General features: G+C 71.0%; 79 protein-coding genes and 1 tRNA gene. 49 read left to right on the top strand and 31 right to left on the bottom strand.

Going from position 1 to position 87,242, the window contains the following annotated elements:
- Positions 1–542, bottom strand: a 542-nt coding sequence (locus tag ACGFIW_RS09230) for a hypothetical protein (RefSeq protein WP_393312271.1), incomplete at its 3' end; no start/stop codon positions are given.
- A gap of 165 nt (positions 543–707) precedes the next feature.
- Here ACGFIW_RS09230 and ACGFIW_RS09225 point away from each other — a divergent pair.
- Genes ACGFIW_RS09225 through ACGFIW_RS09215 form a run of 3 tightly spaced genes read left to right on the top strand, consistent with a single transcriptional unit; the run spans position 708 to position 2,955 of the window.
- Complete coding sequence (locus tag ACGFIW_RS09225; protein ID WP_393312269.1) at positions 708–1,058, top strand: hypothetical protein; 351 nt, start codon at positions 708–710, stop codon at positions 1,056–1,058.
- Positions 1,055–1,681 carry a tetratricopeptide repeat protein gene (locus tag ACGFIW_RS09220; protein ID WP_393312267.1) on the top strand — a complete coding sequence of 209 codons (627 nt, stop codon included), beginning with the start codon at positions 1,055–1,057 and terminating at the stop codon, positions 1,679–1,681. Before ACGFIW_RS09225 ends, ACGFIW_RS09220 begins: the two co-directional genes overlap by 4 nt.
- A gap of 8 nt (positions 1,682–1,689) precedes the next feature.
- Positions 1,690–2,955 (top strand): glycosyltransferase, encoded by a 1,266-nt coding sequence (locus tag ACGFIW_RS09215; RefSeq protein WP_393312265.1) that lies wholly within the window; start codon positions 1,690–1,692, stop codon positions 2,953–2,955.
- Positions 2,956–3,031: 76 nt separating this feature from the next.
- Here the strand turns inward: ACGFIW_RS09215 and ACGFIW_RS09210 are convergent, their stop codons facing one another.
- Positions 3,032–3,727, bottom strand: a complete 696-nt coding sequence (locus ACGFIW_RS09210; RefSeq protein WP_393312263.1) for a hypothetical protein — start codon at positions 3,725–3,727, stop codon at positions 3,032–3,034.
- 330 nt (positions 3,728–4,057) lie between these two features.
- Between ACGFIW_RS09210 and ssd the strand changes: the two genes are divergently transcribed.
- Genes ssd through ACGFIW_RS09175 form a run of 7 tightly spaced genes read left to right on the top strand, consistent with a single transcriptional unit; the run spans position 4,058 to position 9,342 of the window.
- Positions 4,058–5,161, top strand: a complete 1,104-nt coding sequence (ssd, locus tag ACGFIW_RS09205) for a septum site-determining protein Ssd (protein WP_393312261.1) — start codon at positions 4,058–4,060, stop codon at positions 5,159–5,161.
- Positions 5,158–6,369 carry a TadA family conjugal transfer-associated ATPase gene (locus ACGFIW_RS09200; RefSeq protein WP_393312259.1) on the top strand — a complete coding sequence of 404 codons (1,212 nt, stop codon included), beginning with the start codon at positions 5,158–5,160 and terminating at the stop codon, positions 6,367–6,369. Before ssd ends, ACGFIW_RS09200 begins: the two co-directional genes overlap by 4 nt.
- Positions 6,366–7,646, top strand: coding sequence for a type II secretion system F family protein (locus ACGFIW_RS09195; RefSeq protein WP_393312257.1), 1,281 nt, complete (start codon positions 6,366–6,368; stop codon positions 7,644–7,646). Before ACGFIW_RS09200 ends, ACGFIW_RS09195 begins: the two co-directional genes overlap by 4 nt.
- A complete protein-coding gene (locus tag ACGFIW_RS09190; protein WP_393312255.1) occupies positions 7,643–8,284 on the top strand; it encodes a type II secretion system F family protein in 642 nt (213 codons plus the stop codon). Before ACGFIW_RS09195 ends, ACGFIW_RS09190 begins: the two co-directional genes overlap by 4 nt.
- Before the next feature lie 46 nt (positions 8,285–8,330).
- A complete protein-coding gene (locus ACGFIW_RS09185; protein WP_081883916.1) occupies positions 8,331–8,498 on the top strand; it encodes a DUF4244 domain-containing protein in 168 nt (55 codons plus the stop codon).
- A complete protein-coding gene (locus tag ACGFIW_RS09180) occupies positions 8,495–8,938 on the top strand; it encodes a TadE family type IV pilus minor pilin (protein WP_393312253.1) in 444 nt (147 codons plus the stop codon). The genes ACGFIW_RS09185 and ACGFIW_RS09180 overlap by 4 nt, the downstream gene beginning before the upstream one ends.
- Positions 8,938–9,342 carry an Rv3654c family TadE-like protein gene (locus ACGFIW_RS09175; RefSeq protein WP_393312251.1) on the top strand — a complete coding sequence of 135 codons (405 nt, stop codon included), beginning with the start codon at positions 8,938–8,940 and terminating at the stop codon, positions 9,340–9,342. Before ACGFIW_RS09180 ends, ACGFIW_RS09175 begins: the two co-directional genes overlap by 1 nt.
- A 566-nt stretch (positions 9,343–9,908) precedes the next feature.
- Here the strand turns inward: ACGFIW_RS09175 and ACGFIW_RS09170 are convergent.
- From ACGFIW_RS09170 to ACGFIW_RS09155, 4 genes are all read right to left on the bottom strand, one after another.
- A complete protein-coding gene (locus ACGFIW_RS09170; RefSeq protein ID WP_393312249.1) occupies positions 9,909–13,952 on the bottom strand; it encodes a DEAD/DEAH box helicase in 4,044 nt (1,347 codons plus the stop codon).
- 394 nt (positions 13,953–14,346) lie between these two features.
- Positions 14,347–14,925 carry a hypothetical protein gene (locus ACGFIW_RS09165; protein WP_393312247.1) on the bottom strand — a complete coding sequence of 193 codons (579 nt, stop codon included), beginning with the start codon at positions 14,923–14,925 and terminating at the stop codon, positions 14,347–14,349.
- Between the two features lie 154 nt (positions 14,926–15,079).
- On the bottom strand, positions 15,080–15,289 hold the full coding sequence (locus tag ACGFIW_RS09160; RefSeq protein WP_357557453.1) for a hypothetical protein: 210 nt from the start codon (positions 15,287–15,289) through the stop codon (positions 15,080–15,082).
- Between the two features lie 98 nt (positions 15,290–15,387).
- Positions 15,388–17,919, bottom strand: a complete 2,532-nt coding sequence (locus tag ACGFIW_RS09155; protein ID WP_393312245.1) for a DEAD/DEAH box helicase — start codon at positions 17,917–17,919, stop codon at positions 15,388–15,390.
- Between the two features lie 131 nt (positions 17,920–18,050).
- On the opposite strand from ACGFIW_RS09155, the gene ACGFIW_RS09150 reads away from it, so the two are divergent.
- The 6 genes from ACGFIW_RS09150 to topA all read left to right on the top strand — a co-directional run bounded on the left by ACGFIW_RS09150 (position 18,051) and on the right by topA (position 26,146).
- Entirely contained in the window at positions 18,051–18,407 is a 357-nt protein-coding gene (locus ACGFIW_RS09150; RefSeq protein WP_357068548.1) for an STAS domain-containing protein, read from the top strand.
- The gene (locus ACGFIW_RS09145) at positions 18,404–18,841 is read left to right on the top strand and encodes an ATP-binding protein (RefSeq protein ID WP_030334228.1); all 438 of its coding nucleotides are present in this window, start codon (positions 18,404–18,406) and stop codon (positions 18,839–18,841) included. The genes ACGFIW_RS09150 and ACGFIW_RS09145 overlap by 4 nt, the downstream gene beginning before the upstream one ends.
- Positions 18,842–19,156: 315 nt before the next feature.
- Positions 19,157–21,517 carry a sodium-translocating pyrophosphatase gene (locus ACGFIW_RS09140; protein WP_393312243.1) on the top strand — a complete coding sequence of 787 codons (2,361 nt, stop codon included), beginning with the start codon at positions 19,157–19,159 and terminating at the stop codon, positions 21,515–21,517.
- A gap of 102 nt (positions 21,518–21,619) precedes the next feature.
- Complete coding sequence (locus ACGFIW_RS09135) at positions 21,620–22,162, top strand: hypothetical protein (RefSeq protein WP_393312241.1); 543 nt, start codon at positions 21,620–21,622, stop codon at positions 22,160–22,162.
- Positions 22,153–22,854, top strand: a complete 702-nt coding sequence (locus tag ACGFIW_RS09130) for a hypothetical protein (RefSeq protein WP_393312239.1) — start codon at positions 22,153–22,155, stop codon at positions 22,852–22,854. The genes ACGFIW_RS09135 and ACGFIW_RS09130 overlap by 10 nt, the downstream gene beginning before the upstream one ends.
- Positions 22,855–23,287: 433 nt before the next feature.
- On the top strand, positions 23,288–26,146 hold the full coding sequence (gene topA / locus ACGFIW_RS09125; protein WP_393312237.1) for a type I DNA topoisomerase: 2,859 nt from the start codon (positions 23,288–23,290) through the stop codon (positions 26,144–26,146).
- 69 nt (positions 26,147–26,215) lie between these two features.
- Here topA and ACGFIW_RS09120 read toward each other — a convergent pair whose 3' ends face one another.
- Complete coding sequence (locus ACGFIW_RS09120; protein WP_393312235.1) at positions 26,216–27,532, bottom strand: D-arabinono-1,4-lactone oxidase; 1,317 nt, start codon at positions 27,530–27,532, stop codon at positions 26,216–26,218.
- A 227-nt stretch (positions 27,533–27,759) separates the two neighbouring features.
- On the opposite strand from ACGFIW_RS09120, the gene ACGFIW_RS09115 reads away from it, so the two are divergent.
- Complete coding sequence (locus tag ACGFIW_RS09115; RefSeq protein WP_393244004.1) at positions 27,760–28,362, top strand: TetR family transcriptional regulator; 603 nt, start codon at positions 27,760–27,762, stop codon at positions 28,360–28,362.
- 22 nt (positions 28,363–28,384) lie between these two features.
- On the opposite strand, the gene ACGFIW_RS09110 is transcribed toward ACGFIW_RS09115, so the two are convergent.
- Positions 28,385–29,590, bottom strand: coding sequence for an amino acid deaminase/aldolase (locus ACGFIW_RS09110; RefSeq protein WP_393312233.1), 1,206 nt, complete (start codon positions 29,588–29,590; stop codon positions 28,385–28,387).
- 316 nt (positions 29,591–29,906) lie between these two features.
- On the opposite strand from ACGFIW_RS09110, the gene tmk reads away from it, so the two are divergent.
- The 6 genes from tmk (at position 29,907) to ACGFIW_RS09080 (ending at position 36,161) form a co-directional block, all read left to right on the top strand.
- Positions 29,907–31,994, top strand: a complete 2,088-nt coding sequence (gene tmk / locus ACGFIW_RS09105; RefSeq protein WP_393312774.1) for a dTMP kinase — start codon at positions 29,907–29,909, stop codon at positions 31,992–31,994.
- The gene (locus tag ACGFIW_RS09100) at positions 31,994–33,400 is read left to right on the top strand and encodes a DNA polymerase III subunit delta' (RefSeq protein WP_393312232.1); all 1,407 of its coding nucleotides are present in this window, start codon (positions 31,994–31,996) and stop codon (positions 33,398–33,400) included. Before tmk ends, ACGFIW_RS09100 begins: the two co-directional genes overlap by 1 nt.
- 123 nt (positions 33,401–33,523) lie before the next feature.
- Positions 33,524–33,853 (top strand): YbaB/EbfC family nucleoid-associated protein, encoded by a 330-nt coding sequence (locus tag ACGFIW_RS09095; protein WP_007454690.1) that lies wholly within the window; start codon positions 33,524–33,526, stop codon positions 33,851–33,853.
- A gap of 1 nt (position 33,854) precedes the next feature.
- A complete protein-coding gene (locus ACGFIW_RS09090; protein ID WP_393312230.1) occupies positions 33,855–34,160 on the top strand; it encodes a hypothetical protein in 306 nt (101 codons plus the stop codon).
- Positions 34,160–34,840, top strand: coding sequence for a hypothetical protein (locus tag ACGFIW_RS09085; protein WP_393312228.1), 681 nt, complete (start codon positions 34,160–34,162; stop codon positions 34,838–34,840). Before ACGFIW_RS09090 ends, ACGFIW_RS09085 begins: the two co-directional genes overlap by 1 nt.
- A gap of 484 nt (positions 34,841–35,324) precedes the next feature.
- A complete protein-coding gene (locus ACGFIW_RS09080) occupies positions 35,325–36,161 on the top strand; it encodes a stage 0 sporulation family protein (protein WP_393312226.1) in 837 nt (278 codons plus the stop codon).
- Between the two features lie 67 nt (positions 36,162–36,228).
- Here the strand turns inward: ACGFIW_RS09080 and ACGFIW_RS09075 are convergent, their stop codons facing one another.
- Positions 36,229–37,989 (bottom strand): metallophosphoesterase family protein, encoded by a 1,761-nt coding sequence (locus ACGFIW_RS09075; RefSeq protein ID WP_393312224.1) that lies wholly within the window; start codon positions 37,987–37,989, stop codon positions 36,229–36,231.
- Between the two features lie 144 nt (positions 37,990–38,133).
- Between ACGFIW_RS09075 and ACGFIW_RS09070 the strand changes: the two genes are divergently transcribed.
- Positions 38,134–38,210: transfer RNA gene (locus ACGFIW_RS09070), tRNA-Thr, on the top strand.
- Between the two features lie 239 nt (positions 38,211–38,449).
- On the opposite strand, the gene ACGFIW_RS09065 is transcribed toward ACGFIW_RS09070, so the two are convergent.
- From ACGFIW_RS09065 to ACGFIW_RS09045, 5 genes are all read right to left on the bottom strand, one after another.
- Complete coding sequence (locus ACGFIW_RS09065) at positions 38,450–38,896, bottom strand: hypothetical protein (RefSeq protein WP_393312222.1); 447 nt, start codon at positions 38,894–38,896, stop codon at positions 38,450–38,452.
- A gap of 527 nt (positions 38,897–39,423) precedes the next feature.
- Positions 39,424–39,969, bottom strand: coding sequence for a GNAT family N-acetyltransferase (locus ACGFIW_RS09060; RefSeq protein ID WP_393312220.1), 546 nt, complete (start codon positions 39,967–39,969; stop codon positions 39,424–39,426).
- Between the two features lie 89 nt (positions 39,970–40,058).
- On the bottom strand, positions 40,059–40,805 hold the full coding sequence (locus ACGFIW_RS09055; RefSeq protein WP_393312218.1) for an LPXTG cell wall anchor domain-containing protein: 747 nt from the start codon (positions 40,803–40,805) through the stop codon (positions 40,059–40,061).
- A 108-nt stretch (positions 40,806–40,913) separates the two neighbouring features.
- A complete protein-coding gene (locus ACGFIW_RS09050; RefSeq protein ID WP_393312216.1) occupies positions 40,914–41,765 on the bottom strand; it encodes an aminopeptidase in 852 nt (283 codons plus the stop codon).
- Between the two features lie 107 nt (positions 41,766–41,872).
- Positions 41,873–42,646, bottom strand: a complete 774-nt coding sequence (locus tag ACGFIW_RS09045) for an AraC family transcriptional regulator (protein WP_393312214.1) — start codon at positions 42,644–42,646, stop codon at positions 41,873–41,875.
- Positions 42,647–42,721: 75 nt separating this feature from the next.
- Here ACGFIW_RS09045 and ACGFIW_RS09040 point away from each other — a divergent pair, with 75 nt between their 5' ends.
- Positions 42,722–43,915: an MFS transporter gene (locus ACGFIW_RS09040; protein ID WP_393312212.1), complete on the top strand. Its 1,194-nt coding sequence runs from the start codon at positions 42,722–42,724 to the stop codon at positions 43,913–43,915.
- A complete protein-coding gene (locus tag ACGFIW_RS09035) occupies positions 43,912–44,751 on the top strand; it encodes an ABC transporter ATP-binding protein (RefSeq protein WP_393312210.1) in 840 nt (279 codons plus the stop codon). The genes ACGFIW_RS09040 and ACGFIW_RS09035 overlap by 4 nt, the downstream gene beginning before the upstream one ends.
- A gap of 100 nt (positions 44,752–44,851) precedes the next feature.
- On the opposite strand, the gene ACGFIW_RS09030 is transcribed toward ACGFIW_RS09035, so the two are convergent.
- On the bottom strand, positions 44,852–45,469 hold the full coding sequence (locus ACGFIW_RS09030; RefSeq protein WP_393312208.1) for a pyridoxamine 5'-phosphate oxidase family protein: 618 nt from the start codon (positions 45,467–45,469) through the stop codon (positions 44,852–44,854).
- Positions 45,470–45,634: 165 nt separating this feature from the next.
- Here ACGFIW_RS09030 and ACGFIW_RS09025 point away from each other — a divergent pair, with 165 nt between their 5' ends.
- Genes ACGFIW_RS09025 through ACGFIW_RS09015 form a run of 3 tightly spaced genes read left to right on the top strand, consistent with a single transcriptional unit; the run spans position 45,635 to position 47,801 of the window.
- Complete coding sequence (locus tag ACGFIW_RS09025) at positions 45,635–46,138, top strand: DUF2231 domain-containing protein (protein ID WP_393312206.1); 504 nt, start codon at positions 45,635–45,637, stop codon at positions 46,136–46,138.
- A complete protein-coding gene (locus tag ACGFIW_RS09020; RefSeq protein ID WP_393312204.1) occupies positions 46,138–46,689 on the top strand; it encodes an Hsp20/alpha crystallin family protein in 552 nt (183 codons plus the stop codon). Before ACGFIW_RS09025 ends, ACGFIW_RS09020 begins: the two co-directional genes overlap by 1 nt.
- An 8-nt stretch (positions 46,690–46,697) precedes the next feature.
- On the top strand, positions 46,698–47,801 hold the full coding sequence (locus ACGFIW_RS09015; protein WP_393312202.1) for a glycosyltransferase family 9 protein: 1,104 nt from the start codon (positions 46,698–46,700) through the stop codon (positions 47,799–47,801).
- A 1-nt stretch (position 47,802) separates the two neighbouring features.
- Here the strand turns inward: ACGFIW_RS09015 and ACGFIW_RS09010 are convergent, their stop codons facing one another.
- Positions 47,803–48,681: a glycosyltransferase family 2 protein gene (locus ACGFIW_RS09010; protein WP_393312200.1), complete on the bottom strand. Its 879-nt coding sequence runs from the start codon at positions 48,679–48,681 to the stop codon at positions 47,803–47,805.
- Positions 48,678–50,498, bottom strand: coding sequence for a D-glycero-beta-D-manno-heptose 1-phosphate adenylyltransferase (rfaE2, locus tag ACGFIW_RS09005; RefSeq protein WP_393312198.1), 1,821 nt, complete (start codon positions 50,496–50,498; stop codon positions 48,678–48,680). Before rfaE2 ends, ACGFIW_RS09010 begins: the two co-directional genes overlap by 4 nt.
- Positions 50,499–50,666: 168 nt before the next feature.
- Here rfaE2 and ACGFIW_RS09000 point away from each other — a divergent pair, with 168 nt between their 5' ends.
- On the top strand, positions 50,667–51,206 hold the full coding sequence (locus ACGFIW_RS09000) for a type 1 glutamine amidotransferase domain-containing protein (protein WP_393312196.1): 540 nt from the start codon (positions 50,667–50,669) through the stop codon (positions 51,204–51,206).
- 129 nt (positions 51,207–51,335) lie between these two features.
- Positions 51,336–53,012 carry an MDR family MFS transporter gene (locus tag ACGFIW_RS08995; protein ID WP_393312194.1) on the top strand — a complete coding sequence of 559 codons (1,677 nt, stop codon included), beginning with the start codon at positions 51,336–51,338 and terminating at the stop codon, positions 53,010–53,012.
- A 62-nt stretch (positions 53,013–53,074) separates the two neighbouring features.
- On the opposite strand, the gene ACGFIW_RS08990 is transcribed toward ACGFIW_RS08995, so the two are convergent.
- Positions 53,075–53,707, bottom strand: coding sequence for a TetR/AcrR family transcriptional regulator (locus ACGFIW_RS08990; RefSeq protein WP_393312192.1), 633 nt, complete (start codon positions 53,705–53,707; stop codon positions 53,075–53,077).
- A gap of 127 nt (positions 53,708–53,834) precedes the next feature.
- On the opposite strand from ACGFIW_RS08990, the gene ACGFIW_RS08985 reads away from it, so the two are divergent.
- Positions 53,835–54,869, top strand: coding sequence for an aldo/keto reductase (locus ACGFIW_RS08985; protein ID WP_393312190.1), 1,035 nt, complete (start codon positions 53,835–53,837; stop codon positions 54,867–54,869).
- A gap of 37 nt (positions 54,870–54,906) precedes the next feature.
- On the opposite strand, the gene ACGFIW_RS08980 is transcribed toward ACGFIW_RS08985, so the two are convergent.
- Positions 54,907–55,398 carry an NUDIX domain-containing protein gene (locus ACGFIW_RS08980; RefSeq protein WP_393312188.1) on the bottom strand — a complete coding sequence of 164 codons (492 nt, stop codon included), beginning with the start codon at positions 55,396–55,398 and terminating at the stop codon, positions 54,907–54,909.
- Positions 55,399–55,454: 56 nt separating this feature from the next.
- Between ACGFIW_RS08980 and ACGFIW_RS08975 the strand changes: the two genes are divergently transcribed.
- Positions 55,455–57,104, top strand: a complete 1,650-nt coding sequence (locus ACGFIW_RS08975) for a fatty acid--CoA ligase (RefSeq protein WP_393312186.1) — start codon at positions 55,455–55,457, stop codon at positions 57,102–57,104.
- 185 nt (positions 57,105–57,289) lie between these two features.
- Here the strand turns inward: ACGFIW_RS08975 and ACGFIW_RS08970 are convergent, their stop codons facing one another.
- From ACGFIW_RS08970 to ACGFIW_RS08945, 6 genes are all read right to left on the bottom strand, one after another.
- The gene (locus ACGFIW_RS08970) at positions 57,290–58,300 is read right to left on the bottom strand and encodes an NADPH:quinone reductase (protein WP_393312184.1); all 1,011 of its coding nucleotides are present in this window, start codon (positions 58,298–58,300) and stop codon (positions 57,290–57,292) included.
- A 28-nt stretch (positions 58,301–58,328) separates the two neighbouring features.
- Positions 58,329–58,982 carry an HAD family hydrolase gene (locus tag ACGFIW_RS08965; protein WP_393312182.1) on the bottom strand — a complete coding sequence of 218 codons (654 nt, stop codon included), beginning with the start codon at positions 58,980–58,982 and terminating at the stop codon, positions 58,329–58,331.
- Between the two features lie 32 nt (positions 58,983–59,014).
- On the bottom strand, positions 59,015–59,842 hold the full coding sequence (locus tag ACGFIW_RS08960; RefSeq protein ID WP_393312772.1) for a hypothetical protein: 828 nt from the start codon (positions 59,840–59,842) through the stop codon (positions 59,015–59,017).
- Positions 59,843–60,030: 188 nt separating this feature from the next.
- Positions 60,031–60,702 (bottom strand): FKBP-type peptidyl-prolyl cis-trans isomerase, encoded by a 672-nt coding sequence (locus tag ACGFIW_RS08955; RefSeq protein ID WP_393312180.1) that lies wholly within the window; start codon positions 60,700–60,702, stop codon positions 60,031–60,033.
- A 146-nt stretch (positions 60,703–60,848) separates the two neighbouring features.
- Complete coding sequence (locus ACGFIW_RS08950; protein WP_393312178.1) at positions 60,849–61,487, bottom strand: DUF4241 domain-containing protein; 639 nt, start codon at positions 61,485–61,487, stop codon at positions 60,849–60,851.
- Positions 61,488–61,562: 75 nt separating this feature from the next.
- Positions 61,563–62,588 (bottom strand): Ku protein, encoded by a 1,026-nt coding sequence (locus tag ACGFIW_RS08945; RefSeq protein ID WP_393312176.1) that lies wholly within the window; start codon positions 62,586–62,588, stop codon positions 61,563–61,565.
- Between the two features lie 85 nt (positions 62,589–62,673).
- Here ACGFIW_RS08945 and ligD (ACGFIW_RS08940) point away from each other — a divergent pair, with 85 nt between their 5' ends.
- Both ligD (ACGFIW_RS08940) and ligD (ACGFIW_RS08935) read left to right on the top strand, forming a co-directional pair.
- The gene (ligD, locus tag ACGFIW_RS08940) at positions 62,674–63,615 is read left to right on the top strand and encodes a non-homologous end-joining DNA ligase (protein WP_393312174.1); all 942 of its coding nucleotides are present in this window, start codon (positions 62,674–62,676) and stop codon (positions 63,613–63,615) included.
- Positions 63,605–64,519: a non-homologous end-joining DNA ligase gene (ligD, locus tag ACGFIW_RS08935; RefSeq protein ID WP_393312172.1), complete on the top strand. Its 915-nt coding sequence runs from the start codon at positions 63,605–63,607 to the stop codon at positions 64,517–64,519. The genes ligD (ACGFIW_RS08940) and ligD (ACGFIW_RS08935) overlap by 11 nt, the downstream gene beginning before the upstream one ends.
- A gap of 316 nt (positions 64,520–64,835) precedes the next feature.
- Here ligD (ACGFIW_RS08935) and ACGFIW_RS08930 read toward each other — a convergent pair whose 3' ends face one another.
- Positions 64,836–65,963, bottom strand: coding sequence for a hypothetical protein (locus ACGFIW_RS08930; protein ID WP_393312170.1), 1,128 nt, complete (start codon positions 65,961–65,963; stop codon positions 64,836–64,838).
- A 138-nt stretch (positions 65,964–66,101) separates the two neighbouring features.
- Here ACGFIW_RS08930 and ACGFIW_RS08925 point away from each other — a divergent pair, with 138 nt between their 5' ends.
- Positions 66,102–66,854, top strand: coding sequence for a TIGR03089 family protein (locus ACGFIW_RS08925; protein WP_393312168.1), 753 nt, complete (start codon positions 66,102–66,104; stop codon positions 66,852–66,854).
- 157 nt (positions 66,855–67,011) lie between these two features.
- Complete coding sequence (locus ACGFIW_RS08920) at positions 67,012–67,965, top strand: zinc metalloprotease (protein ID WP_393312166.1); 954 nt, start codon at positions 67,012–67,014, stop codon at positions 67,963–67,965.
- Positions 67,966–68,088: 123 nt separating this feature from the next.
- Here the strand turns inward: ACGFIW_RS08920 and ACGFIW_RS08915 are convergent, their stop codons facing one another.
- Complete coding sequence (locus ACGFIW_RS08915; RefSeq protein WP_387260042.1) at positions 68,089–68,574, bottom strand: carboxymuconolactone decarboxylase family protein; 486 nt, start codon at positions 68,572–68,574, stop codon at positions 68,089–68,091.
- A 169-nt stretch (positions 68,575–68,743) separates the two neighbouring features.
- Here ACGFIW_RS08915 and ACGFIW_RS08910 point away from each other — a divergent pair, with 169 nt between their 5' ends.
- From ACGFIW_RS08910 to ACGFIW_RS08880, 7 genes are all read left to right on the top strand, one after another.
- Complete coding sequence (locus ACGFIW_RS08910; protein WP_393312164.1) at positions 68,744–69,658, top strand: RNA polymerase sigma-70 factor; 915 nt, start codon at positions 68,744–68,746, stop codon at positions 69,656–69,658.
- A 352-nt stretch (positions 69,659–70,010) separates the two neighbouring features.
- The gene (locus tag ACGFIW_RS08905) at positions 70,011–70,220 is read left to right on the top strand and encodes a winged helix-turn-helix domain-containing protein (RefSeq protein ID WP_393312770.1); all 210 of its coding nucleotides are present in this window, start codon (positions 70,011–70,013) and stop codon (positions 70,218–70,220) included.
- A gap of 35 nt (positions 70,221–70,255) precedes the next feature.
- Positions 70,256–70,408, top strand: coding sequence for a hypothetical protein (locus ACGFIW_RS08900; protein WP_393312162.1), 153 nt, complete (start codon positions 70,256–70,258; stop codon positions 70,406–70,408).
- Positions 70,408–70,752: a type II toxin-antitoxin system HicB family antitoxin gene (locus ACGFIW_RS08895; protein ID WP_393312160.1), complete on the top strand. Its 345-nt coding sequence runs from the start codon at positions 70,408–70,410 to the stop codon at positions 70,750–70,752. The genes ACGFIW_RS08900 and ACGFIW_RS08895 overlap by 1 nt, the downstream gene beginning before the upstream one ends.
- A 147-nt stretch (positions 70,753–70,899) precedes the next feature.
- Positions 70,900–71,628 carry a hypothetical protein gene (locus ACGFIW_RS08890; RefSeq protein WP_393312158.1) on the top strand — a complete coding sequence of 243 codons (729 nt, stop codon included), beginning with the start codon at positions 70,900–70,902 and terminating at the stop codon, positions 71,626–71,628.
- Between the two features lie 152 nt (positions 71,629–71,780).
- Positions 71,781–76,712, top strand: coding sequence for a carbohydrate-binding protein (locus ACGFIW_RS08885; protein ID WP_393312156.1), 4,932 nt, complete (start codon positions 71,781–71,783; stop codon positions 76,710–76,712).
- A 266-nt stretch (positions 76,713–76,978) separates the two neighbouring features.
- Positions 76,979–77,701 (top strand): hypothetical protein, encoded by a 723-nt coding sequence (locus tag ACGFIW_RS08880; protein WP_393312154.1) that lies wholly within the window; start codon positions 76,979–76,981, stop codon positions 77,699–77,701.
- A gap of 126 nt (positions 77,702–77,827) precedes the next feature.
- On the opposite strand, the gene ACGFIW_RS08875 is transcribed toward ACGFIW_RS08880, so the two are convergent.
- Positions 77,828–78,199 carry a DUF4267 domain-containing protein gene (locus tag ACGFIW_RS08875; protein WP_393312153.1) on the bottom strand — a complete coding sequence of 124 codons (372 nt, stop codon included), beginning with the start codon at positions 78,197–78,199 and terminating at the stop codon, positions 77,828–77,830.
- A gap of 87 nt (positions 78,200–78,286) precedes the next feature.
- Between ACGFIW_RS08875 and ACGFIW_RS08870 the strand changes: the two genes are divergently transcribed.
- The gene (locus ACGFIW_RS08870; protein WP_393312152.1) at positions 78,287–78,859 is read left to right on the top strand and encodes a TetR/AcrR family transcriptional regulator; all 573 of its coding nucleotides are present in this window, start codon (positions 78,287–78,289) and stop codon (positions 78,857–78,859) included.
- 448 nt (positions 78,860–79,307) lie between these two features.
- Here ACGFIW_RS08870 and ACGFIW_RS08865 read toward each other — a convergent pair whose 3' ends face one another.
- On the bottom strand, positions 79,308–80,987 hold the full coding sequence (locus tag ACGFIW_RS08865; RefSeq protein WP_393312150.1) for a DNA repair helicase XPB: 1,680 nt from the start codon (positions 80,985–80,987) through the stop codon (positions 79,308–79,310).
- Between the two features lie 173 nt (positions 80,988–81,160).
- Here ACGFIW_RS08865 and ACGFIW_RS08860 point away from each other — a divergent pair, with 173 nt between their 5' ends.
- A complete protein-coding gene (locus ACGFIW_RS08860) occupies positions 81,161–82,048 on the top strand; it encodes a L,D-transpeptidase family protein (protein ID WP_393312148.1) in 888 nt (295 codons plus the stop codon).
- Positions 82,049–82,145: 97 nt separating this feature from the next.
- Positions 82,146–82,382 (top strand): hypothetical protein, encoded by a 237-nt coding sequence (locus ACGFIW_RS08855; protein WP_393312146.1) that lies wholly within the window; start codon positions 82,146–82,148, stop codon positions 82,380–82,382.
- 30 nt (positions 82,383–82,412) lie between these two features.
- Here ACGFIW_RS08855 and ACGFIW_RS08850 read toward each other — a convergent pair whose 3' ends face one another.
- The gene (locus tag ACGFIW_RS08850; RefSeq protein ID WP_393312144.1) at positions 82,413–84,899 is read right to left on the bottom strand and encodes a helicase-associated domain-containing protein; all 2,487 of its coding nucleotides are present in this window, start codon (positions 84,897–84,899) and stop codon (positions 82,413–82,415) included.
- 84 nt (positions 84,900–84,983) lie between these two features.
- On the opposite strand from ACGFIW_RS08850, the gene ACGFIW_RS08845 reads away from it, so the two are divergent.
- Both ACGFIW_RS08845 and ACGFIW_RS08840 read left to right on the top strand, forming a co-directional pair.
- Entirely contained in the window at positions 84,984–85,607 is a 624-nt protein-coding gene (locus tag ACGFIW_RS08845; protein ID WP_357072689.1) for an HAD family hydrolase, read from the top strand.
- Between the two features lie 27 nt (positions 85,608–85,634).
- Positions 85,635–86,021: a cold-shock protein gene (locus ACGFIW_RS08840; RefSeq protein ID WP_088986676.1), complete on the top strand. Its 387-nt coding sequence runs from the start codon at positions 85,635–85,637 to the stop codon at positions 86,019–86,021.
- Here ACGFIW_RS08840 and ACGFIW_RS08835 read toward each other — a convergent pair.
- Positions 85,982–86,812, bottom strand: coding sequence for a 1,4-dihydroxy-6-naphthoate synthase (locus ACGFIW_RS08835; protein WP_393312142.1), 831 nt, complete (start codon positions 86,810–86,812; stop codon positions 85,982–85,984). The two genes, ACGFIW_RS08840 and ACGFIW_RS08835, sit on opposite strands and share 40 nt — an antisense overlap.
- Positions 86,813–87,242: the final 430 nt, after the last annotated feature.

Here is an 87,242-nt window from a genome sequence, read left to right as displayed (position 1 = left end):
TAGGTGAGGCCGGCGTCCAGGGGGCGCAGGGCGCGCAGGGTGCGCAGGGTGATGCCGGTGTTCAGGGTGCGCAGGGTGTCCAAGGTTTCCAGGGCGAGACGGGTGCTCAAGGTGCTCAAGGTGAGGCCGGCGTCCAGGGGGCGCAGGGCGCGCAGGGTGCGCAGGGTGATGCCGGTGTTCAGGGCGCGCAGGGTGCTCAAGGTGACGTCGGGGCGCAGGGTGCTCAAGGCAGCGTCGGTGCGCAGGGTGGCGTTGGCGTTCAGGGTGCGCAGGGTGTCCAAGGTTTCCAGGGCGACACGGGTGCTCAAGGTGCTCAAGGTGAGGCCGGCGTCCAGGGGGCGCAGGGCGCGCAGGGTGCGCAGGGTGATGCCGGTGTTCAGGGTGCGCAGGGTGTCCAAGGTTTCCAGGGCGACACGGGTGCTCAAGGTGCTCAAGGCGAGGCCGGCGTCCAGGGGGCGCAAGGCACTCAGGGTGCCCAGGGCTTGCAGGGCGTACAAGGGCCTCAGGGCGACATAGGTGCCCAGGGTTTTCAGGGTGTCCAAGGTGCCCAAGGCTTTCAGGGGGCCCAGGGCGAGGCAGGCGTTCAGGGCACGCAGGGTGCGACGGGTGCCCAGGGGATCCAGGGTGCTCAGGGCGACGCGGGCGCTCAGGGCGCTCAGGGCCTGCAGGGCGTACCCGGACCGCAGGGTCCCCAGGGCGCACAGGGAGTGGCGGGTAACGGCGTCCAGGCCGCCTACATTCAGGGTCCGCTGACCGTGATCGCGGATACCCCCGTCAATTTCGGCTGTGTCCCCGGAGACATTGCCGTCGGAACCGGATATCAGCTCTCGGGCGCGGGCGTGAACCCGGTGCTTATCCAGCCACTCTCGACCAGCGGCTACCAGTTCACCTTCACCGGGGGAGGTGCCGATATCTGGGTGTCCTGCATCTCATTGTCCGCACCGCTGGCGTTTGCGCCCGCAGCCAATAAGTCGGGTCGGGCGTCAGTCGACAGTAGTAACGCCAGCCGGCCGAACAGCGAGTCGGGCCGCCCCGTTACCGTCAAGGAGGAAGAATGAGCACACGTCAAATATTCGGATCACTCGCCTGTGGTGCGGTCCTGCTGACCGGAGTCGCGGGATGCAGCGACAAGCCGGCTGAGAAGCCGCAGACGAGCACCTCCGGCGACAGTGACAAGGCGAACGGCGACACCAACGCCGGAACCGCGCCGGCGGACCTGTTGAAACTCGGTGTCGAACAGGGCCAAGCCGGCAACTTCGACGCCGCGAAGACCACCTTCGAGAAGGTCGTGGCCGTCGAGGCCGACAACAAGTTCGCCTGGTTCAACTTGGGCTTCATCGCTCAATCGCGCAACCAGCCGGATGAGGCGGTCAACAACTACGACAAGGCACTGGCGGCCGACGGCAACTACAAGCCAGCCCTTTTCAACAAGGCTATTGCGCTGGAGAGTAAGGCCCCGACGACGTCGATGGACATCTACCGAAAGGTCGTGTCGATCGACAACAAGTCGTCAACCGCTTACCTGCGACTGGGCATGCTGCTGTCCCAAACGGGTGAGGACTCCGCGGCGCGGGACGCCTTCAAGGCCGCGATCCGGCTGGACAAGGGGCTCACCTCGGCCGTTCCGGCAAAGTACCGCCCGGCCCCGACCGCTCGATCCTCGACTCCGGCGGGTAGGTGACCGGCCCCATGCACGCACCACGCGTAACGGTCTTCACAGGAAGCAACCGCACCCGTTTCATCGACGAATGCTTCCGCTCACTTGTCGCGCAGACTTTCACCGACTGGGAATGGGTGGTCATTCTCAACCAAGGATCTCGTTGGCGGCCGGAGAGGCACGACGACCGTATCCGGCTCATTGTTCAGGACAACCTGAACGGCGTCGGCGCCGTGAAGGGGTACGCCTGCGCCGAGGCTGCCGGGGACATCCTGGTCGAGCTTGACGACGACGATCTGCTCAGCAGCGACTGCCTGCAACAGATCGTCGACGCCTTCGACGCCAACCCGGAGGTGGGGTTCGTCTACAGCGACACCGCGCAGATCCAGGAGGATGGCGGCCGTTGCGAGGACCGTTTCGCGAGTTCGTTCGGGTGGCGGCACTACGACGAGAAGGTGGACGGCCGCGAGGTGCTGGTCTGCCGGGCGTTGCCGCCGACGCCACACAACGTGAGCTATATCTGGTACGCACCGAACCACGTGCGCGCCTTCCGCCGGGACATCTACGAGAAGGTCGGCGGATACGACGAGTCGCTCGACGTCGCGGACGACGCCGACCTCATGGCTCGGATGTACCAGGTGAGCGATTTCTACCATATTCAGAAATGCCTTTACCTGCAGCGCATGCATCCCAAGAACACGCAGCGCATTCCCGATGTCAACGCCCGTATCCAGCAACGTACGGTGGAGATCTACGACCGGAACATTCAACAGAACGCGCTGGCCTGGTCGCGGCGGCAAGGGCTCCTGGCGCTGGATCTGGGTGCCGCCCACAACAAGCCCGAAGGCTATGTCGGCCTGGATTACCATGACGGGCCGGGCGTCGACATGGTCTGCGACATAACCAAGGGCGTCGACCTGCCGGACGGTAGTGTCGGCGTCATCCGGGCTGCGGACTTCCTGGAACACATTACGGACAAAATTGCACTCTTCAACGAATTGTATCGACTGCTCGCCCCGAACGGGATGTTGTTGTCGCTGACGCCCAGCACCGACGGTCGAGGTGCCTACCAGGACCCGACACATGTGGCGTTCTATAACGAAAACTCGTTCTGGTATTTTACGGACGCCAACTATTCTCGATTCGTGCCCGAGATCAAATGCCGCTTCCAGGCGTCGCGCTTGGTCACGTATTTTCCGAGCGAATGGCACCAGGTGCACAACATCCCGTACGTGTCCGCGAATCTCATCGCGATCAAGGATGACGCCTTACGCAACGGCGGCCCGCTGAACATTTGACTATCGGGCGTTGAGTGGCCGGTCCTCGGTGTGGAGGCGATGTGGTCGGGGCGGCCGTCGCGCCCGGCCTCGGTGTTTATCCGCCGAAGGCTTCGGCCAGCAGGGCCAACTGGCCTGGGGCCGCTCCCACATGCCGTGGGCTGTGCACGCCGAGGCAGACGGGTACGCCGTCTCGCTCGCCCCAGGAACAGCCGCCCCAAAACCGCTGGCTTGCTCGCAACAGTTCCCGTGCGACGTCGTCCGGTCGGTGGGTGGCCCCGACGGCGGTGACTGCTGATGTCACGACATCCTGGGCCTCGGGTGGGATGCCGGAATCGCCGACGGCGGGAAGGAGTAGGAGAAGCCGCTCAGTCGGGCTGCGTCCCAAGTCTGGTCGGCTCGCCGTCCTGACCAACTCGGCCCAGGAGAGCGCCGGCCCCTGGAAACCACCCTCCAGTGCGGCAGCGGTGATCGCCGTGTCGGAGCCGACCGGCTGGACCAGGTAGTCCCATCCCGAATCGCCATCGAAGTTGCGGAAGAGGACGTGCATGCGGTGGCCCTGGGCAAGGTCCAGGGAGATGACCGGCCAGGTGTCGTGCTGATGCAACGCCGACACGTAGTCCTCGACATCCGCCGGATCGGCGTCGAAGGCCGCCGCTGCGGTGCTGGAGCCGCCCGGCGCGAGGAGGAAGGCTGGCCAGAACAACGGGTCGTCCAGCCAGGGAGTGGCGTCCACGAGGACTGACGCGGCAACCGGCGGTTGGAACCCATCGAGGTAGCCAAGCAGAGGCATCCGAGCATCTTCGCAGACCGTGGTGGCCACAGGGCGCCTCGCCGCGGGCGTGAGCCAAACGCTGAGGGCGGTGCGGGTCGGCGCGTACCAGATGATTTTCGAACTCACCTGGACCGACCCTCCTGGCGCACCGTCGTCATCGCGGGCCGCTGCGTCTGTGCGGTAGCTCGCGCGGTGGCGGACAGGGCGCGCGCGTAGCAGATCAACTGGCTCGGCGGGCGTTGTCCACAACCCACGAGGTTGTCCACAGGCGGCGCGATCGGGGCGGCCTGCCGTGCGATTTCCGAGCAGGGTCGGCGGCATACCAGAGCCCGACCGCTGGAGGCCGTGATGCCATCCCGTACCTCGGTTCCGCCGATCCGCCGGCTTCCGCTGGTCGTCACCGGCGACGATGACCTGCTCGACGATCTGCTCCGGCTCGCCGCCGCTGGCGGGGCCGAGGTGGAGCTTGCCCGCGACCCGGCCGCCGCCCGCACTCGCTGGCAGCCCGCTCCGCTGGTGCTGCTCGGCGCCGACCAGGCGCAGTCGTGTCTGCGTGCCCGGATGCCGCGGCGACCCCGGCTGGTGCTGGTCGGCCGAGCCGGTCAGTTGGACCCCGGCTGGCAGATCGCCGAGCTGATCGGGGCCGAGCACGTCGCCATGTTGCCCATCGCCGAGCCGTGGCTGGTGGACCGGTTCGCCGAGCAGGGTCCGGACCACTCGGACGGCGTCGGCGCCCGGATCGTCGCGGTGCTCGGCGGCCGGGGCGGTGCCGGGGCGAGTGTGCTCGCCGGTGGCCTCGCCGTGACCGCCGCTCGGGCCCGGTTGCGCACCCTGCTTGTCGACGCGGACCCGCTCGGCGGTGGCCTCGACCTCGTGCTGGGGTGGGAGCAGTTGGAGGGGCTGCGCTGGCCGTCACTCACCAGCGCCGACGGGCGGGTGGACGCCCCTGCGCTGGTGCGGGCCCTCCCCAACCGGGGTGACCTGGTGGTGCTCTCCTGGGACCGCGGCGAGATGCTGGCGCTGCCAGCGGCGGCGATGGCGGCGACCGTGGACGCTGCTCGGCGTGGTCGGGACTTCGTGGTGGTCGACGTGCCCCGGCAGTTGGACGACGCCGCGGTGGTGGCGTTGCAGGCGGCCGACCAGGCTTTTGTCGTCGTCCCCGCCGAGTTGCGTGCCACCGCTGCGGCCGCTCGGGTGGTGGCCGCCGCCGCCCCACACTGCGCTGCGCTCTCGGTGGTGGTGCGTGGGCCCGCGCCAGGCCGACTTCGCGCCACCGAGGTGGCCCGGGCTCTGGGCCTGCCGTTGGCTGGCGCGCTGCGCCCCGAGCCGGGGCTGTGCCGCGGACTGGAACGAGGTGAGGCACCGGCCGCCGCGGGGAAAGGCCCGCTGGCCGCACTGTGCCAGCGGATCGTCACCGACCTGACCGGTGTGCCGGCGACGGGTGCGGCATGACCGGCCGGTCGCAGGACAGCACCCTCGCCGCTCGGGTACGGCAGCGGATCGCCGCCGCCACCACGCCGGTCACCGCGGCGGCGATCGTCTCCGCCGTACGGGCCGAGCCAACCGCCGCGGTGCTCGGCGACAACGCCCTGCTGCGGATAGCCGACCGGGTGCACGACGACCTGGTCGGTGCCGGGCCGCTGGCCCCACTGCTCGCCGACCCGGAGGTCACCGACGTCCTCGTCAACGGGACCCGGGTCTGGGTCGACCGTGGTTCCGGGCTGCAGCAGGTCGCGATTCCGTTGGGCTCGATCGAGGACGTCCGCCGGTTGGCACAGCGGCTGATCGCCAGCGCCGGCCGGCGGCTCGACGACGGCTCCCCGTACGCGGACGCCAGGCTCCCGGACGGCACCCGTCTGCACGCCGTGCTGCCGCCGGTGGCGACCGAGGGCCCCTACCTGTCTCTGCGGACCTTCCGACATCGACCGTTCACGCTCGACGAGCTGGTCCGCCACGGGACCGTGCCGCGGCCGGTGGCGCCGCTGCTCGCTGCCGTCGTGGCTGCCCGCCTGGCGTACCTGGTGACCGGGGGAACCGGGTCGGGCAAGACGACTCTGCTCAACACACTCCTGGGGCTGGTGCCGGCCACCGAGCGGATCGTACTGGTGGAGGACGCCGCCGAGCTGCGTCCGGGGCATCCGCACGTGGTGGGGCTTCAGGTGCGTACCGCAAATGTGGAGGGAACGGGTGTGGTCGGCCTCGGCGACCTGGTCCGGCAGGCGTTGCGGATGCGTCCGGACCGCCTGGTGGTCGGGGAGTGCCGGGGCGGTGAGGTGGTCGACCTGCTCGCGGCGCTCAACACCGGCCACGACGGAGGCGCCGGCACGTTGCACGCCAACACCCCCTCCGACGTTCCGGCCCGGCTGGAGGCGCTGGGCATGTTGGGTGGGCTGCCACGCGCCGCGCTACACGCCCAGGTGGCCGCCGCGTTGCAGGTGCTGTTCCAGGTGCGGCGTGGAGACCGGGGGCGCATCCTGGAGTCGGTCTGCCTTCTCCTGCCCGAGGGACCGGAACGGTTGGTCACCGTGGTGCCCGCCTGGGTACGCGGCAGCGGGCTCGGGTTGGCCGCTCGCGCACTTGGCGCGCTGCTGCGGGAGCGTGGCGTGGCGGTGCCGCCGATCCTCAGTGAGCCGTGGCCCGGATCGGCGGGCCCAGCATGAGCGGCGCGACGATGGTGCTGGCGGCGCTGCTGCTCGTGGCCACCGCCCTGCTGGCGTGGCCCGTGCACACCGTCCGGGCCCGCCGACGCCGGGTTCTGGCGACGGGACGCGGGAACGGTGGAGCCGATCCCAACGACGCACTCGTGGAGTGGATCCGGGAACTCGGCCGCACGCCGGACGGGCCGGTCGACGGGCCCGGCGACTCGCCGACCCCGGACGGTCCGGCTGGCGTCCCCCATCGTCCGCGGTCCATTGCGGCCCCGGGCGGGAGACCTACCGCGCTCGGCTGGCCCAGCCGGGACGTCGCCGGCAGCCCAGGCTGGCCCTGGTCCACAGGCGGGTCGGCGGGGCTCGCCCGTCCGGTAGGCCCGTCCCGTCCGCCGACCCGCCGGGATCCCCGGCGTCCGGCTGGCACTGTCGGGCCCGAGACCACGATCCGAGATGCGGAACGACCGGGCGGCACCTCCCTGGCCGCGATCACGATCGTCGGCGGCGATGCGGGTGTGGGCCGTCGGGACGACGTCTCGGACGCGGTGACGACCTCCGGGCGCGGCGACGTGGCGGACGGTCGGGGCGACACCCCCGGTGCGGTAACGGCCGAGGGACGCCGCGGCAACCGGTTCGCCGGTTCGGCCGATGGGCCGAGTGGGGTCGCGCGGCAGCGCGCACCGCGCTCGTCGAGACGTGTGCTGCCGCTGGTCGGGGTGCTGGGAGGTGGTGTCGGTGCCGTGGTCGGTGGCCCGGTCGCAGCGGTCGCGGTGGGCGGGTACGTGACACTGGCCGCGCGGGCCGTGCTGCGCTGGCGAGTGAACCGGAGCGCCGAGCGAAGGCGGCGACATGGGCTCGACCAACTGTGTGGCCTCGCGGCGGGCCTTCGGGCCGGCCTGCCCGTCCAGCGCGCGATCGAGGCCGCCACCGATGGGCGGGACAACTCGGACCGGCTGCGCCGGCTGACCGCAGCGGCGGTGCGACTGGCCGACCGGACCGGGGCGCCGCTGGCGGACCTCGTCGAGCGGATCGAGGCCGACGCTCGGGCGGCCGACCGGGGTCTGGCCGCGGCGGCGGCCCAGGCAGCCGGTGCTCGGGCCACGGCCTGGTTGCTGGCGGCGTTGCCGGTGGGTGGGATCGGGCTCGGGTACACGATAGGCGTCGACCCGTTGGCGGTGCTGCTGCACAGCAGCGTCGGAGGGTCCTGTGCGGTCCTCGCGGTGGCCCTACAGGTCGTGGGCCTCCTCTGGGCGGAACGGCTGGGCGCGGCGCCGGGGCGGGCCGGATGAGGTCGCGAAATCCGGCGAGCCAACGCAGCTTGGTCGCCGGGCGGCGGCCGGACGCGATCCGCCTCGCCGCAGGGCTGGGTGGGCTGGCCGTAGCCGTGGTCGTCGAGGGCTGGCTGGGGCTGCTCGGTGCGGTGCCGACCGCGTTCGTGCTGGATCTCCTGCTGCGGCGGATCGAGTCGCCGGGCGTGCGCAAGCGGCGGTTGCAGGAGGCCGTCGACCTGCCGCTCGCGGTCGACCTGCTGGCCGCCGCGATGCGAGCGGGCGCGCCTGTGGATCGCTCGGTGCTGGCCGTCGCCGAGGCTCTGGACGGACCACTCGCCGCGCGGTTGGCGCGGGCCGGCCGCACGCTGCTGCTCGGCGGCGGCCCGGTGGAGGCGTGGTCCGCGCTGGACGGCGTGCCCGGTGCGGAGCGGTTGACCGCGGCGGCGTTGCGTTCGGCCAACAGCGGCGCCGCCCTGGCCGGCGCACTGACCCGGCTCGCCGACGACCTACGTGCCGACCGGGCCACCGCCGCCGAGGCGTCAGCCCGTCGGGCGGGCGTGCTCATCGTCCTGCCGCTGGGGCTCTGCTTCCTGCCGGCGTTCATTCTCGCCGGCCTGGTGCCGGTGATCGTCGCCGTTCTCGGCGACGTGCTCTGACCCATCGAGAGCGACGTGCTCTGACCCATCGAGAAGGGAAACAGCCATGCGCAAACTCATCGCTCGCCTGCGCGGCGATGCCGGAATGAACACCGCCGAGTACGCCGTCGGCACGCTCGCCGCAGTCGCCTTCGCCGGGATCCTGTTGAAGGTGCTGACCTCCGGCAACGTCCAGTCGGCGTTGACCGCAGTCATCGACCGAGCGCTGAAGTGATCCTGCGCCGGCAGGGCGGTCTCGGTCCAAGGGCTGGCACCTCTGGGCGGGCAGGTGGCGGCGAGCGGCGAACCCGCCTCGTCGAACGGGCCGTTGGTGGGGACCGTGGCTCGTTCACCGCCGAACTGGCGGCCGGCCTGCCGGCGCTGCTCCTGCTCCTGTTGGCCGGCCTGACCGCGGTCAACGCCGTCACCGCACAGGCGAGCTGCCTACACGCGGCCCGGGAGGCGGCGTTGGCCGCCGCCCGGGGCGGGGACGGCAGCGCGGCGGCCGGGCGAGTTGCGCCGGGCGCGTCGGTGACGGTGGCCGTCGACGGCAACCGGGTGCAGGCGACGGTACGAGCGCCCGTGCCCACGCTGGGCGGACGGCTCCCGCGGGTCACCGTCGTCGCAACCGCCGTCGCAGCCCTGGAACCAGCCGCCGTCGAGGGGAGTTGGTGATGGGTCGGCGGTTCCACTTCGGCCACGGCGTGGACTCCGGACGACTCGATCGGCCGCCGGACGCGCAGCGCGGCGGTGCAACTGTCCTGGTGCTGGCGATCGGGCTGGTCTTCGTGCTGTTCGGGATGTTCGGCGCCGCCATCGCGGCCGCCGGCATGGCCGGTCAGCGGGCGATGGTGGCAGCCGATCTCGGCGCGCTGGCCGGAGCCGCAAAGGCGCTCGATGGCGACACGATGGTCTGTGCGTCCGCGGCCGACATCGTCGGCCGCAACACTGGCCGGCTGGTCGGCTGTCGCGTCGACGGTCTCGACGTGCTGGTGACCGTCGAGGTGGCGTTCACGCCACTCCCCGGCCTGACCCGGGTCGCCACGTCGACGGCCCGCGCCGGCCCGGTCCGCGGCTGAACGAGTGGACCGGGTGGGTGCGCCTGTCCGAGCGGGTCGTGCAGACTGCCCTGGCTACCCGTTACGGGCCGCCAGGGCAGTCGCATGAGAGGGCGATCCTGGGTCAGGACTTGTCGATGAGGCTGTGGAGCGAGGCCGCCGTCAGAAGACTGGTGACGATCCCTCCCGCCAAGCCAGCGAGCAGTCCGACTACGGCTTGCCAGGCACTGCCCGCGACCGGTGGGTCGACGGACATGGCCGCCGAAACTCCGGCACTGAGTCCTACGAGTAGTCCGACGATCGCCGAGATGGTGATGATGAGAGTGGAGCGAGCGGACAGGAACACGGCTCCTCGACCGTGGTCCTTCGGCTCTTCTGGCGGTACGCCAGAGTCGTCTAAGCTGGCCATCACGAGTGTCCTCCGGGACGTTCCGAGACGACCGCCGCCTCCCACATCTCACAGCCGGATGCGGCGGTCGTTCTCCCTTTGAGCCCCCGGTCGGGGACCTCCTTCATGAATCAGGGACGCACGGGTCGCATGGCAAGCTGACAGCGCCCCTGTTCGACGCAGCGAGGTCGCACGGTGGTCAGGCGGACGTCAGGACGACCGAGACCCGGCCACACTCCGCAGCGAAACTCGCGAACACCGCCTCCGCCGTCGGCGTGCCGGAGTCCTGGCCGGCGCGCAGAGAACGGTTCAACAGACTCAGAAGACTGTCGATGCCGGTCAGGACGACCCGTCCAGGCGCGAGCATCGATTGGGCGTGAGACCTCGCGCGGTCGGTCATGCCGTTGAGGCACAGCAGCGCCCGGGCCTCCTCCCCGGCTCCTTCGTCAACGAGCGTCTGCTTGACGACCGCGCCGGTGACGCGTTCGGTGGCGATGAGCAGCGTGCCGGTCTGGCCGCTGGGCAGCCGGAACTGCACACGGTCCGCCATGGCTTGCACCCGGAGGTGATACCGCTCCAGAAGACCGGTGAGGAGATCGATCACCTCTGGCAGGTCCTCCGCCAGGCTGAAGTCCGTGAAGTAGTCGCCGTAAGAAGGCGCGTCGGGGTCGTCGGCGACCGGCTTCTCACCCAGTCCGACGGGCAGCCGGGCCTGCAGTGGCTGCTGTCGGCGTTCGGCAGCGTCCAGCGCGGCCCGAGCGGCTTCGACCTCTGCCTCGGTCAACCCCAGCCGGGCCGTCGTCAGAAGGTCCCGCAACTCCTCGGGCTCCTCGTCGCCTGGCAGGGTGATCAACCGTTCCCGGTGCAGTGCCTCGACATGCAGATCGAGCAACGGAGTGAGCCATGGCGGAACACCTGACCAGATTGCGTCGGAGAGCGGGCGCAGCCGCTGGGTGCGGGGGCCGGTGCTCCGGTGCCGCGCGAAGTGGTCAGCGGCGCCCAGGACGTTGCTCACCTGGTCACACAACTGCTCGACGTCGGCGAGGTGGAGTTCGACCCGGCGAAGCTCCTTGGTGACCCGCCGGCGGCCACGCCGCGACCGTCGCTCGCGCTCGTAACGGGTGCCGGCCTCCACCCGTCCCTTGATGTCTGCGAAGGGCACGCCGTGCCGCCACAGGTAGGCGACGAACGCACGCAGCACCACGTTCACGTCGCGTAACCCGTCCGAAGTCCGCAGAAGGCCTACGACGGCACTGTCATCACCGTGCCGTTGGTCCGTCAGGACGGACTCCGGGAGAGGGCTGAGCACCGCGTTGGGGTCGCGCTGCCGCAGTTCCCGAAGCAGCTCTTCCTCGGCGGTGAGCCGCGCGTCGCGTCCCTCCGCGCACATCGGCGCGATGAGGCGGCCGACCGACTTGATTGTCTCCTGTTCAAGCTCGCCGTGCGTCCAGTCCGGCTCCCACGCTGACATGGAGATCCAGTTGAGCCGCCGTACCGAAAGGCTGGTCGCCGCCACAGCGATCAAATCCAACTCGCTGGCACCGTGAACCGCCAGGTCGGCGAGCTGTTCCAGTACCGGGGCCGTCGCCAGCGGCAGATTGTTGACTGCGATCGCAACGCCCAGCGGGGATGCCTTCCACCCGTGGACGTCCAGCTCCGCGACCAGCCCTCTTTTGATCAGTCCCTGCAACACGTCCTCCGCGCGCGGCAGGTCTTCCGGGACCAGATTCGCCAGGAGGGTCGCACCGATGACCTCGTGCGCCCGCGCGATGTGCTCCGTCAACGGCTGGCTGCGGCCCTGAGCAGTCATGTCCTGGAGCACGAGCAACGCCATGTCGTCGCTGGACATCCGGCTCGCGACCTCGGTGCCGCCGTGCCGGGGCAGGACGAATTGCTGCCACAGGCCGTCAACGGTGCTGAGTGTCGTCGCGTCCATGTCGTCGTTCCGGCGAAGCTTGCGGTGCAGGTACTCGGCGTCCTCCGTCAGCATCCACGCGTCACCACTCTTGCTCAGCCCGAGACGACCCGCTCGCCCGATGCGATTCTTCACGTCTCCCAGCCCCAAGGACCGCAGCTCTCCGGTGGCCCCGCCGGTACTGACCGTGCAGCTTGCGAGCACGACCACGTCGACGGGCAGGTTCAGGCCGACACTGAGCGTGTCGGTCGTTACCAACACCCGTAGCAGACCGTTGCGGAACTCGTCCTGAACGAGTTCCCGCAGCGGACGAGTGAGCTGCCGCGTGTGATAGGCGCACCCGGTCATCAATGCGGTCTCGACGTCCTTGCGGGCGCCATGTGCCGCGGTCCGACTCAGCCGTTGGCGCCGCTCCTCGGCCAGCTCCACAGTCAGTGACTCGTCGCGGTACCGACCGAACCGCCAGGGGTTGTTTCGGGTACGTCGGATGGCACCGAACTCTCGGTCCATCGCCGCCTGGATCGCCGCGGCCAGCGAGAACGCGCTGCTCCGGGACCGCGTGTACACCAACAAGCGAAGATCGGGATTCTCCTTCAGCTTGTGTACGACCACCGCCGGTGCCAACACGTTGCCGCCGCTGCGAGCCCGGGCGAGGATGGAGCGCGACGCGCCGTCGTCTCTCGCCCAGTCCGACAGCATCTGGGACTTCAGGTCCAGCTCGGCCTCTTCGATCGCACCGCTGCCGGCGTCGTCCCCGTCGTCGCTGACAGCGCTGGTGTCACGTAGCTTGCGCCACATGAAACCGTCGTAGGCGCGGACATCGAGGGACACCGGGCGTGCGGAGGTGTGCCGATGCCGTTCCTGGTCGACGTCAAGCCACCCGGCGAGTCGCGTCCGGCTCTCCTGCGAAAGCACCGCGCTGATGCCGACGATGGGCAACGTCGGGTAGTTCAGGCGAACCTTCGTCAGCATCGACTCCAGCCTCGGGCCACGCCCTTCGTCATCGAGGTACTGCAACTCGTCGACGATGAGAACACCGCAGCCCCGCAGCGGATCCTGGCCGCTACTGAGGTACGCGTCGAGCGTCTCGTAGATCATCACCGCGACCTCGTACCGTCCCGAGGCCAGATCCTCGACGTTCTCGGGGTAGTCGCGGCTTCCACCCAGAACTCGGAACTGCAGGCCGGCGTCCGCGAACCAGCCGGTCAGCTCATTGACGACGTCGCCGACGAGCGCCTTGAGCGGCAGGGCGATCACTGCCCGGCGGTTGCGGTGTCCGAGTTCTCGCCGGCCGACCACGTATCCGGCGGCGAGTTGACCCAGCAGCGACTTGCCGCTGCCGGTGACCGCGCTGAGCAGCAGGTTCTCGCCCGATCCCATGGCCTTGGCGAGGACCGGGATGGTCTCGGCCTGATAGGTCGTCAGCTGCGGCGTGCCGGTGTGCCGCGCCAGTCGCCGCCGGGTCGCAGCCGCCAGACTCGGCGGGAGCATCTGGTCGAGGATGCTGAGCGAGTCGACCTGTCCGATCTGCACGGGCACGGGCTCGATCGAACTGCCGATCCGCCGAACGATGTCCCGGGCGGCGAGTTGCTCGCCCTGGGAGCCTTTCAGTCCAGCCCGGGTCCGGCGTAGTGCCCAGTCCTTGCGGCTCTTGTAGGTGTCCTCGTTCTGGTAGATCCCTCGATTTGGCCTGTATGCCGCACTTCCCACCGAGGCGCGGCCCTTGAGTCCCGCGATTACCAGCTCGTACCAGCACCAGACCGACTCCTGCCTGATCCGCAGGTCGGTGTCGGGCGAGTCCGGCCGGAAGCCGAACTCTTCCGCCATCTCGACCAGGACGCCGGCGATGAGTGCATGGAGCAAGTGCCCGTTGGCGGCCAGGCCGTCGGCTTTCTGCCACACCTCCTCGAAGGCGGCAACGCACTCCGGGTGCCGTTCGAGCAGGGCCGCCCGCCCCCGCAGTACGTGTGGATGTTCTTCGGTGACGCCTGACGCCACCCGGAAGAATTCGCACTCCGCGAGCGACAGGAGTTGGCTCTGCACCGACGTGGTTTGTCCCCGACTGATCAGCGACGTGATCTCACGGGCCTGGTTCAGCCCCACGGACAACGACTGCCAGGCCGTGTCCCACGCCAGGCCGTCCTCGCCAGCACCGAGCACCGTCGCGATTTCGTTCGTCATGTCCATCCCCTTCGCACGAACCCGGACCGATGAGACGCCGGGACGCTTCGTGCATGCCGGTCGCACAGGTCGCACGGCAACTGCTTGCGGAACGCTTTGGCGAACGGGCGTCTCATGGAGGTCGCATGCGACTCGTGCGTCATGCATCGGCGTTTCGTCAGACGTCGGCATCACTGTCTGTCGCGGTCGTTTCACTCTAGAGGGGGTGTGGGATGGGACGCACCGTCCGACAGGTCGGGGACTGGACACCCGAATGTCACCTGGGTTTGGCAGGACGGCAACAGGTCGGCCGCCTTCGGCCCAGCCGCGTTGATCCGGCGGCCGGGATTAGCGGACGAGACAGCGGAGGGTGGAGGCCCGTTCGAGCGTCCGAAGGGGCCTACCTCGTTCGGCGGGGAATGGGGATCCCTCGCCGCCGAATGCCGGCTGTCTTGCCGGCACTGCCTGCGCTCGTGTTCGTCTGTCTGCCGACAGCCTGCTGGCCGGGGTCAGGGCCGAGGGGCCTTGGCCCGGCCAGCGGCCGAGCAATGGGTGCGGGGTGTCAGCGGGCCTGGAGCGCGTCGAGGGCTACGGCCATGGCGATGACCAGGCGGCGGTCGATCTGCGGCTGCTGCACCTCGACGATGTACTTGTCGCGCAGGCCCCACTTCTTGACCACGCTGAAGACCGGCTGGCCACCGGCGGTGAAGTCGAAGTGGTAGGGCAGCCAGGAGAGCGAGTCGACGAACCGGCGCAGCAGTGCGACCGGCAGGCTGCGCTCCTGGCCCGTCACCTGCGGCAGGCCGGCCTGCTCGACGTGCCACGTGGACCGGAGCAACGACTGGGCGAAGTCCTTGCGGAACAGGCCGATCGGGTTGCCGGCCGCGTCGGTCACGTCGTACGTGGCGCCGAGGTCGATGCGCTGGCGGGCCTTGAAACCGAGCAGGGGCTGCTGCTTCGAGTCGTCCGTGTAGATCGTCACCTGTTCCTTGAAGGCCAGCCGCTTCTGCTGCGCGAAGGCCAGCAGCTCACCTTCGGTGCCGTCCGGGGAGACCGCACGGACCTCGTACTGGTTGACCATCATGCGCAGGCGTTGGCGGATGTGGAACTGGTGCTGGCTCTGCAAGTTGTCGAGCTGCATGTGAACTCCTCAGGGGGTTGGTCCGCCGGAGTCTCGCACAGCCCGACGACCGTCGCGTTCCCCGCCATCGACGGTCGCGTGATGCCGGGGAGCCGTCGGGGGGCAGTCGGACGACCAGCCCAGCATGCCGTTGCCCGTACCGAGGAGAGACGGATCAACGCCCGTCAGGCGTGGTCGCGGCGCGCAGCGCCCAGGTGTTGACGACCTGGTGGATGACGCGCAGCCGTTCGTTGATCTGCTCCAGGCGCTCGGCCTGAGCCAGGTTGGCCAGCGCCGACCCGAGCGCGATCTGCTGGTCGAGGGTGAGTTGATCCTGGTCAATGCTGTAGAGCAGGTCGACGGTCTCGGCGATGGTGTCGGCCACGGCTCCTCCTCGGACACGGGGGCGATCGGCAGGATGGGCATCGATGGAAGCGCTCCCACATCATTGTGCCCAGTGGCATGCCGATTCATGCAACCCGTTCAGTCGGGCAGGTTCGCCAACACCACGTCGAGCACCCGGATCGCGTCGGGCTTGGAGAGCGGATTGTTGCCGTTGCCGCATTTGGGCGACTGCACGCAGGACGGGCAGCCGGTCTCGCAGCCGCACTCGGCGATCGCGTCCCGGGTGGCCCGCAGCCAGGCCGACGCCGTCGCGTACGCCCGCTCGGCGAACCCCGCGCCGCCCGGGTGCCCGTCGTAGACGAAGACCGTGGGCGCCTCGGTGTCCTGGTGGACCGCGGTGGAGAGCCCGCCGATGTCCCACCTGTCGCAGGTGGCCATCAGCGGGAGCAGGCCGATCGCGGCGTGTTCGGCGGCGTGCAGCGCACCCGGCACGTCGGCCGGCTGGACCCCGGCAAGGGTCAACGACTGCGGCGACAGGGTGAACCAGACCGCCACCGTGCGCAGCTCCCGGGTGGGCAGGTCGAGCGGCCGGGTGTCGATCACCTCGCCGGTGGCGATCCGCCGCCGCTGGTACGACACGACCTGACTTGTCACGTCCACCTCGCCGAGGAACATGCCGACCGGCCCGGCGTCCACGTAGGAACGCACCGACACCACGGACAGGTCGGTGACATCCCGCGCGTGGGTGGACCAGTCCGGCTCCTCGGCGTGCACCAGCGCGCAGCCGTCGGCGAGGTCGAGGTCGTCGACCACGTACGAGACGCCCTGGTGCAGATGGACCGCGCCGGGGTGGAGAAGGAAGTGCGAGGAGCCGCCGTCGACCGTGCCGAGCAGCCGGCCGGTCGACGACTCCACCACACAGACCGGAGCGCCGCCCTCACCGCGCAGGTCCACCTCGGGCCGCTCCCGGTGCCGCCAGTACCAGCCGGTGGGACGCTGCCGCAGGGCACCGGCCGCCACCAGCTCGTCGACCGCCTCCTTCGCCCCGTCACCGAAGAGTGCCAGGTCGGCCGGGGTGAGCGGTGCCTCGACCGCCGCGCAGGCGAGTTGCGGTGCCAACACGTACGGGTTGGCCGGGTCGAGCACCGTCGCCTCCACCGGAGCACCGAAGATCGCCTCCGGGTGGTGCACCAGATAGGTGTCCAGTGGGTCGTCCCGGGCCACCAGCACCGCGAGGGCCTCCTGCCCGGAACGCCCGGCGCGGCCCGCCTGCTGCCAGAGCGACGCCCGGGTGCCCGGGTAGCCGCAGATCAGCACCGCGTCCAGCCCGACCAGGTCCACGCCCAGCTCCAACGCGTTGGTGGAGGCCAGGCCGAGCAGGTCGCCGTGCAGCAGTGCCCGCTCCAACTCGCGCCGCTCCTCGCGCAGGTAGCCGCCCCGGTAGGCGGCCACCCGGTCGCCGAGCCCCGGCACCGCCTCGTCCAGCGACCGGCGCGCGTTGGCCGCCACGACCTCGGCGCCCTTGCGGGAGCGGACGAACGCGAGCGTGCGTACCCCTTCGGCGACCGTGTCGGCGAGCAGGTCCGCGGTCTCGCGCAGCGCCGACCGGCGGACCTGCCGGAGGTCGTCGTGGCCACCGTCCGCCTGCGGCGGCGCCGGGAGGGAGGAGTGGCCACCGTCTGCCTGCGGCGGCACCGGGAGGGGGAAGTCGTCGCCGGTCGCCTGCGGCGGCACCGGGGACGACGAGCCCGGGGGCACCGGGGCGGCCGAGCCCGACTCGGGTGGCAGCAGCGGCGGCTCCCAGAGTGCGAAGGTCACCCCGCCACGCGGCGACGCGTCCTCGGTGACCGCCGTCACCGGCAGGCCGGTCAGCCGTCCGGCCGCGGTCGCCGGGTCACCGGAGGTCGCCGAGGCCAGGACGAAGACCGGGGTGGCCCCGAACCGGGCGCACTGCCGGCGCAGCCGACGCAGCACGTGCGCCACGTGCGAGCCGAACACGCCCCGGTAGGTGTGGCACTCGTCGATCACCACGTACGCGAGTCGGCGCAGGAAACCGGACCACTGGGCGTGGCCGGGCAGGATGCCGTGGTGCAGCATGTCGGGGTTGGTCAGCACGAACCGGGAGTGCCTGCGGATCCACTCCCGTTCGGCGCGCGGAGTGTCGCCGTCGTAGCAGGCGGGGCGTACCCCTTCCAGCTCCAGCGCGGCGACGGCCCGCAACTGGTCGGCGGCGAGTGCCTTGGTCGGCGCGAGGTAGAGCACGGTGGCCCGGGGGTCGGCGAGCAGGGTGGCCAGCGCCGGGAGCTGGTACGCCAGCGACTTGCCGGACGCGGTGCCGGTGGCGACGACCACGTGCTGACCCTCGTACGCCAGGTTGGCCGCCTCGGCCTGGTGCTGCCAGGGCGCGACGACGCCGCGTGTGGCGAACGCCGCGCGCAGCTCCGCCGACGCCCACGGCGGCCAAGGCGCGGGCACCCCGGCGCGGGCCGGCACCCGCTCGACGTGGGTGACCGGATCGGCGGCGCCCCGGGCACGCAGCCGGCGCAGCAGGTCCTCCGGCGCTGGCCCGGGGCCGGGACCAGCGGATACGGTGGCCGCGGGCGACGACTCCAGGTCATGGCGCGGCGTGCCCTGCGCCGAGCTGAAGTCGTTGGAGGTCACGCCCTGCACTCTCGCACTGGTGTTCGGAGATGAAAAGTCGGGCCGGGGGGTAAGGGGAAGCCTCCGCTGGCGTCCGCAGGCCGCACCGGCGGTAGTGGTTAGATGCCCACGAGAGTTTACGGCTCTGGCGAGGAGGACCGATGGAGCTGTCGCTGGCGACCCGCACCGTGGGCGAGCACACGGTGCTTGAGGTCGGTGGTGAGGTGGACGTCTACACCGCGCCCCGGCTCCGCGAACGACTCCTTGAGTTGATCGACGGTGGCGCCCGTCACGTGGTGGTCGACCTCGATCGGGTGGACTTCCTCGACTCCACCGGGTTGGGCGTGCTGGTCGGCGCGCTCAAGCGGCTGCGCTCGGCAGGTGGTTCGTTCGCCCTGGTCTGTGACAAGGAGCCCCTGCTCAAGATCTTCCGGATCACCGCACTGGACCAGGTGTTCCCGTTGCACCCGACGGTCGACGCGGCGATCAGCGCCGACCCGGCGGGCGCCGGCGCGTGATGGCGACCGTCAAGCTCTCGTTCTCCCCCGCCCCGGTGCACGTGCGCACCGCCCGGTTGGTCGGCGTTGCCGTCGCCCGACGGGCCGGGGTCCGGGAGGACCTGCTGGACGAGGTACGCCTGGCCATCGGTGAGGCGTGCACCCGCGCGGTGGCGCTGCACCGGCAGTACGGCCTGGCCGACCCGGTGCTCGTGGAGATGTCCGACGGTGGCTCGTACGCGGTGCGGGTGGTGGACCGGGCGCCGATCGAGGCGGGCATCGGTCTGACCGCACTACCCCCGGACGAGTTGGCCAACGAGTCGCTCACCGACGAGGCGCTGACCACCGGCGTCGGGTTCGCGCTGCTCGCCGGTTTCGTCGAGGACCTCCAGGTGCGCCCCGTCGACGAGGGCATCGGCACCGAGGTGCGGATGGTGTGGCCGGTCGGCCGCTGACCCAAAACCGTTTCGTGGGCCGCATCCCAGTCGGGGTGCGGCCTTTCGTTTCATGGATCAGTCCCTATATCAGATTTCGTTTCATAACACAGCGACGGAGATCATCGCGACACGGTGCCACCTGCGTGTGACCTCTGACACTGCGGAGGGCTACAGTACCCGGGTTGTCAGCAAGTGACCCATCCCGCACCCAGCGGGTATGGGTGGTCATCGCTGGTCCGCTGGGGTTGGCGCTCGCTTGCGAAGTCCGCATCCAGGCGTCGGTCGGTGCGTCTCCACTCACCGGCGCGAGTGTTCGGTAACAGGAGGACGCAGATGTCCGAGACCTTGGCCGCAGACGGCGGTGGACTTTCCCTTACCGGAAGCAATGTCACCTACGTCGTCATCGCCGCGGTAATCGCGCTGGTGGCACTCGTTTTCGCCGCCGCCCTCACAAAAGCGGTGCTGGCCGCCGGCAAGGGCACCACCACCATGCAGGAGATCTCCGGGGCGGTCCAGGAGGGCGCCTCGGCCTACCTGCTCCGCCAATTCCGTACCCTGGCGATCTTCGTCGTCATTGCCGTGGTGCTGCTCTTCCTGCTGCCGGTGCACGACACCGACGGCAGCGAGAACGCGGTGAAGCTCGGCCGTTCGCTCTTCTTCGTGGTGGGCGCCCTGTTCAGCGCGTTCATCGGCGGCGCGGGCATGTGGTTGGCCACCCGCGCCAACCTGCGCGTCGCCGCCGCCGCGAGGGAGCGCGAAGGTGGTCGCGAGGCGGCCATGAAGATCGCCTTCCGGACCGGCGGCGTGGTCGGCTTCCTCACCGTCGGCCTCGGCCTATTCGGTGCGGCGCTCGTCGTCCTGGTCTACCGGGGTGACGCGCCGACGGTGCTGGAGGGCTTCGGCTTCGGCGCCGCGTTGCTCGCGATGTTCATGCGGGTCGGCGGCGGCATCTTCACCAAGGCCGCCGACGTCGGCGCCGACCTGGTCGGCAAGGTCGAGCAGGGCATCCCCGAGGACGACCCGCGTAACGCCGCGACCATCGCCGACAACGTGGGCGACAACGTCGGTGACTGCGCCGGCATGGCCGCCGACCTGTTCGAGTCGTACGCGGTGACGCTCGTCGCCGCACTCATCCTCGGTCGTGCCGCGTTCGGCGAGGACGGACTGGTCTTCCCGCTGATCATCTCCACCATCGGTGTGCTGATCGCGATCGTCGGCGTCTTCATCACCCGGCTGCGCACGTCCGACCGCAGCGGTCTGACCGCGATCAACCGGGCCTTCTACATCTCCGCGGTGCTCTCCGCGGTGCTGGTGGCGGTCGCCGCGTACGCGTACCTGCCGGCGACCTTCGCCGAGCTGGAGGGTGGCCTCACCGACGTCGACCGCAACCCGCGGTTGGTGGCCATCGGCGCGGTGGTGATCGGCATCGTGCTGGCCGCCGCGATCCAGGCGCTGACCGGCTACTTCACCGAGACCAACAGGCGGCCGGTGCAGGACATCGGCAAGAGTTCGCAGACCGGCGCGGCCACCGTCATCCTGGCCGGCATCAGCATCGGCCTGGAGTCGGCGGTCTACTCGGCGCTGCTCATCGGTGCCGGCGTCTTCGGCGCGTTCCTGCTCGGCGGCACCTCGATCACGCTGTCGCTGTTCGCGGTGGCGCTGGCCGGCACCGGCCTGCTCACCACCGTCGGCGTCATCGTCGCGATGGACACCTTCGGGCCGATCTCCGACAACGCGCAGGGCATCGCCGAGATGTCCGGCGACATCGACGAGCACGGCGCTCGCACGCTCACCGAGCTGGACGCGGTGGGCAACACCACCAAGGCGATCACCAAGGGCATCGCGATCGCCACGGCGGTGCTCGCCGCGACCGCGCTGTTCGGCTCGTACACCGACACGCTCAGCAGCGCGTACGCGGACGCTGGCGTGGCCAACGTCGGCGACGAGATCCTCAACTCGCTGAACGTGGCGAACCCGCGCAACCTGGTCGGCCTGATCATCGGCGCCGCGGTGGTGTTCCTCTTCTCCGGGCTGGCCATCAACGCGGTGTCCCGCTCGGCCGGCGCCGTCGTCATGGAGGTCCGCCGGCAGTTCCGTGAGCTGCCCGGCATCATGGACGGCACCCAGCGCCCGGAGTACGGCAAGGTCGTCGACATCTGCACCCGGGACGCGCAGCGCGAGCTGATGACCCCCGGTCTGCTGGCCATCCTGGCGCCGATCGCTGTCGGCTTCGGCCTCGGGCCGGGCGCGCTCGCCGCGTACCTGGCCGGTGCGATCGGGGCGGGCACCCTGATGGCGGTCTTCCTGGCCAACTCCGGTGGCGCGTGGGACAACGCCAAGAAGTTGGTCGAGGACGGCGCGTACGGCGGCAAGGGCTCCGAAGCACACGCCGCGACGGTCATCGGCGACACCGTCGGCGACCCGTTCAAGGACACCGCCGGTCCGGCGATCAACCCGCTGATCAAGGTGATGAACCTGGTCTCGCTGCTGATCGCGCCCGCCGTGGTGGCGTACAGCGTCGGCGACGACCGCAACGTCGGCCTGCGGGTCGGCATCGCGCTGGTCGCGACGCTGATCATCGTGGCGTCGGTGGTGTTCAGCAAGCGCAAGGGCATCGCGATGTCCGACTCCGACGCCGATGGCAGCACCGGCGCGGGCAGCAGCGACCAACGACCGGAGACGGTCAGCGCCTGACCCGGCACCGGCACGGGGTCCCCGGTCGACGTCCGCGTCGACCGGGGACCCCGGCCGTCCGGCCCGGTGCCACGCCTGGCCGAAGGCCGTACGCTGCAACGCATGCGTAGGTGCCGGGCGTCTGCCGCCGGAAAGCTCACGGTGGTCCTGGCCACGATCGTCCTCGTCCTGTCCGGCTGCGGCGGAGGCCCCAGCCCGCGGGCCTGGGCGGCCTCGGTGTGCACCGCGCTGACCCCGTGGCGTTCCGAGATCAGCAAGCTGACAAGCAGCACGGACGAACAGATGACCGCGCAAACCACTCCGGCGCAGGCCAAGGAGAACCTGGTGCGGCTCTTCGGTGGGGCGGAGCAGGCCAGCGAGGCCGCGCGCCGCAAGGTGGAGCAGGCGGGCGTCCCGGAGACCGAGAACGGCGACGCCATCTCCGCCGGCTTCCGCAGCTCGCTCGAAAAGATGCGGGACGCCTACGGCCGCGCCCGGGACACCATCGACGGGCTGGGCACCGGCGAGCCGACCGCCTTCTACGACGGCGTGCGGGCCGCGGTGGACACCCTCAACACGGAGTACGACGCCAGCGCGCTGGACACCAGCAAGCTCAACTCCGAGGAGCTGAAAAAAGCCTTCGACGAGGTGCCGGAGTGTCATTGAGTGGGCTCGACGACACTCCGCCGGCGTTGTTCCCCGCCCCCGAGTCCGACACGCCCGCACCCGCGCGACGACGCCGTGGGCCGCCCCACAGCGGCCCCACTCCGGGCGATGACGCGGGGCGGCAACTCGTCTTCTTCGGCGCGGAGGCGGCCGAGCCCGTGGTCGCCGACCTGGCCGGGCTGCTCGCCGGCCCGGGCGAGGTGGTCCGGATGGGCGGCACCGCCCGTCTGTCGGTGCGGGTGGACGCCGCGTGGCGGGTGCACGTGCTCGTCGCGGAACTGGCGTCGCGCGGGCTGGCGGCGAGCTGGGAGCCGACCGAGGGCGAGCGACACGCCGTGCGTACGTCGTACACCCGGGTCTTGAAGCCGTTGGCGGCCGCGTGGCTGCACGGTACGGCGAAACGCCCGCCGGCCACCTTTCACCTGACCGGCCGGCGGCTACGGTTGTGGGTCGCCGCCGCGGGGACGCCGGCACCACCGGATGGTTTCCTGTTGCGGCTGGGCGCGGACGACCGGGAGTGCTGGGAGCCGATCGGGGTCGCGCTCGACGCGGCCGGGCTGGCTGGCACGCTACTGAGCCCCGATGACGGCGGCCCGGCGTACCGGATCACCGGCCGGCGGCGGCTGGGCCGGCTCGCCGAGCTGGTCGGCGCACCACCACGCACGGCACCCCCGGAAGCCTGGCCAACCTGACCCGCCCCCCACCCCCACCCCGGGTCGATCATGGAGTTGTGGTGGTGGAGATACTGCTCGTCCGGGATGAAAACGCCCACCACAACTCCATGATCGACGGGATTGGGCGGTGGGGCGGGGTGTCCGGTGCCGGACAGCGGACGGGTCGATCCGGGCGGAAACGGGCGGGTCGGAGCCGGGCCGTGGGCCCGCCATCATCACAGTGACCCTCTTCGAGCCCTACCCACGGTGTACGGTGGCGCCGTCCGGCAGTGCCGAGCGCGGCGGGGCGAGAGTTGACCGTCGCGCGGTGGCGGTTTGCCGCCCGCGAAACCCGAAACGCGGGCGGCGCGTTACGTTGGACATCCGGACCGCCGGTGCGATGGCGGGGGTCGAGAGCCGTCGCTGTCCGGGCGCTGGCAGGCCACGAGCAGGAGTGAGGTCGGGGAGAGACGTGCCGAGCAACGCTGGAACCACCCGTCTGGTCATCGTCGAGTCACCGGCGAAGGCCAAGACGATCTCGGGCTATCTCGGCCCGGGGTACGTCGTGGAGGCCAGCTTCGGTCACGTCCGCGACCTGCCGCGCAACGCCGCCGACGTGCCGGCCAAGTACAAGAAGGAACCCTGGGCCCGGCTCGGGGTGGACGTCGACAACGGCTTCCAGGCGCTCTACGTCGTCTCCGCCGACCGTAAGCAGCAGATCAGCAAGCTGGTGAAGCTGGCCAAGGAGGTCGACGAGATCTTCCTGGCGACGGATGAGGACCGCGAGGGCGAGGCGATCGCCTGGCACCTGGTCGAGACGCTCAAGCCCAAGGTCCCGGTCAAGCGGATGGTCTTCCACGAGATCACCAAGCCGGCGATCCAGGCGGCCGTGGCCAACCCCCGGGAGATCGACCGCGACCTGGTCGACGCCCAGGAGGCGCGGCGGATCCTCGACCGCCTGTACGGCTACGAGGTCTCCCCGGTGCTGTGGAAGAAGGTCATGCCGCGGCTCTCGGCCGGCCGGGTGCAGTCGGTGGCGACCCGCATCGTGGTCGAGCGGGAGCGGCAGCGGATGGCCTTCCGCACCGCCGAGTACTGGGACATCCTGGCCACCCTCGCCGTGACCAACGCCGGTGAGGGGCCCCGCAACTTCAACGCCACACTGATCGCGCTGAACGGTGACCGGATCGCCACCGGTAAGGACTTCGAGCCGACAACCGGCCGGGTGAAGGCCGGCGCCGGTGTCGTCCACCTGGACGAGGGTGGCGCCCGGGGTCTCGCGGCCCGACTCGACGGGCGGCCGTTCACGGTCACCCGGGTCGAGGAGAAGCCCTACCGTCGCCGCCCGTACGCGCCGTTCATCACCTCGACCCTCCAGCAGGAGGCGGCCCGCAAGCTGCGCCTGTCCTCGCAGCAGACGATGCGCACCGCGCAGCGGCTGTACGAGAACGGCTACATCACCTATATGCGTACCGACTCGGTCAACCTGTCGGAGACCGCCATCTCGGCGGCCCGCCGGCAGATCGTCGAGTTGTACGGCGAGCGCAGCGTCCCGCCGGAGCCGCGTCGCTACACCGGCAAGGTGAAGAACGCGCAGGAGGCGCACGAGGCGATCCGCCCGGCGGGGGACAACTTCCGCACCCCGGGCGAGGTGGCCAAGGAGCTGTCCGCCGAGGAGTTCAAGCTCTACGAGCTGATCTGGCGGCGCACCATCGCCTCGCAGATGACCGACGCGGTCGGCTCCAGCGTCTCGGTGCGCATCCGGGCGGTCTCCACCTCGCAGGAGGAGGCCGACTTCGGCGCGACCGGCAAGACCATCACGGATCCGGGCTTCCTGCGCGCGTACGTCGAGTCCAGCGACGACGAGAACGCCGAGGCCGAGGATGCCGAGCGCCGGCTGCCGACCCTGGTCAAGGACCAGCCGCTGACCGCCGACCAGTTGGCCGCGCAGGGCCACCACACCCAGCCGCCGTCGCGCTACACCGAGGCGTCGCTGGTCAAGGCCCTGGAAGAGCTGGGCATCGGCCGCCCGTCCACCTACGCGTCGATCATGCAGACGATCCAGGACCGGGGGTACGTCACCAAGCGCGGCCAGGCGATGATCCCCACCTTCCTGGCGTTCGCGGTGATCGGGCTGATGGAGCGGCACTACCCGCGCCTGATCGACTACGACTTCACCGCCAGCATGGAAAACGAGCTGGACGAGATCGCCGGCGGTGACCACGCCGCTGTCGACTTCCTCACCGCCTTCTACTTCGGCGGCTCCACCGGTGCCGGTGACCAGGACATCGCCCGCTCGGGTGGGCTGAAGAAGCTGGTCACCGAAAACCTCAGCGACATCGACGCCCGCAGCGTCAACTCCATCCCGCTCTTCACCGACGACGAGGGCCGCGAGGTCGTCGTCCGGGTCGGCCGGTACGGGCCGTACCTGCAACGGGAGCTGCCCGGCGGCGAGCAGCAAGCGGCGACCGCCGCGGGTGAGGGCGAGGAGGGCGGCACCCCGGGTGACCGGGCGCCGATCCCGGAGGGCGTGGCCCCGGACGAGCTGACCCCGGAGAAGGTGCACGAGCTGTTCCTCGGTGGCAGCGGCGAGCGCAAGCTCGGCGACGACCCGGCGACCGGCGAGCCGATCGTGCTCAAGTCCGGCCGGTTCGGCCCGTACGTGTCCAGCGGTGAGCGGAAGTCGTCGCTGTTGCGGACGCAGACCCCGGACTCGTTGAGCCTGGACGAGGCGCTCAAGCTGCTCAGCCTGCCCCGGCTGGTCGGTGTCGCACCGGACGGTGTCGAGGTCTTCGCCAACAACGGCCGCTACGGCCCGTACGTGAAGCGGGGCGAGGAGTTCCGCTCGCTGGAGTCCGAGGACCAGATGTTCACCGTCGGTCTGGACGAGGCGCTGGCGTTGCTGGCCGCTCCGAAGACCCGTGGTCGGCGTGCCGCCGCGCCGCCGTTGCGGGAGATGGGCGTCGACCCGGCGACCGAGAAGCCGATGGTGATCAAGGACGGCCGGTTCGGCCCGTACGTCACCGACGGCGAGTTCAACGCGTCGCTGCGGCGTGGGCAGACGCCGGAGGCGCTGACCATCGAGGAAGCGTCCGAGATGCTCGCCGAGAAGCGGGCGAAGGGTCCGGCGCCGAGAAAGAAGGCGGCGGCGAAGAAGGCTCCCGCGAAGAAGGCCACCGCGACCAAGAACGCCACCGCGACCAAGAAGACGGCCGCCGCCAGCAAGTCCACGGCCGCGAAGAAGACGACCACGGCCAAGGCCGGCACTGCGGCGAAGAAGACCCCGGCGAAGAAGGCCGCCCCCCGCAAGGCCGCCACCAGCACGGAGTAAGCCTGGATCCGCGAGATCTTGGAAGGAAACCGCCCCTGGAGGGGCACTTTCCTTCCAAGATCGGTGCCGTCAGGCGCCGAGGACGTGGGTCACGTGAGGGCTGGTGAAGACTCGGTTGGGGTCCAGGCGGTTGCGGACGGTTTGGAAGTCGGTGAAGCGGGGGTAGGCCGTGGCCAGCGAGGCGGCGTCGCGATAGTGCAGTTTGCCCCAGTGGGGGCGACCGCCCAGCCCGGCGGCCACCTGCTCGAAGGCCCGGAAGTACGGCTCGTACGGCATGCCGACGTACTGGTGCACGGCGATGTAGGCGTTGTCCCGCCCGTAGCCGTGCGAGAGCCAGATGTCGTCGGCGGCGGTGAATCGCACCTCCACCGGGAAGAGCACCTTGAACGGCAGCCCGTCCACGATCCGCTGGAGCGCGGCGAGCGCCTCGGGCAGCGCCTCGCGGGGCAGGCCGTACTCCATCTCCACGAAGCGGACCCGGCGCGGGGTGCAGAAGACCCGGTCCGAGCGGCCCGTGTACCGGCGTTCGGTGAGGGCGCGGGCGGAGACCGCGCTGATGCCCGGGGCCAGCGCGGGCACGGCCCGGCCGAGTCGGCAGGCACCGGCGAAGACCCGGTTGGCCAGGAAGTCGTCGTCCAGCCAGCCGCGCCAGCGGGGCAGTGGCCGGTCGTTGGCCGGCACCCGGTTGTTGGTCTTGACCTGCACCCGCTGGGTGTAGGGAAACCAGTAGAACTCGACGTGGTCGTGCGAGCCGATCAGGGTCGGCAGGTCGCCGAGCACGTCGGCCAGTTCGGCGGGGCGTTCGTGGGCGTGCAGCACGAAGGCTTCCACGCAGCGCAGGGTCACCTCGACCAGGACGCCGAGCGCGCCGAGCGACACCCGGGCGGCGGCGAACACGTCGGGGTGTTCCTCGGAGGAGCAGCGCAGCATCTCGCCGGTGCCGGTGACCAGGGTGATCGCCTCGACGAAGGTGGACAGGCACCCGTAGCCGGCCCCGGTGCCGTGGGTGCCCGTGGAGATCGCCCCGGCCACCGTCTGCGCGTCGATGTCGCCGAGGTTGGGCAGTGCGAGGCCGTGCCGGGCGAGCAGGCCGTTGAGCGCGTGCAGGGTCATTCCCGCCGGTACGGTGACCAGCCGGCGCGGGACGTCGACGCTGACCACGGTGTCCAGCTCGGACAGTTCCATCCGTCGGTCGTCGGCGAGCGCGACGGCGGTGAACGAGTGCCCGCTGCCGGTCACGCGGATCCGGGCACCGTCGGCCGCGGCGGATCGGACGGCTTCTCCGACATCCGTCGGCGAGCCGGGGCGCAGGATCGCGGTGGCGCTGCCACGCTGGTTGCCGGCCCAGTTGGACCATTCAGCGGCGAGCGATGCGGTGCCGACCATGCGGGGCTCCTCATTCATGAATATGAAGTGACTTCATATCAGGAACGTTGTGCCTGGTAAATACCGCAATTGCGATCCGCTCGTTGTACCGGTAGTCACGGACTCGTGACGTGGAGATATGTTCATCCGTCGAAGGGGGGTGGCGCCGAGTGTCCACACCAGCCGCCACGACCGGGCCGCTGCGCCGCGTTCCGGTGCAGGGTCGAAGTGTCGCGCGGGTACAGCGCATGTTGGATGCCTGCGCCGAGCTCGTCGACGAGGTGGGGTACGAGGGGCTGACCACCACCCTGCTCGCCGAGCGCGCCGAAGTGGCGATCGGATCGGTCTACCAGTTCTTCCCGGACAAGCGGGCGATCGTGCAGGCACTGACCCTGCGGACGATGGAGTCCTACCTCCAGCGTCTCGACGAGCGGTTCGCCTCCGACGAGATGACCCACTGGTGGGATGGCGTCGACGCGGGGATCGACGAATACATCACGATGCACCGCACCGTCCCCGGCTTCCGTACCCTGCACTTCGGCGACGTGGTCGACCTGCACCTGCTCGACGAGCAACGGGACAACAACGGCGTGATCGCCGACCAGTTGGCCCAGGTGCTCACCGAGCGCTTCGGGCTCACCGACGTGCCGAAGCTCCGTTTCGTCCTGGAGATCGCCGTCGAGGCGGCGGACGCGTTGATCAAGCTCGCGTTCCGACGGAAGTCCGACGGTGACGAACGCGTGCTGCTGGAGGCGAAGGCACTGATCCGGGAGTATCTGCACCGTCAGGTCGACGGCCCGGACAGCGACCTGTCCTCCGTGCGGCAGGCCGAGGCGGCCCAGCCGGCCTGAGCTGGCGCGGGGTGCGGGCGTCTCAGAGGAAGGCCTGCCCCTCGCCCCGGTAGGTGGGGACGGTCGCCACGACCTCGTCCCCCTCGACCAGGTGTAGTTCGTTGACCCGTTCGCACAGCTCACCGGCCTTGGCGTGCCGGAACCACACCCGGTCGCCGACCCGCAGGGTGGCCGCCGCCGCGCCGGCCAGCGGAGTCTGCACCTCACCGGCACCCTCGGTGCCGACAAGCTTGAGCCCGGCCGGCAGCCACGGCCGGGGCAGTCGGCTGTCGGCCGCCGGACCGGAGGCGATCCAGCCGCCGCCGAGCACCGTGGCCAGCTCCGGTGTCGGCCGGCGGACCACCGCGCAGGCGAAGAACGCGGCCGGGGTCGGTCGCCAGGCGCGGTACGCGTCGAACAACGTCGGCCCGTACAGGCCCGATCCCGCGGTGACCTCGGTGACCGCGGGATCAGCGCTGGTGGCGGCCACGCTGCCGGTGCCGCCGCCGTTGACGAACTCCAGGTCGGCGTGCTCGCGTACCGCGGCGACCGCCGCACTCCGGCGGGCCAGCAGCTCGCGGTACGACCCGCGCTGGGCCAGCCTGATCGCGCCCGCCAGCAGCGTCTGCCCCGGCGGCGCGTCGCCCAGGCCGGCGATCTGCGCCTCGTACGACATGAGCCCGACCAGCCGGAAGCCGGCCCGGCCGGCGACAGTGGCGGCGAGCGTGCCGGCCGCCCGTGCGCTGTGCACCGGTGAGCGGCGGACGCCGACGTGCACCCCGCGCAACGGTCGCCAGGAGGCGTCCAGGTCCAGGCAGAGTCGCAGCTCCGCCCGTTGCCCGGGGGCGCGGACGCCGTCGATCAGGTCGAGTTGGCCACTGCCGTCGATCATCAGGGTGATCGCGGCGGCGAGCAGTGGGTCGGCGGCCAACTCGGCAAGCGCCGCGCGGTCCACGGTCGGGTACGCGACAAGCACGTCGTCGCTCACTCCGGCCCGGACCAGCCAGATCGCCTCGGGCAGGGTGAACGCCATCACGCCCTGCCAGCCCGGTCGGGCGAGGGCTCGACTGATCAACTCTCGGGCGCGGACCGACTTGCTCGCCAGGCGGACCGGCTTGCCGGCGGCGCGATCGGCCAGGTCGGTCGAGTTGGCGTCGAATGCGGTGAGGTCGACCACGGCGTAGGGCGGGTCGAGGTGGGCGGTCGCCCGGTCCAGGCGCTTGCGAAGATTGTCGCTTTCGATGGCCACGTGTGCACGCTAACTGTCCGACGGTAAATGCGAAATACCCTCGCGTACGTCCGGGCTGCGGTCGGTGCCTTCGGCGGCCTAGGCTCAGCGAGCAGGAGAATGTCGTCGGTGGGGCCGCCCCCACCAGGTCTAGAGTGTTCCACCGGAGGCGCCCAGCGATGGGCCGGCACGTGGAGGTACGGCCATCGAAAGCCAGAACAGCGGCGAGTCGCCCGGCGTGTCGCGCTCCGGCGGTCAGTCGGGCAACCCCGCCGACCAGCCCAGCAGCGGTCAGGTTGATCCGTCCGGTTATGCCGCAATCCGCTCGGTCCTGCGCATCCGGCCGTTCCGCCGACTCTGGATCGTGCTCGGCGCGGCCGCCTTCGGCGACTGGCTCGGCCTGCTGGCCACCTCGGTCTTCGCCGCCTCCCAGGTCCAGGGCAGCACCGCCAAGGGCGCGGCCTTCGGTGGCGTCATCGCGATCCGCCTGCTCCCCGCGCTCGTGCTCGGGCCGATCGCCGGTGTGCTGGCCGACAGGTTCGACAGACGCTGGACGATGGTCATCTGCGACCTGCTCCGCTTCGTGCTCTTCGCCTCGATCCCGATCGTGGCACTGGCCGGCGCCAACGGCGGGCTCGTGGTGCTGTGGGCGACAGTCGCCACCTTCCTGATCGAGTCGATCACCCTGATCTGGATCCCGGCCAAGGAGGCCGCGGTTCCCAACCTCATCCCGCGCGCCCGACTGGAGGCGGCCAACCAGCTCACGCTGATCACCACGTACGGCCTCACCCCGATCCTCGCGGCGCTGGTGGCCGCGGCGCTCGACGGCAGCGTCCGGGCCGTCGTCGGCGGCGACCTCGGCTGGGCCGAGCCCGCCCAGCTCGCGCTCTGGGTCAACTCCTTCTCCCGGCTGGCCACCGCCCTCGTGGTGGCGTTCGGGATCAAGGAGATCAGCCAGGCGCAGACCGGCGAGCGGCAGCGCACCGAGCAGAGCATGTTCCGGCAGTTCTCCGAGGGCTGGAAGTACATCGGCCAGACCCGGCTCGTCCGTGGCCTGGTGCTCGGCATCTTCGGCGCGTTCGCCGGCGGCGGCATCGTGATCGGCACGGCCAAGTTCTTCGCCGCCTCGCTCGGTGCCGGTGACGCCGCCTTCTTCCTGCTCTTCGGCGCCATCTTCATCGGCCTGGCCCTCGGTCTCGGCCTCGGCCCGATGGTCGTCAAGGAGATGTCCCGACGCCGCTGGTTCGGCATGAGCATCGTGCTGGCCAGCGCCGCCGTGATGACCCTCGCCTTCGCCATCCACCTGTCCATGGCGATCGTCGGCGCGGTGCTTGTCGGCGCCGGTGCCGGCATGGCCTTCCTGGCCGGCACCACCCTGCTCGGCGGCGAGATCAAGGACGAGGTGCGAGGTCGCGTCTTCGCGGTGGTGCAGATCGGCACCCGGCTGGTGCTGATCCTGGCCATCGGGCTGAGTAGCCTCCTGGTCGGCGTCGGCGGCTCCCACAAACTGGAGATCGCCGACCTCGGGATCTCCATCTCCTCCACCCGGCTGCTGCTGCTAGCCGCCGGTGCCGCCGGCATCTTCGCCGGCATCAGCGCCTTCGGCCAGATGGACGACAAGAAGGGCGTCCCCGTCCTCGCCGACCTCTGGGGCTCGATCCGGGGCCGTCCGCTGATGCCCTCCGAGCCGTTCGTCTCCGCCGGGCTGTTCGTGGTGTTCGAGGGCGGCGAGGGTGCCGGCAAGTCCACCCAACTCGCCGCACTCGCCGATCGCCTGCGCGACCAGGGGCGCGAGGTCGTGGTCACCCGGGAGCCGGGAGCAACAGCGGTCGGGCAGCGGATCCGGTCGATGGTGCTGGACACGGCCGGCGACGAGGCGCCCTCACCACGGGCCGAGGCGCTGCTGTACGCCGCCGACCGCGCCCATCACGTGGCCACCGTGGTCCGGCCCGCCCTGGTCCGAGGCGGTGTCGTGATCAGCGACCGGTACGTCGACTCGTCCCTGGCGTACCAGGGCGCCGGCCGGACGCTGCCGGTCGACGAGGTCTCCTGGCTCTCCTCCTGGGCCACCGGTGGGCTCAAGCCCGACCTGGTGGTGCTGCTGGACGTCGAGCCGCACACCGGGCTGTCCCGGGTGGCTTCGCGCAACACCGGCACCGACCGGCTGGAGGCCGAGTCGATCGCCTTCCACGAGCGCGTCCGGTACGCCTTCCTCGACCTCGCCGCCGCCGACCCGAAGCGTTACCTCGTCCTCGACGCGTCCCGACCGGCCGACCAGATCACCGGCCAGGTGGTCCGGCGGGTCGAGGAGATGCTCGGCAGCCCCGGCGGCATCGTGCACCCTCGGCCGGCGCAGGGCCCGGACACCTCGGTGCAGCCCGAGTTATCCGACTCGGAGTTGGTGACGATGGAGCACAAGACCTGATGCCGGACGTCTTCGCCGACCTGGTCGGTCAGGACGAGGCGGTCGTGGAGCTGCGCCGGGCGGCCGCCGCCGCGGCTGCCGTGCTGCGCGCTGGCGCGGCCGACCGGGCACCCGCGCTGATCACCGCCGACCCGGCCAGCGGTGCCGAGTTCGGCGGGGTGGACCTGCCCGCCGACCCGGACGGCGATGCCGAGTTCGCCGACTCGGACGGCGGTGCCGATTTCGTCGGCCCGGACGGCGGTGCCGAGTTCGCCGACCCGGACGGCGGTGCGGAGTTCGCCGGCCCGGACGGCGCTGCCGCGCCTGGCGGCTTGGACCCGGCCGCCGGTATGACGCACGCCTGGATCTTCACCGGCCCGCCCGGGTCCGGTCGCTCGGTCGCCGCGCGGGCGTTCGCCGCCGCCCTCCAGTGCGTGCACGGCACCGGTTGCGGCGAGTGTCCCGGCTGCCGCACCACGATGGGCGGCACCCACGCCGACGTTCGACTGGTGGTGCCGGAAGGGCTGTCCATCGGTGTCGGTGAGATGCGCGCGCTGGTGCTGCGGGCGGCCAGCACCCCGTCCGGTGGGCGCTGGCAGGTGGTCGTCATCGAGGATGCCGACCGGCTCACCGAGGCCGCCGGCAACGCGCTGCTCAAGGCCATCGAGGAGCCTCCGCCGCGGACGGTCTTCCTGCTCTGCGCCCCCTCCACCCACCCGGACGACATTTCGGTGACCATCCGGTCGCGCTGTCGGGTCGTACCCCTGCGGCAGCCGCCGGCCGACGCGGTGGCCGAGGTGCTGGTCCGTCGGGACGGGATCGCGCCCGACGTGGCGCAGTGGGCGGCGGCGGCCGCCCAGGGGCACGTGGGTCGGGCCCGCCGACTGGCCCGCGACCCGGAGGCCCGCAAACGACGCGAGGCGGTGCTCGCGGTACCGCGTCGGCTGACCGGCGTCGGCGCGGCGTTCGACGCGGCGTCGGCGCTGATCGAGGCGGCCGAGGCGGAGGCCGAGGCATCGGTCACCGAGGCCGACACGACCGAGCGGGCGGCACTGGAGACCGCGCTCGGAGCGGGTGGCACCGGCCGGGGCGCGGCCGGCGCGATGCGCGGCGCTGCCGGGCAGCTCAAGGAGCTGGAGAAGCGGCAGAAGTCCCGCGCCACCCGCGCCCAGCGAGACGCACTGGACCGGGCGCTTGTCGACCTGGCGGGCTTCTACCGGGACGCGCTCACCATGGCGCTGCGCGCCCCCGTCGCCCCGGTGCACACCGACACCGCCGCACTGGCCGGCGCTGGCGCGCAGAAGTGGGACGCCGAAGGGTCGCTGCGCCGGTTGGAGGCCGTGCTCGCCTGCCGGGCGGCGATCGAGGCGAACGTCAAGCCGCGGATCGCGGTCGAGGCGATGATGCTCGCCCTCTGGAAGGGCTGACCCCGCAGCTTCCGGCGTTGTCCACAGGCATCGACAGGCCCGATTGCAGTGCGGTACGGTCCGTTGTGCCGTGGTGACGGTGGGGGCACGCTCAGTTATGGCTCATCCGGGAGGAGTCGGCCAATGCCGCGGGGGGAGATCGACGAAGCCTGGATCGAGGAGGCGGTGCGGCGATACCGCCGGATCGAGTCGCTCCAGGCCGAGTTCGACCAGGCGGTGTCCACCGTCGAGGTGACCGTCCGGTCGCCGGACGGTCTGGTCGAGGTCGTCGTCACCGCCGGGGGCCGGATCACCGACGTCCGGTTCCTCGGCCCGCTGCACACCCGCAGCCCACGAGACGTCGCCGGCTCCGTGCAGGCCGCGGTCACCGCGGCGGCCGACGCCGCCGAGTGGGCGCGGGAAAAGCTGCACAACGAGACGTTCGCCGCCTACCGACCGCTCGCGGGGGCCTGAGATGGACACACTGCGCGCGCTCTCCGCCCGACTCGACGAGGCGAGTGCCACGCTCACCGCGCTCTCGCACAGCGTCACCGCCAGCGATCCGGCCCAGGCCGCGTTCGGCGCCGACGCCCCCGGGCGTCCCGGTGAGATCGGGCGCGCACTGCACCGCCAGTGGGCCACCGCCACCGACGACCGGGCCCGGGAGGCCCGCACCGCCGCCGGTCGGCTGGCCGCAGCCGCCTCGGCAGTCCGGGAGGCCGCCGATCGCTATGCCGAGGTCGACCGGGAAGCTCGCCGCCGGCTCGCCAGGAAGCCCTGATGGACGCGCTGGACCGGCTCGCCGAGCCCGGCCTCGACCTGCTGCGCCGGGTGGACCGGCTGATCGCCGCCGGGGTCCCGGAGGGGCATCGGGTCTGGCCTCTGCTGCGCCGGATGCAGGTGCTGCCGGGCGACGCCGTCCGCGGTTTCCTCGACCTGCACCCCGCGCCGCTCGCCGGCGCCGGGCACGCGGTGCGCCGGCTCGTCCGGGGGTACGACGACGCCTCCGCCGCGCTCACCGACTCGGTGCTCTGGTCCGGTCCGGCCGCCACGGCGTACGGGCAACAGCGGGCCGCACTGCTGCGCCACCTCGACGAGGGCCCGGAGAGCCTGGTCGGGCGGCTCGAATCCACTGCCGGTTACGCGGACGCGCTCGCCGACTGGGTCGAGGGCAGCCGCCTCGCGCTGGCCCGGACGTTGGCCGACGTGCTCCGCTCGGCCGAGGCGGTGGCAGTGGTCGCCGCCACCGCCAGCGGCCCGCCGGCCCGGTTGACGCCGGTCGGGCCGGGTGTGGCCGACGCGGCGGAGATCGCCGCGCGGGTGCTGGCGGTGCTCTGCGTCGCGTACGACGGTGCGGAGACGTTGCTGCGGCAGTGGGCGCCGAGCCTCGCCGAGACCGCGTGGCGACCGCCGCTGGACGGCCGGCCCCACTACGACCAGCCCACCCGCGTCGGCTGGTAGCCGCCCGGAGCGCGCAGATTCCCCGGCCGGGGTTGCGGTGCCGGCGCGTCCTGCTCGCGGTGCTGGCAGCGCGGCGGCTGCCGTGCCGGCACGGCTCGGTCACGGCTGCCGTGCTGACACGGCTCGGTCGCGGTTGCCGTGCCGGTATGGCTCGGTCGCGGTTGCCGTGCCGGTATGGCTCGGTCGCGGTTGGCGCTCGGACAGGCCCACGGTTGCCGCTCGGACAGGCCACGGCGTCGCTCGCGGACACCGGAGCCGGCGCCCACGGCGACGCCGTGGTCTTTCCCCTGCACCCCCCGCAGGTCTGTCTTCACTCAACGCCGCCCGGACGCGTTTGTCCCCTACCCGGGCGCGGATTCAACCGTCCGGGCGAGGAGTAACGGCACGACGGGTGGCCCGGCCATCGGTCAAGTCGACGACCATGAATGGCATTGGGGCTATCGGCCGGTGCGTCCTTTGCGGTGATCCGTCGTAGGGTGGAGAGATGGGCATGCTCTGCGCGGTCAGCTTCAACCGGTACGGGCGCCTCTACTACCTGGATCCGGGCGAGTTGCGTCCGCAGGTGGGAGACAAGGTGCTGGTGCCCACCGACGACGGGCCCGAGGTGGCGGAGTGCGTGTGGGCGGCGCAGTGGGTCACCGAGGAGACCGACGGCTTTCCCCGCCTGGTGGGGCTCGCCGGTGACGACGACCTGCGCCGCGACGAGGCACTGCGGCGCCGCAAGGCCGAGGCCAAGGTGGCCGCGAAACGGTTGATCCGCTCGCATGGCCTGCCGATGAAGGTGGTGGCCGTCGACCACGTGCTCGGCACCGCGGAGAGCGGTGAGCGCAGCACCGTCTACTTCACCGCCCCGCACCGGGTGGACTTCCGCTCCCTGGTCCGTGACCTGGGCGCCACCCTGCACTGCCGGGTCGAGCTGCGCCAGCTCTCCGCACGCGACTCGGCGCGGGTGCAGGGCGGCATCGGCTCCTGTGGTCGCGACCTGTGCTGCGCGACGTTCCTCACCGACTTCGAGCCGGTGACCATCCGGATGGCGAAGGACCAGGATCTCCCCCTGAACCCGCTGCGCATCTCCGGCGCGTGCGGCCGGTTGATGTGCTGCCTCAAATACGAGCATCCCCTGTACGCCAGATTCCAGGAGACCGCTCCGGCGGTCGGCAGCCGGGTCTCCACGCCGGAGGGCGAGGGTCGGGTCGTCGGCCACAGCGTCCCCCGCGACGCCGTGACGGTCCGGCTCGACGCCGACGGCTCCCGCTGCTCCTGCTCCCGCGCCTCCGTCTGCGCCCCCCGCCAAGCCCACGACCAGCACTACACCCCCTAACCCAAACCCCGCGGTGATCAAGAGGTTCGCGTCGGCAACCGGGCTCGGGATGACGCAAACCTCTTGATCAACTGGTGGGGGGTCGCTGAGGGGGCAGGACTATCGGGGGTTCGGTCAGGTGCGGGGTCAGGGGATCCTTCGGGGTCAGCCAGCTTGCCGTGACGGACTGGTCGGGGTTGACCTGCCAGTCGCGGGACACCCGGTCCACCCCGATCGGGTAGATGGTCATCGTGCCGTCCGGGTCGATGTGCAACCGCAGGAACGACTTGGAGTCCTCGATGCCCTGCCCGGCGAACAGTTCGTTGACGTTCACCCCGAGTGAACCCGCCACCAGCAGGTACGCCGCCACGAGTTGGCTGGCCACCAGACCGATGACCGGGCCGTACAGCACCACCGCGGCGACCGCCGGCAGCGGCCACGGCCATCCGTAGAACGGCAGCGCCAACCAGACCCAGGTGCCGCCGGCGGCCAACGCCACCTCGGCCACGCCGTGGCCGACGCCGAGAAGCCAGTGTCGGGCGTGCCGCTTGCCGCTGGCGTTGGGCGGCTTGGCGAACAGGACCGCCGCCATCACCGTCACGAGCACCATCAGCACCAGCGGAACGCTGAACAGCCGCTGGTCGGTGCTGTCGGCCCAGTTTGCCGTCGCGCCCGCCATGGCCAGCATCAGCAGGGTGTGCAGGATGCCGAGCAGGGTGGTGAAGCCAGGGTTGCGGAACGGCAGCCGGGCGAAGATGCCCCAGCCGTAACGGCGGGAGCGGGCCGCGTCCGGATAGCGGGCCACCAGATCGTACGGCTGCGACACACTTGCGCGCCGGGCCAGCGTGTCGCGTGGCGGCACCTCGATGCGCTCCGGCAGCTTGTGGGTGGGGTACAGGTACGCCCCGCCGCCGCCACAGGTGATCAACTGCCGCTCCGGGCCGGCGTACCGGGCGTAGTGGTGCAGGTCGCCGGAGAGCAGCAGCCGCACCTGAGCCCCGGTCGGATCGATGATCGTCCGGATGAAGTAGTCGATCGAGTCGTACGCCATCGGGTTGTCGGCCGCCTTCACCCAGGTCGGCGACGGCGCGGCCAGGATCACCTTCGACTCCGGGCCGAGCCGGCGGGCCACCTCGTCGAAGTAGGCCAACTGCGGGTCGTCCAGGTACGAGCCGGACTGGTCGTCCACGCCGAGCAGCCACCAACCGGCCGGCAACTCCACGGCGAAGTACGACCGCGACTGCCCGGTACGCCAGCCGGCGAAGTTACGGTCACGCGAGCGGACGAACAGCCGGAGGAACGCCGTCAGACCGTCGTACCAGTCGTGGTTTCCCGGCACCGCGAACAGCGTGGGACGCTCGGGCGGGGTCATCGGCAGTGCGGCCTGGTAGGGGCCCTTGCACCGGTTCTCGTACTCTTCGTAGGCCGCCGACGGGTACACCTGGTCGCCGCCCATCACCAGGGTCTGCGCCCGGGGCAGCCGGTGCCCGTCCACGGTCAGCGCCGGCTGGGCCAGCAGGTACGCCACCGAGTAGGTGGCGTGGAAGCCGTCGCCGAGGTCGGCCACGTAGTCGAGCCAGAGCCCGCCGTCCGGCCCCGCCTGGTGGAAGACGCCGTCGCCGAAGGCGTTCTGCAACTCGCGCTTGTCCAGGTACGCGCCGAAGAGGACCGCCAGTAGCGTCCGGATGCCGGTGCTGATCAGCAGGAACGGCGCCAGCCACGGCACCGGCTTGCGCGGGGTGAAGCCCAGCTCCAGCGGATCGGTGGAGCGTGGCCGAGGCCGGGCACGCTCGCCGTCGGGGTGATCGTCGGCCGCCGGAGCCGGGTGGTCGTCGCGTTCGTCGCTCACCCGCCGCAGCGTAGTACCGGATCCGGCGAGACGCCGTCCGGTAACGGGTCAGTTGGCAGCCGTTGTCCGGTTGGCGGTGGTGGGAGGAGCGAGGGTATCCCGTTCGGTGCCGGGCAACGGGGTGCCGTACACTTGCTGATCGTTGCCGCCTTAGCTCAGTCGGCTAGAGCGACGCACTCGTAATGCGTAGGTCGACGGTTCGATTCCGTCAGGCGGCTCCACAGAAAGGCCCAGGTCACCGGCTTGATCGCCGATCATGACCTGGGCCTTTTACGTGCCTGTCGCCAGGCGGGGAGCCAACCTGCTCACCGGACGACAGTGTCCCTCCCGCCGGATCGCGGCTTCCCGCGTACCTCCGAGGGCCTCGCGTGCGTGAATGTCGAGAGTGACGCCGGCAGCCACGCGCGGCGCCAGTTGCACCGCCGCACCGTGGGGCGAGTCAGCGCCCGGCTCCGAGGCCCTAGGCGGCAACCAGTCCCTTGCTTACCCCGTTGAAGTCCAGCCAGTAGTCCGTACCGTTCAGGACGTTGGTGGCAATCACTGTCCAGGTATTCCGGGCTGCCCATTTGTATCCGTTGCACGTGCCGGTGCGTCGGAAGCAGACCGACACATAGATCCCACGGTCGGTGGGCTTGATGTTGATGTCATTGCATGCCGTTGTCGTCCTTGCGAATCCATTGAAGGGCCAAACGAATGCGTCATTGTACGCATCGTAGCTCTTCGCATTGCCGTAGCAGGACTGGATAACGATGCTTTGGCCGTCGCTTGTCGGGTCTGACGTGGCTTTCCCTTGGACCGCGGTGGCGTCGTTGGGCGCACTGGCGTGTGCGGCACCAGCTGGCACAACCATGGCTAGACATGTGATCGCTGCTGAAATTCCGGCGAAAATGCGCAACCTGCCTGGCATTCTGATTCTCCCCGTGTCGAGCTTGCTTATGACCTTTGTGCGAACCGTGCACCGGCTGCTCACACAATTATTAGCAGGGTGCGGTATTGATCACCATCACGACCGCTGTCGCAGTTGTGACAAGCTGGTGGCAATAAGGGGAGGTAAGTAGAGTGGGCAGTGCGCGTAGCGATCAGGGTTGTTGTCGGGACACCAGGGGTGGCAGCCGAGAGGCCGCACCTCGCCCCGGGTCGTCAACGATGCCAGCCTGGCCGACGCTTCGGTCCCCAAGATCAGGTCTCTGACCTGGGCTTTGCCGCTTTCCGAGGTCAATCACGCCGCCTTCTCGCGACGCCGAAGTATGTTCAGGTGCCTGCTGGCCGCCCTGACGTTGGCGACCGGGCTTCGGCCGTCCTCGTCGCCGTAGGAACGGCGTCACCGGGCGTACCGGCCGCACGCCTGCGAGTGCGCCGCCTGGTCCTGGTCAGGGCCGGGCCCGCGAGCACCACCCCGGGCCGCGGCCCCGCTGGCACTGTGAGCAGCACACGTCACAGCGGCGCGAGGATCATGAGGATCTCGTCCCGGTCATCGCCCGCGCCGAACCGCAGCGCCCCGGGCCACCGGCCGATTTCCTTCCAGCCGAGCCGACCGTAGAAGTCCTCCAGGCCGGCTCCGCCGCGCGCGCAGAGGCGAAGCTGTTCGAGACCCATGTCGTCACGGCCGATCTGCCGAACCCGATGCATCATCGCTGCGCCGATCCCGCGACCTCGGTGGTCGGGATGTGTCTGGACGCGGCTGACGGCGCCCCAGTGGGCCACGAGCGGATCCACGTGACGGGACAGGTGCAGCCAACCCGCCAGTGCCCCGTCGACCATCGCCAGCAGGAGCCTGCTGCGCTGCGGGCCGAGGTCGGCGATGAGGCGTTCGGCCACGGGGGCGACCTGCTCGGAGTCGACGGGTGGGAACGCGAAACCCACCGCGCCGCCCATGTTCGCCACCGCGACCCAGCATTCGACCAACTCGCGTGTCTGGCGGGCACTGATCTCGGACGGGTGGGAGATCTGCCGGATCTCCACACGGTCATGGCGGATCATGACGGCGAGTATCGCGTATGGACAGACACGCCCGCCAGCGCTGAGCGCGCCCGACTCGACGAAGTATCGAGCCGGGCGCGTCGAGCGAGCTATGCCACGAAGCGGGACCGGCGTCGGCGTCCGATCAGGTAACCCGCGCCGCCGAGGAGCAGAAGCGCACCGCCGATGCTGGCCACGGTCACGGTGTTGGCGCCGGTGACGGGCAGCCCACCACCCTCACCGCCGGAGGCACCCAGGCTGGCGGAGGACGTGGGGGTCGGTGCGACTGTCGTCGTGGCGCTGGGTGTGGCGCTCGGCGTCGCGCTGGGCGTGCCACTGGGCGTGGCGCTCGGCGTGGCGCTCGGCGTCGGCTGGGACGCGCAGTCAAGCGCCCGCGCGGCGTACAGGCCGTCGTTCAGGTAGGCCAGGTAGGCGTCGATGGACGGGGCATCGAGCGTCTTCTGCGCGGCCTCCCGCACCTGGACACCAGCACCCGTCAACGTCCGGACCACCGAGACCCGCAGAGCCACTGACCAGGCCTTCTGCACATCCGTCTTGAGGAACGCGCGGAGTTCTTCGGGGGTGCCCTTCAGTTTCTCCTCGATGGCGTCCGGCAGAACGGGCAACTTCTCGTCGTTCGCCGTGTCCAGGATCCGATAGGCCAACAGCCGCAACTGTGCGGTGGTGGCGGTGTCCAGATCGGTGGTGAGGAGCTTGCGAATATCCGTGTAGGTCTTGCGCTCGACCGTCTGGCATGTCTCGTTCAGCCCGGGCGTTCCGGCTTGCGCCATCGCCGGTGCCGCCGGAATCAAGAAGGCCAGCGCTATGAGGGCGCCGGCCGGGAACTTCCACCGCATGCGAGTTTTCCTCCCCGTTACAGATCAAAACATGGAGATACTACCGTTGGTTCGCACAAGATCAAGAAGGGGCGGACGAAGGGCAGGAGGCCGTCGTTCAGACCTGTGCTACACGGGAGATGCTGGGGTCTCGCGGGAGCTGCGCAACGCGCCGACGGCCGTCAGCCCCGCCCCGGCGAGCGCGATCGCCTTCTCCACGGCCGACGACACCTCCAGCGAGTCTCCCGCTGACGCACTCACGGTCATTCCCAACTGCAGGAAGGCGTTCTGGTTCGGATTGGCCAGGTCCCACCAGCCCGACCAGATGCCGGCGAGATCGGAGTACGTGTTGGCCGCTGTGAGCGACAGCAGGAACAGCCCCGCCGGGAGCAGCCATCGGTGGTCGGCCCGCGACCCGGACAGCGCGAGTGCCCCCATGGCCACGAGGGCAGCGAGCAGCGCCGGCCACACCGTTGCGAGCAGGTCCGGCAACGGGTAGTCGACGAACTCGGGTGCGGAATCCAGCCCGAACCAGGCGAGCAGCAGCAGCGCGAGGACCGCCGTCGCCACACGCCGCCGCCTACCACGGGCCGGTAGTGCCAACACGCCGGCCGCGAGACAGACGACGCCGAGCGCCAGGCCCAGCGCGGCGAGCCGTTGCCTGTCGATCGAGTCCCGCCAGGGCCCCAGGATGGACGTCTCCGCTGCCGTGGGCCCGTATGCCGTCCAGCCCACGTCGACGACCTGTTCCTGATGCCAGAGCAGCCTCATGGCCGCCACCACGACGAGTAGTCCGATACCGGCGGCGACGGCCCACCGCACGCGGCGCGCACCGCGACCCAGCAGGACGTGGCCGAGCAGTGCGAGCAGCATGACCAGGCCGAACTGCAACGACGCGGCCGTCATGGCCAGCAGTGCCGCCGCAGCCGAGAGCACACCGGCCGCGCCGGATGCGACGAGCAGGCCGAACGGAAGGCGCATGGCCGAGATCGTGACACGCGGGTGGGAATCGCGTGGTCCCGGCCGAGTGGTGTGGGACGGGCATTGGATTGGTGGCCCTGGCCGCCGCCGACCCGGACGACGGCCGGTCAGTTCGAGGTTGGGGAAGGACCGCCACCGTGCCGGCTGCGGCAGTACTCGCCCGGCGTGATCCCGAAGTAGGCCCGAAACGCCTGGATGAACGCACTGGGACCGCTGTAACCGCTGGCCGCGGCGGTCGTGGTAACCGACTCGCCCTCGGCGATCAACCGCAGCGAGTGGTGCAGCCGTAGCTGGGTCCGCCAGTGCGGGAACGACATTCCGGTCTGCTCCCGGAACAGCCGGCTGAGGGTACGCGCGCCGGCACCCACGGCCCTGCCCAACTCGCCGAGGGTGCGGCGGTCGGTGGGGTCGTCGAGCAGGATCTCGGCGAGGTCCCGCAACCGGGAGTCGGCCGGGTACGGCAGGCGCAACCGCAACGTGGCCATCCGTCGTAGCTGGTCAACTGCCACGCGTTCGAGGTTGTCCCGTTCGTCGTCGGTCCGTTCCTCGCCATCGGTGAGGCTGACGATCACCTCGCGCAGCAGCGGCGAGACGGCCAGGGCGGTCGGCTGGTCCACGCCCAACGGGTTCAGCGGGCGGTCGAACATGATCGCGCGCATGTCGGTGGGCCCGTACGCCCGGTGAGCGTGGGCGACGCCGGCCGGGATCCACACCGCCCGATCCGGCGGTACGGTCCACATCCCCGTCGGTGTCGAGACTCCCAGCACCCCGTTGCGGGGGCAGACAAGCTGGTGGCGCGGGTGGCTGTGCCAGTCGATCCGGTCGCGGTCGGCCAGGGGCACCCGGGCGGGACCATCGACATCTTGGCTGCTTGGCGACATAAGTCGGCAGGTTATCGATAGCCCGCATCCGGGGTGACCGGGCATTGTTCCTGCGACACCCGAACGAGAGAGCTGATGGTGACGGAGACAGGCAGCCGAGTGAACCCGGCCAACCCTGGGACTGTGCTGGCGCTCGACGGGCAACCGTCGGCGTGGCGGCGGATGCGACTGTGGAGCGCCGCCCACGCGGTCGACGACCTCTACCAGGGTCTGGTGCCGGCCTGCGTCCCGTACTTCGTGCTGGACCGCCACTACAGCTACGTGGCCGCCGGCGGTCTCACGCTCGCCGCGACCCTGGGCAGCGCCATCCCGCAACCGTTCATCGGCGTTGCCGTCGACAGGTACCGGCTCGACTGGCTCGCTGGTGCGGGAGTGACGCTCGCCGGAATCGGGCTCGGTCTCTCCGGTCTCGTGCACAGCTACGTGGCGGTCTGGCTCCTGCTCTGCGCGTCGGGAATCGGCGTCGCGATGTTCCATCCGGCCGCGGGTAAGTCGGCCCGGGTGGCGGCAGGTGACAGCGCCACGGCGATGAGCATCTTCGCCGCCGGCGGCAGTGTCGGGTTCTTCCTGGCACCGGTGCTGGCCACTCCCGCACTCATCGCGATGGGCGTCGGAGCGACGGCGCTCTTCATTCCGCCGGCCGTACTCATGGGTTTCCTGCTCCACCGCAGTCGGCTACGGCGGCCGGCCGCGCGCGTCGTCGCGCACGACGGCCGGGACCGTTGGGTCCCCTTCCTGGTGCTGACCTGCATCGAGACCGTCAGATCTGTCGCCTTCTTCGGTGCGATCACCTTCATCGAGTTGTTCTGGATACGCCACCTGGGCGCGGGCAAGAGCCTCGCCGGGGCCGCGCTGGCCTGCTTCCTGGTCGGTGGGGTGGCCGGGACGCTGCTGGGTGGCCGGATCGCCGACCGGGTCGGGATGGTCCGCACCGTGCAACTCGGCGCGATCGTCGCCATCCCCGCGCTCGTCGGCCTGCGGCTCACGCCCGGGGAGTACCCACCGCTCCTCTTCGCCGTGCTCGCCGGCATCGCCCTGAACATCCCGTTCGCCGTGCTTGTCAAGCTGGGCCAGGACTATCTGCCCACGCGGCCCGGCACCGCGGCCGGTGTGACGCTCGGGCTCGCCGTGAGCATCGGCGGCCTCCTCGCGCCCGTCCTCGGCGTGGCGGCGGAAGCCTGGGGCCCCCAGGGGGTGTTCACCATCCTCTGCCTGATTCCGCTGGTGGCGCTGGCTCTCGGCGTGTTCCTCAGCGAGCCGCGCAGGTGAGCCGCCACGCCGACCCGGGCGACACGGTGATCGAGGCCCGGGACGTCGATGTCGTACGGGAGGGGCGGGCGCTGCTCGCGGGGATCAGCGTCACGATCCGCGCCGGAGAGCACTGGGCGCTGATCGGGCCCAACGGTGCGGGCAAGAGCACGCTGCTCAACGTCCTCGGCGCCCACCAGCATCCCACCCGTGGGCAGGTGGACATCCTCGGTCAGCGCCTCGGGCGTACCGACGTCTTCCAACTGCGTCGCTCGATCGGCCGGGTCAACCCGCAGCACCCGCTGCGCTCGGCGTTGACCGCCCGCGAGGTGGTGCTCACCGGAGCGACCGGCACGATCGACCTGGTGCCCCGGTGGACGCCACGCCCGGACGAGCTGGAGCGGGCGGATCAGCTCCTGCACCTGCTGGGGCTGAGCGGAGGTGCGGAGGCGCGCTGGCACCTGCTGTCCCAGGGTGAGCGGGGGCGTGTGCTGCTCGCACGGGCAGTGCTGGCGCAACCGCGACTGCTGTTGCTCGACGAGCCGGCCACGGGTCTGGACCTGCGGGCCCGTGAGCAGTTGCTGACGAGCCTCGACCGCATTCGGGACGCGGCGCCGGAGGCGACGAGCATCCTGGTCACCCATCACCTCGAAGAGTTGCCCACGACCACCACGCACGCGCTGCTGTTGCGCGAGGGCCGTGCGGTCTCGTACGGGCGGGTCGAGAGGGTGCTGACGACCGAGCTGATGAGTGCCTGCTTCGACCATCCCGTCACCATCCTGCGACACCAGGGACGGTGGGCGGCGGTCGCGGCCCCGGATCCCGAGGTACTGCCGCTGTGGGCGAGTCGCCGGTGAACCGGAGCGCCGGCGCCCGTGCGGCGTTCTTCCTGGCCTCCTACGCCTGGCGGCAGACCCGCCCCGAGGGCCGCCGCGCGTAGGACGGCGTGCACCGAGCTCAGGTGTAGATGTTCTTGGCGTACTCCGGGCCGTAGTACCGCTCCAGGTCCTCCAGGCTCACCACCGGCGCCTCGACCTCCTTGACCAGGCGGGGGCGGGACGGCAGCACGTCGGGTCGCCAGGTGTCCGGCTGCCAGAGCGCGGACCGCAGGAACGCCTTCGCGCAGTGGTAGAAGATCTGCTCGATCTCCACCACGATGGCGAGCACCGGCCGGTGCCCCTTGACCACCATGTCGTCGAACCACGCCGCGTCGCTGACCAGGCGGGCCCGCCCGTTGATCCGCAGCGTGTCGGTGCGCCCCGGGATCAGGAAGAGCAACCCGACGTGCGGGTTGTCCAGGATGTTGCGGTAACCGTCGGCCCGCCTGTTGCCCGGCCGCTCGGGCAGCGCGATGGTCGTGTCGTCAAGCACCATGGCGAACCCGGCCGGGTCGCCCTTGGGGGAGACGTCGCAGCTGCCGTCCGCACCGGCGGTGGCCAGCAGGCAGAACGGCGACGCGGCGAGCCACTCCCGGTCCCGCTCGTGCAGGCGTTGGCGTTCCTTGTTGGCGGCCCGCGCGGTTGGCGCCCCGAGCAACTCGCGCAGTTCCTCGTGCGAAGTGATCTCCACCGTCACGTGATCCTCCCTCAGGCGTTGACCCGTTGGCGGGCACCGCCATTCTCAGCCTAGGCCGTCGTGACCAGGGTGAGGTTTGTGCCCGGTTGCCGGGGGTAGGGCCTCAACCGACGCGCCCGCCGCACGAGACCGTTCCGCAGGACGCCGACCAGTGGAGGCCGGGAGATGGAGAGCCGACTCAAGGTGCTGGGTCATCCAGTCCATCCGATGCTCGTCATGTTCCCGGTCGCGTTGCTGGCCACGGCGGTGCTGTTCGACGTGGTCGACACCGTCGGGGGCCCCGACCTGCTCGGCGAGGTCGCGTACTGGAACATCACCGTCGGCCTGATCGGCGGTCTCCTCGCGGCGGCGGCCGGCTCGTTCGACCTGCTGGCCATCCCGACCGGCACCCGTGCCAAGCGGGTGGGTCTGCTGCACGCCGCCGCCAACGTCGCGGTGATCCTGCTCTTCGCCGCGGTGTGGGCCGTCCGGCTCAACGCCGACTCCCGGGCCGCGGGCGGTGCCCTCGTCGCCATCGAGGTGGTCGCGGTGGGGATCCTCGGCATCAGCGCCTGGCTGGGTGGCGAGTTGGTCGACCGGCTCGGTGTGGGCGTCGACCGCGACGCCGGGCTGGACGCGCCCAGCTCACTACGGCCGCCAACGGCCACCCAGCGGATCGGAGACGTGTGATGAGCGAACAGCAGGCCGGCGGATTCGGTCGGGGGTGGCGGAGCGGCCGGCAGCAGGGCTGGGACCCGATGGGGGAGTTGCAGTCGCTGCGCGCCGAGTTGAGTCGCCTGGTCGGCGGCCGGGCCGGCGCGTCCGACGTCGAGTTGACCGAGACGGCGGACGGCTGGGAGGTCGTCGTCCGGCTGCCCGGAGTGGCACCGGAGGAGGTGGCTGTCGAGTTGGACGACCTCGAATTGTGCGTTCGGGCCCGCTCCGAGGCGGAGGTCAACGCCGACCAGGGCATCCCCGGGGGCTTCGAGACCCGCGGCTTCGAGTACCGCGTCAACCTGCCGTCGCGGGTCGACCCGGAGGCCATCGACGCGGTCATGGACCACGGCCTGCTCCGGGTCCGGTTGCCCCGGGCGACCCGGCCCGCGCCGCGCACCATCACCGTCGGTCGCACCGGGCCGCGCTCCGGCGACCTCTCCACGGGTACGCCGATGCCGGCCGACCCCGCCGCGGACCGGGAGTTGCACCGCCCGGACACCGTCGGCGAGGTGGACCGGACATAGCGGGCTGCGTGGTCACTCCGTCCCTGCTCGGCCCGACCGGCGAGCGAGTCGAAGACGTGCGGCGGATCGCCGTGCTGCGCGCCAACGCGCTCGGCGACTTCATCTTCGCCCTGCCGGCACTCGACGCGTTGCGTGCCGCGTACCCCGTGGCGGAGATCGTGCTGCTCGGAGCGCCGTGGCACGCGAAGCTCTGGCGCGACCGGCCCGGCCCGGTGGACCGGGTGCTGGTGGTGCCGTCGGCACCCGGCATCCGTGCCCCGGACCCGGGGGAGGCCGAGTCGTCGATGGACGACTTCCTGGCCGCTGCCACCGGCGCGGGGTTCGACCTGGCGGTGCAGATCCACGGTGGCGGCGCGAACTCCAACCCGCTGATGGGTCGGCTCGGCGCCCGGGTGACAGTCGGTCTGCGCGCCGACGACGCGCCGCCGCTGGACCGGTGGCTGCGTTACGTCTACTACCAGCACGAGGTGATCCGTTACCTGGAGGTGGTGGCGCTGGTCGGTGCACCGGCGACCACCATCACGCCGACGCTCGCGGTGACCGACGCCGACCGCGCCGAGGCCGCCCGGGTGCTCGGCCCGGCGCAGCGGCCCCGGGTGGCGGTGCATCCGGGCGCGACCGACACCCGCCGCCGCTGGCCCGCCGAGAACTTCGCCGAGGTGGCCCGTGCGCTGCACGAGGACGGCTACGAGGTGCTGGTCACCGGCACGCCCGCCGAGCGGGAGGTGGTGGACCGGGTGGTCGCCGTGGCGGGGGTGCCGGTGCGCCCACAGGTGGGCACGCTCAGCCTGGGCGGGCTGGTGGGCTGCTACGCCGACTGCGCGTTGGTCGTCTCGAACGACACCGGCCCGCTGCACCTGGCCGCCGCGGTCGGCGCGCCCACGGTGGGGATCTTCTGGGTCGGCAACCTGATCAACGGGGCCAGCCCGCTGCGGGGCCGGCACCGGCCGATCAGCTCCTGGACGGTGCACTGCCCGGTCTGCGGAGTGGACTGCACACCGGGCATCTATCCACACCGGCCCGGCGACGGCGAGTGCCCGCACCGGGATTCCTTCGTCGCCGACGTCCCGGTGGTCGAGGTGCTGGAAGCCGCCCGGGAGTTGCTCACCTAGGTCAGGCCGGCTGCGGGGTGTCCTCGTCGGCGAGGACGACCTCCCACGCCTCCACGTCCCGGTCGGTGACGGTGGTGGGGGACTCCAGGTGGTACGCGCCGCTGGGCAGGATGCCCGCACCACCGTCGCGGGCCAACACGGCGAGCTGGGCGGCCACGTCCTCGCCCTGGTGCTTCTCCTGCACCCGACGCCAGAAGTCGAAGCCACCGGCGGCGACGAGCTTGGCCCGGTCGTACAGCACGCACCCGCCGATCCAGGACACCTTGTACGCCCGCCACGCACCCGGCGGCAGCGCCAGGTGGTCGGTGATGTGCAGCAGGTTGGCCGCCGAGTGGATCCGGGCGCGGTTCCACTCCGGGGTGTCCGGTCGGATCCGCTCCGGCGTGGGCGAGCCAATCCACTCCTCGTAGTGCCCGTGCGAGTCCGGCCGCACGTCGTCGGCGTACGAGAGGCCGTGCACCCCGTTGCCGACGAAGCCGCAGCCCAGCTCGCCTATCGCCGTCACCAACCGGTGCAGTGTCCCCGGTTCCAGCCAGATGTCGTCGTCGAGGCTGAGGACGTACCGGGCGGTCGAGGCGGCGAGCAGGTACGCCCGGTGCTCGGCCAAGCCCCGGCGGGGCAGTCGGCGGGTCAGCAGCACCGGGTGACCCCGGTGCCGCAGCGCCCGGACCATGGTGGCGGCGGCGGGATGCGCGTACGCCGGATCTCCGTCGGACTGGTCGCTGACCACCACCCCGAAGCCGGGCACCCCGTCCTGGGCGGCGAGCCCGCCCAGGGTGACCGCCAACTCGGCGGGCCGGTTCCGGGTCGGTATCAACACGTCGACCAACCGGTCGGCGCGGAACTCCGCCGGGGTGCCGAGGTCGAGGGGGCGGTTCACGACGCCTGGGTGCGGGAGCTGAGCGACGGGTCGGGCTCCCGCTCACTCGTGGCTGGTGACGGGTCCTGGCTGTGTGACCGGATCCGTTCGATGATCGCCGAGGTGGACCGGTCCGGCACGTACCCCAGGGTGTGCACCTGTCCACCCAGCCGGCGCACCAGCGGCGCCTCCGGCACCAGCTCCGGCGGGTAGTCCCCGCCCTTGACGTAGATGTCCGGCCGGACCGCCTCGATCAGCGCGGCCGGCGAGTCCTCCTCGAAGACCACCACGTGGTCCACACAGGCCAGCGCGGCGAGCAGGGCTCCCCGGTCCTCGACCGGGTTGACCGGCCGGTCCGGGCCCTTCAACCGGCGTACGCTGCCGTCCGAGTTGACCGCCACGATCAGCAGGTCACCCAATGCGCGGGCCTGCTCCAGATAGCGCACGTGCCCCCGGTGCAGCACGTCGAAGCAGCCGTTGGTGAACACCACCGACCGTCCCGCCTCGCGGTACTCGGCGACGATCGCGTCCAACTCGTCGCTGCCGACCAACGCGGGATGGCTCATGGTCTCGCTCGGCTGGTCGAGCGCGGCGAGGAGATCCTCCCGCCGGCACACGCACGTGCCGGTGTCGGAGACGGTGATGGTGGCCGCCAACTGGGCGAGCTGCGCGGCGGTGGGCAGCGGCGCGTCGGCGGCCAGGGCCAACGTCATCGCCGCCAGGTACGCGTCGCCGGCACCCACGGCGTGGCTCGCCGGGACCGGGGTGCTGTGGCTGCGCCGTGGCTCCCCGTCGGCGCCACCGACCACCGCCCCCTCGGTGTCCAGGGTCACCGCGACCACGTCGGCGCCGGTGTGCGCGCGCAGCTCCGCGAGGCGTGACTCCGCCAGGACGGCCCGGTCGACGCCCTCACCGGCCCGGGTGTTCACGGTGACGCCGGTGCCGGTGACGCTGAGCCCGTCGCCGGTGAGAGCCACCCGGCCCTCACCCGGGGTGGGCTCGCCGACCGGCCCCGGGTGGTTCTCGGTGACCTCGTCGGTGCGTACCCCGCCGGGTGCCGCGCCCACGCTCAGTTCGGACGGGCCGTCGGACGGGTCGCCGTGCGGGTGGTCCAGGTGCAGGTCGATGCCGGTGGTCGGTCGGGTCGCACCGCCGGCTCGGGCCAGCAGCCGGGTCGCCTCGGCGAAGCTGGGCGTGACCACTGTCGGCGCGAGGCCCCGCCAGTCGGCCAGATCGTGGGCGTCCAGTGCGACGGTGGCGTACCGCTCGCGTTGCTCGACCAGCCACGCGCGCACCGGGGCGGGCAGCGCCCCCAGGCCGTAGTCGCAGACCACCAGGGTGGGCGCCTCCCCACCGGCGGCGGCGCGCAGCTCCTCGGTGGCGCAGCTCAGGGCGGTGAGCAGCCGGGTCACGCCCTCCGGGTCGAGCGCGTCGTCCGCGTCGCCGGAGTCCTCCCGCAACAGGATCTGGTTGCCGGCCAGCATCCGCCGCTTCACCGGGGTGGGCCGTCCGGGCTGGTTGACGGTGCGGTCCCAGACGCCCGCCCGGTCCAGACAGTCGTGCAACTCGTCGCCGGCCACGTCCGCGCCGACAGGTGCCACAAGCACGGCCCGCCCGCCGAGGGCGGCGACGTTGACCGCGGTGTTCGCGGCCCCACCGGCGGCGGAGATCCGCCGGCGCAGGGTGAGCACCGGTGCGGGCGCCTCCCGGCAGAGCCGCTCCGAGTCGGCGAACCGCCACTCGTCCAACATGGCGTCACCGACGATCAGGACTGGGCGTTCGAGCCAGCTCTCCACGACGGTGGCGAGCCGGCGCTGTTCCGCTGCTGCTCCTGCCATGCCTCCCCGGGTCCCCAGCGCCCCCCGGGCCAAACCTGGCCCGCGCCCGACCTGCGGCTGTGTCACCGCCGTGCCCGGCTGGGTTGTTTCGGACGCCCGGCGTCGGGAAGGAAATTGCGGTAACCCCGGAAAGGAATTGCGGTAACCCCGGAAAGGAGACGTACCGAGATGGCAACGACACTGCAGGGCAAGCGGATCGCCTTCCTGGCCGCCGACGGCGTCGAGGAGGTCGAGTACGTCCAGCCGCGGGCAGCGGTCGAGGACGCCGGCGCGACAGTCGAGCTGGTCTCGCTCAAGCCCGGGTCCATCCAGTCCTTCAACCACCTGGACCAGTCGAAGACGTACGACGTGGATGTGACAGCGGACAAGGCGGACGCCGCAGGCTACGACGCGCTGGTGCTCCCCGGCGGCGTCGCGAACCCGGACTTCCTGCGCGGCGACCCGGACGCGGTGCGGTTCGTGCAGGCGTTCTTCGAGGCGGGCAAGCCGGTCGGGGTGATCTGTCACGGTCCGTGGACGCTGATCGAGGCGGACGTGGTGCGCGGCAGACGAATCACGTCCTGGCCGACCCTTCGTACCGACCTGACCAACGCCGGCGCCACCTGGGTCGACGAGGAGTGCGTAACCGACGGCAACCTGACCAGCAGCCGCAACCCCGACGACCTCCCCGCCTTCTGCGCAAAGATCACCAAAACCTTCGCCGGCTGACCGCACCCTTCTCCGTTGATCATGAGGTTGTCGCCTTCGGCGCGGCGTGTCGGGGCGTTAACCTCATGATCAACGGGGAAGAGGTCGCGGTTGGGCGCATGAACTGCGGCGTGCGGGATAGAAGGCCACATGACCAGCGAAGCCTCCGCCGCGCCGGTGCTGAATCGTCAGCAGATCCGGCTGCTCATGTTCGGCCTGATGACCGGCATGCTGTTGGCCGCACTCGACCAGACGATCGTCGGTACGGCCCTGCCCACCATCGTCGGGGAGTTGGGCGGGATCAACCACTACTCGTGGGTGGTCACCGCGTACCTGCTCGCGTCGACGGCGTCGACACCGCTGTACGGCAAGATGGCCGACCTGTACGGGCGTCGCCCGGTCTTCCTCTTCTCGATCGGCACGTTCCTGGTCGGGTCGCTGCTGGCCGGGCTGTCACAGAACATGACCCAGTTGATCGTCACCCGGGGCATCCAGGGTCTCGGCGCCGGTGGTCTGCTCACCCTCGCGTTCACCATCATCTCGGACGTGGTGTCACCCCGGGAACGTGGGCGCTACCAGGGCCTGTTCGGGGCGGTCTTCGGGATCTCGTCGGTGGCGGGGCCGCTCGTCGGCGGTTACTTCGCGGAGACCGACTGGCGGTGGATCTTCTACATCAACGTGCCGCTGGCGGTCCTGGCGATCGTGGTCTGCTACCACGTGATGCGGCTGATCCCGTTCGAGCGCCGGGACCACTCGATCGACTGGCTCGGTGCCGGTCTGCTGGTCGCCGGCGTGAGTGCCCTGCTGCTGGCCTTGAGCTGGGGTGGCAACGAGTACGCCTGGGGCTCCGGCGTGATCATCACGCTCTTCGTGGTCGGTGCGGTGCTGGGGGTGCTCTTCGTCCTCCAGGAGGCCCGGGTGGCCGAGCCGATCCTGCCGCTGCGGCTGTTCCGCAGCGCCACCTTCGCGCTGGCCAACGCGGCACTGCTCATCATCGGTCTGGTGATGTTCGGTTCGATCATCTTCATCCCGCTGTACCTGCAGATCGTCAAGGGCGCCTCGCCGACCCGCAGCGGTCTGCTGATGCTGCCGATGATGGCCGGCATCATCATCACCTCGATCCTGACCGGTCGCGCGATGACCCGGATCGGCAGGTACAAGTGGTTCCCGGTGGCCGGCTCGGCGACCCTGCTGGTCGGCATGTTCCTGTTCACCCGGCTGGCGGTGAGCACCTCCCTCTGGGTCGCGTTCGGGTACATGGTGGTGATCGGCATCGGGCTGGGCCTGTGCATGCAGTCGCTGATCCTGGCGGTGCAGAACGCGGTCTCCGTCCGCGACCTGGGCGCCGGCACCTCCTCGGCGACCTTCTTCCGGTCGCTGGGCGGGTCGTTCGGGGTGGCGATCCTCGGCACGGTGCTCTCGTCCCGGCTGACCAGCGGGCTGGGCGACCGACTGCCCGGCGCGATCGCACAGCTTCCGCCGCAGGAGCAGGCCGCCGTGGCGGCCAGTGGCGGCACCAACATCTCGATCAACGATCCGGCCACCATCCTGGCCCTGCCGGGGCCGGTCCGCGCGGCCATCCAGGGTGCCTTCGTCGACGCGCTGGACATGGTCTTCCTGACCGCCGGCCTGATCGCGATCGTGGCGGTGGTGGTCACCCTGACCCTGCCCAACACGCAACTTCGGGGTGCCGGCCCGCAGGGTGCCACCGGCGGTGCCGACCCGCTCGGCGGTGAGGCGCCGGCCCCGGGTGGTAAGCCGTTGACCCGCGAATCCAAGGAGGAGGCCGCCGCCGACATGGAGGCCAAGTCCCAGACGATGATCTGACCGGTGCCCGCCCCGGACCCGCCCGGGGTGCCCGACCTCCCGGCACCGGCGTCGCGCAGGGGTCAGGCGGGGCGGCGGTAGACGCCGTACCACCAGGTCGCGGCCAACTCCCGGGCGGCCGCGGCGTCGGTCTCGGTGTCCGCCGAGGTCGTGCTGACGTGGTCGGCCAGGAAGCGGTCGCCGCCGACCACGATCAGCCGGCTGGCCGTCGTCACGTCCAGGTCGGCGGGGGTACGCCCGGCCTGCTGCTCGATCTGGAGCGCGTCCACGGTACGAGCCACGAACCGCTCCAACCCCGCCGCCCAGTACTCCCGGACCACCTCGTCGTACGCGGCGACCTCGTTGATCGCCGCCAGCACCGGGGCGTACGTCCGGTATATCCGGATCACGTCGGCGAAGATCTCGGTCAGCGTCGCGAGCGGATCGTCCGGATCGCTGGGGCTCCACTCGCCGGTACGACCGAATGCGCTCTCCCGCATGGTGCCGGCGAGGCGCATGAGCAGCTCGCTCTTGTCCCGGAAGTGGGTGTAGAAGGTCGACCGCGCAACCCCGGCCTCGGCGGCGATCCGCTGGACGCCGAGGTCGGTGAAGCGAGCCCCCTGCTGGAGCAGCCGCTCGGTGGCCGCCAGCACCCGCGCTTCGACGGCGGCACGCCCGTCGGGGTTGCTCGGGCGGCGGCGGGTGATCGAGGGCATAGCCGAAATCCTAGGTGGCCAGGTGCTCGGTCGGCGACGTACGCTCGTTGCCGGACACAGTGTCCGACAGAGTGACCGGGAAGCCCGCTCGCGGGCTCCGAACCGCGCACCACGAGGAGCGACACACGTGAAGTACCGACTGCTGGGCACCACCGGGGTGTACGTCTCGGAGATCTCGCTCGGCGCGATGACCTTCGGTGGCAGTGGGCACCCGATCTACGGCAGCCTCGGCGGGCTGTCCCTGCCCGACGCCCAGCGGATGGTGGACACCGCGCTGGACGCGGGGGTCAACTTCGTCGACACCGCCGACGGCTACAGCGACGGCGAGAGCGAGGAGATGCTCGGCCAGGCGCTCGGCAAGCGACGCCGCGACGTGGTGCTGGCCACCAAGGTGCACTCCCGCACCGGGCCCGGCCCGAACGACGTCGGCACCTCCCGGCTGCACATCATGCAGAACCTGGAGGACAGCCTGCGCCGGCTGGGTACCGACCACATCGACCTCTACCAGATCCACAACTTCGACCAGATCACTCCCATGGAGGAGATGCTGCGCGCGCTGGACGACGCCGTCCGGCAGGGCAAGGTCCGCTACATCGGCGCGGCCAACTTCGCCGCCTGGCAGATCTCCAAGGCGCTGGGCATCTCCGCCCGCGAGAAGCTTGCCGGCTTCGTCTCGGTGCAGGAGTACTACTCGCTGCTGGGCCGGGACGTGGAACGCGACGTGGTGCCGATGGCGCTCAACGAGGGCGTCGGGCTGACCGTCTGGAGCCCGCTCGCCGGTGGCTTCCTCTCCGGCAAGGTCGGCCGGGACGGTGCCGTCGCCGACAGTGGCGCGCGCAGCGCCCAGCCCGGGTACGCCAGCTTCACCCCGTTCGACCCGGAGCACGCCTTCGGCGTCGTCGACGTGCTCAGGGGTGTCGCCGAGCGGCACGAGGTGAGCCCGGCGCGGGTGGCGGTCGCCTGGCTGCTGTCCCGACCCGCGGTGACCAGCGTGATCGTGGGTGCCCGCAAGCAGGAGCAGTTGGTGGACAACATCGCCGCCTCGGATCTCACGCTGACCGAGCAGGACCTCGGCGAGCTGGACGAGGCCACCAAGCTGCCCGTCGCGTACCCGAACTGGATCCAGGAGGGGTTCTTCGCCGGGATGCGCCTGCCGCAGTGACGCACGGCCCCCGGGGTCGGTGGCCCCGGGGGCCGCCCTACTTCAGGATGAGCCGGTTGGTCTGCTCGAAGACGTCCAGGTCGGCAAGGGTCTCGGTGACCGAGGCGGAGAGCGGGGCGGGGAACCGGTCGCGGGGGAAGAAGCCGGCGTCGGTGGTCTCGTCGGTGACCCGGGCCAGTTGCCCGTCCCACTCCTCCACCTTGAACGCCGTCGTGAAGACCTGGTACGTGTGCCCGTACATGTTGGTGCTCGTCCGGTCCGGGCCGGTGTAGAGGGCGAACGCGCAGACCCGCAGCGCCCGCAGCCCGGTCTCCTCGCGGACCTCGCGGACCGCGCAGTCGGCGATCGACTCGCCCAACTCCATCGCCCCGGCCGGCATGGCCCACTGGCCATTGTCCGAGCGCTTTATCAGCAGGATGCGTCCGGTGTTGTCGCTGACCACGGCACGGGCACCGACGAACATCAGCGTCCGGTCCCCGGCGAGCGCGCGCAACTGCCCAACGTACGAGTCGGCCCAGGAGATGCTCACCTGCGACAATTTACGGGGGTTCCCAACGTGTGACCGCCGACACTAGCTTGTTACCCATGCGTAGCACGATGATGGATGCCCCTCTCCAGGTCTCCCGGATCCTTGAGCACGGCTCAGGAGTGCACGGCACTGCCGAGGTGGTCACCTGGACGGGCGCCGAGCCCCGACGGATGACGTACGCCGAGGTGGGCCGCACCGCCGCCCGGCTGGCCCACGCGCTGCGCGACGTGTGTGGGGTGACCGGCGACGAGCGGGTCGCCACCTTCATGTGGAACAACAACGAGCACCTGGTCGCCTACTTCGCGGTGCCGAGCATGGGTGCGGTGCTGCACACGCTCAACATCCGACTCTTTCCCGACCAGGTCGTCTACATCGCCAACCACGCCGAGGACCGGGTGGTGCTCGTCGACAGCACGCTCATCCCGCTGCTGGCCCGGGTGATCGGTGAGTTGACCACGGTGCGGCACGTGGTGGTGGTCGGTGGTGGTGACCCGGCGTCGCTGGTGGCGGCTGCCGGCGACCGGATCACGGTGCACCACTGGGACGCGCTGCTCGCCGACCGGCCGGACACGTACGACTGGCCCGAGGTGGACGAGCACGACGCTGCCGCGCTCTGCTACACCTCGGGCACCACGGGCAACCCGAAGGGTGTGGCCTACTCGCACCGGTCCATCTACCTGCACTCGTTGCAGGTCTGCATGCCGGAGGGCTTCGGTCTCGGGCCGACCGACCGGGAGTTGGCCATCGTGCCGATGTTCCACGCCATGTCGTGGGGCCTGCCGTATGCGGCCTTCCTCTCCGGCGCGTCGCTGATCATGCCGGACCGGTTCCTCCAGGCCGCGCCGATCGCCGAGATGATCGCCGCCGAGCGGCCCACCCTGGCCGGGGCGGTGCCGACCATCTGGACCGATCTGCTGGCCTACCTGGACAGCCACGACGTGGACACGTCCTCGCTCACCGAGGTGATCGTCGGCGGCTCGGCCTGCCCGCCGGCACTGATGCACGCGTTCGACGAGCGGCACGGTATCGACGTGATCCACGCCTGGGGCATGACCGAGATGTCCCCACTGGGGTCGGTCTCACGTCCGCCCGCCGGTGCGACAGGCGAGCAGGCGTGGCGCTACCGCTACACGCAGGGGCGGGTGCCGGCGGGCGTGCGGGCGCGGATCGTCGGCCCGTCCGGCGAGCAGTTGCCCGCCGACGGCGAGGCCGTGGGCGAGTTGGAGGTCCGGGGGCCGTGGGTGACCGCCCGGTACGTCGGCGACGACACCCCGGACGAGGAGAAGTTCCGGGACGGCTGGCTGCGCACCGGTGACGTGGGCACCCTCTCGCCGGACGGGTACATCACGTTGACCGACCGCGCCAAGGACGTGATCAAGTCCGGCGGTGAGTGGATCTCGTCGGTGGAGCTGGAGAACGCGCTGATGGGCCACCCGGCGGTGCTGGAGGCGTGCGTGGTGGGTGTGCCGGACGAGCGGTGGGACGAGCGACCGCTGGCCACCGTGGTGCTCCGGGAGGGTGCCTCGGTGACGGCCGAGGAGCTGCGCGACTTCCTGGCCGGCTCGGTGGCGCGCTGGCAGTTGCCGGAACGCTGGGCGTTCATCGACACGGTGCCGAAGACGAGCGTGGGCAAGTTCGACAAGAAGGTCGTCCGTTCGCGGTACGCCGAGGGCGAGCTGACCGTCCGGGAGTTGGCAGCGCCGTAACGTCTTCCCCGGCACTGTCGCCGCTGGCGGTGGAGTGCCGCTGGACATTCCTCCGCAGGGGCGGCCCCGGCGTTCGCACCGCGCCGGGGCCGCCCGTTCCACGCGGGGCGACCCGCACAGCCATTGTTGCGAAACTTATTCGCTTCTGTCCTGATGATGGGGAAATCAGGTGGTCGACGACCCGATCAGGCGTCGCTGGTGGTGACGAGCACCTTGCCCACCGCCGAGTCCTCCACCGCCTGGTGCGCCGCGGCCGTCTCGGCCAGGGAGTAGTGGTGCAGCGGCAGGCCGGCATCGACCCCGACCCGGATGCCGCCCTGGGTGGCCGCCGCCGCCACGTCCTTGACGCCCTGCGCCTTGGCCGCCTTCGGCTCGGTGTAGACGAGCACGAACTGCCACCGCGCGTTCGGCACCATCATCGCCCGGATCGGGATGGCCACCTCGTCGCCGCCGTCGTCGGCGTACATGCAGACCGCGCCGCCGTGCCGCAGCACCTGCACGTCCGTCGCCGCGTTCGTCGCCGGAGCGACCTCCACGATCGTGTGGACCCCGTCGGGGGCGATCTTGCGGACCTCCTCGACCACGTCCTGCTCACGGTAGTTCACCACGTACGAAGCACCGGCCGCGGCCGCGAGCTGGGCCTTCTCGGCGCTGCTCACCGTGGCGACCACCGTGGCGTCGGCCCAGCGGGCGAGCTGGATCGCCGCATTGCCGACCGCACCCGCCCCGCCCTGCACCAGCACGGTGTGGTCGGCCAACGCGCCGGCGCGCAGCGTGTCCGGCATGAACTCGCCGGCGGTCAGGCAGCGGTGCGCGGTGAGGAACGGGATGCCCAGTGCGGCCCCCACCTCGAACGAGGCGTCACCGAGGCGGACCGCCTGTCGCACCGGCACCAGCGTGTATTCCGCCGCCGTGCCCCACGGCCGCTGCCAGGCGGCCTCCCAGATCCAGACGCGCTCACCGATCAGGTCCGGATCGACGCCCTCGCCAACCGCCTCCACCACGCCCGCGCCGTCCTGCCCGGGAATCTGCCACCCCTGCGGCGCGGAGGACCGACGGGACTTCCAGTCGGTCGGGTTGACCCCCGACACCGCCATCCGCACCAGAACCTCACCCGCCCCGGGTGTCGGCACCGGCCGGTCGACCAGTTTCAGCACCGAAGGGTCGCCGGTGTGCTCGTACACGATGGCTCTCATGCGTGGTCTGTACCCCCCTCGGCTGGCGTCAACCCAGGCTGTCGACCAGCTCCGGGGTCAGCTCACCGATCGACCCCAGCGTCACCACGGCGAGCCGGGCGGCGTCCGGGTCGAGCGGATACGAACCGTGTGGCACCGCCACCACCCGCATCCCCGCCGCGGCGGCCGACCGCACCCCGTTCGACGAATCCTCCACCGCCACACAGCGGGCCGGATCGACGCCGAGGCGCTCGGCGACGCTCAGGTAGACGTCGGGTGCGGGCTTGCCCCGCTCGGTCTGCTCGGTGGAGAGGGTCGCGCCGAACGCGTCGGTCAGGCCGGTGGCGGCCAGCGCCGCCTCGATCAGCCGGGTCGGCGACGAACTGGCCAACCCCAGCGGCCACCGCGCGGCCAGCCGGCGGACGACCTGGTCGGCACCGTCGATCAGGGGTACGTGTGCCCGGTAGCGTCGGGTCATCTCCTCGACGACCTCGACGGCGACCTGCTCGGCGGTGCGCCCCACGCCCAGCTCGCCGCTGAGGTAGTGGGCCCACTCGCCGGTGCTCATCCCCATCAGCCGTCGCTGCGTGTCCGGCTGCCACGTCCCGCCGTGCGCCGCCACGTACGCCCGGCGGACCTCCTCCCACACCGGTTCGGAATCCACGATCACGCCGTCCAGGTCGAAGACCACCGCATCCGTCACGGGCCCATCCTGCCTGATCGATGGGCGCCGGGTCAGCCGGGCAGCGCGGGCAGGCCGAGCGGGCTGCTCTCGGGCAGCAGGGTGTGGCCGGACCGGGCGATCGGCTCCAGCAGCTCCCGGAGCCGGTCCGTGTCGGGGGCGCCGAGCGCCTGCCACGGGTGCGCGGCAGCCCGGTCGGTGGCGTCCTCCACGGCCTGGAACTCGGCCCGGCCCTGCTCGGTGGGCGCACCGTCGCCGGTCAGCCAGCCCTGCCGCGTCAGTCGCTCGCGGGCGGCCTGCCACTGCTCCTCGGACCAGCCCCGGCCGAGCAGGTACTGCGGCGGCGAGCCGTCCAACGCGACCCGCCAGGTCAGCGTCTCCACCGGGTCCAACCCGGCGGCCACCAGCGCGGCCACGTGCCCGTCGCCCCGGTGCTCGCGCAGCGTGGTGGCGGCCTGCCAGAGCCGCGCCAGCGGATATTCCCCGACCGGAAGCGCCGCGTTGGCCGCGCCGAGCACCCGGCCGGCGGTCTGCGCCGCCGAGGCGGCCCGTTCCAGCAGGTCGGCGGCCTCTGCCAGGTGCGACTCCGGCAGCTCGTAGGTCAGCTCGGCGAGCGCCTGCACGGCACCTGTCAGTCGGGCGCGCAGCGCCTCCGGCGGGGTGGCCAACCGCCACACCGCCGGCAGCGCCCGGGTCACCATCTGCGGCGCGAAGTTGAAGAAGGCGGCGATCACCGGGGCCGCCTCGGTGGCGCCCAGCGGCGCGGCCCGACCGGCGAAGTAACCACGCCAGTAGCCGCGCAGCCCCACCGCCTCGTACGCGGCACGGGCCCGGGGGTGCAGGTAGGTGACCGCGTGCACCGGCTCGAAGTACGCCCACATCGACCGGGCGGTCCGCCCAGGCTCGTCCAGCGCCGTCATCTGCACCTCCGCGTCGGAGTCCCGGGTCTCACCCCGGACGGCGAACCGCCCGGGGTGACGCCGAACCTACTGCCGCTGGGTGACGGGCCGGAAGCCCCATGTGAACAACTCCATCGCACCCCGGCGACAACCGGGGCGATCCGGGCAGGTCACTGGGCGGCGATCACGTCCACCACGAAGCGCAGCGGGCCGGTCGGCCGTCCACCGGCTTTGGCGGCATCGTTGCCGTACGCCAGCTCGCCCGGGATGTCGAGCTGCACCCGGCTGCCCACGGTCACGCCGACCAGGCCCTGGTCCCAGCCGGGGATGACCTGGCCGACGCCGATCGGGAAGGTCGCCGGCTGCCCGGACGTCCAGGAGGAGTCGAACTCCTTGCCGTCCTTGTAGAACACCCCCACGTAGTTGGTGGTGATGTTCTGGCCCTTCTTGACGGCCGGGCCGGTCCCCTTGATCAGCGGGGTGACCGCGAGCTTCTTGAGCTCGCCCGTGCCCGGCTTCACCGTCGGCTTGGTCTTCAGCGCCGGATCGGCGTCCGCGGGCAGCTGCGGGGCGGGGGGCGCGGCGGGCTCGTCGGGGGCCGGGACGGTCGCGGACGGGGTCGCGTCGGCCTGGTTCTCGGGCTTGTCGTCGCCTCCGCCGATCGTCACGAAGACGCCGATCAGCACCGCGGCCACGGCGACGGCGGCGAGGCTGCTGATCACCGCGTTGCGCTTGCGCCTCCGGTCGGCCGCCTTCTTCGCCGCCAACTGGGCGGCCAGCCGGCGCCCCGACTTGGTTGCCGGGCTCTGCTCCGGGCCCGTCTGCTGCGTCCGCTCGCTCACGTCGTCGACTCCCTGCTGCGAAGTGTGGCCGGCACCCGGTGCCGGGGGGAAAGCCGACGCACACGGTACCCGCACCACGGCCCACCGTGCCCGCCGCGGACGTCACGGATCGCCCAGCGCGTCGGTTCCGGTCTGTTCCCGGTCGGTTATTCCGGGACGACCATGAAGTCGGTCACGAACGAGGTGACCCGGCCGTCGGCGGCACGGCCGATCCAGGTGCCGTAGCAGCCGTCGCCCCAACCGGTGGCCACGGTGACGATGTTGGCACCGCTGGCCTCGTCGAGGACCGCGGTGATCAGACCTCGCACCGGCGACATCGGCAGCTCGACGGGGTTGAAGACCTCTTCGATCCGGTCCTCGTCCCAGCCTTCCAGGGCGGCGAGCGCGGTCGGGTCGGCGAGGGTGCCGGCACCGGCGTCCACCCCGTACCCGAAGTAGTCGTCCGCGCCCAGCGTGGCGACGTCCTGGTCGCCCGCGACGGCCAACTCCCAGTGGGTGGTCGGCTCGGCGGAGACGACCAACTCCAGGGCGGCCACCCGCCGGTCCACCTCGGCGTCCTCCCGGAGCACCACGGCCACCCAGGCGCGGGCGGCGTACCGCCCCGGCGGCACGGTCACCGTGAACGGCTCGGCCTCCGGGCAGACCAGCGGGTCACACCCGACCACCTGGCCGGTCGGGAGCACGACGTCACCCACCGGGTGGGCCTCGATCAGGTACGCGCCGTGCTGGTCGGTGAAACGGGCACCGGACGTCAACAACCGGTCCAGGTCAGGGGTGTACGGCATGAGGGCTCCTCCGGTGGCCAGCGGCCGGCGGAGCGTACCCAACCGGGCGGACACCGCCGTCGCTGCCGTACCCGGTCAGGCGCTCTTGCGGGGTGCGGTCTTGCGGGCGGCCGTCTTCTTCGCCGGCTCCGCCTTCTTCGCGGGGGTCTTCTTGGCGGCGGTCTTCTTCGCCGGCTCGGCGGCCTTCTTCTCGGCGGTCTTCTTCGCCGCGGTCTTCTTCGCGGGGGCCTTGGCCGCCTTCTTCTCCGCCGCCTTCTGCGCCGACCGGGCCGACGAGATGGGTGTCGGCTCGCCGCCACCCCCACCACGGGTGGGTTGCTCGCCGCGGGACGCCTTGGCCCGCTCCACCGAGGCCTTCAACGCGGCCATCAGGTCCACCGCCGCGGCCGGGGCCTCCTCGGCCTCCTCCGGCTGGACGACCTCCCGACCCTCCACCTTGGCGTCGATGACCTCCTGCAACGCGGCCCGGTAGTCGTCGGTGAACACGTCCGGCTCGAACTCGCCGGTCATCGAGTCGATCAGGGAACTGGCCATCGCCAACTCCGGCGGGCGCACCTTGAGGTCCTCGTCGAGGAAACCAAAATCCGGGGTACGGATCTCGTCCGGCCAGAGCATGGTGTTGAGCAGCAGCACACCCTCGCGGACCCGCAGCGTGGCGAGCTGCTCCCGCTGGCGCAACGCCACCTTGACGATGGCCACCCGCTCCGAGTCGATGAGCGCGTCGCGCAGCAGCACGTACGGCTTGGTGGCCGTGCCCTCCGGTTCGAGGAAATACGCCTTGTTGTAGAGGATCGGGTCGACCTGCTCGGCCGGGACGAACTCCAGCACGTCGATCGCGCGGGAGCTGGTCAGCGGCAGGTCGGCGAAGTCCTCGTCGGTGAGGATCACCATCTCGCCGCCGCCGATGTCGTAGCCCTTGGCGATGTCGTCGTAGGTGACCTCCTCGCCGCAGACCGAGCAGGTGCGCTTGTAGCGGATCCGGCCGCCGTCCTCACGGTGCACCTGGTGGAACCGGATGTCCTTCTCCTCGGTCGCGGAGTAGAGCTTCACCCCGATCGAGACGAGCCCGAACGACACGGCTCCCTTCCAGATGGCACGCATCCTGCGCTCCCTTCCCCGGTATCGACCATGCTCGCATCCGGAAGAACCGGACGCGAGGTGTTCGGCCTGCTACTACAGTCGGGTCGTGCCCGGCGCGCCGCTCAAGCCGATGCTCGCGATGACCGGGCCGCTCCCGGCGGGTGCCGGCTGGGCGTACGAGTTCAAGTGGGACGGGGTCCGCGCGCTCGCCGACATCTCCGGTGGCGACCAGCACCTGTATGCCCGCTCTGGCGTGGAGATCACCGCCGCGTACCCCGAGCTGGCCACGCTGCCCGAGCAGGTCGACGACGCGCTGCTCGACGGCGAGGTGGTGTTGCTCGGCGAGGGTGGGCAGCCGTCGTTCACCGCGCTGGCCGAGCGGATGCACGTGCGGGACCGGAACAGGGCGGCCCGGTTGGCGGCGATCCTGCCGGTGACGTACATGATCTTCGACGTGCTCCGCCTGAACGGCGACGACCTGACCGGCTGGCCGTACGAGCGCAGGCGGGAGGCCCTGGACGCCCTCGCCCTCGGTGGCCTCCGCTGGGCGGTGCCACCGGTCTTCTCCGACGGCCCGGCCACCTACGAGGCGGCCGGCGAGCACGGCCTGGAGGGGGTGATGGCCAAGCGGGTCGGTGCCGTCTACCGCCCGGGGGTGCGCTCGCCGGACTGGGTGAAGGTCAAGCTGGAGGTGACCGGCGACTTCGTCATCGGCGGCTGGCGACCAGGCGCGCGCCGGATCGGCGGGCTGCTGGTTGGCGTGCCCGGCCCGGACGGCCGGCTGATCTACCGGGGGCGGGTCGGCGGCGGGATCGGCGCGGCCCTCGAACGGCAACTCCTCGCCGAGCTGGAGCCGCTGCGCTCCGGCGTGTCCCCGTTCGCGCCGGGTGTGCCGCGCGAGGATGCCCGGAACGCCATCTGGGTAGAACCCCGGGTGGTGGTGGAGGTGAAGTACGGCCAGCGCACCCCGGACGGCCGGCTGCGTTTCCCCCGGGTGCTGCGGTTGCGCCCGGACAAACCTCCGGAGGAGGTCGACGATGCCGGCTGAACGGCTACGGGTGGACGTCGAGGGTCGCCCGCTGGAGCTTTCCAACCTGGACAAGGTGCTCTACCCGGCGGCCGGCTTCACCAAGGGCGAGGTCATCGACTACTACACCCGCATCTCGCCGGTGCTGCTGCCGCACCTGCGCGACCGGCCGGTGACCCGTATCCGCTTTCCCAACGGAGTCGACGACAAGTCGTTCTTCGAGAAGAACACGCCGGCCGCGACCCCGGACTGGGTGCGCGTCGAAAATCTGCCCGCGCCCGGGTCGACGAAGGGCCGGGAGACCATCGACTACGTGGTCGCCGACGACCTGCCCACCCTGGTCTGGCTGGCCAACCTGGCCGCGTTGGAGCTGCACACGCCGCAGTGGAAGGTCGGCGAACACCCGGACATGATGGTCGTCGACCTGGACCCGGGGCCGCCGGCCGGGCTGGCCGAGTGCTGCCCGGTGGCGGTGCTGATGCGCGACCGGCTCGCCGACGACGGCATCGAGTCGTACCCGAAGACGTCCGGCAAGAAGGGCATGCAGCTCTGCTGCCCGATCGCCGGCACCCAGTCCTCCGATGACGTCTCCGCGTACGCCCGGCGGATCGCCCAGGAGTTGGAGAAGGAGCACCCGAAGCTGATCGTGTCGAAGATGGCGAAGAACCTGCGCCCCGGCAAGGTCTTCATCGACTGGAGTCAGAACAACGCGGCGAAGACCACCGTGGCCCCGTACTCGCTGCGGGCCCAGTCGGTGCCGTCGGTGTCGACGCCGCTGACCTGGGACGAGGTCGAGGCCGGCGCCCGCGGCCGGAGACCGGCCGTCCGCCAGTTCACCGCCGCCGAGGTCCTGGCCCGGGTCGAGGAGTACGACGACCTGCTCGCCCCCCTGCTCGACGGCGGCCCGGAACTGCCCGCCCGCTGACTGCCGGTTGACGATGGATTCCCCGGATGGGCGGGGGCGGCACCCGCAACAGAGTGTTACGGGCATCGGCGGGCCGCGCAGGCCGCGCACCCACCTTTGCTCTGCTTACCTATCTGCACCACCCTGTTGAGCTGGGACCTCATGACGGCCGCCCGGTCGAGGGGTGGAAACTGTCCTCACGGGGAGTGCCTGTCGCATATAGGTAAGCAGAGCAAAGGTTCTGGGCGGGCGGTGGCCAGCACCGGGGTCGCCGGATGTGATCGGCCGACGCCCACCGCGAGAGGCGGACGCCGGCCGAGGTGGAACGGGCGGTGGGTCAGTTGCGGCCGAAGACCTCGTGGACAGTCGGCGAGGCACCGCGCAGCCGCCACCAGGCACCCACGATCAGGGCGACCGTGACGACGGTGACCGCGATGTCGCCGGCCAGGGCCGCCGCCGGGCTCGCCGGGGAGTACGGCGGCACCAGGTACGCGAACGCGGCGGCCATGACCAGCCCCGCGGTGCCTGCAACAAGCACGTGCCGCTGCCCCCAGCCGTTCTGGGACGACCAGTACGCGACAAGCCCTCCGGCTACGGCGGCGAGCGAGAGCGCGACGATCATCCCCGACCAGCCGGGCGTCAGGTCGGAGCCGAGGCGGACGAGGACGACGGGCAGACCGACCCAGAGCGGGTGCGGTGCCCGACGGGCCCGGCGCGGACGAGGGTGCCGCCAGCGGGGCAGCACCGCGACAGCGACCAGGGCGAGGACCACCACGGCGGCGAAGGCCAGTTGGAGCGAGCTGGCCAGAAAGCCCTTCCGGCCGTTGCTGTCGGAGAAGATCAACAGGCTGCCGAGCAGGTAGAGCACGCCCACCACGGCGAGACCGGGCCGGCCCAGCCATGGCCGCAGCCGCCGTTCCGGCCCGAGGAACGACTCGATGAGCACGATCGGCGCGCAGATCGTCAGCACGATGTGGTTGCCCACGTAGTCGAACGCCTGCCGGAGGCTGAAGTCGAGCCCCGGCACCAGCGTCGCCTCGGCGGCGGCCCGGGTGTCGGCGTACTGGGTGTCGTCGAGGAAGTCGCCGTTGAACAACGACTGGTCGACCAGCCCGGCCTGGAGTACGCCGAACGCGGCGGCGAGCAGCACGATCGTCGGCCAACCCGCGCCGAGGTGCCGGGCGGTCTCCCGGATCAGGAGCGCCGCGCCGCCGTACATCGGGCCCAGGAAGATCAGCACCGGGAGGAAGTCGTCGATGGCGAAGCCACCCCACGAGCACTCGGCCGCCCACGGCGCGAGCAGCAGCAACGCGATCACCGGCAGGAGCCGCCGACGCAGCGGCAGCCGGCCAGCGGCGCCAGGCCGGTCAGTGGCGCCAGGCCGGTCAGTGGCGCCAGGCCGGTCAGTGGCGCCAGGCCGGTCGGTGGTGGCGGGGCCGTCGGCGGGGTCGGGGCCGGTGGGCACGGGCGCTCCTCGGTGTTTCGGGGGTCACCTGCACCGTGCGCCGGTCGGCCGGCCACCCGATACGGCCATCCGGCGACGACCGGCGCGACCAAAGTCGTTGAGTACTGTGGTGCCGACGTCGACCCGGGGAGTGTGGAGATGCAGCCAACCGTCACGGCCGACCTGGCGGCCCGGCCCGTCGAGGCCGAGCAGCCCCTGCTCAGTTACCGCGACGAGGCGACCGGCGAGCGTGTCGACCTGACCGCTCAACAGGTCGGCCAGTGGGCGGCGCGCAGCGCGAGCCTGCTGCGGGACGGCTGCCGGCTCGGCCCCGGCAGCCGCGTAGCGGTGCTGCTGCCGCCGCACTGGCGTACCGCCGCGGTGTTGTTGGGCGCGTGGGCATGCGGCCTGGCGGTGTCGTTCCGGCCGCGCGCCACGGCGGGCCTGCCGGTGCTCGAACCGGGCGGTGACCGGCCGTTCGACGCGGTCCTCGTGACTCCCGAGCGGCAGGACGACTGGCTGGAGGACGTGCCGGACGCCCCGCACCGCTATCTCGTCGGCACCGGCCCGGGGCGGTTGGCCGACGTGCCGCTGGGCTGGTTGGACTGGTCCGCCGAGGTGCTCCGCCACCCCGACGTCACGCCCGACCACACCGCCATCCACCCGTCGGACCCGGCCACCGCGGACGGCACCACCTACGGCCAGTGGGGTGCGATCGCCCGGGAGTACGCGACGATGCTGGGCCTGCGTGCCGGCGATCGACTGCTTGTCGACGCCGCCGAGCACGAGGAGCCCCTGAAGTGGCTGCTCGCGCCGCTCTCGGCCGGTGCGTCAGTGGTGATCAGCGCCAACCTCGACCCGGCCCGACGGGACACGATCGTCGCCGCCGAGCGGGTGACCCGGGTCCTCTGAAGACACCGGACCAGCCAAACAGCGCCTGTCGAACCTGTTTCGTTACATCGGCATCTGCCCTGCTCAGAGGGTCTTTTGTCGATGCCGTCGGCGTGTTCTCATACCCGAACAACGACGTCATCGACCGCGCACCGCTCCCTCACCGAAAGGTGCACCGATGCACAGGAGATCGACCTTCCGACTGGCGGTCCTCACCGCCACCGCCGCGACGTTCCTGGCCTCCGGCGGCGCCTCCGGGGCACTCGCCACGGCCGCCCCCGCGACCGCCTCCCCGGGTGTGACGGCCTGCGAACCGGGCGCCGACGCGCACAGCGCCGCCCGGGTCGCCCAGGGCGCCACCGCGCAGGAGCCGGAGCTGTACTCGAAGAACGAGGCCAACGCCTACGGCGTGATCAAGGACGCGCCGCGCCTGCCCAACGGCAGCGTCACCATCCCGACGGTCTTCCACATGGTCTCCGACCACCCCCTCACCGCCGCCGAGACGACCAGGTGGAACACCCTGATCGCGGCCCAGATGACGGTGCTCAACGACTCGTACGCCGGCCGTACGGCGGGCGACGCCTCGGACACCCCGTTCCGGTTCTCGCTCGTCGACACCACGTTCACGGTGAACAGCGCCTGGTACACGGTCGAGCCGGGCAAGAACGAGCGCGACATGAAGAAGGCCCTCTACACCGGCGACTCCCGCACGCTGAACGTGTACGCGGCCAACATCGGCGGCGGCCTGCTCGGCTGGGCGTACTTCCCGAAGGGCTACAACAACGGCCGCGACTACATCGACGGGGTGGTGATGCTCGACGAGTCGATGCCGGGCGGCACGGCCGGCAAGTACGCCCTCGGTGACACGTTGACGCACGAGGTCGGACACTGGCTGATGCTGGAGCACACCTTCGCGCACGGCTGCTCCGCGTCCGGCGACTTCGTCGCGGACACCCCGCGCGAGGCGGCACCGCAGTTCGACTGCCCGGTAGGCGCGGACACCTGCACCGCGCCGGGGCTGGACCCGATCCACAACTTCATGGACTACACGCAGGACTCCTGCATGAACATGTTCACCGCGGGCCAGGCGGACCGGATGAGCGACGCCTGGGTGGCCTTCCGCGCCGGCTGACGCAGGCGTTGTCGGGGGCTGGCGGGTCGCGACCAGCGCAGCGTCGGCCCCCACATCGCCTCCGCTGATGGTCGGCGTGCCCGGTCCAGGGTCGGATGATCCCGGACCGGGCACGCCTCCCGTTCAGTCGAACGCGGCAGCGAACATGCCCGGCTCGTACGAACCGCCCCGCTGGTGCACGATCACGGCGAGCCGGTTGGCCGCGTTGATCAGGGCGACCAGGGCGACCAGCGCGGCGATCTGGTCGTCGTCGTAGTGCTTGCGCACCTGAGCCCAGGTCTCGTCGGACACCCCCTGGTGGGCGTCGGCGAGCCGGGTGCCCTCCTCGGCGAGCGCCAGCGCGGCCTGCTCGGCCTCGGTGAAGACGGTGGCCTCACGCCAGGCGGCCACCAGGTTCAGCCGGACCGCGCTCTCACCGGCCGCCACCGCCTCCTTGGTGTGCATGTCGATGCACCAGCCGCAGCCGTTGATCTGGCTGGCCCGCAGCGACACCAGCTCCTGCGTGGACTGCGGCAGCGACGACCGCTGGATCACCTGGCCGGCGTTCGCGAACCGCTTGAAGAACTTCATCGCGGTCTCGTTGTCGAACATGTTGAATCGGGCGTCCATGGTTCCGTCCTTCACTCGCATCGTTCGATCGGACGACCATGAGATGCCGGCCATCCCCGATCTGTGACGGCGCGGCCGGGGTGACGACCGCCACAGGCCGCAGGTGTCACAGATTGACCGGGTCCGGCATCTGATGGGCGACGCAGTCGATAGCGAACAGGAGTCACCCATGGTGGGCACGCCGCAGACCGCCGCCGACGACAGCCCGGACCGGGCCACCGAGGCGTTCCTCGCCCACCGCAACCTGCTCTTCACCGTCGCGTACGAAATGCTCGGCTCGGCCGCCGACGCGGAGGACGTACTCCAGGAAACCTGGCTGCGATGGGCGGGCGTCGACCTGGGCACGGTCCACGACCAGCGTGCCTACCTGGTCCGCATCACCACCCGGCAGTCACTCATCCGGCTGCGGACGCTCGGCCGCCGCAAGGAGTCCTACGTCGGCTCCTGGCTGCCCGAGCCGCTGCTCACCGCCCCCGACGTGGCCGAGGACATTGCGCTGGCCGACAGCGTCTCGATGGCCATGCTGCTGGTGCTGGAAACCCTCGCGCCGACCGAACGCGCCGTGTTCGTGCTGCGCGAGGTGTTCGACCTGGGGTACGACGAGATCGCCGAAGCGGTCGAGAAGAGCCCCGCCGCCGTCCGCCAGATCACCCACCGTGCCCGCGCGCACGTCGCCGCGCGCCGACCCCGCCAGGTCGTGTCCTCGGCCGAGACCCGGAGCGCGCTTGACGCGTTTCAGCGGGCCATCGAAACCGGCGACCTCCAGAGCCTGCTCGACATCCTCGCGCCGGACGTCGTCCTCCTCGGCGACGGCGGCGGCGTCAAACAGGCCGTCCCGCGGCCCGTCCTCGGCGCCGACAAGGTGGCCCGCCTGCTGGCCGGCGGGTGGAGCAAGGTCCCGGGCGTCACCTCGCTGCGGCCAGCGCAGGTCAACGGCCACCCGGCACTGATCGTCCACCTCGACGGCGAGCTGGACACCGTCGTGGCCCTGCGCATCGACGACGGCCTCGTCACCGGGATCTACGCCGTGCGCAATCCCGCGAAGCTGTCACACATGGAGCGGGAGACGGTCCTGAGTCGCTGACCCTGGTCACCCGGTCGCCCAGCGGCGCCGCCGGTTGCGGGCGGCGGAGACCGCCCCACCCTGCGACCGCAGCCTTCATCGGCGTACGGCGGCAGGGCCGCGCCGGGGGAGCGCGGAGGGTGGAGTCTCGGCGGCGATGCGAGACCGGTACGAGAGGCGCCAACCGACCGCAGCAGCACCGCATCACCGAGGGTGACGGTATTGCTACTGAGTCACCTATGTCAAACGTGTCTCCGAGTCAGCTACCCACTTATGTCACTCGTGCTACATGTGTTGCCTGCGTCGAAACGGCTGATCAATACTGGCTGGGCCAACCGACTGCAAGGGGCCCCACGTGCCTATCCCGCCCACGATGGACGAACTGCTCGACGCGCTCTCGGAAAAGATCAAGGACGGGACGTACCCGCCTGGGTCGCAGCTTCCTTCTGGGCGGGCGTTGGCGGATGCGTACGACGTCTCGCAGTCGACGATCAGCCGGGCGGTGGCGAGGCTGCGGAAGCAGGGCGTGCTGGTCGGCCGCCCAGGGCGCGGCGTCTTCGTCGCCGAGTCCACCCGCCGCTGACACCCCGCCAGCCCTAGTTGTTCTGCCCAGAGAGGTTGGGGACGCGGCAGGCCGGCACCTCCCACGCGCTGTTCAAGATGCCCTGGCCGGGCGACCCACGCGTCAACATCCAGAACGACCACGGGAAGGCCAAGGCGTACCAGGTACGGCAATTGCTCAAGGCGATCGACAAGAAGGAGGCCATGTGATGCAGACCGATCCCCGTCCTGACGTGTCCCACTACACCTACCGCGTTACGTGGTCGGTCCAGGACCGCGAGTTCGTCGCCACCTGCGCTGAGTTCCCGTCCCTCTCCTGGCTGGCACCTTCACAGATCGAGGCTCTGCAAAGTCTCCAGGATCTACTGCGTGAAGTGATCACGGACATGGAGGAGCAGGGCGAGGCGGTGCCGCAGCCGTTCGCCGAGCGCAGCTACTCGGGCAAGTTCAACCTGCGCGTCGGCGAGAGCCTGCACCGCGAGCTGGCCATCCACGCCGCCGAGGATGGCATGAGCCTCAACCAGTACGTCCTACGGAAGCTCAGCGCCGCCTGAGGAGAGTTCAGTTGATCAACTAACTGTTCATCCCCGCTGCGCTCGTTTCTCATCAAGCTCGCCTGGCGAGTTCGCCGACGGCCGGCAGGGTCACTGAACGGCTGCGCCCACCGGCGTGCCACAGCATCTGTAGACCGGAGCGCTGGCATGCCCTCAACCGCACGGTGGCCCCGCCGCGTCGTGATATCGGTGGCGTTCACCCTCACCCTGCTCGCCACGGCGGTACCCGCGAACGCCCACCCGTACGGCTATCCGCAGACCGTGACCATCGCGGCGGACGCGATCCGTCCCGAGGTGGTGCGCCTGACGTGGAAGGCGGGCGGCGTCGACGAGCTGACCCTGCTCGGCGTCCACCTCGGCCTGTTGCCGCAGGACCGCGTCCTGCTCGACGGGGCTGTCGACACCCGGGACTCGGACGGGACCGTGCTCGCGTCGTCGGCGCAGTTCGCGACCTATCTGCTCCGGCAGATCACGCTCAGCAGCGACGGTCACGCGTGCGCCGGCACCCTCGGCAAGGCCAGCGATCCAGCCGCGTCCGGTGTGGACGTCGACTACACCTGCCCGGCTCCGGTCGGCGTCGCCCGCATCGAGATCCGGATGCTGAGCGACCTCGACCCCGCGTACCGCACGGTGGCGACCGGGCCGCAGGGCAAACGCCAGGTGTACGGCCCCGACGCGTACTCCCACGACTGGGTGCTCGGCGGCGCGTCCGCCACGAGCGCGGCGAGTGTGGCGAGCGCGGCCGACCACGGCCCCGCCACCGCCTGGAAGGTCGCCAGGAGCGTCGGCCCCCTGCTGCTCGTCGCGGGCGTCGTCTCGCTGCTGCGACGCCTGGTACGTCGCCGGCGGGTCGCCCCCTCCCGACCGTCGTCCTGAGACCGGCCACCCGCTCTGGCCTCCCTTGCCCGCCGCGGTCGGCATTCCGGTGCTCGGCGTGGGCGGTTCCTCGCACCCAACAAAGGAGAAACCTCGCCATGACGCACGCACCACGTGCGCGTAGGAAGCGAACACGCGGACTTCTGTCCGCGGTGGCGCTCCTGCTCATTGCCGGACCGGCGACGACCCTCGGCCCCACCCCCGCCGGAGCAGAGACGGTCCCGACCAGCGGTAACGCGCCGCTGATCAGCCTGCACGACGGGCAGAACATCGAGGGTAGGGTCCCCGTCGTCGTCGAGCCGGTCACCGAGAACGACTCGGTGACCACCCTCGCCGTCGACGGTGACCGGATCGGCGCCGACAAGACCGCCGGCACCGCCCACTTCGCCTTCGAGATGGGCGGCAACGGCACCGAGGCCCGCTACCGCAATTACATCACCGTCAACGGTCACACCGCCGAGGCCGACCGGGTCTACCTCCCGGACATCCCGGGTGGTCAGGTCGGCACCCTCGACTTTCCCGGCGACTGGTTGCAGGCCGGCACGAACACCGTCACCGTCCAGGCCGGAGCGAACTGGGTCGACACGACCACGAAGACCGCCGTCGGCTACGAGGAGTTGCCGAACGGTGAGGGTGGCCGCTGCCCCAACTACGACGACTACGCGTTGAGCAGCATCAGTCTCAGCCTGCTCGGCGTGGTCGCCGACGGCGAGCAGAACCTGTTCAGCTACAGCTTCGGCGACGGCACCTGCGGCAGCTCCACGAAGCTGCTCAACCAGGCCCTGACCTTCGTCATCTCCGGCGAGCCGGGCAGCACGTCCGGCCTGCGTACCGACCTGGACACCACGAAGCTGACAAACGGTACGCACACGGTCAGCGCGACCACCCAATCGGGCGCGAAGACGTCCGTGACTGTCGACGTCAACAACTCGCCGGCCGGCGCGGCGGTCGTCACCCCCGGTGACGGTGCCCGTATCCGTGGCACGCGTCCGGTCATCGCCGCGCTGCCCACCGGCGGCAGGGACCACGTCGAGTCGCTGGCCATCGACGACAAGCCCGCCGAGAACGCGGAGGCGTTGGCCACCGGCACCGCCACCCTCGGCCTCCGGGTCGAGGCCGGCAACTCCGTCGAGGCCCGCTACCAGAACTACGCGCTGGTCAACGGCCACCGGGTCGATCTCGGCGGCGACTACGGCGCCACCGGAGCGGAGGACGTCAGGCTGGCGTTTCCGACCCGGTTCCTGCACCTCGGCGACAACGTCGTCGAGGTGCGGACCGGCGACTACAACGGCACTCTCAACGGTGCGACCTGCGCCAACCATGATGACTTCACCCTCACCCGGGAGGCGACGAGCCTCGCGCTGAGCACCGCGGGCACGGTGACGGCCGGCACCACGTACCTCGTCACCACGAGCGGCACGACCGTGACGAAGGCGGAGACGACCGCCGCCGCGCTGGCGCTGGGCGACGGGACGTGTGCCGCCAACAGAGACGCGGAGTTCCACTTCACCATCGCGGACGCCCCGACGACGCGTACCGTCGACACCCTCGGTAGCGGGGGCGACGCGCACCTGAAGGTGTTCGTCGGCGGCAACGGCAGCGACAACGGGTACGACAACAGGGTGCTGGTCAACGGCATCCCGCTGGAGATCGGGATGTGGGAGAAGGAGGTCGCCGACCTGACCTTCCCGAACGAGTGGCTGGTGCCCGGTGTCAACGCCGTCGAGTTCGTCGCCGGCAACGACCATGGCAGTGCCAAGCCGGGCGGCTGCGACAACTACGACGACTTCACCCTGCGGGACTTCGAGCTGCTGCCGACAGGTGCGAAGGCTACCCAGCTGACCCGCTCGATCGCGCAGACGACCGTCACGATCGGTTCGGGGACCTACCCGCCCGGTTCGCAGGTGACCACGTACCTCGGCGACGGCACCTGTGGCAGCAGCTACAACGCGGTGCTGACCAAGATGGTCCTGTTCGACGTGACCGCTCCGGACGGCGCGGCGCTGCCGGCGCTGGGCAAGCGCGCGGACGTGGACACGACGACTGTCGCGGACGGTGCCCACACCATCAGGGCGGTCGTCGGGGACAAGACCTCGACGCGGCGCTTCACCACCGACAACACCGCACCGGAGATCGAGAGCAGTGTCCCGGCTGCCGGGCAGCGGCTGACCTCGACAGTCGCGCTCAACGTCAAGGTCAAGGACGCCTCCGGCGTCGCCGGTACGCCGGTCATCACGCTGGACGGCGCGCCCGTCAGGCAGGGTGACCAGATCGGCCACGGCCTACCGGCCGGTGCGCACACCATCGCGCTGACGGCGACCGACGCGCTCGGCAACACGGCCACCCGCGAGGTGCGGTTCAGCAGCGCCAGCATCCCGGACGTCCCGACCGAGCTGAACTCGACGGTCAAGGGCACCGACCCGCTCTCGGCGGAACTCTCCGCCCGGATCCCGGGTGCCGAGGGTGTCGGGCTGACCGCCACCTTCACCAAGGCCGACGTGGTCCTGCCGACGGGTGGTTACCAGGGCGAGGCGGCCGACGTGCCGACCACGCTCGACGTCCAGCACGACAAGAGCGTGGACGTCGCCTCGCTGCGCCCGCTCGACGGCGCGACGATCGACACCCCGTCCAGCCGTGGGGTGATCTTCCAGCGGTACGACCTGCCGCTGGGCGCGACCAAGCAGGAGCCGACGCTGCGCTGGTCGGGCACCATCGACCCGGCGCGGATCGTGGCGCTGCGGGCCTGGAACCCGGCCACCGGGAAGTGGGTCGTGCTGACCAGCTCACGTGGTCAGGCCGGGCAGGACACCGTCCTGACCGCGCAGGTCGAGGCCGGCTACCGCGACGGCGCTGTGGTGCACGTGCTGGTCACCGGCGAGGACCCGTTCGCCGACGACCTGTCCCCGCACGACGAGTCGGCGCAGAACGACAAGGACCGCTTCGAGGACCCGGCGTCGTACGACTTCTCGCTGGCGCACTTCACCGACACCCAGTACGTCACCGAGGGTGCGGCCGGCGGAACGTACGACGACTTCGACGGCAACGCCGAGCCCTCCGACGTCGAGACGGCCGAGGAGCAGGCGATCTGGTCGGCCGCGTACCGCGACCAGATGCAGTGGATCGCCGACAACGCCGACAGCCGCAAGATCGCGTACGCCGCGCACACCGGCGACGTCATCGAGAACGACTACTACGACCCACTCGCCAAGAACCCGGACGGCACACTGAAGCGGCCCGGCCTGCACGAGCAGGTGGAGAAGGAACTGGCCACCGCCTCGGGTTTCCAGAAGATCCTCGACGACAACGGCGTGGTCAACCAGGTGATCGCGGGTAACCACGACGACCAGTTGGGTGCCGAGACGGGCCCCACGTCCCGGTTCAGCCGGACCTTCAGTGCCGACCGGTACTACGGGACGGCGAAGTCCTGGCCGAAGGGCACCGAATACCACGCGTGGGACGAGGTGACCAAGGCCGACGGGTCCGTCACGCCGGGCAAGGACAACCAGAACAACTACCTGCTCTTCTCCGCCGGTGGTCTGGACTTCGTCGCGGTCGGCCTGTCGTACGGTGTGACGCCGGCCGAGGCCAAGTGGGCCGACTCGATCTTCAAGCGGTACCGGGACCGCAACGGGATCCTGCTCTCCCACGACTACCTGAAGCCGTCGGCCAACCCGGACGGCCGTGGGGCGGACTTCTCCGCGCCGGACGGCTCGCCGCTGTTCAAGCAGGTCGTCGAGACCAACCCGAACGTGTTCCTGGTCCTCGCCGGCCACGAGCACGGGGTCGGCACCAACCTGAAGTCGAAGATCGGCGTCACGGTCAGCCACGACGTCGTCGAGCTGCTGGCGGATTACCAGTTCTACACGGTCACCGCCGCCGAGCTGTGGCCGAAACAGGTCGCGGCCGACGGCACCATCGACGTCAACGGTGACGGCAAGCCGGACCACAAGGCCACCGACAGGCTTCAGTTCGGGGCGAGCTTCCTGCGACTGCTCCAGTTCGACGTGGACCGGGCCGAGATGCACATCGACACGTACTCGCCGTTCCTGAAGAACTTCGGCGCGACCGAGTACGACATCCGCCAGGACGGCAGCCAGCCCAAGCCGCGCTACAACGGCTCGGAGGACAACCTGACCCTGCCGGTGGACCTCACCACCCGCAAAACCTCGTTCAGCACCGACTCGCTGGCCGCGTACGTGCCGTCCGGCACGATCGGCACCGACGAGGTCACCTCGAACGGTGTCGCCACGGCAACCTGGGACAAGCTCCTGCCCGGCATCTCGTACGGCTGGATCGTCTCCGCCAGGAGCGCCGACGGCGGCGAGGCGGTGGCCCAGCCGGCGGTGTTCACGACCGCCAAGCGGGTCCCGACGATGACCGTCACCACCGCCCCGACCGACTGGGGCACCGCGGCGACGGTGACCGTGCGGGTCACGGCCGGCAGCACGCCGGTCACCGGTGCGGTGGAGTTGCGCGAGGGTACGACCGTCCGCGGCTCGACCACGGTGACCAACGGCGTCGCGACGTTCACCCTCCCGGTGGGCCTCGCAGGCGGCCAGCACACGCTGACCGCGTCGTACGCGGGCGACGACCACCTGACGGCGGTGCAGGCCACCACCACCCTGACGGTGATCCTGCCGGCGCAGTGGAGTTCGTCGACCGTCTACAACGACGGGGACCGGGTCACCTACGAGGGCCGGGTCTTCCGGGCCTCCTGGTACACGAAGAACCAGAAGCCGGGTGCCGACCCCAACGGCGCGTGGCAGGAAATCGCCATGACCGAGGACGGCACGGCGATCTGGACCGCGTCGCGGGTCTTCAACTCGGGCGACTACGCCATGTACGACGGCAGGAAGTGGCGGGCGCAGTGGTACACCCGCAACCAGAAGCCGGGCGACCGCAACGGCTCCTGGGAGGAGATCGCCCCCACGCCGCCGGACAACAGCCCGGCGGCCTGGACGCTCACCAAGGTCTACAACGCCGGAGACCGGGTTTCCTTCAAGGGTCACGTCTACGAGGCGAAGTGGTGGACCCGCGGCCAGGAGCCCGGTGACAAGTCCGGTCCCTGGAAGCTGATCAAGTAGTCAGGTCCGCGTGGACGCCGGCCCGGGACCGATCGCTGGTCCCGGGCCGGCGCGCTCCTCGGATTGATCAACTCGGTCTCCGTGAAGCCGGGGTATCCACGCGCCTCGGACACCGCGACTTCCGGAAAGCCGAGTCGATCAGCTGTCTCACCCTTCCGAGGGAGTCCCTGCGATCCGCCGTCGCCCCGCTTGGCCTGCTCATACGCTTCGCCGGAGGCAGGCCCGCCGTCGGAGCGCCCGCCCTTGTGCACTGTGGCGGAGGGGCGATGGCGTCGAGGCGTACACATCGGATGCTGTTGTCGGTCGTGGCCGGCGGGCTGTTCGCCCTCGGTGTGGTCGCGCCCGGCCCGGCCGCCGCGCCCCTGCCCCGCGCGGCCCAGGCCGACGTCCCTACCGTGCCCGTGCCGCGCGAGCCGCGCCCGCCGCTGCTGCCGGCGGACTTCCGGGGCACCGGCCGGTACGTCGTGCGCGACCTCGGCATCGACGTGCCGTTCACCTGGCAGGGCCGCGACGGCAACAGCCAGATGATCGCCGGCGGCCCGGAGCACCCGATCTGGTTCACGAACCTGATCTACGAGAACACCCTCTACACGCTCACCTACAAATGGCCGAACATCCCGCTGTTCCCGCCGCGCCCGTGCAGCAAGGTGCCGGGGTTCTTCAATCGGCAGATCTTCAACGACAAGCTGAAGACCGCCCGCTACGTCGGGCCGGAGATCCTCCAGGGGGAGAAGGACCGGCACGTCGACCACTGGCGGGTCGGGGTCGTCGGCGGCTCGACCGTGCCGGGGGAGTTCTTCCGGTTCCCGCTGGCGCTCGGTGACATCTACGTCGACCAGCGGGACTCGACCCGGTGGTGGCAGGTCTTGCAGTTCGGCCTGCAGAACCTCTTCGACCCCGAGCTGGACGAGTGGTTCACGATGGACACCTTCGACCTCCACCCCGGCGAGGTCACCCTCCCCGACCGCTGCCCACCCCCCACCCCCTGACCGATCCACCCCCCACCCCGGCCCCCCACCCCGGCCCCCCCGGCCCGGTGATCATGAGGTTTGCGTCACCGATCGGCCCGTTGATGACGCAAACCTCATGATCACCGGGTGGGGGTGGCGGGGGCGTTAGAGGGCGAACAGCAGGGCTGCGTCCAGGAGGACCACTGTGGCGGTCGCGAAGTGGATGCCGAAGGCCACGGCCTTCGTTCCGCCGTTGCGGAGCACGATGAGGGTGTCGCCCAGCGGGACGAGCGCGACGATCAGCATGAACCACGCGACCGCGTCGGCCGAAGTGAAGGCGATCAGGGCGAGGCCGATCAGCCCGAAGGTGAGATCCTTCAGCCCTTTGACCGTCAGGTAGGCCGGATCGCCGTCCGGCCGGGCCGGTACGCCGTACCCGGCGGCTGCGGCCTGCGGCACCAGCAGGAACCGCGCACCGATGAAGACGACGAAGAGGCTGAGCACGACGGCGAGCCCGTAGGCGAGGGGTGACAACATAGTCCGCTCCAGTTCCTAGCGTTGCTAGATATAGGAGCGACGCTAGCGGATCGGTGGCAGATTTGCTAGCGGTGCTAGGGTTTTGTCATGTCGACTCAGACGCGCCGGGAGCGCGAGCGGGCGGAACGGGAACGGGCCATCGTCGCCGCCGCCCGGGACCTGGCCCTGGCCGAGGGCTGGGACGCCGTCACCACCCGGCGGCTCGCTGCCGAGATCGAATACAGCCAGCCCGTCCTCTACAGCCACTTCAAGGGCAAGGACGCCATCATGGCGGCGGTCGCCGTCGAGGGCTTCGACGAGCTGGCCACCGCCCTGGCCGCGGCCCGAACCTCGGCCGCCGACCCCCGGCAGGCCGTCGCCGACGTCGCCGCGGCGTACACCGCCTTCGCCGAACGGCGGCCTGCCCTCTACGACGCGATGTTCACCCTCGCCGTGGACCTGCCGTTCGCCAGCCAGGACGTCCCGACCGACCTCGCCCGGGGCTTCGCCGAGCTGGCCGACGCGGTACGTCCCATCGCCGGTGACGACGACCTGGAGGCGGTCACCGAGACGTTCTGGAGCGGCCTGCACGGGCTGGTCACGCTGATGCGCAGCGGTCGACTCCGCCGCGCCGACCACGACCGGCGACTAGCGGTGCTGGTGGACCGCTTCTCCCGCTGACGTCAGGGCTGACCGACTCGTCGTCCGCACGGCGCGAGGGGGTCGATCGGCAGGGCGCACCGCGTCCGTCCGCCGACTGATCGAGCGGGCCGCGAGGCGGCCGGCCGCCGCCACCGGCGTCGTCCAGGGGCGCACCGCGTCCGTCCGCCGGCTGATCGAGCGGGCCCGGACGAGCGCCGACGAACTCGCCTGCGCAGAGCGTCACCTGTCGGCCTCGGGTGAGCGTCGCTCTCCTTGATCCGCGCAACTACAGGGATGTTGCTGCCTCCTGGCGCGCGGAGGCAGCAACATCAGGGAAGGTGTGCGGCTCTTGGGTCGGCTCGCGCCTTGGTCAACTCGGGTTTCAGGAAGGCGGGGTGTCGGGGCGCTCGGGACGCCCCGGTTTTCAGGAATCCGAGTCGATCAAGGCGTCACGGCGCCGAGCGCACCACGGCGCCGAGCGGGCGGGTCAGTCGACGGTCGGGAGGGGCGGGCCGAGGACGTCGTCGGCGTCGACGATCGTGTACGCGTACCCCTGCTCGGCGAGGAAGCGCTGCCGGTGTGCCGCGTACTCGGTGTCGATCGTGTCCCGGGAGACCACCGTGTAGAAGTGCGCCTGCCGGCCGTCCGCCTTCGGGCGGAGCACCCGACCGAGCCGCTGCGCCTCCTCCTGGCGTGACCCGAACGTCCCGGACACCTGGATCGCCACCGCCGCCTCGGGCAGGTCGATCGAGAAGTTGCCCACCTTGGAGATGACGAGGGTCCGCAACGAGCCGGACCGGAACGCGTCGAACAGCCGCTCCCGCTCCTTGTTGGTGGTCGAGCCCTGGATGATCGGCGCGTCCAGATATTCGCCGAGTTGGTGTAGCTGGTCGATGTACGCGCCGATCACCAACACCTGATCCTCGGGGTGCCGCTGCACCAGCGCGCGAACCACCGGCAGCTTCGTGCGGGCGGTCGCCGCCATCCGGTAGCGCTCCTCGGCCTCCGCCGTCGCGTATGACATTCGCTCCGCGTCGGTCAGGGTCACCCGGACCTCGGTGCACTCGGCCGGGGCGATCCAGCCCTGCGACTCGATGTCCTTCCACGGCGCGTCGTAGCGCTTCGGGCCGATCAGGCTGAACACGTCACCCTCGCGGCCGTCCTCGCGTACCAGTGTCGCGGTGAGGCCCAGCCGGCGGCGGGCCTGGAGGTCCGCGGTGAACCGGAAGATCGGCGCGGGCAGCAGGTGCACCTCGTCGTAGACGACCAGGCCCCAGTCGCGGGCCCCGAACAGGTCCAGGTGGGTGAACGCGCCGCCACGCCGCGAGGTGAGCACCTGGTACGTGGCGATGGTGACCGGGCGGATCTCCTTGCGCTCGCCGGAGTATTCCCCGATCTCCTCCTCGGTCAGCGACGTACGGGCGATCAGCTCCCGCTTCCACTGCCGGCCCGCGACGGTGTTGGTGACCAGGATCAGCGTGGTCGCCTTCGCCTCGGCCATCGCCGCCGCGCCGACCAGGGTCTTGCCGGCGCCACAGGGCAGCACCACCACACCCGACCCGCCGGCCCAGAACGCCTCGACGGCCTCCCGCTGGTACGACCGCAGCGTCCACGGCTTGCGCCCGTCCTTGCCGGCCTCGGCCAGCTCGATCGGGTGCGCCTCACCGTCCACGTAGCCGGCCAGATCCTCCGCCGGCCAGCCCAGCTTGAGCAGGGCCTGCTTGAGTCGGCCGCGCTCGGACGGGTGCACCCGGATCGTGTCGTCGTCGATCTTGTCGCCGAGCATCCCGGCGAGTTTCTTGCTCTTCGCCACCTCGATCAGCACCAGCCGGTCCAGTGCGCGCAGCACCAACCCGTGCGCCGGGTCGTTGGCGAGCTGGAGCCGGCCGTACCGGTCCATCGTCTCGGCCACGTCGACGAGCAGCGCGTGCGGCACCGGGTAGCGCGAGTACTTGAGCAGCGAGTCGACCACACCCTCCGCGTCGTGACCCGCCGCCCGGGCGTTCCACAGGCCCAGCGGGGTCAGCCGATAGGTGTGCACGTGCTCGGGGGAGCGCTCCAGCTCGGCGAACGGCGCGATCGCCATCCGGCAGGCCTGCGCGTCAGGGTGGTCGATCTCCAGCAGCAGCGTCTTGTCCGACTGCACGATCAGTGGTCCACCGCTCACGCCAGCGTCCTCTCCTCGGTTGGTCGTCCGGCTGGGACGGGTCGCATACCCGCCGCTGGCCGACCATCCAGTGTTGCACGATGTGGGATCCGCGAAGAAAGATGCGCACCGGGCGCAACCGTGACGGCACTCACGAACGTCTAGTAAGGGAACGACGGCCAGGGGGAGGTTCCATGAGGTGTGCCCGGATCTCCTCCCGGCTGGTCGCTCTGGTGGTGGTTGTGCTGGTCGGCGCCGGTGCGTGCGCGTTCGATCCGCAGGCCGGTGGGAGTGGTGGCGGGGGAGCCGCCCCAGCCGGTGCGGCGGAACAGGCAACGGGGGCGAGCGCTACGCCCGGCCCGGACCAGCGCGACCGGCCCACACCGGCCGCACCCAGCCCGACGCCGAAGGCATCCCGGCCCCCGGCGCCGAAACCCACCCGCAGCGCGACGCCGAAGCCGACCACCAGCACCGGTACGCCGACGGTTGCCGGCTGCCCCCAGGGGCAGCACCAGCGTGAGGTGGAGACCTACCTGGCCCGACTGGGCGGGTTCGGGGCCGTGACCGTGGACGGCCGGCAGTCCGCCGCCGACTGCGCCGCGATCAAGAAGTTCCAGAAGAGGTACGGCATCCGCCCCGTCGAGGGTCGCGCCGGGCCAACCACCCACGACGTGGCCCGGCGCCTCGCCACCACCGACCCGAAACGGTGCGGGGCCGGCACGGGCACCACGTTCTGCGTGGACCTGACCCGGCAGACCGTCTGGGCGGTCCGCGGCGGCAAGGTGATCATGTCGCCGACGGTGACCCGCACCGGCATGTCCGGCTACCGCACCCCGGCCGGCACGTTCACCGTCAACTTTCGCAACCCGAAGGAGTGGTCCGACCCGTACGAGGTGTGGCTGCCGTACTGGCAGCACTTCACCTCGGGGATGGGCTTCCACGAGACCACCACCTACCTGCACGACACGTCGATCGGTTCGCACGGCTGCGTCAACCTGCTGCACGTCGACGCCGTCCGGATGTGGGAGCTGGGCAGGGTCGGCACCCGAGTGGTGCTGATCGGCCGCCGCCCCGGCACCTGACCGACACGGAGCGAATCACCGGGATAACCCCCTGTCCGACAGGTCCTTCGAGTGTCACGCTGGGAGGCCAGGGCTGGACCGGGCGGGGAGGCTGGGCATGACGGTCGACCGTGAGGTGATCCCAGAGCACGAACAAACACCACCCGACGAGGTGTCCCGCGCGACGGTGATCGCCTACGCCGTCGCCGCGACGCTCCTCGTCGGGTGGTTCCTCTTCGGCTGGCTGGTGCTGCGGCAGGGCTTCGTCGACTCGGTCGGGGAGTCCGCCGGCGCCGGCTTCGCGCTGCTACTGGTCATCTCGGTGATCGGCACCGTCCGCCGCAGCCGCCGCTGACCGACCGGGCCGGCGGCGGCATCGCCCCGCTCAGTCCGCAAGCACCGCCGCGGTGATCCGGTGCAGCGCGAACGTGTGCAGCATTTCGGTCCGTTCGTCCTCGGCGCGGAGGTAGCCGGCACCGATCGACACCGGCTTGACCAGCCGCGACGCGGTCGCCCCGTGGGCGTCGACGTACCCGACCCAGACCAGCGCCTTGTCGCGCACCGCCTGCTGGAGCACCGCCAGGGCCTCACTGTGCGTGTGCGCCGGCACCGGGCCGCCGCCCAACCCCGCCGCCCCGCCCCGCACCACCGCCGGTGCCCGTCGGGCCGCCCGCGCCGCCGCGTCACCCCGCCGGATGTGCTCCACCACCCCGAGCAGCCGGGGCATGGGCAGCTTCGGGGCGGCCAGCGGATCGAGTGTCCGGGTGGTCACCGACACCCGGGCCGGCGCCCGCCGGATCCGAGGCCGGGCCAGCACGGTGCTGCCGGTGCCGTCCTCCTGCACCGGAGCGAACCCGGCGTCGCGCAACGCACCCAACAACCGGCCAACCTGGTACGGCGTACACAACACCGTCGGCGCGAGCCGGCGCAGCGTCAACGACTCCAACCGGCGGTCGGCGAGCACCTCGCTGATCAGGGTCTCGTCGTCACTGCGCAGGTACGCCCCGGCCAGCCCGACCCGCAGCCCGCCGTGCTTGCGGGCCACGTCGTCCACCAGATAGGTGAGCCCCTGCGGCACCGGGGTACGCGACCGTCGCCGGAACACGTCGTGCAGGTCGTCGGCCGTATAGCCGGAATCCAGCGCCCGTCGCACGCTCGCCGTGGTGACCCGGTGCACGCTGGCCCCGCCGGCCGATTCGAGCTCGGTCATCGCCTCCAACTCGGCGGCGAGCGCCGGTTCGGGTGGGCCGGGCACCACCACGGTCAGGTCGGCCTGCACCAGGAAGTGGTCGACCGGGGCGGGCAGCAGCGCGTCCAGGGCCCGGGCGGCACTGGACGGGTCACCGCTCTCCACGTCGGCGTGCACGCCCAGCGGGTCGTCGTCACCCCGCTCATCGGCCGACGTCAGGTCACCCAGCAGCAGCCGACCGTACGAGGTGAGCGCCCCCAGCCCGGTCACGCCCAACTGCGCGGCCTCGGCCAGCACCTCGCGGTGGGCGGCGTCCCGGCCCCGGCTGCGCCGCGGTGCCCGCCAGTCCAGCAACTCCTGCACCTCCTCGGGGGTGGGAGCGGTCGCCGGCTCCAGGTCGGCGAGCACACCGAGCACCGCCCGCCGGGTGGCCGGCGCGCTGGCCCGTTCGGCCTCGGCGGAGAGCGCGGTGATGGGCCGGTCCCGGTCGTCGCGCCGGCCGACCAGACCCACCTGCCGGCTCATGGTCAGCCAGGCTCGGGCGAGCTGCTCCCACCGCTGGGCCAGCGAGGCGGCCCGCCACACCTCGTACCCGCCGGTCGGCAGCACCTGCTGGTCCGCCCCGTACCGGCTGGTGGTCGCACCGGGCATCTCCAGCTCACCCGCGAGCCCCGCCGCGTACGCCACTTCTAGCAGCAGCGCCGCGGTCGGCTCGTCCAGCCCGCCGGTGCGGGCCAACCGACGCAGGTCCCGCACACCGATGCCGCCCGAGCGAAGCACCGGCGCGGGCTCGTCGGCGAGTTGTTCCAGCAGCCCTTCGGTGTGTCGGACCACCTCCATCGTCTGCCCGGCGCCGGCCGAGTCGACAGCCTTCGCCTCACGGGGCGCGGCGGCGACCGGCGGTGGGCTGGTGCGCAGCGGCCCGAGCGGCCCGCTGTCGCGGCGGAGCAGCAGGCCGACCTCCCGGGGCAACTCCACGGTGCCGCTGGCCGTCGACGAGCCGGTCGTCACGGGGACCAGGAGCCGGTTGTCGACGAGCCAGCGCACCGGGGAGCCGGTCGGGGCGCCACCATTCGTCGGGTCGGAGAGCACCGGGTCGGCCGCGCCCAGCGGTGGTGCCTGCAGAGCGCCCGGCGGCACGCTGCCCACCGGTGGGCCGGCCGCCAACCGGTCCAGGATCGCCCGGGCCGAGGGTGGGGCGGCGAGCAGCGTCCGTCGTAGTTTCGCCGGGTCCGCGCAGAGCGCGGCCGTGCGCGGGTCCAGCTCCGCGGCTGGCCGGCCGAGCCCGGCAGGGTACGGGGCGACTTCGTCGACGGCGGGCACCACCTGTAGCGCGTGCTCCGGGCCGTACAGCAGAAAGAGTGCCCGCAGCCGGCCCACGGCGGCCCGGATGGCCGTCGGAGCGGGCGGGTGCGGCCCGGCGGTCGCCATGGCGAGCACGGCGTCGGTGGCCGTGGTGCCGTCGTCCGGGTTCCGGGTGAGGCGGGCGGCGTCGAGGATCTGGAGGGTGAACTGGTCCAGCCCGTCCAGCGCGCGCGCCACCGAGACCCGGGACTGGGCCCGGATGGCCAGGGCGGAGACGTCGGCCGGCACGGGCACGACGAGGTCGGGCCGCAGTTGGAGGAGCGCGGCCAGTGACTCGTCGGGCAGCGACCGCAGGTGGTCGGCGAGTGAGGTGGTCATCGTCTTTCCACGCTAGCCCGGCAGTGGGCTCTCGCGCCCCTCGGACGTCCGGCCGAGTGGGGGTCACCGGGTAGGTTTCTCGACATGCCCGCACTGACCGTCGGATTCGATCTCGACATGACCCTGGTGGATTCCCGCCCCGGCATCGCGGCGGCCTACCGGGCGCTGACGGCGAGGACGGGCGTGCCGGTGGACGCGGAGCTGGCGGTGTCGCGGCTCGGGCCACCGCTGCGCACCGAGATCGCGCACTGGTTCCCGCCGGAGCAGGTCGAGTCGGCCGTACGGGCGTACCGCGAGCTGTATCCGGCGTACGCGATCACCCCGACGGTCCCGTTGCCGGGCGCGCGGGAGGCCATCGACGCGATCCGGGCTCGGGGCGGCCGTGTGCTCGTCGTCACGTCGAAGATGGGTCGGCTGGCCCGGCTGCACCTGGACCACCTCGGCCTCACCGTCGACGAGTTGGCCGGTGACCTGTTCGCCGAGCAGAAGGCGACGGCCCTGCGGGAGCATGACGCGACCCACTACGTCGGTGACCACGTGGCGGACATGGTCGCGGCGGCGACCGCCGGGGTGCCCGGCATCGGTGTCGCGACCGGCCCGTGCTCCCGCGATGAGCTGCGCGCGGCCGGGGCGAGGGTGGTGCTGGACGATCTCAGTGAATTCCCGGCGGCGCTCGACGGCATGATCCAGCTAGCCTTGGAGCAGTAGCGGCTCAAGTGAAGCAGGGGTTCTCAGGTGCCTACGGGGCGAGTGAAGTGGTACGACACGGCCAAGGGGTATGGCTTCGTCACCAGTGACGAGGGCGGCGACGTGTTCCTGCCCAAGGGCGCGCTGCCGGCGGGTGTCACCGACCTCAAGGGTGGTCAACGGGTCGACTTCAGCGTGGTGGACAGTCGTCGGGGCGCACAGGCCATGGGAGTCAAGCTGCTGGACGCGCCGCCGTCGATGGCGGAGTTGCGCCGTCGGCCGGCCGAGGAGCTGCACGGCCTCGTCGAAGACATGATCAAGGTGCTGGAGGCGAAGGTCCAGCCGGACCTGCGCCGGGGTCGGTACCCGGACAAGAAGACGGCGCAGAAGATCGCTCAGCTGGTCCACGCGGTCGCACGCGAGCTGGAGGTCTGAGGCACCAGGCCGGCGGTGGCGGCCCGGTCGAGCAGTGCCGCCACCGCGGCGAAACCGGCCTCGCCGAGGTCCGCGGTGAACTCGTTGACGTAGAGGCCGATGTGCCGGTCCACCACGTCGAGTTCCATCTCCTGGGCATGCGCCAGCACGTACTCCCGGCTGGCCGCCGGGTCCGCCCAGGCCTGCCGGACCGACTCACGGACCCAGCCGGCCGCGGCCGCCGGGTCCACCGCGCCGCGTCGGGCCAAGATCGCGCCGAGGGGAATGGGCAGGCCGGTGTCGGCCTCCCACCACTCGCCGAGGTCGACGAGGGCGCTCAGGCCGTGCCGGTGGTAGGTGAACCGGGCCTCGTGGATGACCAACCCGGCGTCGTAGCGGCCAGCCGCGACGCCCGGCATGATCTCGTGGAACGGCACCACCTCGATGCGGGCCGGTGGCCGTCCGGCCGACCAGAGCCGAAACAGCAGGTACGCGGTGGTCCGGTCGCCCGGCACGGCCACCGTGGCGCCGGTCAGGTCGGTGCGGTCGCCCTTGGTGAGCACCAGGGGACCGCAGCCACGACCGAGCGCGCCGCCGCAGGGCAGCAGGTGGTAGTCGTCGAGCAGCCAGGGCAACGCCGCGAAGCTCACCTTCACCAGGTCGAACGCGCCCTTTTCGGCGGCCGTGTTGGTGACGTCCACGTCGGCGTACGTCACCTCGACCGGCGGCGCGCCCGGCACCCGCCCGTGCACCAGGGCGTGAAAGACGAACGTGTCGTTGGGGCAGGGCGAGATCGCCAGAGAGAGCGCCACGCCCCCACGTTATCCCCGCCCCCGCGCGTTCGGTCGGCGCGGTCTGGTGCCTGTGATCTGTCGGGCACTCGCTGTCTGTCCGCGAGCCGCCGCCAGACCGGCCGCCGACTCACCGCCGGTCTCCGGCGCCCCGATCGCCGGTTGTCCGCGAGCCGTCGCGGGGCTCGGTCGTCACCTCTGCTCCCTGTAGAGCTGCCCCACCTGTGGGGCGCGCCGGCGTCCGCAAGGTGCTGCCGTGCCGTGGCCGTGCCGTGCCGTGGCCGTGCCGTGCCGTGCCGTGCCGTGGCCGTGCCGTGCCGTGCCGTGGCCGTGCCGTGGCCGTGCCGTGCCGTGGCCGTGCCGTGCCGTGCCGTGGCCGTGCCGTGCCATGGCCGTGCCGTGCCGTGGCGGCGAGGTGCACCCGCTTGCCCCATTGGCGGGGCAGCTCTAC

Source organism: Micromonospora sp. NPDC048935, assembly GCF_043197875.1.
Taxonomy (GTDB): domain Bacteria; phylum Actinomycetota; class Actinomycetes; order Mycobacteriales; family Micromonosporaceae; genus Micromonospora.
This window is presented reverse-complemented; position numbering and strand designations above follow the sequence as displayed.

What these genes read in the sequence shown, in the direction of transcription:
- ligD (WP_393312172.1), top strand. Translation starts at nt 63,605, where the DNA reads ATGCCGGCTGAACGGCTACGGGTGGACGTCGAGGGTCGCCCGCTGGAG.
- ACGFIW_RS08920 (WP_393312166.1), top strand. Translation starts at nt 67,012, where the DNA reads ATGCACAGGAGATCGACCTTCCGACTGGCGGTCCTCACCGCCACCGCC.
- ACGFIW_RS09115 (WP_393244004.1), top strand. Translation starts at nt 27,760, where the DNA reads ATGTTGGATGCCTGCGCCGAGCTCGTCGACGAGGTGGGGTACGAGGGG.
- ACGFIW_RS08845 (WP_357072689.1), top strand. Translation starts at nt 84,984, where the DNA reads ATGCCCGCACTGACCGTCGGATTCGATCTCGACATGACCCTGGTGGAT.
- ACGFIW_RS08995 (WP_393312194.1), top strand. Translation starts at nt 51,336, where the DNA reads ATGACCAGCGAAGCCTCCGCCGCGCCGGTGCTGAATCGTCAGCAGATC.
- ACGFIW_RS09195 (WP_393312257.1), top strand. Translation starts at nt 6,366, where the DNA reads ATGAGCGGCGCGACGATGGTGCTGGCGGCGCTGCTGCTCGTGGCCACC.
- ACGFIW_RS08975 (WP_393312186.1), top strand. Translation starts at nt 55,455, where the DNA reads ATGCGTAGCACGATGATGGATGCCCCTCTCCAGGTCTCCCGGATCCTT.
- ACGFIW_RS08915 (WP_387260042.1), bottom strand. Translation starts at nt 68,574, where the DNA reads ATGGACGCCCGATTCAACATGTTCGACAACGAGACCGCGATGAAGTTC.
- ACGFIW_RS09210 (WP_393312263.1), bottom strand. Translation starts at nt 3,727, where the DNA reads ATGCCTCTGCTTGGCTACCTCGATGGGTTCCAACCGCCGGTTGCCGCG.
- rfaE2 (WP_393312198.1), bottom strand. Translation starts at nt 50,498, where the DNA reads ATGGCAGGAGCAGCAGCGGAACAGCGCCGGCTCGCCACCGTCGTGGAG.
- ACGFIW_RS08925 (WP_393312168.1), top strand. Translation starts at nt 66,102, where the DNA reads ATGCAGCCAACCGTCACGGCCGACCTGGCGGCCCGGCCCGTCGAGGCC.
- ACGFIW_RS09175 (WP_393312251.1), top strand. Translation starts at nt 8,938, where the DNA reads ATGGGTCGGCGGTTCCACTTCGGCCACGGCGTGGACTCCGGACGACTC.
- ACGFIW_RS09000 (WP_393312196.1), top strand. Translation starts at nt 50,667, where the DNA reads ATGGCAACGACACTGCAGGGCAAGCGGATCGCCTTCCTGGCCGCCGAC.
- ACGFIW_RS08890 (WP_393312158.1), top strand. Translation starts at nt 70,900, where the DNA reads ATGCCCTCAACCGCACGGTGGCCCCGCCGCGTCGTGATATCGGTGGCG.
- ssd (WP_393312261.1), top strand. Translation starts at nt 4,058, where the DNA reads ATGCCATCCCGTACCTCGGTTCCGCCGATCCGCCGGCTTCCGCTGGTC.
- ACGFIW_RS09090 (WP_393312230.1), top strand. Translation starts at nt 33,855, where the DNA reads ATGGACACACTGCGCGCGCTCTCCGCCCGACTCGACGAGGCGAGTGCC.
- ACGFIW_RS08855 (WP_393312146.1), top strand. Translation starts at nt 82,146, where the DNA reads ATGACGGTCGACCGTGAGGTGATCCCAGAGCACGAACAAACACCACCC.
- ACGFIW_RS09040 (WP_393312212.1), top strand. Translation starts at nt 42,722, where the DNA reads ATGGTGACGGAGACAGGCAGCCGAGTGAACCCGGCCAACCCTGGGACT.
- ACGFIW_RS09200 (WP_393312259.1), top strand. Translation starts at nt 5,158, where the DNA reads ATGACCGGCCGGTCGCAGGACAGCACCCTCGCCGCTCGGGTACGGCAG.
- ACGFIW_RS09055 (WP_393312218.1), bottom strand. Translation starts at nt 40,805, where the DNA reads ATGCGGTGGAAGTTCCCGGCCGGCGCCCTCATAGCGCTGGCCTTCTTG.
- ACGFIW_RS09120 (WP_393312235.1), bottom strand. Translation starts at nt 27,532, where the DNA reads ATGGTCGGCACCGCATCGCTCGCCGCTGAATGGTCCAACTGGGCCGGC.
- ACGFIW_RS09135 (WP_393312241.1), top strand. Translation starts at nt 21,620, where the DNA reads ATGCGTAGGTGCCGGGCGTCTGCCGCCGGAAAGCTCACGGTGGTCCTG.
- ACGFIW_RS08990 (WP_393312192.1), bottom strand. Translation starts at nt 53,707, where the DNA reads ATGCCCTCGATCACCCGCCGCCGCCCGAGCAACCCCGACGGGCGTGCC.
- ACGFIW_RS08910 (WP_393312164.1), top strand. Translation starts at nt 68,744, where the DNA reads ATGGTGGGCACGCCGCAGACCGCCGCCGACGACAGCCCGGACCGGGCC.
- ACGFIW_RS08945 (WP_393312176.1), bottom strand. Translation starts at nt 62,588, where the DNA reads ATGCGTGCCATCTGGAAGGGAGCCGTGTCGTTCGGGCTCGTCTCGATC.
- ACGFIW_RS08880 (WP_393312154.1), top strand. Translation starts at nt 76,979, where the DNA reads ATGGCGTCGAGGCGTACACATCGGATGCTGTTGTCGGTCGTGGCCGGC.
- ACGFIW_RS09185 (WP_081883916.1), top strand. Translation starts at nt 8,331, where the DNA reads ATGCGCAAACTCATCGCTCGCCTGCGCGGCGATGCCGGAATGAACACC.
- ACGFIW_RS09140 (WP_393312243.1), top strand. Translation starts at nt 19,157, where the DNA reads ATGTCCGAGACCTTGGCCGCAGACGGCGGTGGACTTTCCCTTACCGGA.
- ACGFIW_RS08970 (WP_393312184.1), bottom strand. Translation starts at nt 58,300, where the DNA reads ATGAGAGCCATCGTGTACGAGCACACCGGCGACCCTTCGGTGCTGAAA.
- ACGFIW_RS08870 (WP_393312152.1), top strand. Translation starts at nt 78,287, where the DNA reads ATGTCGACTCAGACGCGCCGGGAGCGCGAGCGGGCGGAACGGGAACGG.
- ACGFIW_RS09165 (WP_393312247.1), bottom strand. Translation starts at nt 14,925, where the DNA reads ATGCAGCTCGACAACTTGCAGAGCCAGCACCAGTTCCACATCCGCCAA.
- ACGFIW_RS09025 (WP_393312206.1), top strand. Translation starts at nt 45,635, where the DNA reads ATGGAGAGCCGACTCAAGGTGCTGGGTCATCCAGTCCATCCGATGCTC.
- ACGFIW_RS09190 (WP_393312255.1), top strand. Translation starts at nt 7,643, where the DNA reads ATGAGGTCGCGAAATCCGGCGAGCCAACGCAGCTTGGTCGCCGGGCGG.
- ACGFIW_RS09065 (WP_393312222.1), bottom strand. Translation starts at nt 38,896, where the DNA reads ATGCCAGGCAGGTTGCGCATTTTCGCCGGAATTTCAGCAGCGATCACA.
- ACGFIW_RS09020 (WP_393312204.1), top strand. Translation starts at nt 46,138, where the DNA reads ATGAGCGAACAGCAGGCCGGCGGATTCGGTCGGGGGTGGCGGAGCGGC.
- ACGFIW_RS09095 (WP_007454690.1), top strand. Translation starts at nt 33,524, where the DNA reads ATGCCGCGGGGGGAGATCGACGAAGCCTGGATCGAGGAGGCGGTGCGG.
- ACGFIW_RS09220 (WP_393312267.1), top strand. Translation starts at nt 1,055, where the DNA reads ATGAGCACACGTCAAATATTCGGATCACTCGCCTGTGGTGCGGTCCTG.
- ACGFIW_RS08950 (WP_393312178.1), bottom strand. Translation starts at nt 61,487, where the DNA reads ATGCCGTACACCCCTGACCTGGACCGGTTGTTGACGTCCGGTGCCCGT.
- ACGFIW_RS08860 (WP_393312148.1), top strand. Translation starts at nt 81,161, where the DNA reads ATGAGGTGTGCCCGGATCTCCTCCCGGCTGGTCGCTCTGGTGGTGGTT.
- ACGFIW_RS09060 (WP_393312220.1), bottom strand. Translation starts at nt 39,969, where the DNA reads ATGATCCGCCATGACCGTGTGGAGATCCGGCAGATCTCCCACCCGTCC.
- ACGFIW_RS08875 (WP_393312153.1), bottom strand. Translation starts at nt 78,199, where the DNA reads ATGTTGTCACCCCTCGCCTACGGGCTCGCCGTCGTGCTCAGCCTCTTC.
- ACGFIW_RS08895 (WP_393312160.1), top strand. Translation starts at nt 70,408, where the DNA reads ATGCAGACCGATCCCCGTCCTGACGTGTCCCACTACACCTACCGCGTT.
- ACGFIW_RS08960 (WP_393312772.1), bottom strand. Translation starts at nt 59,842, where the DNA reads ATGTGGGCGTACTTCGAGCCGGTGCACGCGGTCACCTACCTGCACCCC.
- ACGFIW_RS09215 (WP_393312265.1), top strand. Translation starts at nt 1,690, where the DNA reads ATGCACGCACCACGCGTAACGGTCTTCACAGGAAGCAACCGCACCCGT.
- ACGFIW_RS09085 (WP_393312228.1), top strand. Translation starts at nt 34,160, where the DNA reads ATGGACGCGCTGGACCGGCTCGCCGAGCCCGGCCTCGACCTGCTGCGC.
- ACGFIW_RS09150 (WP_357068548.1), top strand. Translation starts at nt 18,051, where the DNA reads ATGGAGCTGTCGCTGGCGACCCGCACCGTGGGCGAGCACACGGTGCTT.
- ACGFIW_RS09170 (WP_393312249.1), bottom strand. Translation starts at nt 13,952, where the DNA reads ATGCATGACGCACGAGTCGCATGCGACCTCCATGAGACGCCCGTTCGC.
- ACGFIW_RS09045 (WP_393312214.1), bottom strand. Translation starts at nt 42,646, where the DNA reads ATGTCGCCAAGCAGCCAAGATGTCGATGGTCCCGCCCGGGTGCCCCTG.
- ACGFIW_RS08905 (WP_393312770.1), top strand. Translation starts at nt 70,011, where the DNA reads ATGGACGAACTGCTCGACGCGCTCTCGGAAAAGATCAAGGACGGGACG.
- ACGFIW_RS09100 (WP_393312232.1), top strand. Translation starts at nt 31,994, where the DNA reads ATGCCGGACGTCTTCGCCGACCTGGTCGGTCAGGACGAGGCGGTCGTG.
- ACGFIW_RS09050 (WP_393312216.1), bottom strand. Translation starts at nt 41,765, where the DNA reads ATGCGCCTTCCGTTCGGCCTGCTCGTCGCATCCGGCGCGGCCGGTGTG.
- ACGFIW_RS09080 (WP_393312226.1), top strand. Translation starts at nt 35,325, where the DNA reads ATGGGCATGCTCTGCGCGGTCAGCTTCAACCGGTACGGGCGCCTCTAC.
- ACGFIW_RS08850 (WP_393312144.1), bottom strand. Translation starts at nt 84,899, where the DNA reads ATGACCACCTCACTCGCCGACCACCTGCGGTCGCTGCCCGACGAGTCA.